We start from the raw sequence: 106,740 nt of genomic DNA on the forward strand, positions 1-106,740 counted from the left end.
CCGGGCGACCAACTGGCCGTTCTGGATGTCGATGGCAGCCCGCTGGTTCTGAAGGTTGGTAAGGTCTCGGGCGGGTTCCGCGTGCGCAACCGGGGTGCTGACCTGAAAGTACAGGTGCGCCGTCCGCGTCAGGCGGAACTGGCCAAGCTGATGCCGGAAAAACTGCCGCCGGATACCTCGAAAATGCTGCTCTGCCCGATGCCCGGCCTGATCGTGAAGGTCGATGTCGAGGTGGGTCAGGAAGTGCAGGAAGGTCAGGCGCTGTGCACCGTCGAGGCGATGAAGATGGAAAACATCCTGCGCGCCGAGAAGAAAGGTGTGGTCGCCAAGATCAACGCAGGCCCCGGCGATAGCCTTGCCGTGGACGATGTGATCATCGAGTTCGAGTGATCATGACCGCGCTTTTGTCATATCGCACTGGGTTCCCGGCGTTCAGCGCCGGGGCCTTGGTGCGTGGCGAAAGCGCTCAGCCACCCTCGCGCCGTTCGCGGATTTCGCGTTCGCGCAGGGGGGTTTTGTCGATGGACCGGCCAATCTCGCGCACGCTCCACGGGCTGGGTTTGCGCAGTTTGACCACGCCGTCCTTGTCGACAAACACCATCTGGAACCCACGCGGGCGCAGTTGCGACCGGATCGGGGATCGGGCCGACGGATCGGTGTCGGTCAGGACCACCACATCGCGGTCCCGCATGGCCACTTCCCCCTCAAGCAGCATGTCAACCTGTTGCTGGAACCGGGGGTCGGCTGGTGTGTCTGCGAAGACGATTATGGGCCGGTGGGTCCACAGAAATTCAGACAATTCACTGTCGCCGACCGGGCGGACAAATTCATCATCAGCAGGTGCAGACCCGTCAGCGGCCATCGCGGCCAGCGGGATTAGTGCCGAGAAAACAAGGGCAAGCGTTCTGTTCATGGGGCCTCCTGTCCCGTTGAATATAGCCTCTGCGCGCGCGAATGCGACTGACGAAATGCACATGATGCTCAATTTGTCGCGCGTTGCCCCGGCCGATTGGATGCTGATCAACCATACGCACGGATTGCAGCCATCTGCGATCCGAATTGACAAGAGGACCCCTCAATGACCGACACAAAGGATTGGCGCGCGCTGGCCGAGAAAGAGCTGCGCGGACGGCCATTGGACGATCTGACCAAGGAAACGCTGGAAGGCATCGACGTCAAACCGCTCTATACGCAGGAAGACACCGCCGATCTGCCGCATATGGGCTCGCTGCCCGGTTTCGGCCCGTTCACGCGCGGCGTGAAGGCGACGATGTATGCGGGCCGTCCCTGGACGATCCGTCAGTATGCCGGTTTCTCGACCGCCGAGGAATCGAACGCGTTTTACCGCCGCAACCTGGCCGCCGGTCAGCAGGGCGTCTCGGTCGCGTTCGATCTGGCGACGCACCGCGGTTATGACAGCGACCACCCGCGCGTGGTTGGCGACGTGGGCAAGGCCGGTGTGGCCATCGATAGCGTTGAGGACATGAAAATCCTGTTCGACGGCATTCCGCTGGACAAGGTCTCGGTCTCGATGACCATGAACGGCGCGGTGATCCCGATTCTGGCGAACTTCATCGTCGCAGGCGAAGAGCAGGGCCATGACAAGTCGCTGCTGGCGGGAACCATTCAGAACGACATTCTGAAAGAGTTCATGGTGCGCAACACCTATATCTACCCGCCCGAGCCGTCGATGCGGATCATCTCGAACATCATCGAATACACGTCGAACGAGATGCCGAAATTCAACTCGATCTCGATCTCGGGCTACCACATGCAAGAGGCCGGGGCGAACCTGGTGCAGGAGCTTGCCTACACGCTGGCCGATGGCCGCGAATACGTACGCGCCGCGACCGAGGCCGGGATGGATGTGGACAAGTTCGCGGGCCGTTTGTCGTTCTTCTTTGCCATTGGCATGAACTTCTTCATGGAAATCGCCAAACTGCGCGCGGCCCGGACCCTGTGGCATCGCGTTATGACCGAGTTTGGAGCCAAATCCGAGCGTTCGAAAATGCTGCGCACCCACTGCCAGACCTCGGGCGTCAGCTTGCAGGAACAAGACCCCTATAACAACGTGATCCGCACCGCCTATGAGGCGATGAGTGCGGTTCTGGGCGGCACCCAGTCGCTGCACACCAACGCGCTGGACGAGGCGATTGCGCTGCCGACTGACTTTTCGGCCCGTATCGCGCGGAACACCCAGCTGGTGCTGCAGGAAGAAACCGGCGTGACCGATGTGGTCGATCCGCTGGCGGGCTCTTACTACGTCGAAAGCCTGACCAACGAGTTGATCGAAAAAGCCTGGGCTTTGATGGAAGAGGTTGAGGAGATGGGTGGCATGACCAAGGCCGTGGCCTCGGGTATGCCCAAGCTGCGGATCGAGGAAAGCGCTGCACGTCGTCAGGCGATGATCGACCGGGGCGAAGAGGTGATCGTCGGCGTCAACAAGTACCGCAAGGAACAGGAAGACCCGATCGACATTCTGGACGTCGACAACGTCGCCGTGCGCGAGGCTCAGGTCGCGCGTCTGGAACGTATCCGTGCAACGCGGGACGAAGCGGCCTGTCAGGCCGCGCTTGAGGCCCTGACCACCACCGCCCGCGAGGGCGGCAACCTTCTGGCCGCCGCCGTCGAGGCCGCCCGTGCCCGCGCATCCGTAGGAGAGATCAGCATGGCAATGGAAAAAGAGTTCGGCCGTCACCGCGCCGAAGTGAAAACGCTGGCTGGCGTCTATGGCGCGGCCTATGAAGGCGACGAAGGTTTTGCCGCGATCCAGAAATCCATCGAGGAATTCGCCGAGACCGAAGGCCGTCGCCCGCGTCTGCTGGTGGTCAAGATGGGCCAGGACGGTCACGACCGCGGTGCCAAGGTGATTGCCACCGCGTTCGCCGATATTGGCTTTGACGTGGATGTCGGCCCGCTGTTCCAGACGCCTGCCGAGGCCGCTCAGGACGCGGTGGACAACGACGTGCACGTGATCGGCATTTCGTCTCAGGCGGCGGGGCACAAGACGCTGGCACCGCAACTGGTCGAGGAACTCAAGAAAGCCGGCGCCGAGGATATTATCGTCATTTGCGGCGGTGTGATCCCGCAGCAGGATTACCAGTTCCTGTATGACCACGGCGTCAAGGCGATCTTTGGACCTGGAACAAACATTCCCGAAGCGGCGCAGGACATTCTGCGCCTGATCAGCGAAGCGCGCGGCTAACAGCGACCGCGGTTTTTCGACGAAAAATCTTGTGGTCCGCCGCCTTTGGCGAAAACATGCGACCAGACCTGCTTGGGTCTGGTCGTTTTGTTGGGAGGGCGCGCATGATACTCGATCATTTGGCCGTTGCGGGCGAGACGCTGGAAGAGGCGTCCGCGCATATCGAACAGGCGCTGGGTGTACCGCTTCAGCCCGGCGGAAAGCACGAGAAATTCGGCACCTATAATCGCCTGCTGGGCTTGCGGGATGGTCTGTATCTGGAAGCAATTGCCATCGATCCGGATGCTCCGGTGCCCGAGCGTACCCGCTGGTTCGATCTGGATCGGTTCGCAGGCAAGCCGCGCCTGACCAACTGGATATGCCGTGTGCCCGATATCGAAGCGTCGCTTGCTTTGTTTCCCGATGGCGTCGGCACGCCGATTGATCTGACCCGTGGGGCATTGCGCTGGCGCATGGCTGTGCCGCCCAATGGCCGCCTGCCTTTTGACAATCTGTTTCCCGCGCTGATCCAGTGGCAAGGCGATCTGCATCCGGCGCAGATGTTGCAGGACAGCGGGTGCAGCTTGCGGCGACTGGTGGTGTACCACCCGGACGCGATGCGTTTGGCGCAGCATCTGGGCGCACTCGATCTGGTTGTCTTTGACACCGGTCCGGTGTCCATGCGGGCCGAGTTTGATACGCCGCACGGGCTGCGCGTGCTGGAATGAGGGTGCGTCAGGCCCAACCTTCGGACGCCGCCGACATTGCCGCGATCAACAACGCGATCATTCGCGACACGCTGGTGACCTTCACAACCGACGAACGCAGTGCCGAGGCGATTGCAGCCGACATCCGCCAACGTGGCCCATCCTATCTGGTGGTCGAGGATCACGGTGCGGTACTAGGCTCTGCCACCTACGGTCCATTTCGGCACGGGCCCGGCTATGCCCGTAGCTGCGAGCATGCGATCTATTTGGCCCCAGATGCGCGGGGCAAAGGCGCGGGGCGGGCTTTGATGACGGAATTGGAAGCCGCCGCATGTGCTGACGGAATCCATGTTCTGGTCGCCGGGGTGTCCTCGGCCAATCCTGCGGCCATTGCGTTTCACAAGGCGTTAGGGTTTCAGCAGGTCGGCCTGATGCCGGAAGTGGGGTTTAAATGGAACCGGTGGTTGGATCTTGTGCTGATGCAGAAAATTCTTGCCACTGAGTGACCTGTTCCACCTGACAGTCCCGAAATGGGACGCTAGGGTACGCCCATGTCGATCTGGACCCGCATATCCGATGCGCTGAGCGCGCTGGCCCAAGGCGAAAGCCTGACCGCTGTTTTCGAGAAGCTGCGCTCGCCGCCCGAGCGATCCGTGGCATTTACCATCGCGGTGATTGCCCTGGGCGCCAAAATGGCCAAGGCCGATGGGCAGGTGACACGGGATGAGGTCACGGCCTTCCGCGATGTGTTCCAGATCGCGCGCGAGGATGAGGAAGGCGCTGCACGCGTCTTCAACATGGCGCGGACAGATGTGGCAGGCTATCAGGACTATGCCCGCAAGATCGCCCGGATGTTCGCCGAAGACAGCACCACGCTGTGCGATTTGATGGAGGGGCTGTTCCACATCGCAATGGCCGACGGGTTCTATCATCCCAACGAAAACGAGTTTCTTGAGGATGTCAGCCGCATTTTCGGCCAGACCGATGCGCAGTTTCTGGCTTTGCGCGCGCGTTTTGTGCCGGATGCGCCGAATGATCCTTACGTGGTGCTGGGTGTCTCGCGCGATCTGCCGGTGTCCGAGATACGCAAAGTCTGGCGTCAGTTGGTGCGCGAGACCCATCCCGACGCTATGATGGCAAGGGGCGTGCCGGAAGAGGCGATCCGGCTGGCCGAGAAAAAGATGATCGACATCAACCGCGCCTGGGACGACATCAACGGCGCGCGAGCCTGAGCGGATGCGGCTGGCGACCTACAATATCGAATGGTTCGCCAATCTGTTCGACAAGAACGACACCCTGATCGTGGATGACAGTTGGTCCGGGCGGCACGACGTGACCAAGGCGCAGCAGGTCGAGGCGATTGCCAAGGTTCTGACTGCGCTGGATGCGGATGCGATCCTGATTGTCGAGGCTCCGAACACCGGACGCAAACAGAACACCGTGCGGGCGTTGCAACAGTTTGCCGAAGCATTCGATCTGCGAACCAGTCATGCGATCATGGGGTTTGCCAACGATACGCATCAGGAACTGGCGTTGCTGTATGATCCCGGAGCCCTGACTGCGCGGCACGATCCTCGGGGCGATGCTCATACGCCCCGTTTTGATGGCGATTTCCGCATCGATCTGGATGTGGACGCCACCGAAGATGTAGTGCGCTTTTCAAAACCGCCGATGGAGCTGTCGATCCAGACACAGGCCGGGTTTGAATTTCGTCTGATCGGGGCGCATCTGAAATCCAAAGCCCCGCATGGGGCGGAATCGCGCGACGAAGCGATCCGGATCTCGATTGCCAACCGGCGCAAACAGTTGGCACAGGCGATCTGGTTGGCCCGACGGGTCGAGGCGCATGTCGAGGCGCAGGAACCGGTGATCCTGCTGGGGGACCTCAATGACGGGCCGGGACTGGATGAGTTCGAACATCTGTTCGGGCGATCTTCGGTCGAAATCTTGCTGCAGGCGGGCCTGTTTGATCCGCATGCGGTGACGGCACATGGCCCGCGACCGGGCTCGGTCCCCTCGACCGCGCGGTTTGCGCGGCCCAAAGAGGGGAAGTTCCTTGAGGCGCTGCTGGATTACATCATGATCAGCCAGGACCTGCGCGCGCGCCGCCCGGTCTGGCGCATCTGGCATCCGTTTCGTGACACGACCTGTTGGTCGAACCCGGAATTGCGCGAGGCGTTGCTGACAGCCTCGGACCATTTCCCGGTCACGCTGGATATCGATCTGTGATCTTCCCTCACGCCACCCCGGTGCCTATATTTCTGACATGAAACACATTCTGATCATCGCCGCCTTGTCGTCCGGCATTGGTACAACTGCGTTCGCGCAGGAAGAGGACAGCAAATCCCTGATGGAGCAAGGGGCCGAACTGTTCTTGGAAGGCTTGCGCAAGGAAATGGAGCCTGCATTGGACGAGCTGTTGGGTATGGCAGAAACCTTCGGCCCGGCGATGCAGTCCTTTCTGGAAGAAATGGGCCCCGCGCTGGCGGAACTGGCCGCAGAGGTCAAGGACTGGAGCGCCTATGAAGCGCCAGAAATACTGCCCAATGGCGATATTATCATCCGCAAGAAGCCAACTCAGGACGCGCCAGAGGATCCGAAAGCCGAGGAAGATGCCCCTGACGAAGGCACGGATATCTGAAGCTTTTCGTGCTTAACCTTTGATGATCACCCGCGCCTCGGATTTCAGCGCGCTTGAGAGCGAATTCAGACGCGCCTCGGCCACTTCGTTGAACAGAGGACCCGCGGCTTTGGGTAGGAACAGGTCAAGCTGCCGCTTTTTGGGATAGAACCGCAACCGTCCCATATTGGCATCGTTATGCATCCACAGCATCGCGCCGAACCGCATCGCCTTGCCCAGAATCTCAGCCTGTTTTTGCCCTTGCTCGTCCAGCAGCTCGTAAAACGGTGCGAACCGGTTGCCTTCGCGTTTGTTGCGATAGCGATGCTGCAAGGCGAGGCCGATAAAGACGCGTTCCGAGTGTTTCAGGCCCCCCAGATTGGCGCGGGTGACGTAGTCAAAACACACCTCGGCCCGGTAATCGGGATGCGCGCGCCAACTGACGTCGTGCAAAAGACACGCCGCCTTGATCAGCCGAACCCGCGCGGGCGGGGCGGATTTGAACAGGGGCATGACGAAATCATAAAGATGCCGCCCAAAGCCCGGCAGGCGCGCGTCTTTGGATTCGGAAAACCGGCTGGCCTCGATCAGCGGGTCGCGGTCGCGGATTTCCTGCGACATTTGTTCGTACAGCAACCCCTCGCGGATGCCATAGCTTGAGATCGCGATATCCTTGGGTTTGAAGGTGCGGATCAGGCGGGCCAGAACATCCATCGCATAGGGGATCAAAGCCATACGGGAACTGGACACGCCAGCCTGACTGCGCAGCTTGTCGTGGTCATTGGCTTCGATGAACTTGATCGTCTCGCGCACCTGTTTGGTCGTCATGCGGTATTCGTGCATGACATTCAGCGGGTAGCCGCGCCGCAACATGTCCAGCCGGGCAAAGGCACGCCAGCTGCCGCCGACCAGAAACAGGCGGTCGCGCTGTTGGCCAAGCTGCGCGCGCAGGTCTTCCATCGTGCCCTTGATGTGTGCTTTGCGCGCCCGACGCCCGCCCTTGATGTCGCGCAGTTTCAGCGGACCAAGGTCCGAGGTTACGCGGCGACCCACTTGCCCGTCGCCAATCTCGGCCAGTTCCATCGAGGATCCGCCGATATCGCAGATTAGCCCATAGGCCCCGGGCCAGCCCAATAGCACGCCCTGGGCGGACAGCCGGGCCTCTTCCCCGCCGTCGATCACGGCCACATGCAGGCCGGTTTCAGCTTTGACCTGGGTGCAGAAATCCGGGCCGTCCTTTGCCTCGCGCACGGCGGCGGTGGCAACGACATGCAGGCCGGGCAGGTCCAGATCGCGGGCCAGATGCTGGAACCGGCGCAACGCTGCCAGCGCCCGGTCGCGCCCGCGCGGGTTCAGCTTGCCGGTCTCGGACAGGCCGGCGCCAAGCTCGCACATGACCTTTTCGTTGTAGAAATAGGCGGGCGAGCGCGCCGCGCCGTCAAAGATCACCATGCGGACCGAGTTCGACCCCACATCCACGACCCCCACCCGCGACAGCGCGCGGCTGCCCGGGTCATCGAACAGAGGTTTACCGAAAGGGCCCCAATCCGGGATGTCGGTTTCGACGGTCTGATCCATGTGTCTTCCAGATATTCCAGTCGTAAGATGCGAAATCCCCGGTGCCCGGTCAATCGCCAGTATCCATTTCGTATTGGTCCGTGTTCAGAACCCGGATAGCCAGCGACCGCGTGATCTCGCGCTTTTCGGCCAGCGCCAGTTGGTCCAGTTGTTGCACAACGTCCGCTGCGGTTTCAAAGCGGCGGTCCATGTGTTTGACCAGATAGGCAATGACCTCGGGTCCGGGGTTCAGCTGGCGGTCGACGAACAGCTTGGCCAACACCGCGCCCAACAGCGCGTCATCGGGGGGATCCAGTGCTACGTGATGCGCACCCTCGACCCGGCTTTGCAGATCGGCCAGCGGCAATTGCCAGAACCGAGGCGCAAGGCGGCCGGTCATCAGCAGGGCGTGACCTTCGGCAAGGACCAGATTGTGCAGGTGAAACAGGACCTTTTGCTGTTCGATATCAGCCGCAATATCCGGCACGTCTTCCACCGCGATGGCCGAGCGTGCCAGTTCCGGCACCTCGTCATGATGCAGATCCGCCGCGCGCATGATACGTCCACCGGTTTCGGCGGCCCAGACATGTGCCAGATGGGTCTTGCCCGCGCCTGCAGGGCCGCTTAGTACCAGTTTGTTGCCGGGCCAGGATGAGGCCGAAATCATCGCCACGGCCAGCGCATTTGAGGGCGAGACAAAGAAATCCTCGCGCCCCAGCGCGGTTTTGGCTGGTAGATCAAAGCTCAGTTGTCGAGCCATTTATTTGTCTTCCTGATCCGGGCTTTCCAGGCCGGTGTAAAGGCGACTGTCAAGATAAAGCGATGTGCCGAACCGCGCCACAACCCCCAAGGCTGCGGCGACAGGCACAGCGATCAGCATCCCGACAAAACCGAACAGCGCGCCAAAAACCGACAAGGCCAGCAGCAGCCAGACCGGGTGCAACCCAACCGAACTGCCGACCAGTTTGGGCGTCAGGAAATTGCCCTCGGTCACCTGACCCAGCGCGAAAATCCCGGCAACCAGACCGATATGGGCCCAATCGCCCCAGAACTGGAACAGGGCCAGCCCGATGGCCAGAGTGCCCCCGATCAGCGCGCCCAGATAGGGGATGAAGGTGACGAGCCCGGCGATAAAGCCGACGATCAGCCCGAACTGCAGGCCGACAATCATCAGGGCAACTGCGTAGTAGGTGCCCAGGATTAAACAGACCGTGCCCATACCGCGTACGAATGAGGCCAGAACTGCATCGATCTCACTGGCCAGCCGCTTGATTGTGGGGGCGTGATCGCGGGGCAGAAGCTCTCCGATACGGGCGATCATACGGTCCCAGTCCAGCAGCAGGTAGACCGCGACAACCGGGACGATGACCAGCAGAACAACGATGTTGATGGCCGATCCCAGCGAGGCCAGCACCGTTTCCAGCACGTCGCCGGTTTTCGATTTCAGGGTTTCGCCGAATGAGACCAGCATCTGATGGGTGCTGGATTCGCGGTCGAGCAGCGATGGGAACTGCTGTTCGATGAACCCGCGCAATTGTTTGAACAGGCTGGGCAGGATATCGACCAGCTCGAGCAGTTGCGTGATCAGGGCCGGGACGACCATCAGGATCATCAGGACGAATCCCAGAACGCCGACAACGGTTATGATGCCGGTCGCCGCAACCCGAGACAGGCCCAGCTTTTCCAGCCGGTCGGCAACCGGATCAAGGAAATAGGCAATCGCACCGCCAATCACAAAAGGCAGAAGGACGTCGCCCAAGGCCCACAGGATCAGAATGAAAATCGCTGCGGCGAAGCCCCAGTATCTCAGTTGATCCTTTACCGGAAGCGCCATGGTCGTCCTCGTGTTTAGACCGTCGGGGATGTTCTTCGCTTATACCGACACATGATGCAAGCGGTTCATGACATGCAGATTTCGGCGCTTAATCCGCCAGCGTCCCCAATTCCGGAGTGTCGCTTGTCGCCGCCTCGTCCGGCCAGTTTGTGCGCCAGATTTCCGCCGACCAATGACCGCAATGCACGGCCGGGCGATCAAAGCCGGGCAGGGCGGGCAGCAGCGGCTGGACCACCACGTCATGGCGCGGGACGGCGAAATACGGGAACGAGTACCGTTCCTTGCCAGATCGATTGACGACGCGGTGCGGTGTCGATTTCAACCGCCCGCCTGACCACAGCTCTAACATGTCGCCGATATTGACGACAAAGCCACCTTCGGGACAGTCAGGTGTGATCCAACCGCCCTCGCGGGTTTGCACCTCCAGCCCGCCAACCGGGTCGGGGGCGATGATTGTCAGCGCGTCGGTGTCTTTGTGCGGATGGATACCATACCCGTCCTCTTCTGCGGCTTGCGGCGGATAGTGCAGCAGGGTCATGTTGGTCAACGGATCGCGAAATGCGTCTTGCAACTGCCCCGGTGTCAGGTTCAGGCCAGTTTCAAGCGCGCCAAGCAACAGGTCGGTCACGTGGTCCAACTGGGACCAATAGTTCAGAATGACCCCGCGCGCCTCGGGCGTATGGTCCGGCCAGATATTCGGGCCATACAGCGCACAGGCCTGCCGGATTTCCGCGTCTTCCTGGACTTCATGATGCAGCTTGTAGCCTTCGTATTTGTCAGCTTTGCCCGACCCGTCATTCGGGGTGAAAAACCCCATCGGAATGTAGCCGCGATAGTTTTCGCGCGTGATTGCCTGATCCCATTTGCGGCTCTCTTCCAGGTCGAAGATCTTGCGCACCGTCTGCCGGACCTGATCGACGCTGTCCTGCGACACGCCCGTCCCGGTAATCGACAAGAAGCCGATGCCAACACAGGCGTCGAGTATCTGTTGCGCCGTTGCCTTGTATTCCGGCTGTCCGGGTGGGCCAGTGCCGAGATATCTATGGTCGGGATTGTATCCATCAGTTGATCCTTACGCCCTGACGTTCCAATTCGGTATGCACGGGGGTCAGATTCAACCGATCCAGCTCCTGATTGCTTTTCAGCGACAGCACGGCCGCAATGCCCGCGCCCTGACCCATCACCGCACAGCAGGCCATGTTGCGCGTGGCCGCATGGGCCACCCGGTCCGCACCGTGCGAGCGCCCGGCGACCAGCAGGCCCTTGATCCCTTTGGGCAGCATCGAGCGATAGGGGATTTGCATATACCTCCCCGTGGTGGGCAGGATCAGGATGCCATAGCCGTCGATGAATTCGGGGTAGACGCCGATCGTGTCCTCAAACCGGCCCTGATAACGGGCGTCATCCTCGGTCATATTGTAAACCGCGTCGATCTTGCGGGTGTCGCGGATGCCGATGGTCATGCCAAAGTTCCGAAGCCGCGCGTTTTCGCATCCCGGCATAAACCGGCGCAAGGCTTCGATGGCCAGCATCGACTGGCGTCGGCCTTCGATCTCACCCTTTGTCAGGCTGTCGGGATCTGTGCCGTCGACCTCAGCCAGATGGATGAGGTTCATATAGGTCAACTCACCCGTGTCATGCATCGCGCCCCATGTGCCCGCGATGGTGTTCAGATGCGGCGGGATCAGGCCCTGATCGATGGCCTGCTGGAACGGCTTGTGCACGAAGGGCGAGAACATGTCGTCCTCTTTTCCGCTGGTTTCGATGTTCCACTCACCACCGCCGCCCCAGTCCTTGTAGGTCTGGGGGTCGGCCTTGACGCCTTCCATGAACGCGCGCTTGTCGACGCCTGCCAGATGGAACATGACCGAGGCGGCCATCATGTCTTCGCGCGGAGTCTTATGCGTGGGCGCTCCGGCGCGATGGGCCACATCCGCGTCGCCTGTGGCGTCGATCACCACCTTGGCCAGAATTGCCTCACGCCCGGCTTTGGATTCGGTGATGATGCCGGTGATCCGGTCGCCGTCCATGATCGGGGCGACGAACTGACGGTGCAGCATCGGATGCACGCCCGCCTCTTCGACCAGTTTGTCAGCCACCAGCTTGAAGCCTTCGCTGTCCAGCTCATAACTCAGCGATTGGCTTTCGGGCACTGCCGCGCCCATCTCTTTGGCGCGGGTTTCGAACTCCATGCCGATACCGCCGGCTTCGACGGTCTGTTCGTGGCGATACCAGGCGAACCCCTCGACCCCCACGGCGGTGATATTGCCGCCCATGCAGCCGAACCGGTCGACCAGAGACACCTCTGCCCCCGCCCGCGCCGCCGCCAAGGCAGCCGCCAGCCCGGCAGGGCCTGAGCCGACGACCAGAATATCGGTCTGGTGAACAACAGGGATTTGGCGGGCGGGTTCCTGAATCGTCTGCATCGGCGCCTCATGGGTTTTACATTCCTGTCACAATTGAAAAACCTGACTGGCGGGTCAATCAAAAACCGACAGGTCTGGGGTCGCAAATTCGCCAATGCGCGATTGCCCCCGGCGGGGCTTTGGAATAATGACCTTTGAAGTCCAAATTCACCTTTGAAGGTCCACCCATGCGCCTCAGCCGTTACTTTCTGCCCGTTCTCAAGGAAAACCCCTCCGAGGCTCAGATCGTCAGCCACCGGCTGATGCTGCGCGCCGGGATGATCAAGCAGGCCGCCGCCGGGATTTATTCCTGGCTGCCGCTGGGCTTCAAAGTGCTGCGCAAGCTGGAAAACATCGTGCATGAAGAACAGGCGCGCGCGGGTCATATCGCGATCCAGATGCCGATTCTGCAATCGGCGGACCTGTGGCGCGAGTCCGGGCGGTATGACGACTACGGTCAGGAGATGTTGCGGATGCAGGACCGCCATGGCCGCGACATGCTCTATACACCCACAGCCGAAGAACTGGTGACGGACATCTTCCGCGGCCATGTCAGCAGCTACAAGGACCTGCCGCTGACGCTGTACCAGATCCAGTGGAAGTTCCGCGACGAAATCCGCCCGCGCTTTGGTGTTATGCGCGGGCGCGAGTTCTACATGAAGGACGGCTACAATTTCGACCTGACGAAAGAGGACGCGCTGCACGCCTATAACCGCCATCTGGTCAGCTATCTGCGCACCTATGAACGCATGGGTCTGCAAGCAATCCCGATGCGCGCGGACTCTGGTCCCATTGGCGGCGACGACACGCATGAATTTCTGGTACTGGCCGACACTGGCGAGTCCGAGGTTTTCTATGACAGCGCAGTGACCGATCTGACCTTTGGGGATCGGGAGATCGACTATGACAACCGCGACCAATGTCAGGCGATCCTGGAAGAGTTCACCTCGAAATACGCGCGCACCGATGAAACCCATGACGAGGCGCTGTTCAACGAGGTCCCCGAAGATCGCCGCCGCGTTGCGCGCGGGATCGAGGTCGGCCAGATATTCTATTTCGGCACCAAATACTCCGAGGCCATGGGCGCGACCGTTCAGGGCCCCGATGGCAAGCCGGTTCCGGTACATATGGGCAGCCACGGTATCGGCGTCAGCCGCCTGATCGGTGCGATCATCGAGGCCAGCCATGACGACAAGGGCATCATCTGGCCCGAAGGCGTGACCCCGTTCCATTGCGGGATCGTCAACCTGAAGCAGGGCGATGAAGAGGCGGATGCGGCCTGTGAGAAACTCTACGTCGCGCTGACGGCACTAGGCCTTGAGCCGCTCTATGATGATCGCAACGAACGGGCCGGGGGCAAGTTTGCCACGATGGACCTGATCGGTCTGCCCTGGCGGATCACTGTCGGACCGCGTGGTTTGAAAAACGGTGTGGTTGAATTGACCAGCCGCCGGACCGGCGAAAGCGAAGAACTAAGCCCCGAGGCGGCTGTTACCAAGATCGCTGAAATTTATCAGGGTATCGCCTGACCACGGCGATAGGCCTCGATCAATGCTGGCGCGGTGTTACAACCGCGCCGACGCAGGGCGGGCGATCAGCAGCTCGCCATCCGCCTGATTGCCGCGTGCAACCACGATGGGGCGGCCCAGCCGGTTGACCAGTTCTTTCAGCTCAAAGCCCAGAAACCGTATCCCGCAGACGCGCTGACCGGTTGTCCGATCTGTGATGCAAAGGCGGCCTTTGAGAAAGGCAAGGCGATAGCCCTTTTCCCTTAGCCGATCCGCCAAGCTGCCCCAGCTTGCTGCTTTTGCGAAGATTGGCCGGATCGCGGCCCGCAGCAACGCGGCCGTTTCGCAATCCAATTCCGTTGATGATGCGCGGACCAAAATCGGGTCCAACCCTTCCGGTGTATTGTGAATATTCATTGAGCGACCCCCGCTCTGAAATGTGTTCCCCCGCAAGCAGGGTGACAAAGTTTCTGAAAATAAGCAAAAAGCGAAATAATATTGCTTACTATATGTGGCATTTTGAGTTCAGTCGATCACGCAATGCCGATATTGACTTCATAGCTGAAACAATGGCGCGCGGTCTGTGAAGGTCGTCACAACCAATAGTGTAGTCTTTGATTTCAATATCACTTTTTATCTGAGCGCACTGTCCGACAGCCGGTACTGATTCGGTTCGATATTGGGGTTTTTCACGCCGAATTCGCCTGCCGGGACCGACACGCCCATAAGCGGCTTGACCATCGCGCGAAATGCCGAAAGGGTCGCCGCCAAACAACAAGACCGGAGCAGGCATGGCCAAGACACCCCCGCCTTTTGCCCCATTCGAATGGAAAATCGCGTGGCGATACCTTCGGGCCCGCCGGGCCGAGGGGGGCGTCAGCGTGATGACGTGGATCTCGCTGATCGGGATCACTCTGGCGGTATTTGCCCTGATCGCGACCCTGGCGGTGCGGTCCGGGTTCCGGGCCGAGTTCGTGGGCACGATCCTTGGGGCCAACGCGCATGTCACCGTGTATTCCTCGGGCGAGATCGACGCGCAGGGCCGCCCGGTCCGAACCATGGCTGACTATGAGGAACGGGCCGCGCGGATCGCTGAGGTGCCGGGCGTCGAACAGGCTGCGCCTTTGGTCAAAGGTCAGGTGCTGATCACCAACCGCGACCGCAGCAGCGGGGTCGAGGTATTTGGCATCCGTCCCGATGACCTGATGGACCTGCCGGGCATTGCGCAAGCCGAACAGGCGGCGGGGGATCTGTCCCTGTTTCAGACCGGAGAGGACGTGATCGCCATCGGCTCGGGCGTGGCGCGCAGCATCGGGGCCACTGTGGGGGATACGGTCAAGCTGACCTCACCCAACGGGGTGAAAACCGCCTTTGGAACCTCACCGCGCGTCAATGCCTATCGCGTGGTCTATGTGTTTTCCGCGGGGCGCTATGACATCGACCGCACCCGCGTCTACATGCCGTTTTCCCAAGCTCAGGGGTTTTTCAACCGCGAGGGCGTGGCGGATGAGATCGAGGTGATGGTCGCCCAACCTGAAACGCTGGGCCCGATCCTGATCCCCATCCTCGAAGCGTCGGGCCAGCGCAGTCAGATCTGGACATGGCAGGACGCCTCGGGCGGGTTCCTGCGCGCGCTTGAGGTTGAGGACAACGTGATGTTCATCATCCTGTCGATCCTCGTACTGATTGCGGCAATGAACATCGTCTCGGGCCTGATCATGCTGGTCAAAAACAAGGGGCGCGACATCGGCATCTTGCGCACGATTGGCCTGAGCGAGGGCTCGGTCCTGCGGGTGTTCTTCATCTGCGGTGCCTTCACCGGCATCATCGGAACCGTGATGGGCGTGATCCTGGGTTGCCTGTTTGCGATCTATATCGACCCGATCTTCTCCTTCGTGAACTATGTGATGGGCGGTGGCGTCTGGGATCCGTCTATTCGGGGCATTTACGCCCTCCCAGCCGAACTGCACCTGAGCGACGTGCTCAAGGCCGTGGCCCTGTCGCTGGGCCTGTCCTTCATCGTCACCTATTTCCCCGCCCGCCGCGCGGCGCGGCTGAACCCGGTTGAGGCGCTGCGCTATGAATGATGTGACATTGCGACTGAAGGGCCTGACAAAGACGTATCTGCAAGGCACTCCGGGCGAGGTGCAGGTCTTGCGCGGCGTCGATCTGGACCTGCGCGCGGGTGAGGCGGTGGCGATGGTTGCGCCGTCGGGCGCTGGCAAATCCACCCTGCTGCATATCGCGGGCCTTCTGGACATGCCGGATGACGGCCAGGTCGAGATCGGCGGGCAGAATGTCAGCGGCAAGGGCGATCGGACGCGAACGGCCTTGCGGCGGCAGGATGTGGGTTTTGTCTATCAGTTCCACCATTTGCTGCCCGAGTTCACCGCTTTGGAAAATATTACTCTGCCGCAACTGGCCAACGGCGTCTCTGAAAAAGCGGCGCAGGAGCGGGCCATGGACTTGCTGGACCGCGTCGGCGTGGCCCCGCGCGCCGGACACCGCCCGGCGGCGTTGTCGGGCGGCGAACAACAGCGCGTGGCGTTCTGCCGCGCGCTGGCGAACAAGCCGAAGGTTCTGCTGGCCGATGAACCAACCGGGAATCTTGACCCCGAGACCTCGGATCAGGTGTTCGATGCGTTGATGGTGCTGGTGCGGGATGAGGGGCTGTCTGCCCTGATCGCCACGCACAATATGGAGCTTGCCGCGCGGATGGACCGGATGGTGCGGCTTGAAGGCGGTGTTCTCAAGCCAGCTGAGTGATCGCCACGCCAACGGCCATCACGGCAATCCCACCGGCGCGCATCAGCGTCAGCGGCGTGACCTGCGCGCCGAACAGCCCGAAATGGTCAATCGCGGCTGTGCTGATCAACTGACCCAGCAGAACGAAGAAGACGGCATTTCCGACCCCGAAATGCGGGGCAACGTGGGTGATCGACAGCACGTAAAACGCGATCAGAACGCCTGCCAGCAACAGATGTTTGGGGGCCTGCGCCACCTTGGACAGCGCCTCAAATCCCGGAAACAGCAGCATCACCAGGGCCGACGCGGCAAAGGCGATGGCAAACAGGACCACGGCAGCGGTGGTGGGCGACCCTATCAGCTTGCCAAGCGCCGCGTTCAATGCGGCCAAAATGGGAACACCGATCCCTGCGGCCAGCATGATGGCTGCGTATTGTGTCATGGCCCGAACCCTCCTGCCTCGTTGATCTGGATCATTGCGCCAAGCCGCCGCGCGGGCAAGCCTGTAAATGCCAATGCTGACAGGAGGATGCGATGAAGTGGCCAAAGCTCGGAACTGTATCTGTCTTGCTTATGTTCGCCGGGCACAGCGCCGCGGCGCAGGATGCGCAAACGGGCGCGGAACTGTATCAGCACTATTGCGCGACGTGCCATGGCATAGATGCCACCGGCCACGGTCCGATGGCCGGGGTTCTGGTCATTCAGCCGACCGACCTGACGGGTTTGGCGACAGGGGGCGGCTTTCCAACCGCGCGCGTTGTTGCCCGGATTGACGGGCGTGATCCGTTGGTCAGCCACGGAAGCCCGATGCCGATCTACGGGCCGTATTTCGACGGGCAGGACACGTCGATGAAAACCGAAGATGGCCAGCCGATCCTGACAAGCCAGCCAATCGTCGATCTGGTGGCGTATTTGAAAACCCTGCAGCGCAACTGACGCTTAGCTGCAGATCCCTTCGACCTTCGCATCGCTCCATGGGATGGCCACCGCACGCTCGCGCCCTTCCTGCGGCAGCGGAGAAAGGTCAAAATGCGCGCCCAGCATCTGGTGCAGCCGTTTGGTCCGCTGCGCCTGTGGGTCCAGCGCGCGGCAGCACACATACTCTTCGACAATCGCGCCCTGCTGTTCATAGCCGTAGGACACGAAATCGGGCGAGGTATCCAGATCGAACAGATACGGATCCTTGCGCCCGCCATGCTCGGCCGCTGCGCGCAGGGGGTGATAGCCAGTGGTCTTGCGGTTTTGCCATTGCCAGACATGGGTCAATTCATGCGCCAGCAACATGGCCGCGATCAGGTTCATCTGTTCGGGATAGTCGGACATATAGTCCTCAAGATACCAGTCGCGGGCGAAATAGACCTTGTTGAACAAGGCGATGGCCGCAGGCTTCCCGGTAACCGGTCCCGGCTCGACCGGGGGCAGAATGCGCTCGCGGCAGGCCAGACGCGGGCGGGCTTCGCGGTAATAGGTGATCGGTGCGACCGGGGCACCTTCGACTAGACGAACGCGATCCAGATTCAGAGTCTCGCCTTGCACGGCATCAGCAAAGTCGCGTTCCTGCTGAGTCAACGGGCGTCCGCAAGCCGCCAGAAACAGAAACGCCAGAACCAAAAAACGCAAACCCATGAAGAAAAATTTAGCTTGCCCCATCGGTTCCGCAAGCCGTTTTCATATGCTCATCGCCAGAACACGGCTGATTTCCGTCAGTGAGCGTCCGGACTGATCCATCCATGCATTGAAAGCCTCTTGCACGGCAGCCAGCGCCTTTTTGGAGGTCGGGGCCTTGTCGATCACGCCCTCGGCAATCAACCGGGCTGTCACGTCTTGTGACAGGATGAAACTGTCGCGCCCGGCAAACCGCATCGCATATTGGGCCGAGGCCCCGCCCAGCCGTGATCCCCGTTTTGCCAGCATCGCCAGAAGGCCGATGTAATCGGTCGAGGGCCAACCGCCCAGAACCTGACCGGCCCCGCCTTCGTCCCGCAACTCCAACAGAAACGCCGCGTTGTCGCGGACGGTTGCGATCTTGGTGCCGTTGCGCACGATACGGGTGTCCTGCAAAAGCGCGTCGAATTTCTCGTCATCCATAAAGGCGCAGCGGCCCACGTCGAAGCCGTCAAACGCCTCTTCAAACCCGTCCCACTTGGCCTCGATGACCTTCCAGTTGAACCCGGCCTGAAAGATGCATTTGGTCAGGGTCGCAAGCCAGCGATCCTCGGGCATCGCAGCCAGTTCTGCGGGCGTTTTGGGCTTGCTCAGGTTTGCATTCAGGGCGTCGACCCCACCGTGGCGACCTGCTGCGATGTCGAAAATCTCATCAAATGAACGCATTGTTGCGACCTCCGCCTGTGACGCTTGTCCTTTGATGCCAGATTGCAGGAGGTTTTGCCAATCCATGGCCCGGCGACTTGATTTCGGACAAAGACCCGCCGGTCCGGTAAACCTACCAATTTCAGAAAACAGGTTCGGAGATCGAAATGGCCGGATGGGGCATCTTCATAGCAGCGTTGACAGTATTTCTGCTCAGCCACGCCATACCCGTGCGCCCACCCGTTCGTGGATGGCTGATCGATGCGATGGGGCGGCGGGCCTATTTCGCCGCTTATTCGTTGTTGTCCGTCGCAGTGCTGATCTGGCTGATCATAGCCGCCGCAAACGCGCCTTATGTCGAGATCATCCCACCGGCGCAGGCCCTGCGATGGATTCCGCTGTTGGTCATGCCGCTTGTGTGCTGGCTGACAATCGCCGGCTTGAGCATCGAAAACCCGTTCTCGTTTGGTGGCATGGGTACGCGCAGGTTTGACCCCGAATGCCCGGGTATTCTGCGCACCACGCGCCATCCGATCCTTGCCGCCCTGATGCTGTGGGCCGTCGCGCATCTGGTCGCCAATGGTAGCCTGTCCCATGTGATCCTGTTTGGGCTGTTTGCCGGGTTCGCGCTGATGGGAATGGCCCTGATCGATCGCCGCAAGGCCCGAGAAATGGGGCCAGAGTGGGTGCGCCTGTCACGCAATACCGCGCGCCTGTCGCTGCGCGCGCCCCACCCCTGGCCGGGTCCTTGGGTGTGGGTGACCGCGATTGCGACCTATGCGGTGCTGCTTGTGCTACACCCTCTCGTGATCGGCCTGTCGCCGCTTCCCTGACGCCGGGTGTGGTCGAGCCACGGTCGGCGTGCTATTTGAAACTCTGAAACTCATCCCACGGGGGTCCAAAGATGAATCTGGCCTATGTCACAACCACCGACCGCGGCGCAACCGACCGCTTGCTGAGCGCAGTGGCAGAGCACCTGCTGGCATCGGGCGCGAAGCTGGCAGGCGTTGTCCAGACCAACACGGAATGCGCTGACAGCAGCAAATGCGACATGGATGTGCGCGTGCTGCCGGAAGGTGAGACAATCCGGATTTCCCAATCCTTGGGGACCGAATCCCGAGGGTGTCGGCTGGACCCGGCGGCGCTGGAACAGGCGGTTGGCTATGTCACCGCCTCGCTGTCGGATGCGCCACAACTATTGATCATCAACAAGTTCGGCAAGCACGAGGCTGATGGCCGTGGGTTCCGCCCTGTTATTGCCGAGGCATTGGCGCAGGACATCCCGGTTCTGGTCGGTGTGAATGGGATGAACAGCGAAAAGTTTCAAGAGTTCACGGATGGCGAGGCCGAGCAGCTGGCCCCGGACCTGACCGCCGTGTCCGAGTGGTTCAAGCGCGTCTCAGCCCAGCGGGCCAACGCGGCCTAGGTGCGGGTCACGTGGCGTAACGCGCTGATTCCCTGACTTGTTTTACAGTCTGCTGGCTGCAATCCTCTTGCAACGGAGGAGCAGGAGCATGTGGTCAAACTGGGCAGGGAACGAAAGCGCCAAGATCAACGTCGCGCGCCCCGAAACGCTTGCAGACTTGCAGCAGGCGGTATCCGCGCCCGAAAGCCTGCGTGTGGTCGGGGCCGGGCATTCGTTTACGCCCATTGTGGCCGGGGCCGACAGAATTCTGGACCTGTCAAACCTGAACCTGCCCACAGTCGGCGACGCAAAGGATGGTCAGGTCTGGGTGAACGCCAACGCCCGCCTGCGCGACCTGTCGCCCGCATTGGGTGAACAGGGTCTGGCCTTTCGCAATCTCGGTGACATCAACGCGCAGTCGCTGGCCGGTGCAACCGCAACTGCGACCCACGGCACCGGGCGCGGCTTGCCCTGTTTGTCGGCCGAGATCACCGATGCCCGTTTGATCAGCGCAGGCGGAGAGATCCTGACCACCGGTGACGTGCCGCTGGAGATGATACAGGTATCGCTTGGCCTGCTTGGGGTGCTGACCGAGGCGCGCATCAATGTCGTGCCCAAATACAACCTGCGCCGACGCGTGACCCTGACCGATTTGTCAGAGTGTCTGGCCAATATGCACCAGAACTGGGCCGAGAACCGGAATTTCGAATTCTTCTACATCCCCTTCACCGGCAAGGCGGTCGAACTGAGGCATGCCGTTGTTGATAGTCCGGAAAGCAAGGCGCCGCGCGATCTGGATATGATCGCGGTCAAGGTGCTGAAACTTGCCCGAAATGCGGGCCGCTTCAGCGCGGGCATACGATCTGTGCTGCTGAAACTGCTGACGCTGGCGCAGTCCGATGAGGACTATGTTGGTGAAAGCTGGAAGGTTCTGTGCAGCGACCGGCATATTCGTTTCAAGGAAATGGAATATCACCTGCCGCCTGACACCGCCGGTGACGTGCTGAACGAAGTATTTCGCAGGCTCGAACGGGATCACAAGGACATCTATTTCCCGATCGAGGTTCGGCAAACCGCCGGAGATACTGCGTGTCTCTCGCCATTTCAGGGCGGCCCCCGGATCTCGGTCGCGGTTCACACGGATGCGGATGAAGATCACAGCCGGTACTTCAATGCGCTTGAGCCGCTGTTCCTTGAGGCGGGGGGAAGGCCGCATTGGGGCAAGATGCATAGCCTGACCTACAAGGACCTGTCCGGGCTTTATCCGGATTTCGACCGCTTCTGCGCCTTGCGCGCGCAGCTGGACCCGCAGGATAAATTCCTGACACCCGCATTGGCGCGGCTGTTCCGGCCATGAGCGATCCGTATCTAAAACGATTGTCCGAAACGCTGCACAAACATGGCGTAGATCAGCCCGTTGTGGCTGTCGATCTGGACCGGTTAGAGGCGAATTGCGCGGCTGCCGATGCTGGCGCGGACGCAGCGCTGGATCGGCGACTGGTGGCCAAATCTCTGCCCTGCCTGCCGCTGCTGGATCATATCCGGAGCCTGATTGCGACCTCGGGGCTGATGACGTTCTCCGAGTCGATGCTGACGACTTTGTTGAAAGCGGAAAGCGGAACGGATCATCTGATCGGAAAGCCTCTGCCGGTTCGATCCGCCGCCCGTGTCCTGGCGTCCTGTCCTGACGCGGCGGATCGGGTGCAATGGCTGATCGATACGCCCGACCGGTTGCATGAGTATCTGGGCCTTGCCGATCAAACACAATCCCGGCTCCGCCTGTCGCTGGAACTGGACATCGGTCTGCATCGCGGCGGTCTGCCGCCCGAGCAGGTCGCCGAGGTCGCCAATGGCATCCAAGCGCACCCCTTGGCACGGCTGAGCGGTGTGATGGGCTATGAGGCCCATCTGGCGAAACTGCCGGGCTTTTTGAGAACCAGAGCGGCCCGCGCCTCGACCCAAACCTTTCGTAAGGCGGTCGCCGCACTGCCGGATCAAGGCGCAGGCCTGTGCCTGAATACCGGGGGCAGCCTGACGTTCCAGACCTATGCCTCGGACAATTCAGCGACCGAGGTCGCCTTTGGCTCGATTCTGGTCAAACCCTCGGATTTCGACCACAGCGCAACCAGTGCCTTTCAGCCAGCCGCGTTCATCGGCACACCAATTCTCAAGGCCATGCCCGGCAACGGGTTGCCCGGACTGGATTTTCTGCCCCGTCGCAAAACCGATATCGCCGTGTTTGGCGGTCACTACCTCGCACATCCGGTGCATCCAAAGGGGTTCGCCTATTCCTCAATATTCGGTCGCTCCAGCAATCAGGAGGTTTGGACAGGACCTGCCACAAGCGCAGCCCGACCCGGCGACATCGCCTTGCTACGCCCCAGCCAAAGCGAGGCTGTTCTGAACCAGTTCGGTACAGTCCTTGCGGTATGCAGCGACGCTGTAGTCGACGAGTGGCAAACCTTGCCGAATTGATTGGTGGTCTTGTTAGACTGCAAATCCAGGTAGATTTGGTGGAGCCTAGGGGAGTCGAACCCCTGACCTCTTGCATGCCATGCAAGCGCTCTCCCAACTGAGCTAAGGCCCCATCCGGGTACTGCCGAAGCAGTGGGCGGACGTTTATGAGACGACGGCGGGGAGTGCAAGTCCAAAAATGGAATTGTGCAAAAACTTTCCGTCGCCATCCGCACAAAGAACCAAGGCGGCCCAGGGCCGCCTTAAGATCAGTTTTCGTCTTCTGATGACATGTCCTTGATGTCGTCCAGCGAGACGTCATCGTTGTTGTCGTCATCATCGTCCAGCAGATCGTCGTCCAGATCCACGTCGACATTGTCGTCATCATCCAGAACCAGATCATCCTCGGATGCGTTTTCGCGTGCTTTCGCGGTCGCTGCGTCCTCGGCATCGGCGGCAATCATCCGGCTTTTGCCGGTTTCAAGCTCCACGATCTCGCCCGTGTAGGGGCTGACGATCGGGTCCTTGTTCAGGTCGTAAAATCGCTTACCGGTGGTCGGGCAAACGCGCTTTACGCCCCATTCTTCCTTGGGCATGTCAAATCCCCTTGATATCAGGTGAGTCGTCTAAAAGATTCAGTTCACCTGCCACAGGCGGCGGGCACTGTCAAAGCCTTTGCGCGGAAGAGGTCGGGATATGGGAGAACACGCTTTGCCGGGAACGCCGCCGGTGCCGCTGACGCTGCGCAGATCAACGCGGGCGCGGCGGATCAGCCTGCGGATTTCCCAATTGGACGGGCGGGTTACCCTGACCTATCCGCAAGGCGTGCCCGAGGCCGAGGCGTTGAGTTTCGCGCGCAGCAAAGAGGAATGGATCCGGCACCATCTGGCAGGGCAGCCCGATCTGGAACAGGTGCGTCTGGGCAGTGTGATCTGGATCGAAGGCACCGAGCGTCGAATCGTACCCGCGCCGGGGCGGCGGGTGGTGCTGAGCACAGATGCAGTGGCCGTGCCTGACGGGGCCGAGGGGCGGCGACTGGCCCGGTTTCTGAAAGAGCTTGCGCGGGATCGGCTGAGTGGGGCCTGCGACGATTACGCCGCCATTCTGGGGCGCTCGTACACCAGTCTGACGCTGCGGGACACGCGATCCCGCTGGGGGTCGTGCAGTTCGCATGGCGGGTTGATGTTTTCCTGGCGCCTGATCCTCGCGCCGTCAGAAGTTCTGCACTATGTCGCCGCGCATGAGGTGGCGCATTTGGCCGAGATGAACCATTCGCCCGCCTTCTGGGCGCAGGTCGAGCGTATTTTTGGCCCCTATGATGCCCCACGGCGGTGGCTGCGTGAAAACGGAGCGATGCTGCACAGATACCGCTTTGACTCGTAGCCGAGTTGACCCCGCAGGTTTTTGTGATCACATGAGACCATGTTAGCTACACGTCCGACCGACTCGCATATTGCAACCCATGACCGGGTGTATCGCACCCTGCGGTCCCGTATCCTGCACGGAGAGATCGCCCCTGGCGAGGCGCTGACCTTGCGTGGGATCGGCAAGGAGTTCGATGTCTCGATGACACCCGCACGCGAAGCGGTGCGCCGTCTGGCGGCGGAAGGGGCGTTGTTTCTGTCCTCATCGGGGCGGGTTTCGACGCCGGAACTGACGAATGACCGGATCGAGGAACTGGCTGCATTGCGCGCCTTGCTTGAGGTGGAACTGGCCAGCCGCGCCCTGCCGCGTGCCCATATCGCGCTGATCGACCGGTTGCAGACCATCAACATGACCGTCGCGGAAATGGTGACCAAGCGCGACGCCGTGGGCTATATCCGGTCGAACCTTGAGTTTCACAGGACGCTGTATCTGCGCGCGCAGGCCCCCGCAATGTTGGCCATGGCCGAGACGGTCTGGCTGCAACTTGGCCCCACCATGCGGTCCTTGTACGGGCGGCTTCGACGCACCGAGCCGCCGCATTATCACAAGCTGATCATCGCCGCGCTCAAGGCCGGGGATGAGCCGGGGTTGCGCCTTGCGGTGCGCTCGGACGTGACGCAGGGGTTGCGGTTGCTGGTTACTTAAGCGGCGAACCGCCGAAGCGTCGATTTGGGGCCAGCCACTCTCGGTCGTTCTGGTTTGCGCGCCCGGTCTGCGCTAGGCTGAGGCAAATCACAAACAAGAGCAGATTTCAGTCATGATCAATCGACGGAGCTTTTCCATTGGCCTTGGCGCGGCAATATTGGCCGGGTGCAGTGACGGGGGTGCGCCATCCCGTGCGCCTGCGTCGCGTATGCAGTCGGTGCCGAATGCGGGCTATGATGCCTGGGTGGCCAATTTCAAATCCCGAGCCGCGTCGCAGGGTATTTCCCAGACGACCATCAACCGGGCCTTTCAGGGAGCGGGCTATTTGCCCGGCGTGATCGAGCGCGACCGCAATCAGGTGGAATTCAAGCGCTCGCTTGAGGACTATCTGGCCATCGCCGCATCGGATGAACGGATCAGTAACGGGCGGCAGATGTTGCAGCGGTACAATGGGACGCTGTCGCAGATAGAGGCGCAATACGGTGTCGACAAAGAGGTTGTCGTGGCCGTCTGGGGTTTGGAAAGCCGATACGGCGCGCGGCGCGGCGACGTGCCGGTAATTTCGGCCACGTCCACCTTGGCGTATGAGGGGCGGCGCGGCGAATTTTTCGAAAAGCAACTGGTCGCAGCCCTGAAGATCATTCAGGAGGGCGACACCTCGCCCGCGAACATGACTGGCAGCTGGGCCGGGGCGATGGGGCATACTCAGTTCATCCCAACCTCGTATCTGGCCTATGCGGTGGATTTCACCGGCGACGGTCGCCGCGATATCTGGTCCGAGGATCCGACGGATTCTTTGGCCTCGACGGCGGCCTATCTGTCCAATGCCGGTTGGGTGCGCGGCCAGCCTTGGGGTGGCGAGGTCGGCACCGTGTCGGGCACGCCGGTTGCGGTGCTGCAACCGCAAGTGCCGGGGCCACGCATCGCCGTGTTCCGCAATTTCAATGTCATCAAGCGGTATAACAACTCGGACAGCTATGCGATTGGCGTGGGGCACCTGTCGGACCGGATTGCCGGAGGCGCTCCGTTTCAGGCCTCATTCGGGCCGGATGCCACAGGTCTGACGCTGGAGGACCGCAAAGACCTGCAGCGTCGCCTGACCTCGGCCGGGTATGACACGCAGGGCGCGGATGGGGTGATCGGGAACAACACCAAATCCGCCATCAGCGGCTATCAGCGCGCCAATGGCCTGCCTGTGACCGGCGAGCCATCGGTTGATCTGCTGCGTCGTTTGGGCGGTTGACGGTTTACGCCGCCAGCCCTTTCGACCCGATGTCCAGGAATTTCTGGCGGCGGTCCTTGATCAGGGCCGCTGCGTCCTTGCCGTCCAGCTCTTTCAGCATGGCGCCGATGGCGTCACGCACCGACTCAACCGCCTCGGGGCGACCGCGATGGGCCCCGCCTTTGGGCTCGGGGATGATCCGATCGCAGACGCCCAGCTTGTGCAGGTCCTGCGCTGTCAGGCGCAGCGCCTCGGCGGCTTCGCGCATCTTCTCGGCATCTTTCCACAGGATCGAGGCGCAGCCTTCGGGTGAGATCACCGAATAGACCGAATGTTCCAGCATCGCGACGCGGTTGGCGGTGGCAAAGGCGACGGCCCCGCCGGACCCACCTTCGCCGATGATGACCGACACCAGTGGCACACCGATTTTCAGGCACATCTCGGTCGAGCGCGCGATGGCCTCGGACTGGCCGCGTTCCTCGGCCCCTTTGCCGGGGTAGGCGCCCGCCGTGTCGATCAGAGTGATCACCGGCAGGCCAAACCGTCCGGCCATCTCCATCAGGCGCACGGCCTTGCGATAGCCTTCGGGCCGGGCCATGCCGAAATTCCGTTCGATCCGCGATTTGGTATCGCTGCCCTTTTCATGGCCGATCACCATCACCGGCTGATCGTTGAACCGGGCCAGCCCACCGATCACCGCCAGATCGTCGGCAAAGTTCCGGTCGCCCGCCAGCGGCGTGAATTCGGTGAACAGCTCTTTGACATAGTCCTGGCAATGGGGCCGTTCGGGGTGGCGTGCCACCTGACATTTCCGCCACGGGGTCAGGTCAGCATACAGTTCGTCCAGCAGCTTGGCGGCCTTGGCGTCCAGCGCGGCGGCTTCTTCGCTCACGTCCATTTCTTCATTGGCACGGGCCAATGCGCGCAGCTCTTCAGCTTTGCCTTCGATCTCGGCCAGTGGTTTTTCGAAATCCAGATACTGGGTCATGACGCCTCTCAACGCGGAAGTTCCCTGCTATATGACCTGACGTCGCCCCGGATGCAACTCAGCAAGATTTGTGGGCCGTGAATATGCAAGCTGAGGAAAGCAATGAGAAGGAAGGATGCCGATGGCAACCAGCTACGAAGACCGGGTTCTGCGCGTGCTGAGCTATATCCACGACAACCCTGCCGGGGATCTGTCACTGGACGCGCTGGCCGATGTCGCCGCCATGTCCCGGTTTCACTGGCACCGCGTGTTTCGCGCCCTGACCGGTGAGACCTGCGCTCAGGCTGTGCGACGCCTGCGCTTGCACCGTGCGGCGACGTTGTTGGTGCGAACCGACACACCGGTGGCCCAGGTCGCGGCAACCGTTGGCTATCCCAACCCCAGCTCATTTGCGCGGGCCTTTACCGAGGCCTATGGCAGCAGCCCCGGTGCCTTTCGCAAGGCGGGGCAGTTTCTGCCGGCTCATCCCAACTTTAGAACCGGAGGATACCCGATGCATCCCGTGACAACCCGTACCGAACCCGCCCGCCGTGTGATCGCGCTGCCCCACAAGGGGGCCTATTCCGAAATCGGCAAGAGCTTCGAGGCCTTTGGTGCCTTGTGCGAATCCCGCCAGCTCTGGCCCCAGATCGGCCCGGTTCTGGCGCTGTACCTCGACAGCCCCGATGACGTGCCCGAGGATCAGTTGCGCAGCTATGCCGGGGCTGAATTCCGGGGCGATGAGACGCCCCAAGGCATGGAGGACATGCAAATCCCCGGCGGGAAGACCGCGGTGCTGACCTACAAAGGCCCTTATTCCGGGATCGAGGCCGCCTATCACAGCCTGTTCGGCAACTGGTTGCCCGAGTCCGGCGAAGAGCCTGCGGATCAGCCATGCTATGAAATCTACCTCAACGATCCGCGCGAAACCCCGCCCGAAGAGTTGCTGACCGAGATCTGTCTTCCCCTGAAGTGATCAGCTTGGCCACAGGACCGGATACAGCGAGGCGACCAGCAGTGCTGCCATGGTCCAATTGAAAACCAGCAACCGGCGCGGATTCGTCAGGAACCGCGCCATTTGCTGGCCCAGCAGGGTCCAGGTGCTGACCGACGGTAAATTGACCGCGCCGAATACCAGCGCGACGACAACGATCACGTTCAGTGTCTGATCGGGCGCGTAAGCCGTGGTCGCGGTCAGTGCCATGGCCCAGGCTTTCGGGTTGACCCACTGAAACGCGGCGGCCTGCAGAAATGTCATCGGTGTGCCGACTTCGGCCTTTCCACCGGCGGGCGCAGCATGTGCGATTTTCCAGGCCAGATACAGCAGATAAGCCACCGAGGCGACCTTCAGCACCGTGTAGCTGGCCGGGTATTGGTTGAACACCTGCACCAGCCCCGCGCCGACAAGCAGGACCATGAAGGTGAAGCCAAGCCCGATTCCCAACATATGCGGGATCGAGCGGCGAAAGCCGAAATTGGCCCCTGACGCCATCAGCATCAGGTTATTCGGCCCCGGAGTGATCGAGGATACGAAGGCAAACACAATCAGGGCCAGAAGGATGTCGTAAGTCATGGGGCGAATTTTTGCGCCAAAAGCGGCAAATGAAATTGCGTTTTGGTGCGCATCTTGTTTATTTTCACAATTAATGACCAAGATGGATCAGATAAACCGCGATATATTGCGTGCGCTGACCGCAGATGGGCGGATCAGCAATCTGGAACTGGCTGACCGCGTGGGCCTGTCCCCCTCTGCCTGTCTGCGCCGGGTGCAGGAATTGGAAAGGGCCGGAGTGATCACCGGTTACCGCGCCGTTCTGGACCCCGTCGCACTGGGCAAGGGGTTCGTGGCCTATATCGGCGTTGGGCTGGGCGAACATACCAAGGCCGCGCAGGAAGGGTTCGAACGGGCCTTGCAGCGCGCGCCCGAAGTGGTCGAATGCCACAACATCACCGGAACGATCGAATACCTGCTGCGCGTCGAATGCGCCGACCTTCCATCCTATAAGACCTTCCATACCGATGTGCTGGGAACACTGCCCCATGTGACCTCGATCACGTCCTATGTGGTTATGGGGTCGCCCAAGGATTTGCGGGCCTGAGCGGCCACATTGTGAAGATTCACGCTCTTGCAGGGTAAATATTCACATCCTAGTGTGACGTTAATGATGCCGTAGACCAAAATACCAAACAAACGCGGCGCACACAGGGAGATGATGATGAAACTCTTTCGTACAGGTGCGATTGCGGCTGCCGCCGTTTTGATCGCCGGGGCTGCTCTGGCGGCGCCGCTGAAACTGCAGCCTGCAAGCCCTCAGCCCAGTCCAAAGGCAGGGCTGGACGTCAAATACGCGTGGGAGGGGAACCCGCCGCGCAAAATCCAGAACCTGTCCAAAGTGGACTTTTTGCTGAAGAAGGCAAAGCCCGGTCAACCTTTGCGGGGATTGGACTATCGCGATACCTCCGAAGGCGATCCGGTGTTGACGTTCAACGAAGCCTATAACGTGGCGGCTGAAGTTTCGGGCTATATTCGGTTCGATTCACCGGGTGTGTATGAACTGGAAACCTGGTCGAATGACGGCATCGACGCCTGGGTTGGCGGGCAACAGATCGGTTATGTCAACGGGCGTCAGGGCTGTGAGGCCAACCAAAGAACAGCGGTCGAAGTCCCACAAGCCGGGTGGTATCCGCTGAAGATCAAGTATTTCCAGAAATACGGCACATCCTGCCTGATGATGAAATGGGGCAAACAGGGTGATCGGTTCACCTGGACGCCAAACAACGTGTTTGGTCGGTAAAAAAAAGGCGCCAGATCTGGCGCCTTTTTCAATTTGGTCAGCCGTTGGCCGCGATCAGTTCGGCCTGCGCCACGATGACTTCGGCCTGTTTTATTGAGGCGATGTCGACAAGACGGCCTTTGTAAACCGTGGCCCCTTCGCCATTGGCCTTGGCTTGTTCCATCGCGGCCAGAATCTCGCGCGCTTCCGAGACAGCCTCATCCGACGGGGTGAAGACCTGGTTGGCCAAAGCGATCTGTTTGGGGTGGATCGCCCATTTGCCAACCATGCCCAGCGTGGCCGAGCGTTTGGCCTGCGCGATATAGCCTTCGTCATCCGAGAAATCGCCGAACGGCCCGTCTACCGGCAGAACACCGTGCGTGCGGCAGGCGGCGACGATGGCGGCCTGCGCCCAGTGCCACGGATCGGACCAGTGCTTTTCGCCCTCGCGCAGCATGTAGTAGTTTTCCTGCGTGCCGCCGATGCCAGTGGTCTGCATCCCCATCGAGGCTGCAAAATCCGCAGCACCAAGGCTCATGGCCTGCATACGGGGCGAGGATGCGGCGATTTCTTCGACATGGGCGATACCTGCAGCGGATTCGATGATCACTTCGAACGAGATCGGCTTGGTCCGGCCCTTGGCGCGCTCGATAGCGGTAACCAGCGCGTCCACGGCGTAGACATCTGCCGCGCAACCGACCTTGGGGATCATGATCTGGTCCAGACGGTCGCCCGCCTGTTCCAGAACTTCAACGACATCGCGGTACCAATAGGGTGTGTCCAGCCCGTTGATCCGCACCGACATATACTTACCACCCCAGTCGATGGTGTTCAGCGCTTCGATGACATTTGCGCGAGCGGCGTCCTTGTCAGATGGGGCAACCGAGTCCTCGAGGTCCAGATTGATCACGTCTGCCGCCGATGCTGCCATCTTGGGGAACAGCTTGGTGTTCGATCCGGGGCCGAACAATTGGCAGCGATTGGGGCGGGCCGGGGCGGCGGGTTGAATGCGGAAACTCATCGGGGCCTCTTGTGGGTAAGGAAATTGCGATTTTTCTCTCGATTGAGGTATTAAATTACGCAGATCAGCGCAAGCGGGATTGTGCGCCTGCGGCAATGCGCGTGCAGAAATCGCGGTTTCGACTGCGAGGTAAGGGTGATTAAAGTTTAATCAGTTTGAAAACTTCGAATATTTTTGCGCGGTCAGAGAACACTGCGCAAAAAACTCGCGTGCTGTGCGGGGTTGGTCGGTGAAAACGCGAAGCGCTCGTACTGGCGCTTGTCTACTTTGCGTCGGAATCAAAGGAGTGACCGCAATGATCGAGACACCGTACCTGCTGTTTTTGGGCGATGCGCCCGACCAACTGGCCGCCAAAGTTGCAATCGGAATCCGGGACTGGCGTCCCGAGAACGCCGTTGGCCAATTGCGGATGGACGGCTGCAAGGCCGACCTGGGCATGACCGACATGACGCTTGAAGAAGGCAAGGCCGCCGGTGCCAAGACCCTGGTGATCGGTGTTGCGAACCGTGGCGGCGTGATCAGCCAGGCCTGGAAAGAGGTTCTGATTGCTGCGCTGGAAATGGGTTACGATCTGGCGTCGGGCCTGCACAACCTGCTGCGGGACGAGGGCGATCTGGTCGCGGCGGCGCAGACCCACGGCGGCACATTGCACGACGTTCGCGTGCCAACCGTTGGATACCCGATCGCAAATGGCAAAAAGCGCAGCGGCAAGCGTTGCCTTGCCGTCGGAACCGACTGTTCCGCCGGTAAGATGTACACCGCCATGTCCATGGACGCCGAAATGCGCAACCGTGGTATGAAATCGACATTCCGCGCCACTGGTCAGACCGGCATTCTGATCACCGGTCAGGGCGTGCCTCTGGACGCCGTCGTTGCAGACTTCATGGCAGGCTCGGTGGAATACCTGACGCCCGAGAATGACGAGGATCACTGGGATCACATCGAAGGGCAGGGGTCCTTGTTCCATGTCTCGTATTCCGGTGTCACCATGGCCCTGATCCACGGCGGTCAGCCGGATGCCCTGATCCTGTGCCATGAACCCACCCGGACGCATATGCGTGGTCTGCCCGAGTATTCCTTGCCGACGCTGCCGCAGCTGCGCGATACCGCATTGCCGCTGGCACGGGTTGCAAACCCGGACTGTCAGGTGGTCGGCGTGTCGATCAACACCCAGCACCTGAGCGAGGATGAAGCGAAGGCCTATATCGCCAAGGTTGAGGCCGAGATGGGCCTGCCCGCGACCGACCCGTACCGTTTTGGTGCCGGTAAACTGGTAGACGCGCTGGCCGCGCTGTGATCTGAACGGCGCGCCGGAGGCGGGTGTTGATCCGCCTCCGGCGGCCGTATTTTGAACGAGAAGAAGGAGCGGGCGCGTGCAGATTGACGTCTCTCGTGATGTATTCCGGCTGGCGCAGGTGTTCACCATCTCGCGCGGGTCGCGGACCGAGGCAAAAGTGCTGACGGTACGGCTGTCGGATGGGGCGTATGAGGGCTGGGGCGAATGTGTGCCCTATGCGCGGTATGACGAGACGCTCGAGTCCGTTGAGGCCGAGATTGCCGGGTTGCCTGCGGAGTTCACACGTCAGGCGCTGATGGATCTGTTGCCTGCGGGTGCGGCGCGGAACGCGGTGGATTGCGCGCTGTGGGATCTTGAGGCCAAGCGAGCGGGCAAACGCGCCTGGGATCTGGCCGGGTTGCCGGTGCCGGGGCCTGAAGTCACCGCTTATACCCTGTCGCTGGACACGCCCGAGGCGATGCAGAAACAGGCGGCCGAGAATGCGCATCGTCCCTTGCTGAAGATCAAGCTGGGCACCCCGGACGACATGCCCCGACTGGAAGCCGTGCGTGCGGGTGCGCCGGATGCCAAGATCATCGTGGATGCGAACGAAGGCTGGTCGGCTGAGGTTTACGCCGATCTCGCGCCGCATCTGGTGCGGCTGAGTGTGGCGCTGGTCGAGCAGCCTTTGCCCGCCGGACAGGATGACGCGCTGATTGGGATGGAGCGTCCGGTGCCTGTCTGTGCTGATGAATCCTGTCATGACCGGACCAGCCTGCCCAAGCTGAAGGGCAAGTATGATGTGGTCAACATCAAGCTGGACAAGACCGGCGGTCTGACCGAGGCGCTGGCCCTGCGGGAAGCGGCGCTGGCCGAGGGTTATCGCGTGATGGTTGGTTGCATGGTCGGCAGTTCACTGGCGATGGCCCCTGCGACATTGCTGGCGCAAGGCGCGATGGTAACGGACCTTGACGGCCCGCTGTTGTTGGCCGAAGACCGCGCGACACCGCTGACATTTGATGATGCCGGAGTGCACCCGCCCATGGCGGCACTTTGGGGCTAAGGAGAGATACATGACTCGCACCGTTTATGTGAATGGCGAATACCTGCCCGAGACCGAAGCCAAGGTTTCGATCTTTGACCGTGGTTATCTGTTCGCGGACGCCGTTTACGAAGTGACCAGCATTCTGGACGGCAAGCTGATCGATTTCGAAGGCCACGCCGTGCGCCTCAAGCGGTCCTTGGATGAGCTGGAGATGGCCGAGCCGTGCTCCAAGGAAGAACTGCTGGAAATTCACCGAAAGCTGGTTGAATTGAACGGCATCGAGGAAGGTCTGGTGTATCTGCAGGTCAGCCGTGGATCGGATGGCGACCGTGATTTTGTGTTCCCGTCGGCGGATACCAAACCCAGCCTCGTTTTGTTCACGCAAAACAAGCCGGGTCTGGCGGATAGCCCGGCGGCCAAGAAAGGTGCCAAGATCATCTCGATTGATGACCTGCGCTGGGGTCGTCGTGACATCAAGACCGTGCAGCTGCTGTACCCGTCGATGGGCAAGATGATGGCCAAGAAAGCCGGTTGCGACGATGCCTGGCTGATCGAGGACGGCTATGTGACCGAGGGCACCAGCAACAACGCCTTTTTCGTCAAGAACGGCAAGATTGTTACCCGCCCGCTGTCGAATGACATCCTGCACGGCATCACCCGCAAGGCCGTGCTGCGCATGGCGGCTGAGGCGCAGATGGAAATCGAAGAGCGTCTGTTCACCATCGACGAGGCCAAAGAGGCGGACGAAGCCTTCACCACCTCGGCCAGCGCCTTTGTCATGCCGGTGATCGAGATTGACGGTGTGACGCTGGGCGACGGGACGCCCGGCTCGGTCGCCAAGCGTCTGCGCGAGATTTATCTGGACGAAAGCCGTAAAGCGGCGATCTAAAGAAAGGGCCCGCCAATCCGGCGGGCCTTATTCGTTTTGGGGGCGTCAGCCTTTCTTGGTGACGTTTTCCTCAAAGGCGACCTTGAAGGCGGCCTGTTTCTCGGGGCTGGCCTCGGTCTGGTAGTTGGCTTTCCACTCATCCATGGTCATGCCGTAGAAAATCTGACGGGCTTCGTCCTTGCCCATCTCGATGCCCTTTTCATTGGCCGCTTCCTGATACCAGCGCGATAGGCAGTTGCGGCAGAACCCGGCCAGGTTCATCATGTCGATGTTTTGCACGTCCGTGCGGTCTTCCATCAGGTGCTGCTGCAACCGGCGGAAGGCGGCGGCCTGAAGTTCGATTTCGGTTTGCTTGTCCATAAGTCTGGCTCCGGGTGGTTCTGGTGCGTGTCACACCTGACCTAGCGGTCCGGTGGCGATGTTTCAACAAACAGGATGTCAGACCAGTTTCAGGGCCAGCCACGGGATGATGCAGAAGATCAGGGTGAGGATCTTGTAGTTGGCGAGATACCGGAAATACGCCTGTTTCACATCCGCGCGGTCCATCTGGAACATCCGACCGTGAATACCGGCGATCCAGTCCTGCATCAGGACGATCATCATGGTGGTGAACAACAGAATGGCGATATTCAGTGCCGCCATCCAGCCAAAGAAGCTTGTCAGGAACTCTTGAGTCATACCTGCCTCCTTTCCTTCATTATATGGGGAGGCAGGATCAGGAGTGGAATACCCGTTGAGGATCTGAGGCTAAAGGTCGCTTTCCTCCAGCGCGTCCGTCAGGACAACTGCCAGCCGCTCGGCCCATTCCCGTTGCCCGGCGTGATCCGCGATCAGATCATTGCGCAGTTCGATCAGGGCGTTGGGGCGGCCATGGGTTGTGCAATGCTTGTCAATCGCGTCACCGGGCAGGACCCCGGTATAGGGCTCGTTCACGCCGACGCACAGGTCGTCCTCGGCCTTTAAACGGTCAATCAAAGGACCCGCGAATCGCTCGTCCGGGGTGTGCAGTACGCCAATATGCCAGGGTCGTGGGTCGCGGCCACGCAGTTGGCGGGTGAAGGAATGCATCGACACGACAACCGCATGGGGCAGGGCGGCCAACCGCCCAAGCGCTTCGTGATACGGGCGGTAGCACATGTTCAGGCGACGCTCGCGCTCGGCCGCATCGGCGTGGCGGTTGCCCGGGATGATCGAGCCGTCGTACAGCTTCATCAGCAGGGTCGGGTCATCCTCACCCCGGTTCGGATCGATCACCAGTCGCGAGAAATTGGCGGCGATCACCGGCGCATTCAGGATTTCGCCCAGATGTTTCGATACCTCATAGGCACCGACATCATAGGCGATGTGACGCTCCATATCTTCACGCGGCAGGCCGAGGTCGCCGTCACCCACATCGGGCGGAACGGTATTGGTTGCGTGGTCGCAGGTGATCAGCCAGCGGGACGGGCGATCCTCGCCGTGGATAAAGAACGGAGTGTACGTCATAAGCCTGTCATCAAGTTTGCCGCAGGTGTATGGCAGTTGCTTCGGAAAGGGAATTGCGCAATAAGCAGCCAAGGCAATGTTTGCGGTAACATTGCCCTAACACCGTGGGATCGAGGAGAGCAAGACCAATGCGACGCCTTAGAAATGTGAAAATTGTGGCGACGCTGGGACCGGCGTCCAACGACTATGACACCATTCGTGCCCTGCACGAGGCTGGGGCGGATGTGTTTCGCCTGAACATGAGCCACGGCAGCCACGACGAGATCCGCGAACGGCATCGCATTATCCGTCAGGTGGAAAAGGATCTGGACAGCCCGATTGCGATTCTGGCCGACTTGCAGGGCCCCAAACTGCGCGTCGGCGTATTTGCTAATGATGCCGAGGAACTGGAAGAGGGTGCCGCGTTCCGACTGGACCTTGACCCGCAGGCCGGGGATGCGGCCCGTGTCTGCCTGCCGCACCCCGAGATTTTTGCCGCCCTCGAACCCGGCGCGCGGCTGCTGGTCAATGACGGCAAGATTCGCCTGATCGTCAATGATTGTGGGCAGAACTATGCCAATTGCACGGTTGAGATTGGTGGCACAATCTCGAACCGCAAGGGTGTGAACGTTCCCGATGTCGTGCTGCCGCTGGCCGCGTTGTCGGCCAAGGATCGCGACGATCTGGAATTTGTCTGCCAGCTGGGCGTCGACTGGCTGGCGCTCAGCTTTGTTCAGCGCGCCAAGGACGTGTTCGAGGCACGCGCGCTGGCGGATGGCCGTGCCGCGATCCTGTCGAAGATCGAAAAGCCCGCCGCCGTGCAGGCCTTTGACGATATTCTGGATGCCTCGGACGGGATCATGGTCGCGCGTGGCGATCTGGGCGTGGAACTGCCGGTCTCGGCGGTGCCTCCGATCCAGAAACGTCTGGTGCGCAAGTGCCGTGGCGCTGCCAAGCCGGTGATCGTCGCTACCCAGATGCTGGAAAGCATGATCGAAAGCCCGATGCCCACCCGCGCCGAGGTTTCGGATGTGGCGACCGCAATCTATGAGGGGACGGACGCAATCATGCTGAGCGCGGAATCCGCCGCAGGCTCGTATCCGATCGAAGCGGTTCAGACCATGAACAAGGTCGCCATCGAGGTCGAGGCCGACCCGACCTATGTGCAGATCATTGCCGCCTCGCGCACGGCCAAGGGCACGACCGTTGCGGATGGCATTGTCGCAGCTGCCCGCGAAATCGCCGAGAAAACGGACATCAAGGCGATCTGCTGCTTTACCCAAAGTGGCACCACAGCCTCATTGACCGCGCGCGAGCGACCCGGTGTGCCGATCATTGCCATGACATCCCAGATGGGCACGGCGCGCAGGCTGTGCCTGAGCTGGGGCTGCAATTGTGTGATGACGCCCGAGTTGCAACGGTTCAAGGGGGCCGTGGTCAACGCCGCACGCGCCGCGCGGGCCGGCGGGTTTGCAACGGAGAGCGACCAGATCGTCGTAACCGCCGGTGTGCCCTTTAACGTCCCCGGCACGACAAACATCCTGCGGGTTGCACCATGTGACGAACGGCTGATCTACAGCACCGATCCCGAATAAGCCCGATACAAATCAGCCCCTCAACCCGCCCCGCATCATGCCGGGCGGGCTTGTTTCACCACGCGAATATCGCTGATTTTTAAGCGAAATTTGACCGCTTGGGGCGAATTTTGCAGAATAGATTTCATTTTCTGATGGAAATTTCGGATAAAGACCCTAGGGGCAGTCAAATTCACAAGTTCCAAGTTCCGGCTGCTCTGCCGGGGGCACGGGCCCCGGATAACAACGAAAACGGAGGAACGAGATGACAGCGAAAATTGTCATAGGACTGGACGGGACAGAAACCGGAGAGCGCGCATTGGCCTTCGCCAAAGACCTGGCGGAACGGCTGAATACGTGCGAGCTTTTGGTCGCTTATGTGATCGAATGGTCCCCGTACACATTCCAAACCCCTGAAGAAAACGCACAACGCCACAAACGGCGCGAGGAAGAGGTCGAGCTGGCAACAACCCGCATCGTGACCCCTGCTGTGGACGCGTTGAATGCGGCCGGATTCCAGGCGCATGGCGTCGTGCGGCACGGAGACGTGGCCGAGACGCTGAACAAGATCACTGTCGAAAACGGCGGATCGCAGATTGTGGTTGGCCGCGCTTCGGCTGACGGCATCAAGAAGCGGCTGTTTGGCAGCGCCACGCAGAATCTGGTGATGCATGCCGACGTGCCAGTCACTGTTGTGAACTAAGGGGGTAGAAAATGAAAACCTTCAAATATCTCAGTCTACTTGTCGTATCAATGCTGGTGGCAGGTGCGGCAACGGCCCAAGAGGCTCCGGGCCTGGACGACAAGATCAATCAGGCTTTTGCCGACGCGACCGGGCCGTTTGTCAGCTTTATCTTTGCGCCGTTCCCGGGAACCGGGTTCCCGTGGATCGTCGGCTGGCTGGTGGTCGCGGCGACCGTGTTCACGCTTTATTTTGCTTTTGTTCAGTTTCGGTTCTTCGGACACTCTATCAGCCTGGTCAAAGGCGACTATTCCGACCCGAACGATGCGGGTGAGGTCAGCCACTTTCAGGCTCTGGCCACAGCCCTGTCGGGCACGGTCGGTCTGGGCAACATCGCCGGTGTGGCCGTTGCCATTGGGATCGGCGGACCGGGCGCGACCTTCTGGATGATCGTCGCGGGCCTTTTGGGCATGGCGTCGAAATTCACCGAGTGTACGCTGGGTGTGAAATACCGCAACGAATACGAAGACGGCACCGTTTCGGGTGGCCCGATGTACTATATGTCCAAGGGCTTTGCCGAACTGGGCCTGCCGGGTGGTAAGATTCTGGCGGTTCTGTTCTCGATCTTCTGTATCCTTGGCGCGCTGGGCGGGGGCAACATGTTCCAGGCCAATCAGGCGCATCAGCAGATTGCAGGCATCGTCGGGGACTATCCGGGCTGGATCACCGGTCTGGTCTTTGCGGCCATCGTCTTTGCCGTCATCGTAGGTGGCCTGAAATCCATCGCGCGCGTGACCGAGAAGGTCGTGCCGTTCATGGGTGTCATGTATGTGCTGGCCGCATTGGTCATCATCATCATGCACGCGGATCAGATCGGCTGGGCCTTTGGCCAGATCTTTGCTGGCGCCTTCACGGGCCTCGGTGTTGCTGGCGGCATGGTTGGCGCGCTGATCCAGGGCTTCCGCCGTGCGGCGTTCTCGAACGAAGCAGGCGTTGGTTCGGCTGCGATTGCACACTCGGCTGTGCGGACCAAGGAACCGATCACCGAAGGCTTCGTGTCGCTGCTTGAGCCTTTCATCGATACCGTTGTGATCTGTACCATGACGGCGCTGGTGATCATCATCACCCAGCAGCTGATCGTTGATCCGGCAACCGGCAACTACATGCTGAACGAGGCAGGCAATGCCATCGCCACCGTCGACGGCAACTCGGGCGTCAGCCTGACTTCGGCGGCCTTCGGCAGCGCCTTCAGCTGGTTCCCGTTCATCCTGGCGATTGCCGTGGTGTTGTTTGCGTTCTCGACCATGATCAGCTGGTCCTATTACGGCCTCAAGGCCTGGACCTATCTGTTCGGCGAAGGCCACACCAAGGAACTGGTATTCAAGATCATCTTCTGCATCTTCGTGGTGATCGGTGCGGCGGCCAATCTTGGCCCGGTCATCGACTTCTCGGATGCGGCGATCTTTGCCATGGCGGTTGTGAACGTCTTTGCGCTGTACTTCCTGATGAAAGTGGTGCGTCAGGAACTGGCGTCCTACGCGGAACGTTTGAAAAGCGGCGAGATCCGCAAATTCGAACACTGATCCAACGACCGGGGCGGCCTTTGTCGCCCCGGTACGTCGCCAGCCTGCGAAAATCGCAGATTCTGGCCAGAACCCCCTTGCCAGTATGATCGAACTTGCGTAAACGGCGCTTCTGATCGCGTGACCGGCCGAGATGGCATGCCGAGTCGCGTCTGAAACCGAACCCGAAAAAGGAGACGGAAATGCCTAAGATGAAGACCAAGTCGAGCGCCAAAAAGCGCTTCAAGGTGACTGCGACCGGTAAGGTCCTTGCTGGCCAGGCCGGCAAGCGGCACGGCATGATCAAGCGGACCAAGAAATTCATCCGCGATGCCCGTGGCAACACCACCCTGTCCGCCCCCGACGCCAAGATCGTCAAGGGCTACATGCCCTACGACCGCTAAGAGGAGATTAAGAGATGTCCCGCGTTAAAGGTGGAACCGTAACTCACGCCCGTCACAAGAAGGTCATCAAGGCCGCCAAAGGTTACTATGGCCGCCGCAAGAGCACCTTCAAGGTTGCCCGTCAGGCCGTCGACAAGGCCAACCAGTACGCAACCCGCGACCGCAAGAACCGCAAGCGCAACTTCCGCGCGCTGTGGATCCAGCGTATCAACGCTGCTGTGCGTAGCCATGACGAGGCTCTGACATATTCCCGCTTCATCAATGGCCTGAACCTGGCCGGTATCGAAGTGGACCGCAAAGTTCTGGCCGACCTGGCCGTGCACGAACCGGAAGCGTTCGGCGCGATCGTTGCCAAAGCACAGGCCGCTCTGGCTGCCTGATCCTCTGAAAAGAGACAGTGAAAAAAGGGCCGTCCCATTTGGGGCGGCTTTTTTGTTTTAGGTAGGAGGGATGTCGGTTTCGAGCCCAACGTGACACATGCTTCGCCTTGCATGAATGGCCGCTTTTGAACCGTGCGTCATTGCCAGTTCAGACCAATCAACCACTCTTTGGCTGCTGTAAACGACGCTCTTATTGTCTGATCCGCATGCGACAACATCCAAACTTCCCTTCTCGGAAGCTTGGCGCAGTTTTTTGGCTCGATTACTCGAAATCTTGAATCGGACAATACGATTGCTCTTGGAAGTAGCGTTTTTCCAATTCCCGCCGCTACGGCCTGAATCGCCGTCTCAACGTCCATTACTCGCAAACCCGCACGCAGGTGTTCTGACCTCGCGGTCCTTTCAAGCCAACGCGCCTGCGGCAGGCGAGAATGTGCCTCGTCGTAGGTGATCCAACCCAATTTCGCACATTGCTCCGGTGAGACAAAACTTGCAGCACAGGCAACGAATGAAATCTCGCCCAGCTTTTGCGCTTTGGTGCGTAGACCCCCATCAGATGGACGTGCAAAGCGAACTGATAGATCGGCCTCACGCTTGGACAAGTTCAGATTGTCCGCACGCGGAACAAGCTCGACGCTGAGGTCTGGATGGAGGCGGGTCAAAAGAGGAAGATGAGGCACCAGAAAACGGTTCACGATAACAGGCACCGCGCTCAGACGTACGGAACCGGTAACCTTGTTTGTGCTTTCGCCTGAAATTGCGCTTATCGCAGCGTGACTCGTCTCGATTTTCTCGGCGTGTGACAGAATGCGCAACGCAGCGTCCGTCGGTTCGAACCGCCCATTTGCGCTACGCAAGAAAAGGGTCGTAGCCAAAGCCTCTTCAAGCGTTTTTATTCGGCGTGCTACCGTTGTATCGCTGACGCCAACCGTCCGCCCTGCTTCGGTCAGTTTTCCTTCGCGATGAAGCGCCAAAAGATACTTTAGATCATTCCAATCATGACTCTGCATTTTTGCAGAGTAAATCTCCAGTATTACTGACTCAATCTTCGATTTCGATGTGGCAACTATGATTTCACAAATCTGTAGGAGAAAACAATTGAAGTTCATCATCCTGTTTGAAGACGCACCAGACGCTGATCCTGATATCCGCAAAACGCACATGGTTAAGCACCTCGATTTCCTTGAGCAGAACGCAGACAAGATCGAGGCTGCTGGCCCTTTGTCCGACGCCGAAGGTCAAGGGCGCGACGGTTTATGGATTGTGGAAGCAGGCACAGAGGACGAAGTCGATCAACTGGTGCATGATGACCCGTTCTGGCCGACTGGTCTCAGGAAATCGTATTCGATCATAAAATGGAAACAGGTCTATGTTGACGGTGCGCGGTTGATCCATCCGAGCTGAGGCTTAAGCGCTTAAAAAGCGTATAGTAAACATTGGCGTAGCCACAGCGAAAGCTCACTTTGTCCGCATATCGGCCATCAAAACAAAAAAACCGGCGCAGTGGGCGCCGGTTTTCATCGTTGCTTTGCAGCGGTATCTTACCCGAACACACGTCCCAGCGCGCCGTCAACGGCGTCGGTGATCTGGTCGATGTCGTCCGGCGTCGCGATCAGTGCGGGCGAGAAGCACAGGGTGTTGTTCTTGCCCGGCAGCGAGCGGTTGGTTGCGCCAATGATCACGCCCTGGTTCATACAGTCGGCCACGACGGCCTGAACCAGTTTCTCGTCCACGGGGTCTTTGCTTGCCCGGTCGGAGACCAGTTCGGCACCCAGGAACAGGCCCTTGCCGCGCACGTCGCCGATGACTTTGTGCTTTTCCATCAGTGCCTGAAGGTTGCCCATCATCCGGTCGCCCATGGCAGAACAGTTGCCCAGCAGGTTCTCATCCTGAATGATCCGCATGTTCTCGATCGCGGCCGCCGGACCCGCAGTGCAGCCACCAAAGGTCGAGATATCGCGGAAGTAGTTCATCGAGTCCGAGGCATCATCTTTGAACATATCAAAGACTTCCTCGGTAGTGACCATGCAGGCAATCGCCGCATAGCCTGAGGCGACACCCTTTGCCATGGTCACGAAGTCCGGCTTGATGCCATATTGTTGATAGCCGAACCAGGTGCCGGTGCGGCCCACGCCGCAGACCACCTCATCGATATGCAGCAGCACGTTGTATTTCTTGCAGATTTCCTGTACGCGCGGCCAGTAGCCCTCGGGCGCCTCGATCACGCCGCCTCCAGCGGTTACCGGCTCAAGGCACAGGGCACCCACTGTGTCGGGACCTTCGCGCAGAATCACCTCTTCGATCTGATTGGCAGCCCATTCGCCGAAATTCTCTTCGGGCGCGCCATCCAACTCATGCTTGCGGTATTCCATGCAATGGGGCACACGCACGAAATCGGGTGCGAAAGGACCGTATTGCGCCGTACGTTCGTCCTGACCGCCCGCCGACATGGTTGCCAGGGTCGAGCCGTGATAGTCGCGATCGCGATACAAGATTTTGGTCTTCTTGCCGCCGTAACGCTTGTGGGCGATCTGACGAACTATCTTGAAGGCTTTCTCGTTCGCTTCCGAGCCCGAGTTGGTGTAATATACGCGGCTCATGCCGGGCATCTTGTCGATCAGGTTTTCGGCAAAGATCGACCCGGGAATCGAGCCCGCCGAGTTCGCGAAATAGCACAGCTTCATCAGCTGATCGTAAACCGCTTTCGCGATGGACTCGCGGCCATAGCCGACGTTGACTGTCCAGACCCCGCCTGAAACAGCGTCCAAGTGTTCTTTACCCTTCTGATCCCAGACACGCATGCCTTTGCCCTCGACAATGATGCGTGGATCACTTGTTTCCAGTGGCTTATGCTGGAACAGGTGATGCCAGATATGGGCGCGGTCGGCTTCGACGACGCGGGAGAGATCGTTTTCGTTGAACGTGCCGTCCATGACATGTCCTTTCAATGAAGTGCTTCGCGCGGGACACAGGCGTCCACGCCCGTTCGGTTGTTTGAGATGCTCTAGATCACCGCGAATGGCCAGTTTGAGATAGGGCCAGATCATATCATACCTTATTGCCAGACGGGATCGGTGTCGTAGTTTTACGGATTTGTCAGGATGGCGACTTTGTGATGAAGTCGCCCAAACGGTTTATGGGGAGATAGCCGATGTCAGCCAGCATCTATGACGATCATCTGGACAAGTGCCGTGCGAATTACACGCCCTTGTCACCGCTGAGCTTTATTGAGCGCACCGCGCAGGTTTACCCCGACTACCCCTCGGTCGTGTATGGCGACCGGCGCTATACATGGGTCGAAACCTATGCACGTTGCCGCCGTCTGGCGGGTGCGCTGTCCGCGCGGGGGATCGGGCGCGGGGATACCGTGTCGATCATCGCGGCCAATATCCCCGAGCTTTACGAGGCGCATTTTGCCATCCCCATGGCTGGTGCGGTTCTGAACGCGATCAATACGCGGCTGGATGCGGCCATCATCGCCTTCATCCTAAACCATGCCGAGGCCAAGGTGCTGCTGGTCGATCCTGAATTCTCGGCTGTGGTCAAAGAGGCGTTGCAACAGGTCGATCACGATCTACTGGTCGTGGACATTGAAGACCCGAGTTTCGAGGGCGGTGAGCGTCTGGGCGATCTGACCTATGACACTCTGCAATCCGAGGGTGACCCGGAGTTCGACTGGTCACTACCTGCCGATGAATGGGATGCGATCACGCTGAACTACACCTCGGGCACGACGGGCAACCCGAAAGGCGTCGTCTACCATCACCGGGGGGCGGCGCTGAACGCGCAGTCGGACCTGCTGGACTGGGATATGCCCAAGCATTCGGTCTATCTTTGGACTCTGCCGATGTTTCACTGCAACGGCTGGTGCTTCCCCTGGGCAATGGCGGCCAATGCAGGTGTTTCGGTCTGCCTGCGCGCGGTCCGGGCCGAGCCGATTTATGCCGCATTCCGGGACGAGAAAGTGACCCATTTCTGCGGTGCGCCGATTGTGCTGAACATGCTGGCCCACGCGCCGGATCATCTGAAGGACTTCGAGCACCAGATCAAGGTGATGACCGCAGGCGCCCCGCCGCCCGCCGCCGTGATCGAAGCGATGGAGGCGATGGGCGTCGAGGTGACTCATGTCTACGGCCTGACGGAAACCTACGGCCCCTCGGTCGTCTGTGCGTGGAAAGAGGAATGGAATGACAAAAGCCCCGAGGAACGCGCTGTTCTGAAAGTACGGCAGGGGGTGCGCTATACCGCGCTGTCCGGGCTGATGGTCGCCGACCCCGATACCTTGCAGCCGGTGCCTTCTGATGGCGAGACGATGGGTGAGATATTCATGCAGGGCAATGTGGTGATGAAGGGGTATCTGAAAAATCCCGACGCCACCGACGCGGCCTTCAACGGCGGATGGTTTGCCTCAGGCGATTTGGGGGTGATGCATCCGGATGGCTATATCGCCATCAAGGACCGGTCCAAGGATATCATCATTTCGGGGGGCGAAAATATCTCGTCCGTCGAAGTGGAGGGCATCCTATATAAGCATCCGGCGGTGATGGAGGCCGCCGTGGTGGCACGCCCCGATGACAAATGGGGCGAAACGCCGTGTGCCTTTGTGGAACTCAAACCCGACACATCCGCGACCGAGGCCGAGTTGATTGCGTTCTGCCGGGACAACATGGCCCATTTCAAAGCGCCCAAGACAGTGGTGTTCGGCGCATTGCCCAAGACATCCACCGGCAAGATCCAAAAATTCGTATTGCGGGATCAGGTGCGCACGTTGGGTTAGGCTTTGTCGAAAATCGACAGGTCCAGTTCCAACAGCTCTCCCATCCAAAACGCATGGTCGCGGTGATCGGCCAGGTGATCTCCGGTTTCGGGATGGGTGAATACGGTCAGGCCTTGCCGGTTGAGCATCAGCCACGGGATGACCTGATCGAATGCGTCGGCGGCAAAGCCCAACTGGCAACTCCAGCGGGGGTGCGGGCCAACATTGCGGGCGTGCATGCGGCCCTTCTGCACGGGGAACAGGCGCGCGGCCTCTTCGCAGATGCGCTGGGCGGTGTCTTGCGTCTGCGCGTCGAAATAGACATGCGCGTGATAGCCGGTGATCTCGGACATTGGGACCTCGTTCTTGGCGGATTGCGTCAAGGTATGAGCGCGCCGAGAGGATTGATACCCGTACGCGCACACAGAATATGTGCGCTATGTTTCGGGCTGGTGCTGGTCCGGGTGCGCGGCCTGAAAAGCCGGAAGGGTTGCGCACGCGGCCTCGACATCCAGCAGGCGTGGCATATCCGACAGATCCACCTGCCAGCGGCGCGCGTTGTATAGCTGTGGGATCAGGCACAGATCGGCCAGCCCGGGCCGGGATCCGGTGCAGTAGGGGGCTTGCTGGAACCCGCCCAGCAGAGCCTCAAACGCCAGCAGACCAGGCCGGATAAATCGTTTCATCCAATCGCCCGGCATACCGTCGATGCCGCCGCTGAGTTGCGTGGCATACTGTGCCACGGACAGGTTGCAGACCGGATGAATATCGATGGCAATGCTGTGCGCCAATGCTTGCGCCTTGGCACGCTCGGCCGGGTCGTCAGGCAAGAGGCGCAGCCCACGGGTCTGATCCAGATACTCGATAATGGCCAGTGACTGGGTCAGACGTGCGCCATCGATCTCGAGCACAGGTACAAGCCCTTGCGGGTTGCGGGCCAGATGGGTGTCCGAGCGCTGCTCGGCGCTGGTCAGATCAACCGAAACGGCGCGGTAGGCTATCCCAGCGAGGTTCAGGGCGATCCGCACCCGGTAACTGGCCGAGGACCGCCAGTAGTCATAAAGAACAGTGCCAGTCACGCGGATCCCCCAATAAGCGGCTTGTCAGGACCCTTTGAGCGTTGCCGCCCGGATTGCCTGCGACAACACTGTGCCATCACCGATATGATTGGCCAAGACCAACACCAGCCGTGCATTCAGCGCATCGCTGGCTGCCTTGTCCAGACCGTCATGGGCGGCCAGAAGATCGGCATAGAACGCATCCGGGTCGTCAAGGTTCGGGGCCAGGGTTACATCCGTCATCTTGCTTACTCCTTACCACAGGCGCGGCGAATGGCCTGCCGGAATGCGTTTTCTTCGAAACTGTCGCGGCGCGCAGCGATGTGCTGATCGGGGCGGATCAGATAAACCGCGCCGGTCGCATTGCCCAGAAAGGCGCGTTTCAGCGCCAGCGACGGATCGTCTTTGACCGACAGTGCCAGACGCGTGACCTCGATCCCGTCTACTTCGAGTGTCTCGGGCGCTTCGGCATCAATCGTCAGCAGGGTGAATCCGTCGGTTAGTTTTGGCAGCAAGAACCCATCGCCCAACGGCACATCCGGACAGGCCGAGCCCGGACGGGTAAGCGCTGGCCCATCCAACGCATCGGCCGAGTTCAGCGCGGACCCGTCATAAGTGCACGGCTGGCTCAATCGGCCTGAATTCACCAGCGGGCGTGCGAAGTCATAGACCTCGCTCAGGTCCAGCACGGCATCGCGCAACAGGCGGGACATGTCGGACTTGGGCGTGATGAATTCCGTGGACTGGCTGGATTTGCGCAGGTTTTCATCAGCGCCCTGCGCCCGTTCACCGACATAGCTGTCCAGCAGGGTTTCGGGGGCCTTGCCGTCCATCACAAGTTTCAGTTTCCAGCACAGGTTGTCGATATCCTGAATGCCGGAATTGGCGCCCATCGCGCCAAACGGGCTGACCTGATGTGCGCTGTCACCGGCAAACAGAACCCGATCTTTGCGGAAACTCTCCATCCGGCGGCACTGGAACGTGTAGATCGAGACCCATTCAAGCTGAAACTCAACCTCATCCCCCAACATCGCCTTCAGGCGTGGGATCACGTTTTCCGGGCGTTTTTCTGTTTCGGGATCGATATCGTTGCCCAATTGCAGATCAATCCGCCAGACATTGTCTGGCTGCTTGTGCAACAGTGCGGATTGGCCACGGTTGAACGGTGGGTCAAACCAGAACCAACGCTCGGACGGGAAATCAGCCTCCATGATCACATCGGCGATCAGGAAGTTGTCCTCGAACACGCGCCCGTCGAAATCGATGCCCAGCATCTGCCGGGTCGGAGATTTTGCCCCGTCGCAGGCAATCAACCAGTCGGCCTCGACGACATAGGGGCCTTCGGGCGTTGCGACTTCCAGCCGGACGTGATCGTCATGGGTGCCAATGGCTTCGACCTTGTTGCCGCCCCGCAGGTCGATCGGCGCGCCGCTGGCCTGCAGGTCGCGCACGCGCGCCACCAGGAATTCTTCCAGATAATATTGCTGCAGATTGACAAAGGCTGGGTTGGCCGCGCCTTTTTCGGGTTGGACGTCGAAGGTATAAACCTCGCGCGTGTCAAAGAAGACCTTGCCCTGATCCCATTGCACGCCCTTGTCCAAAATCGGGCGCGCACATCCCAGCCGGTTGGCGATATCCAGGGTGCGCTGCGAGAAACAGATGGCGCGGCTGCCGAAACTGACCTTGTCGTTTTCGTCCAGAACTACAACCTCGACGCCATGTTGCGCCAGATCGATGGCGGCGGCCAACCCGACCGGACCCGCCCCGACCACAATGACCTTGTGACGGGTCGGAACAGCGGAATCCTGATCCGGACTGCGCTCATAGGCGTAAAGCGGAAAGTCGAATATCTTGTTCATGGGCAACCCCCAATCCTGATCTGTCGATGACCCGCGCCGAGACTGTTGCTGGCGGGTATTGGGGGCATCGTCTCATCGATTCTGGTGGCGCAAAACGATCTGGATCAAATGCGGCGGAATGCCCCGGGTCGTGTCGCGAGGTCCCGCGCCGAGTTGCCGGTGGCGCATGTCGGACGCCTCCGGCGGGAGTATTTTTGAAAAGATGAAGCCTGCAGCGTTATGTTTTGTAAGGGTTTTCCAGAGCGGGCAGAACGGTGCCGGTGCAATCCCCGAAGCCGATTGTGAACCCGTCCCCCTTGGCGCTGCCTTTCAAAGTCAGCGTGTCGCCGTCTTCGATAAAGGATCGGGTTTCTCCGGTGTCCAGCGTCATGGGCTCTTTTCCGCCCCAGCTTAGCTCCAGCAGCGAGCCGCGATTTTCCTTTTCGGGGCCCGAGATCGTGCCGGATCCCAGCAGATCACCTGTGTTCATCGGGCAGCCCGAGGTCGTGTGATGCGCCAGTTGCTGCGCGGCGGAGTAGTACATTTCGTTATAGTTGGTCCGCGCGATGGTGGTTGCGGTCTGACCTTCGGGCGCAAGCGTGACCTCAAGATCCAGATCGTACAGCATCGGGCCGCAGTCCTTCAGGTGATCCAGCAGTTCGAACTCGCGCTCCGGCGTGTCGCATCGGAATGGTTCCAGCGCGGCTTTGGTGACAATCCATGGGCTGATCGAGGTGGCCGTGGCCTTGGCCTGAAAGGGACCGAGGGGCTGATACTCCCACGCCTGAATATCCCGCGCCGACCAGTCGTTCAGCAGGACGTAGCCGAAGATATGATCATCCGCCTGCTGGACCGAGATCGGGCCGTCGGATGGCGTGCCGATAATGGCGCCCATCTCCAGCTCGATATCAAAGCGGCGGCTGGGCAGGAAAGCGGGCAACTCCTGATCGGGGGATTTCAACTGGCCCCACGGGCGACGTATGTCTGTGCCCGAGACCACCACGGATGAAGCACGGCCGTTATACCCGATGGGCAGGTGCAGCCAGTTCGGCGGCAGCGCGTTTTCCGGCCCCCGGAACATGGTGCCGACGTTGAAGGCGTGGTGGCGGCCCGCGTAGAAATCGGTGTATTCGCTGACTGCGAAGGGCATATGCAGTTCGGCATCGGCCTGCGCAACCAGCAGCGGTTCGACCGCGGCCCGATCCTCTGACCCTTCGGAAAACAAATCCACCAGACGGTTGCGCAACGCGGCCCAGACAGCGGGGCCTTGCTCCATAAGCGGGTTCCAGAAGGGCAGGTCGAACAAGGGCTCATCGCTCAACGCGATCAACCCTTCGTGCTCAGCCGTCGTGATGTCGAAGATCATATCGCCGATAGCAACACCGCAGCGGGGCTCCTCATCGCTGGCGGAAAACACCCCATAGGGCAGGTTGTTCAGCGGAAACGGGTGGGCGGGATCGTTGGCCGAAGTCACCCAAGATTTCATCAGTGGCATGTTGTCTCCAAATGTCTGACCCGAAACCGGGTTACTTCTTGCCCGGCGTTCCGTCGAATTTCTTTTCCAGCGAGGTCCAGCAATCGATGTAGTCATCCTGCAATGGGGCCTGTTTGGCTGCAAATTCGGTCAGATGTTGCGGGAAGCGTGTTTCGAACATGAAGGACATGGTGTGATCCAGCTTGTCCGGCCCCAGATTGGCGTTCGAGGCTTTGTCGAATGCCTCGCGATCCGGTCCGTGCGGGATCATCATGTTGTGCAGGCTCATCCCGCCGGGGACGAAGCCCTGCGGTTTGGCGTCGTACTGGCCGTAGATGTTGCCCATAAGCTCTGACATGATGTTCTTGTGGTACCAGGGCGGGCGAAACGTATCTTCGGCCACCATCCAGCGTTCGCGGAACAGGACAAAGTCGATATTGGCCGTACCGGGCTGGCCCGAAGGCGCGGTCAGGACGGTAAAGATCGAAGGGTCCGGGTGGTCAAACAGGATGGCTCCAACCGGGCAGTAGGTACGCAGATCGTATTTGTAGGGCGCGTAATTGCCATGCCACGCCACTACGTCCAGCGGGCTGTGACCGATCCGGGTCACATGGAACTGTCCGCACCATTTGATGGTCACGGTCGAGGGCGTTTCGCGATCCTCAAACGCAGCGACCGGGGCTTTGAAGTCACGCGGATTGGCCATGCAGTTGGCTCCGATTGGCCCGCGCCCCGGCAGTTCGAACTTTTGACCATAGTTTTCGCACACAAAGCCACGTGCCGGACCTTCCAGCACCTCGACCCGATACAGCAGGCCGCGCGGCAGGATGGCGATTTCCTTGGGTTCCAGATCGATGATCCCCAATTCGGTCGCAAAGCGCAGGCGGCCTTCCTGCGGTACCACCAAAAGCTCGGAATCGGCCGAGAAGAAATATTCATCCACCATCGACTCGGTCACCAGATAGATATGGCTGGCCATGCCGACCTGCGTGTTCACATCGCCTGCGGTGGTCATCGTGTGCATCCCGGTCAGCCAGGTCAGGCCCTGTTCAGAATGCGGAACCGGGTCCCAGCGGTACTGGCCCAGGCTGATTACATCAGGATCGATGCAGGGGGCCGATTTCCAGTAATGCAGGTCAATCTTCTCGTACCGGTGCGAGTGTTTGACCGATGGCCGAATGCGGTAGCACCACGTCCGCTCGGGCGGGTTGGCGGTAAAGGCGGTGCCGCTGAGCTGCTCGCCGTAAAGGCCATAGTTGCAGCGCTGCGGGCTGTTCATGCCCTGAGGCAGCGCGTCGGGTAGTGCCTCGGTCTCAAAGTCGTTTCCAAAGCCGGGCATATAGCCCGAATGGGTGCCAACCGGCGTGCTGGCCTGGGTCAGGCGGTGTGGATCAGTCGGACGATTCATCGCGTGTTCCTCCGTTTGCTGCTTGTCGGATAATAGTTGATTTTGTAACTAACAAGAATGACAAACGATGATTTCAACAAAAAAGATGCCTTTGATCTGCAGAATTTCCTGCCCTTCCTGTTGAATCAGGCGGCTGAAGAGGCCTCGTTGGATTTTCAGAAGATCTACAAGGGTCGGTATGGGATGCTGCGCACTGAATGGCGGGTTCTGTTTCACTTGGGAATGTTTGGCACTTTGACCGCCAAGGACATCGGGGATCGCGCCAAGCTGCATAAAACCAAGATCAGCCGTGCCGTCGGTAAACTGGAAACCCGGCGCTATCTGAAACGGACGCGGGATGAGCAGGACAGGCGCGTGGAATGGCTGACGCTGACGCCGATGGGCGAAACGGTATATCGCGAACTCAGCGGGATTGCCCGGGAATACGATGCCAGGCTGACAGGCCCCTTCGATGCGGCCGAGACGGCCCTGTTGCGCAAAATGCTCAGGCGGCTGGCCGGAATGGATTGACCTCTGGTACTATCGCGCCACTGACCCCATCTGTGGCACAGAGCTAACACGGATTTTCATATGACCATTTCTGAACGCCTGTCGCCAGCGACATACGAATTGATCGACTGGCTTGTCTCCAAGGGCCTTGAAGGGGCCGGACAGGAAGAACTGCTTGAAGGGTTTTGCAATGGGTTGATCGATCAGGGCCTGCCCCTGATGCGCTTTCATGCGGCCCAGTCGACACTGCACCCCGTCTATGGCGGGATGGGGTATAGCTGGTATCGCGCCAAGGGCGGCACATCCGAGAAGTTTGAGAACTCGGACACCCCCAGCGAAGAATGGCTGCGCAGCCCCTTATACGCCCTGCTGGAAGAGGATATCGAGGACATCCGCGTTCGGCTGGTCGATCAGAACGAACCTAGCCGTTTCCCGTTGCTGAATGATCTGCGGGAAGAGGGGGCGACGGACTACTACGCAACCGGCATTCCCTTTGAAAAGACCGAGATGCGGAACACCGGGGCGCAGAAGGTCAGTGATGGCGTGTTGATGTCCTGGACCAGTGACGCACCAACCGGGTTCGAAGACAGGGATATCGAACATCTTCACGCGATATTGCCGCATCTGGGTCTGGCGCTGAAATCCGCCAGAAATCAAATGATGTCGCGAGACCTGCTGCGTGTCTATCTGGGACGCGACGCGGGTCAGCGGGTCTTGTCGGGCGAAATCCGGCGCGGGTCTTTGCAGCAGATCGATGCGGTGATCTGGAACTTTGACCTTGAAGGCTTCACCACCCTGTCCGAGGACCTGCCGGGGACCGAGATTATCGACATGCTGAACGACTATCTGGCCGTGGCCGTCAGTGTTGTGCATGACTGTGGCGGCAATATTCTGAAGTTCATGGGCGACGGGCTGATGGCGATGTTCGATGTTGGCGAGATTGACGAGGACGCCCGTGCGGCGTTGTCAGCCGTGCCTTTGTTGCAAAAGCGGATGGATGAGTTGAAAGCGCGCCGTGCCGCAGATGGGCTGCCCGTGGCGAATTACACTCTGGCGTTGCATTCAGGAGAAATCCTCTACGGCAATATCGGCTCGGAAACCCGTCTGGATTTCACGGTGATCGGCCCGGCCGTCAATCAGGCGGCCCGGATCGCCGGGATGCACAGGTCGCTGGGGCAGCGGATCCTGATCTCGGACGATGTCGCCCGCGCGGCGGGGTCCTGCCAACAGGAACTGATCTCGGTCGGGCGCTACATGCTGCGGGGCGTGAACGAACCGAAAGAGCTGTTCACGGTGTACGGTCCGGTCGATTGAGGCTTAAGCGCCGATTTTAGAAATCGATCTCAACGCCGGGCAGGTTCAATTCGCGCATCATGTCGCGCAATTCCTGCCGGGCCGCGATGTTCGAGATGTTCAGCTGTTTCACTCCGATATCCTTGAGGTCCAGCAGCGTCAGGCCGCGAGGAAACAACTCGCGAAAGATAACCCGTTCGGAAAAGCCCGACGCGACGCGGAAGCCGATGCGCTGCGATAGCATCTCGATCGCGCGCTGCATCTTTTCCTTGTTGACCATGCGCTGGGTGCCGACCCGGTTGCGCACAACCACCCAGTCGATGGGCTTTAACCCGGCCTGCGCCCGCAATTGTCGCGCGTTCCAGACCATCTCGGAATAGACCGACGGGCCAAGGATTTTCTCACCCTTGGAATCGATCCGCGCCAGCAGGTCGAAGTCGATGAAACTGTCGTTCAGCGGTGTGATCAGCGTATCGGCCAGCGAATGCGCCACCTGGCTGAGGCGGGTGTGAGAGCCGGGGCAGTCGATCAAGATGAAATCGCTGTCGCTTTCCAGTTCAGCAACGGCGGCAGACAGGCGGTGGTCATAGATATTCTCACCGGGCTTCAGCGTGCTGGCGTCGATCTCGGGCAGGTCGTGATGGCGCGGGCTGGGCAGCGCGAATTCGGCACCGTTCAAAAAGTTTCCGCGGTTCTCGAAATAGCGGCCAAGGCTGCGCTGGCGAAGGTCCAGGTCCAATGTGCTGACCTTGTGCCCCAGCCGTGCCAGCGCCGTTGCAACATGCATCGACACGGTCGATTTGCCTGCGCCGCCCTTTTCGTTTCCGACAACGATTATATGTGCCATGCTTGTCGTCCCAAGTCTTGCCGTGTTTGTCCACACGTTGTTGAGAGCCACTATATGTTGTGTCTGCGGGGAAGAAAAGAACCTCAGGCCGTGGTTTGGGCCTTTATCAGGCTCTAATTTGGAAAACACTGATCTGTTCGCGGGTTAGGTCGGATTGCTTGCCAAACACGCCGGCCCGATTCACTGTCTGTTTAGAGGCCGGGCAAGAGGAGCGCGGGTTGGAGCACCTGTTTCTGAACGTTTTCAACGTGGTTTTGCCTGTGCTGATTTGCGCCGGGATCGGCTATGGGCTGGCGCTGACCAACGCCCCGTTCGACAACAAGGTGATCGGCGGGATCGTCTCGAAGGTCGGGTACCCGACGCTGATCATCTCGCACCTGACGGCCATCAAGCTGGATGTGGGGACGTTTCTGGACATGATGAGCGCCGCCGCGCTGGCCGTGGCCGGGTTTGGCGTTCTGGGGTTTCTCGCGCTCAGGGCGTTGCGCCTGCCAGTGCGGGCATTCCTGACGCCGTTGATGCACGGGAACGTGGGCAATATCGGTCTGCCGATCACTCTGCTGGCGCTGGGGGATGCAGGCATGGCCTACACGATGGCCTTCGTCGTCGTGGTGTTGATCAGCATCTTCACCGTTGGCATGTGGATCCCCGCCGGAGAATTCTCGCCCAGGAAACTCGCGACCTCGCCGATTATCTACGCCGTTGCGGCATCGCTGATTCTGATGGCAACAGGGACCAGCCTGCCGCAGCCGGTTGCAAAGTCCTTTGATATTCTGGGCGGCCTGTCGATCCCGCTGATGCTGCTGACATTGGGTCACACGCTGGCAACCCTGCGGATCACCAGCCTTGGACGCGCGGTTCTGCTGACCGGTCTGCATCTGGTGATGGCCGTGGGCATCGCAAGCGCGTTGGTCTGGCTGTTCGGCTTCACCGGGGCCGAACGCGGAGCGTTGATCCTGTGCTGCCTGATGCCGTCATCCGTGGCGACCTATCTGTTCATTGACCAGCATGTGCCTGAATACGGGCCGGACGTGGCCGGGTTCATTCTGGTGTCGACCTTGGCAACGATTTTTGTTCTGCCGCTCGCCTTGTCCTATTGGCTGTAAGGTCCGGCTGTTGTCGGTTTCGTGACTTGTATACCCCGGTCACCTGACAGACGATGGCCCGGAGATTCCCCATCAAACACAAAAGGGTTCCGCTTATGATCGGATACGTCACCATCGGTGTTGCCAACCTGGACAACGCCAAGCAGTTCTACACGTCGCTGTTTGCAGACAAAGACGCGCAAGTCCTGATCGATGCGGGCCGCATCGCTTTTATCGGCAACGATCCCACTGCACCGATGCTTGCCGTGTGCGAGCCTTATGATGGTAATGAGTGCGCCTCGGGCAATGGCAACATGGTGTCCTTTCCGGCGGACAACAAAGAGGCAGTCTCAACTATGTATGAAAAGGCAATCAGCCTGGGTGCAACGGATGAGGGTGAACCGGGCCAGCGTGTGCCGGATCGCTTTTATGGGGCCTATGTGCGCGATCCCGATGGCAATAAACTATGTTTCTATGTCTTTGGGTAAAGACTTGAAGCACCGCAAACAAAAAAAGGCCGCCCCAAACGGGCGGCCTTTCGCATTCGGTAAAGGTAAGGCTTAGAAGCCCAGACCTTCGTATTTCTTCTTGAACTTCGACACGCGGCCACCGGTGTCCATCAGGCGCGACGAGCCGCCGGTCCATGCGGGGTGCGAAGAAGGATCGATTTCCAGAGCCAGCTGGTCGCCCTCGGCGCCCCAGGTGGATTTCATCTGAACCACGGTGCCATCGGTCATTTTGACGTTGATGACGTGATAATCGGGATGGATGTCTTTTTTCATCTTTCCGCTCCTTACGCCTCGGCGCCAGCCTTGGGCTTGTAGTTGGTAACCTCTGCGATACGCGCGGATTTACCACGGCGCGAGCGCAGGTAGTACAGTTTGGCGCGACGGACGCGGCCACGGCGGACAACGGTGATGCTGTCGATGTTGGTCGAGTGCAGCGGGAACACACGCTCCACGCCTTCGCCAAACGAGATTTTGCGGACAGTGAACGAACCGGCGATGCCGCTGCCACCTTTGCGCGCGATGCAGACGCCTTCGTAGTTCTGCACACGGGTACGCGACCCTTCGGTCACCTTAAAGCCGACACGGATGGTGTCTCCGGCTTTGAAATCGGGGATGTCTTTCCCCAGGGCGGCAATCTGTTCCGCCTCAAGCTGTGCGATCAGGTCCATCGCAGTTACTCCTATCTGCTCGTGGTTGGTCCACGAAGTTTGGGCACGGCCTGAGAGCTCTTGGTCTTCACCGGGTCCTGCTGTGCAGCCCGCCAGAGGTCAGATCGAATGTTCCTTTGGTCCGGTCCGCCCTGTCGCGCCGGGGCTGAAGAAAGCCGGGCGTCACGTCAGGATGCAAACCAAAACACCGGAGTCGCTGTTCGCGGCACCGGATTGCGCTGCTTTAGGGGGTTTGGGGGCAGGGATCAAGCCTAAATTGCAGGCGTCACCGGTGAGAATTCGCCACTTTGTAACTGCGCCGTTGCCTTGGCCCACGGTTCGGGCATTCTGAGGTCAATTGAAAGAGCAGATTTAACAAAATCAGGACAGGGTAATGCGGGTTTCCGTCTTATTGGCACTATTGGGCGTTGCGTTGATGTCATGCGGGCGGCAAGGGCCGCCCCCGCAGGTGGTCGAGCCAACGCCGGGCGTGGATCGAACGGCCCCATCGGTGATCTACCCGGATTTCGGAGACGCCGATCCCCATGACTGGGAAGGTCGGCATCCCGGGCTGTACCCGGTGCACGGGCTTGACGTCTCGCGCTGGCAAGGTCCTATCGACTGGAGGCAGGCCAAGGCGTCGGGTGTCAGTTTTGTTTTCATGAAGGCAACTGAGGGTGGCGATGTTTTCGACCCAATGTTCGATGACCACCGGCGTGGCGCGCAGGCGGCGGGTGTGCCTTGGGGGGCGTATCATTATTACTACTTCTGCCGTTCTGCGCGGGAACAGGCGCGGTGGTTCATCAAGAACGTACCCAAAGGCGCGGACCTGCCACATGTGTTGGACATGGAATGGACGCCACATTCCAGAACCTGCACCCTGCGCCCCGATGGCGCGACCGTTCGGGCCGAGGCACAGCGCTTTCTGGATATCCTCGAACGTCACTATGGGCGCAGACCCATCGTCTATACGACGGTGGATTTCTACGACGACACCAATATCGGCCGCCTGCCAAAGACCGAGTTCTGGTTAAGATCCGTCGCCGGGCATCCCAGCAAGGTCTATCCGCGCTCGGTCTGGCGTTTCTGGCAGTATACGGGCACGGGTCTGGTGCCCGGCGTTCAGGGCCGGGTCGACATCAACGTCTTTCACGGAACGCCCGAGACCTGGGCGCTGTGGAAAGCGGCGACGCCTTAAAAAAATTATCCGCGATCTTTGTCCTGCGAGTCCAGATATTCCTGCCAGATATCCGGGCGTCTTTCGCGGGTGATCTGTTCCGCCATCTGATGCCGCCAGTCCGCGATGCGACCATGGTGTCCGGACATCAGAACATCAGGGATCGGACGGCCATTCCAGTCCGACGGACGGGTGTATTGCGGATGCTCCAACAGGCCGGAGGAAAAGCTTTCTTCTTCCGTCGAGGCATGATTGCCCAGAACGCCTGGGATAAGACGCACGGTGGCGTCGATCAGGGCCTGCGCGGCAATCTCACCACCGGTCATCACGAAATCGCCCAGAGACACTTCCTGAACGCCGTAATGCTCTAGCACACGCTCATCCACGCCTTCGAACCGACCACACAGCAGGGTCATTCCGTCGCAGCGCGCGAAGGTCTGCATCATGCGCTGATCCATTCGACGCCCGCGTGGGCTGAGATAGACCAGCGGCCAGTTGCCGCGAATGCCTGACATCGTGTGCTCGATTGCCGGGCCCAGCACGTCGGCGCGCAGGACCATGCCCGCGCCACCGCCCGCAGGTGTGTCATCGACATTGCGATGCTTGCCAATGCCAAACTGGCGCAAATCCACGGTTTCCAGCTGCCACAACCCCTCTTGCAGGGCTTTCCCGGTCAGGCTTTCGCCAAGTACGCCGGGAAAGGCTGAGGGGAACAGCGTGATGATCTTGGCTTTCCATACGCCGTGCAGATCCGGCGTGGGCGTCATCAGCTCTCGCGGTTTCAATGTCGGGCGGATGGCCTTGCGGCCGTGGGATTTCTTGGGTGTGTCGGTCATGTCTGGCCAGCCAATGCGGTCCGTGCGCTGCGAATAAGGGCCTTCTTCTGCGCGATCAGCGCGGTGTCGTCCAGCGAAGATCGGTTTAGCGTCAGCAATTCGGACAGCACGTCATGGGGCAGGCCCGCGTTGGATTTTGTGGGCGGCACCAACTTTGACGTCTTGTCATGAGGCAGGTTCAGAAAGTCTGCAAAGGGCGTGCCGGGGCCGAACCGGGTGTCCGGCAGGTCTTCCAGCCACCGCGTCTGAACGGTCACCTCTGGCAGTCTCTCCTGAATTCTGTCTGCGACGGTTAGCAAGCCGGGAAGGTGATCAAGCGCTTCGCAGAACCCATCGAAATCCTGAACAAGCCGCCTGCGTTGCAGATCATGCGCCCAAAGGCTGCGCAGCCATCCGGTTTTTTCACGAAGCGACAGGTAAACGGTGACGTCCACCTTGTCCCCCACCAACCGGCGGCGAATTGCGCTGACCAGCGTGGCCGCAAGTTCGGGCGTGGCCGCGTATCCTTCGGCGCTGTTTCTGCTGGGGCGCAGACCGGCGAAGTTCTCGTCGCTCAGCACAAGGCCGCGCCGCGTTCCGAAATCGATGTCGCCCAGAAATGCGTTCAACTGGTTGCCGAACGCGGCCAGCGTATCGTCCAGCCGATAGACCGAATGCCGCGTGGCCGCCGCCGCCAAACCCGATTTGCGCGTCTTGTAGGGCAGCAGCAGCGAATAGTGCGGCCAGATCAGCGAGCGGTTTTCGTAAAGAAAGGATTGCGCGGCGGTTGTGCCGGTCTTGTGCAAGCCAAGATGCAGCAGGACGCGCCGCATCAGATCAGACCTTCGGGCGGGTCCGCGACGATGCGGCCTTTGTCCAGATCAACCGTTGGCACGGCTTCAAGCGTGAACGGCAGCAGAACGGTGGATTTCAGGCCCGGACCGTGCAGTTCCAGCAGATCCGCAGCACCGTGGTTCTGAACGGATTTCACCCGCCCCAACAATGTGCCGCCAGTGTCATATACCTCAAGCCCGATCAGGTCGGCATGGTAAAACTCGTCATCCGGAAGCGAGGGCAACTGGTCGCGCCGCGCGAATAGGCGCAGGCCCTTCAAATCGTCAGCCTGTTCCTTGGTCTCGACGCCACCCAAACGGGCGGCAAAGCCGTTCTTGATGGTGCGGGTCAGGACCAGTGGGTAGCGGTCCTTGCCAGATTCGTCGGTCAGGGGCGCGTAAGCCTCGATATCCGCAGGCTCGGCGCAATAGCTTTTCAGCCGCACTTCGCCGCGCACGCCGTATGATCCTGCAATGCTGCCGACGCAGATCAGGTCACTCATTGGTCACACCCGTCGTTACACATAGCCCGTTCTTCCACTGCCCAAGCCCGTCGCAGGCCTCGCGTTGATTGCTGCGTTCAAAGAACACGCCGACAATAAAGGCGATCAGTAGCAGGATGGGAAGGCGTAACAGACCGAACATTGCTTATCGTACCTCGATGGGAAGCGCGTCGTTGCGACTTTCCCAACCCACACGTTCCAGCTCTGGCGTGTCGGACAATTCTTCCGGCCAGCCGACACAGAAATAGCCGATCAGACGCCAATCTTCGGGCACGTCCAGATCGCGCGCCATCCGGTCGGGATCAAGGATCGAGACCCAGCCCAGCCCCAGCCCCTCGGCCCGCAAGGCCAGCCAGAACAGAGTGACGGCAGACACGACGGAATAACGCCGCATCTCGGGCATCGAACCGGCACCCAGCCCAAGCCCCTTATCCGTTGAATCGTCGCAGAAAACGGCCAGCTGAACCGGGGCCTCTTGCATGCCCGACAGTTTCAACTGGCTATAAAGTTGTGCTTTTTCGCCCGAATATCCATCCAGCGCCTGCGCGTTGGCAGTTTGGAAATTCTCAAGCGCCGCATTGCGCGCGGCCTCACTTTCGACGCGGATCACGCGCCAGGGTTCGCTCAGCCCCACCGAGGGGGCCAGACGAAACGCGTCGAGGCAGCGCGTCAGCACTGCCTCGTCAACCGCGTCGGTGCGGAACCGGCGCACATCGCGCCGGAGCCGCATCAACAGATCGAACTGCGTGCGAAAATCATCGGTGAAAGTCTGATCCCGCACGAGCCCGCCTGCTTATTCTTCTGCAGCCGCTTCTTCAGCAGGTGCAGCAGCCGCTTCGGCAGCTTCAGCAGCCTTGGCCGCTTTTTCTTCGGCGCGTTCCTGAGCTTTCTTGCCCGGGGTACCCTTGTTGGGGTTGTTGCGCTCGGCCTTGTCGCGGGTGCCGGCTGCTTCCAGCATACGTGCGATACGGTCGGTGGGCTGTGCGCCCTGATCCAGCCAGTACTGGATGCGCTCCATGTTCATTTTCACGCGCTCTTCGCTGTCTTTCGGCAGCAACGGGTTGTAGGTGCCCAGTTTCTCGATGAAACGGCCGTCGCGGGGCATACGGCTGTCAGCAGCCACGATGCGGTAGAAGGGACGCTTTTTCGAGCCGCCGCGGGCGAGACGAATTTTCATTGCCATGGTGGTATCTCCTTTGAATGGCATCACGCCGAAGGCGTGTCTTTTGTTGAGCCGGCGCAGATGCCGGTTAGTTTTGATGTTTCTTATGGTGTCGGATGACTTCCTGAATGATGAAATTCAGAAAAGCCTTGGCGAAGTCGGGGTCCAGATCGGCCGCTTTCGCCAGGTCTTCGAGCCGTGCGATCTGCGCTGCCTCGCGCGAGGGATCGGACGGGGGAAGGTCGTGTGCGGCCTTGAGCTTGCCAACGGCCTGCGTGTGCTTGAACCGCTCGCCCAGCGTGTAGACAAGGATCGCGTCCAGCCGGTCGATGCTTTCGCGATGCTCTTTCAACAGCGTGGCAGCCTGTGTCACGGGGTTGGTCATTGGCCGGTCCTTTCGGTGGTCAAGTCAATCTGCGGGTGGCGCCAGATCTGGGCGCGTTTGCCCAATAGCTCGGCGTTTTCAATCTCCAGCGTCGCACCAAGCCGTTCGGCCAGCGCGCGCGAGCGGTCATTGGCATGGGCGATATAGCTGATCACGCCGTTCAGCCCCTGATGCCGCGCCGCATAATCGCGCGCAGCCGATGCGGCCTCGAACCCCAGCCCTTTGCCCTCTGCTTCGGCCATCAGGGTCCAGCCCAGCTCGGGCTCGGCCCAGCCGGGTACGTCGATCATACCGGCCCAGCCCACAAATGCGCCGCTGGTCTTCTCGGTCAGGTGCCATAGGCCAAAGCCCTTCAGCGCCCAGTGCCCCAAGCGGTTGGCCAGAGAATTCCAGCTTTCAAGCGCATCCTTGGGGCCGCCAACCATATGACTGCGCTCGGTTGCGAAGAACGTGGTCATCGCGGGCAAATCGTCCAAATGCGGCGCGCGCAGGATCAGGCACTGGGTTTCAACGGTGGGGATGGTGAATGAGGTCATGCGTAGGCCTCCATCCCGCCGTCGCCATCGGTGGCGAGGTGGCGATACACCAAGGTCACACCGTCCTCTTCAACGATCTCGCGTTCCACAAAAGCGCCAAGCCGGTCTGCCAGACGTTGAGAGCGTTCATTCCCTTTGACGATAAAGCTCGCCAAAGTGTCCCAGCCGAGTTGCTCAAACGCAAAGCCACGCGCGGCGCTTGCAGCCTCAAACGCATAGCCGTGGCCCTCGCCTTCCTCGGTGAAGATGAAACCAAGCTCTGGCTCTGGGTCTTCCGGCTCGAAGCCGAGAACGACAAAGCCCAGCAGTTGACCGCCTGCCTTCGCTTCAACCGACCAAAGGCCATGGCCACGCAGCGACCAGATGGCGACCATCTGAGCGAAATCATACCACGCATCCTCGCGCGACATGACTGTCAGGTACCGCGCGCGCGGGCTGGCCACGATCCGGACATAGGTGTCGAAATCCGACAATTGCGGCGCGCGCAGAACCAGACGCTCGGTTTCGAGCGTCGGAATTGCGCCCGCCACGCGAGACGCCAGCTCAGCCCCTTGCGCATTGGGCGCGGCTTCAAATCGGAAGGTCATGCGTAGGCCTCCGATCCGTATTGCCGCTCATCCGGGTGCGGGTGGCGATAGACGACATCTTCGGGGTCCGGGCGCGCTGCGCTTGGGTCTTCACTTGCCCCAAGCCGCTTGGCCAGCGCGATTGAACGGGTGTTAGGCGCATCGACATAGCTGACCAAAGACGTCAGCCCGGCATTCTCAAACGCCCAGTCACGCGCGGCGCAGGCCGCTTCGAATGCATAGCCCTTGCCTTCAAATCCGGGGAAAATACACCAGCCGATTTCGGTTTCCGGGAAATTCGGAGGTTTGTTGATTCCGACCTGCCCAATGAATTCACCGGTTTCCGTCAGATCGACCGCCCACGCGCCAAACCCGAGAAACTGCCAACTGGCCACGTCCGAGCCCAGCATCGACCACAGGTCCTGGGCCGAGTACGGGCCGTCCATGTACTTGGCCCAATCCGTCGCAAACAGCGCGGCCATCGGCTCGAAATCCTCAAGCCGGTGGTGGCGCAATGTCAGGCGCGCAGTGGATATGGTGGGCGCAAGGGTCACTTACTTTTTCTTCCCGAACCCACTCAGACCCGAGGGCAGACCCATGCCGCCGCCCAGTCCGGGCAGGCCGCCAGGCATCTTGCCGCCCATCGCCTTGGCCGCCTGTTCCAGTGCCTTGGGGTCCATACCTGCGGCCATATCCTCGGGCGAGGGGCCGCCTTTGCCGAACATGCCTTTCATGGCCTGTTTCAGCATCTTGCCTTTGCCCATCTTGCCCATCTTCTTCATCATGTCCGACATCTGCCGGTGCATCTTGAGCAGCTTGTTGAGGTCGCTGACCTCCATCCCCGAACCCGCTGCAATCCGTTTCTTACGGCTGGCTTGCAGCAGCTGAGGGTTGGCGCGTTCGCGTTTGGTCATCGACTGGATCATCGCGATCTGCTGGCGCAGGATCTTGTCGTCCAGACCGGCCTGATCCATCTGTTTCGCCATTTTGCCCATGCCCGGCATCATGCCCATCATGCCCTGCATGCCGCCCATCTGGATCATCTGTTCCAGCTGCATCTTCAGGTCGTTCATGTTGAACTGACCCTTGACCATGCGCTTCATCATGCGCTCGGTCTGTTCCATCTCCATCGTTTCCTGGGCCTTTTCGACCAGGGCCACGATGTCGCCCATGCCCAGAATACGTCCTGCGATCCGGTCCGGCTCGAAAGTTTCGAGCGCGTCCATCTTCTCGCCCAGACCGACGAAACGGATCGGCTTGCCGGTGACCGCGCGCATCGACAGCGCCGCACCACCGCGACCGTCACCGTCCATCCGGGTCAGGACCACGCCCGAGATACCGACCTTGGCGTCGAACTCCTCGGCCACTTCAACGGCGACCTGACCGGTCAGGCCGTCGACCACCAGCAGAGTCTCGCGCGGGTCGACCACGTTGCGAACCTGCTCGACCTCGTCCATCAGGACTTCGTCAATGTGCAGACGACCTGCGGTGTCGAGCATGTAGACGTCATACCCACCAAGCGTCGCCTGCTGCTTTGCTCGTTTGGCGATATCTACCGGAGATTGGCCCGGCACGATCGGCAGCGTATCCACACCGACCTGCGTGCCCAGCACCGCCAGCTGATCCATCGCCGCCGGGCGATAGACGTCGAGCGAGGCCATCAGGACCTTCTTGCCCTCTTTTTCTTTCAGGCGCTTTGCCAGCTTACCGGTTGTGGTGGTCTTGCCCGAGCCCTGCAGACCGACCATCAGGATCGGGGCGGGCGGGTTGTCGATCTTGAGCTTGCCGGGGTCTTCTTCGCCGCGCAGGGTATCGACCAGCGCGTCATGCACGATCTTGACGACCTGCTGGCCGGGGGTGATCGACTTGGTCACCGCCTGACCGGTTGCCTGTTCCTGCACCTTCTTGACGAAGGCGCGGGCCACCGGCAGCGAGACGTCAGCCTCAAGCAACGCAACGCGAACCTCGCGCAGGGCGGTCTTGACGTCTTCTTCGGACAGGGCGCCCTGTTTGGTCAGCCGGTCAAAGACGCCAGAGAGGCGTTCGGATAGATTTTCAAACATGCCTTCGGCCTCCTTCGCCGGTTATCTGGTGGCACCTCCTAACTAGGCGGCACCGGTTCAATGCACAATTGCCCCCTCCCACAGAATTAGACGTGGGGGTAATGCCAAATGGCATTGCCCCCACGGGCGAAACTCGCTGGTGGGGGGCGATCCCTGAACGACTCAAGGGACCGGAAGGATGGTTTCTTCCGGATGTTTGCGCGTCGTCTACGCGCCCGAAGGCACCGAGTCAAGACAGGCGCTTTGTATGGAACCCCCTGTGGTGTAGCGTCGGCAAGCAGGATGCAAAGGTCGGAGGGTGAAGGTGAGCGGTACATTTCCACAGCGGACCACCGACTACGTGGGTCCGGTGACAAATACGGATATCTGGCCCGAATTCCGGATACGCCCTGACGATCTGTTTGTCTGCACGCCGCCCAAATGCGGAACCACCTGGACGCAGACACTGGTGCGAATGCTGATTACCGAACAGGCCGATCCGTCGATCTATGACAACAAGGTCTCGCCCTGGCTGGATTGCGCTTTTCGCGACCGGGTCGCGCAGGCCAATTCACTGGAGGTTCAGGATCACAGGCGCTGCATCAAGACGCATACACCGTTGGATGGCATCACCTATTCGCCGGATGCCCAGTATCTGGTGGTTCATCGTCATCCGGTCGATGTGCATTTTTCGCTGCGTAGCCATGTCGAGAACATGACCGAAGACTGGCTGGACTATCTGTTTCCCGACGACCTGTCCGAAGCGTTTGCGATGTTTCTGGACCGCCCGGCCTCGACCAAAGGGACCGATGATCTGACGCTGGCCTCGTTCGTGCATCACTTCCGGTCTTTCTGGGATTATCGCGACCTGCCCAATATTCATTTCCTGCACTATGCCGAGCTAAGCCGCGACTTGCCGGGACAGGTCAGGCGATTGGCCGGGATCATGGGAATGAACATCGACGACCGCATGGTGGCCGGGATTTCGCAAGCGGGAAGCTTCGGGTCGATGAAAGACAATGCCAGACGCCTGTCGCAGACGCCGGGGTTTACCAGCGTTTTTCGCGATTTCGCGCAGTTTTTCTCGTCAGGCACCAGCAACAAGTGGGAAGGTAAGCTGACCGAGGCCGAGATGGCGCGATATGACGCCCGGATGGCCGGCATGGTCACCCCGGCTGAGCGGATGTGGCTGGAACATGGTCGGGCCGTGTAACCCTCAGGCCTGTTCCCGATCTGGTTTCTGATCGCCAGCGGGCAGCCAATCGTTGATCGCATCCACCAATCCGTGCGCTCCGCGTCCGCTTGAGAATGCCTCGACGATGGGATGCCGCCCTGCGCTCATACCCTTGTCGAGTATCAGGACCGGGCGATAGAGGGTCGACGATCCTTTGGTGCTGCGCGACACCGAGCTTTCGATCTCGGCATGGGACAGGTCTGACAGCGCATGCTCGACCGCGTCATAGCCAAAGACCGACTGCCTGCGGATCACGATGCTGCCCTTTTTGCGGTCCAGTATGACCTGAACGCGCCGGACAAAGGTGCAGAACGCGCCGAACCCCAATCCTCCTCCAAAGAGTGCAAAGAAAAGACCGAACAGAATGCCTTCGCCACCTTCGCTGACCATGAACAGACCTGCGCCGACAAAGGCGAGTATGAAGAAGACCAGCGTGATGCCGATGAACCATGGCGTGTATGTCAGGATCAATTGGTCCTGGGTATTGCGCGACACTTTCATGGCGGCACGCTAACACTGAATTCTGGCACTGTCGTGGCTTGAATTTCCATCTTTGTTGCGCGATGAGCGCATCAGACAGGAGGTCACGATGGACGCATCATCCGCTTTTCAGGACACGCTGCCGCTCAGTTCCGACGCCTTGTTGGCGCAACTGGACGATTGGGGGCTGGTTTACCGGCTGCACACTCATCCTCCGCTGCGCACGGTCGAAGAGTCGAAGGCCGTCGAGGACCAGTTCATGGTGCCCGGAGAGAACGCGCTGCGCCTTAAGAACCTGTATTTGCGCGACAAGAAAAAGCGGAACTATCTGGTGACGCTGGAACAAAGCCGCGAGATCGATCTGAAGGCATTGGTGGCAGAGCTGGGTGTGGGCAACCTGTCGTTCGGCTCGGCAGACCGGCTGTTGCAGAACCTTGGTATCCGGCCCGGCGCGGTTAGCCCGCTGGCGATGATCAACGGGGTGCAGAATGATGTGCGCTTTTTCATGGATGCCGCTGCACGGCAGGCCGATGTGATCTACATGCATCCGCTGGTCAATGACCGGACGGTTGCGATGTCGCGGGATGATCTGATGGCGTTTTTCGACAAGATCGGCTGTCAGGTGACGTGGCTGCCCTGACTGAACGCGCGCCTTTCAGGCACGCGTGCCTCCGGCGGAAGTATTTTTGAACAGAAGAAGGGGCGGGCGCTTTAGTCCGCGGGCAGCGCCTGTTTCAGGGCGGCGGCCACATGGGCGGCTGAGGGGTTGATGAACAGATGCCCGTCTGCCTCGAATACCGGGTCGTCCAGGTGGTTGGGGAAGGCCAGCGGCAGTTCGGTGCAGGCCAGCAGAATAGCGGTGCCGGGCGTTGCGTGGCGGTTGCAGAAGGCCAGCAAACGGGCGTGCGCGGTCCCGGACGCGCCACCATAAAAATCGCTGTCGATCATGGCCTGCATCTCGGCGATGTCCGGATCCGGCAGCCGGTCATTTGCGATGACGCCTTCGACTGCCAGACGTTCGGCATAGTTGGTCGCTTGCATGGTCACGGTTGTTCCCAGCACCAGCGCATGTGATGCGCCGGTTTTTGCGGTGGCTTCGGCAGTGGCATCGAAGATGCTGAGGATGGGCATCGAAACACCCTGACGGATCGCGTGCAGGCGGGCATGTGGTGTGTTCGACGCAATGATCCCGAAATCACACCCTGCGTTTTCAAGGGTCAGCAGCGCGTCACGGAAGACCGCGTCGAACTCCGCCCAGCTTTCTTCGTTTCCGGCCACGCCGCGCAGTGCCCGTGTTCTGGCTTGCGTCACCGACTCGATCGTCATCGGCGGAATGGGCAGGGGCGAGCCGTGGCCGCGCGCGGCAAAATAGCGACCCGCCCCTTCGGCGATAGCTCTGTAGAAGTCGACGGTCGAGGCCCAGCCGACTCCGCCCAGAATTCCGATCTTTTTCATGATTGAATGTCCAACCCGCAAAATACCTGTTTTGCAGATTGGACATTTCTGGTCGCGAAGGCCAGTGCCGGTTTAGGCGGCCAGTTCGGATACGGCCTTATGTGCGTTCTGCACCGATGCATCGGGGTCGATGGCCAATTGGTCTGCGGCGACGACATCCACATCGTGAATTCCGATAAAGCCCAGAACATGCTTAGCGTAGCCGGACGCGTAGTCGATCTCGGACCCCACGGCGGTGCCGCCCGAGGCGATGGCCAGAACGGCGCGTTTGCCTTCCAGCAGGCCTTTGGGGCCGTTTTCGGTATAGGAAAAGGTCAGACCCACGCGGGCAACCAGGTCGATCCACGCCTTGAAAGCGGCGGGTACCGAAAAGTTGTAGATCGGCAGGCCAATGACGATTGTGTCGGCCTGCTGAAGCTCATTCACAAGCTCGTCCGAAAGGGCCAGTTGATCCCGTTGAACCGCGTCGCGCTGATCTGCCGGGGTAAAGTTCGCGGCAATCCAGTCTTCGGTCAGCAGCGGCAGGGGCGAGGCCAGATCACGGCGAATGATGCGCCCGGCACCCAGATGTTTGACGACACGGTCTGACAGATCGCGGGTTGCCGATCCGGTGCGGCGGGCCGAGGCGTCGATGTGGAGAATGGTTTTGGTCATTTCTGCAGTCCTTCGATCAAGGGTGATGTGGTCTGGGCTCAATATGATTGTTGCGCTGGCGAACAAAAGTCGGATACATCAACAGTGTCTGTTAGAAATTGCACAAAGATAGCTTTGCCATGGATAATTGGGATGAAGTGAGGACCGCATATCAGGTCGCACGGATGGGGACAGTCAGCGGCGCGGCTGAGGTTTTAGGCGTGCACCATGCGACAGTGATCCGCCATATCGACGCGATCGAGGCGCGGTTGGGTGTGAAACTGTTCCAGCGCCATGCGCGGGGATATACGCCAACCGAAGCGGGTGAAGATCTTTTGCGCGTGGCGCAGGCGACCGAGGATCAGTTCAACCAGCTTGTGGGTCGGATGAAGGGCCGGGGCGACGATGTCTCGGGCGAGTTGGTGGTGACCTCGCTGGCGTCGCTGGTACCGTTGGTTGTGCCCACGCTCAGCGAGTTCCAAAAGGCCCACCCAGGGTTGATCGTGCGCTATCTGACCGGGGACCGCCTGTTTCGCCTTGAATATGGCGAGGCGCATGTTGCCATCCGTGCCGGGTCAGCGCCGGATCAGCCGGACAATGTTGTGCAGCCCTTCGTGACACAGGACGTGGGCTTGTTTGCCAGCAAGGATTACGTCGCCCGTCGGGGCAAGCCGCAAAGTGTCGAGGATTTCCCCAAGCACGCCTTTGTTGGAAATGATGACGAAAACAGCCGCGCGCCGTTTTCGCAATGGCTGCGGGCCAACGCCCCGGCCGAGGCGCTGACATTCCGGTGCTCGAACAACTTCACCGTGGCCGAGGCCGTTCGGGCCGGGGCCGGGATCGGGTTCATGGCCCGATGGGAGGCTGCCAGATACCCGGACCTTGAGGAAGTGATGGACAGCCTGCCCGAATGGTCCGGCAAACTGTGGCTGGTCACCCATGTCGATCTGCATCGCACGACCAAGGTGCAGGCGTTCCTGTCCTTCCTGAAGGAACAGTCGCGGACCTGGCTGCCATGACGCCGCACGCCCGTGGCCATCTGGCCATGTTGTGCTTTTCGGCGCTGGTGGCAGGCAGCTTCTCGCTGGGGTCGATGATCGCGAATGAGATCGCCCCAGCCGCTTTGAACGCGGTGCGCTTTGCGATTGCGGCGGTGGTAATTGGGATTGCTGCCTATGCCACGACCGGTGTGCCACGTTCCGCCGCGCAGGCCCCGTGGCGCTATTTGGTTCTGGGCGGTCTGTTCGCCACCTATTTTGTCCTGATGTTCTACGGCCTGCAGACCGCTCCGCCGGTCAGTGCTGCCGCCGTGTTCACGCTGACGCCGGTTGTCTCGGCCATTGCGGGGTGGGTGTTGCTGAGGCAGGTCACAACCCCGCGGATGGCTTTGGCCCTGTCCGTCGGGGCGGTCGGCGCATTGTGGGTGATTTTTCGCGCCGACTGGCAGTTGTTCCGGGCCTTCCAGATCGGGGTGGGTGAGGTCATCTATTTCGTGGGCTGCGTCGCCCACGCAATCTATACGCCCATGGTCCGCAAGCTGAACCGGGGCGAACCGGCGGTGGTGTTCACCTTTGGCACCCTGCTGGCCGGGTGCGTCCTGCTGACGGCCTTCGGCTGGTCAGATATTATCAGCACCAATTGGTTCAGCCTGCCGGGCATCGTCTGGATCGGGCTGCTGTACCTGTCCTTCTTTGCAACGGCAGCCAGCTTCGTTCTGGTCCAGTTTGCGGCGCTGAAGCTGCCCTCGGCCAAAGTCATGGCGTATACCTATTTGGTGCCCAGTTGGGTCATCCTGTGGGAGATTGCGTTGGGCAACGGTGTGCCGACCGGGCTGATCGTGTTGGGCATTGCCCTGACAATTCTGGCCCTTCTCTTGCTGCTGAAAGAGGAAATCCCCGAGCCGGCATCCCTTCGGCGCAGTGCAGATTGACGCTTGTGTTCCCATCAGCTTCTGGCAGCATCCCACCGGCCAAAACGAAAACGAGGGCAGGGGAATGAAGCCAATTCTAACGGGCGCGGTTTTGATCGCACTGGGCGCGTGTGCGCAAAACAACTTGCAGGGCTCCGGCAACGAGACATCGCTGCAAGCCAGTTGCGAGGCGCTGGTCTCTGCCGAAAGCGGCACGCGTATTGAAGACGTCAAGGCGCTGGAAACGCAGCCCGACCCACGGGGCTCCGTCACAGCGGTTACTGTTGCCGGGCAAAGCCGCCCATGGACGTGTTCGGCGGACACAACAGGCGTCATTTACAGCGTCATACCCGGCTGATTGCGGTTCGGCTGTGTTGTTCGCCAAGGGGGCGAACAGCCCCTCCGTTGAGGCAGATCAAGGCTGAAACGGGGCATGTCTTCTATACTTTCCACAAGGAAGAGGAGGACGAAATGTTCAATCACATCATGATCCCCGTCGATCTTCACTTGCCGCCCGAAGTGCAAAAAGCCGTTGCTGTGGCGGGTGAGATGGCCAAATGGCAAAACGCACGTGTGACCCTGGTCAGCGTGACCGGAACCCAACCCGGTGATGTCACCGCATCGGACGCCTCTATCGCCAAGGACCTTGCGGCTTTGGCTGATGACCTGTCGGCCAAGAGCGGCGCAGAGGTCGGCACTAAGAACATCCATTCAGTCGATGTTGCGGTCGAAGTTGATGGGGATCTGACGCGTGCAGCCGAAGAAATTGGCGCCGATCTGATCGTTGTGGGTACACACGCGCCTCGGATCACGGACTATATCTTCTCAAGCCATGCCGGGTATCTGGCGAAACACGCCAAAGTGGCCGTGTTTGTCGTCAGGTAGGCGAGTCATCCGCGCCATCCGTCGCGGGCAGTTCGACCTCAAGAAACCGCTCGAACGCGTCCAGGTTCACCGGCTCGAACTGTCCGAAGCCCTGCATCCAGACCGAGGCCGTCCGCAAGGCGTCGGGCTCCAGCTTGCACCACTTCACCCGCCCGCGCTTTTCCTGAGAGATCAGCCCGGCCTTGGTCAGAATGACCAGGTGTTTCGAGATCGCGGCCAGCGACATCTCGAACGGTTCGGCCACGTCTGTGACGGCCATATCATCCTCAAGCAACATCGCAAGGATGGTGCGCCGGGTCGGGTCGGCCAGGGCGGCGAATACGGTGTCAAGGTCGTCGGACATGATCCCGCTGAACCACAGCGCCGGAGTTTGGTCAACCATTTGGTTGAATATGTGGATTCAGGGTGATTTCGGATTGCCCACCCTTTGACCTGCGATTTACCTGCACCTCCCCAGCAAAAATACCGAATGAAAACAGGCGTTTATCCTGCGGCAATTCGGGCGCTCAACACCGTTGACTCTGTGCCCTGCGCCCCTTAGCACCTAGCCCCAAGACTGTGCGAGGAAAACGTCCGTGACCGATGACGACCAAAAGCAGCGTATGGCGCAGCTGGAGGCCAAGATCGACGCGGCGAAAAAGGCGAAAGCGCCAAAGCCTCGTGCGGGTGCTGACGTGTCCGGGGGCGAGCTTGCCTGGAGGATGGTCATCGAAATGGTATCCGGTCTGGGGATCGGATTTGGCATCGGATACGGGCTGGACAGCCTGTTCGGGACGATCCCGATCTTTCTGGTGCTGTTCACATTGCTGGGCCTTGTCTCGGGCGTGAAGGTTATGCTCCGCAGCGCGAAAGAGGTTCAAGAGAAACAAGCGGCGGCTGAGGCGGCCGAGAAGGACGAGAGGGACTGAACGTGGCAACTGAGACCACCGCAGCAGAAGGCAGCAGCCTGGTTTTCCACCCGATGGATCAGTTCATCGTTAAGCCGTTGTTCGGTGACGGTGCGGTGGGCATGTTCACGATCACCAACGTGACGCTGTGGCTGTTCCTTGCGATCGTGGCCATCATTCTGCTGCTGATCGTGCCGACCTCGAAGCGCGCGATTGTTCCGACCCGGATGCAGTCGGTCGCAGAACTGGCCTATGGCTTCATCTACAAGATGCTGGAAGACATCTGCGGCAAGGAAGGCGTCAAGTACTTCCCCTATGTCATGACCCTGTTCATGTTCATCGTCTGCGCGAACTTCCTGGGCATGATCCCCATGTCCTTCACCACAACGTCGCATTTCGCCGTGACCATCCCGCTGGCGCTGTCGGTCTTCCTGACCGTGACCGTGCTGGGCTTTGTCAAGAACGGCGCAGGCTTCCTGAGCCTGTTCTGGGTGTCCAGCGCGCCGCTGGCGCTGCGTCCCATTCTGGCGATCATCGAGCTGATCTCGTACTTCGTGCGCCCGGTCAGCCACTCCATTCGTCTTGCCGGTAACGTCATGGCAGGCCACGCTGTTATCAAGGTGTTCGCAGGCTTTGCCGCGATCGCCGCGATCTCGCCCGTGTCCGTTCTGGCGATCACCGCAATGTACGGCCTCGAGGTCCTCGTGTCCTTCATTCAGGCCTACGTTTTCACCATTCTGACCTGTGTTTACCTGAAGGACGCTCTGCATCCGCATCACTAAAGATGGGTGAAATCACCCATCCTACGCAGGAACGATAACCCAACATCGAAACTTCCAATTCGTAAGGAGATACATCATGGAAGGCGATCTCGCACACATCGGCGCAGGCCTGGCAGCAATCGGTTCCGGCGCAGCCGCAATCGGGGTGGGCAACGTTGCAGGCAACTTCCTGGCCGGCGCCCTGCGCAACCCTTCGGCGGCTGCTTCGCAGACCGCAACCCTGTTCATCGGTATCGCGTTCGCAGAAGCCCTGGGGATCTTCGCATTCCTGGTCTCGCTGCTGCTGATGTTCGCCGTATAATCTGCGGAACCTGATCCTTACGCGCAGGTGGGCCCAAGCCATAGCGGCCCACCTGTTGTAAAGACAAGTTTCCGACGGAGGATATCATGGCGACTGAACCCATTACTAAAGAGGTAGCCGGCTCGTGCGTCGACTCCTATGGCTCTGCCATCGGGATGCCGCAGCTCTGCTTCGATTGGTTCCCCAACCAGATTTTCTGGCTGGTCATTACGCTGGTCGTCATCTTTCTGGTCCTGTCCCGCGTGGCCTTGCCCCGCATCGCGGCAATCCTGGCTGAACGTCAGGGGACCATTACAAATGACCTGGCTGCGGCCGAAGATCTGAAGGCCAAAGCGGTCGAGGCTGAAGAGGCCTATAACAAGGCGCTGGCCGATGCCCGTTCTGAGGCACAGCGTATCGCAGCGGAAGCCCGCGCGGAAATCCAGGCTGGTCTGGATGACGCGATTGCCAAGGCGGACGCGGAAATCGCTGCAAAGGCGGCTGAATCGGAAAAGGCAATTGCCGACATCCGTGCCGGTGCGCTGGAAAGCATTCAAGTGGTTGCCAAGGATACGGCGGCTGAACTGGTCACAGCACTGGGCGGCGAGGCGGATGCCAAAGCCATCGACGGTGCCGTTGATGCGCAGATGAAAGGATAAGTGACATGCGGAACACTCTTGCCCTTATCCTGACCATCGGTGCCGCAAGCCCGGCGCTGGCCGCTAGCGGCCCGTTTTTCTCGCTTGGCAATACGGACTTTGTCGTCACTCTGGGCTTCATCGTCTTCATCGCGGTCCTGTTCTACTTCAAGGTCCCCGGCATGATCGGTGGCGCGTTGGACAACCGGGCCGAGGGCATCAAGTCCGAACTGGACGAAGCCCGCGCCCTGCATGAAGAAGCGCGCAGCCTGCTGGCCTCGTACGAGCGTAAGCAGCGCGAAGTGCAGACACAGGCGGATGCCATCGTGGCTGCGGCCAAGGATGACGCGGCGCTGGCAGCAGAGCAAGCCAAGGTTGATCTGGAGAAATCCATCGCGCGCCGTCTGGCGGCCGCACAGGACCAGATCGCGTCGGCAGAAGCTTCGGCTGTGAAGGAAGTGCGCGATCAGGCCATCACCGTTGCTGTTTCGGCGGCAAACGCGGTGCTGGCCCAGCAGATGACCGCCGCTCAGGCCAACAAGCTGATCGATGCGGCCATTGCTGACGTGGGCGAAAAGCTGCACTGACAATTGCCTATCCCGAATTAAGAAAACCCGGCGCAGTCGCCGGGTTTTTTGTTTCAGGTGCCCAAAGCGGTTTCTGCGCCTAGGCTTGACCCGTCTCATGCGCCAGGCGTTGCTGTGCAATCGCCTCGTTGCGTTCGGCCTTTTGCTGATCCTTCATGCAGCGCTCGACGAAATCCAGATGCTGTTCGACCGCCAAACGGGTGGCCTCGGGATCCCGAGCTTGCAGGGCTGTGTTGATCGCGCGGTGCTGGTCCAGAATGGCCTCACGCGTGGCGCGTTGCTGAAACATCATCTGGCGGTTGTAAAACACACCCTGCCGGAGCAGATCGTACATCGACCGCATCATGTGCAGCATGACAACGTTATGGCTGGCCTCAATAATGGCCATGTGAAACTCGGCGTCCAACCCGGCTTCTTCTTCGGCGGCGTTGCGCTCATGTGCCGTCTCCATCCGGTCGAAAATGGCCTGAACCACCTTAAGATCGCTGGTGGACCCAAGCCGCGCAGCGCGTTCGGCGGCCAGCCCCTCCATATCCCGGCGGAAGGACAGATAGTCGAACACTGCCTCGTCATGGCTGCTGAACAACCGGATCAGGGCAGGGGAAAAGGCCGAGCCCAGAACTTCGGCCACATAGATACCGGATCCGGCCTTTGCGGTCAGCAACCCTTGGTCCTGCAGATCGGAAATGGCATCCCGCAAAGATGGGCGTGACACGCCCATGCGCTCGGCCAATTCCCGCTCCGACGGCAGACGCTCGCCGGGGCGCAGGATGCCGCGTAGGATGAGCAATTCGATCTGCCGGACAACTGCACTCGACAGCTTTTCGGTCTGAACTTTTTGAAAGGGCATATACACGTCCAAAATTGGTCAAAACATATGACCACAGTGGGGGTTCGGGTTCAAGAAGGGCGGTTTCACTTTGATTGAAACATTAGGTCAGTATTGTTGACTTTAATACTGTTCTGCATAGGCTGCCCGAATTGAGATCGGAGGAGCCTCATGACCGCGCAGACCCTGTTCGCCACCCGCACGTCCAGAATGAAAGCGTCCGAGATACGGGAATTGCTGAAGCTGTTGGACCAGCCCGGCATTATCTCATTCGCTGGTGGAATCCCGGATCCGGCCCTGTTCCCGGCAGATGCGTTTTCACAGGCGTTCCAGACAGCGCTTGGGCCGGACACTCAGGCGCAGGCGCTGCAATACTCGGTCAGCGAAGGCTATGCGCCGCTGCGCGAGTGGCTGGTCCGCCATATGCGGGAGATCGGGGTCGAGTGTGAGGTCGACAACATCCTGATCACCTCGGGCTCGCAACAGGCGCTGGACTATCTTGGTAAGCTGTTCTTGTCGCCGGGCGATACGGCCCTGGTCGGATGGCCAACCTATCTTGGGGCTTTGGCAGCTTTCAACGCCTATGAGCCGCGCTTTGACCGGCTCAGCATCAACGGCAATCGCGGTGCAGCGGAATATCGTGAGGCGGCCGGGGACGGGGCGGTCAAGTTCGCCTATCTGTCACCGGATTTCTCGAACCCGACCGGAGAGACGGTGGATTTGCGTGGGCGCGAGGCGTTGCTGGACCTGGCCGAAGAACTGGAATGCGCGGTGATCGAGGATGGGGCGTATCAGGCCCTGCGTTATGATGGCGAGGCTATTCCACCGGTTCTGGCGCTGGAACTCGCGCAGAAAGGAACGATTGAAAACTGCCGCACGATCTATTGCGGCAGCTTTTCGAAAACACTGTCGCCGGGATTGCGGATGGGCTGGGTGGTCGCTGCCAAGCCGGTCATCTCGCAGATGGTGCTGATGAAACAGGCCGCTGATCTGCACTCGGCCACCATCAACCAGATGGCCGTGCATCAGGTGGCCGAGGCGTGTTTCGACACCCATATCCCCAAGGTCCGCGCAACCTATCAGGCGCGGCGCGATGCGATGCTGGCCGCCTTGCAGCAGCACATGCCGGATGGCGTGGTCTGGACCCGCCCCGAGGGCGGCATGTTCATCTGGGTCACGCTTGCGGTGGACACAGACGGGTCCGAACTGCTCGCGCGTGCGTTGGCGACCGAGAAGGTAGCGTTTGTGCCCGGTCAGGCGTTCTTTCCGGACGGCAGCGGGGCCAATACCATCCGGCTGAGCTTTTCCAATTCGGATGAGGCAACGATCCGCGAGGGTATCCGCAGGTTGGGCAACGCGCTGCGGGCCTAACGCGGAAAGGGTCTGTTAACCAATTTGCTGCAACCCTGCGGCATGATCCGGTATCTCGCCCTCTTACTGCTTGCGGCCTGTTCGGCTGGCACGCCCCATTTTCGCAACGTCCCTGCCACGCGCGTTGCCGTAAACGGCAGTGTGTTTGACGTGCGCGTGCGCGGCGAACTGGCCGAGGCGGTCCGCGTCAACGCGCAATACGCCCCACGCCTTGGCCCAATCCGGGATCGTGCAGCGCTGGCCATGGCGCAGGTGTCGGGTTGCCCGATCCTGGATGTGCTGGGCGATGCGGCGGTGACGGTCGGCGTTTTGGGTTGCGACCGCGAGGCGGGGGAGCGGTTGCTGCTGACCGCCATCTCGCGACCCAATTACGAATGTATCAACTATGGCGCGTCCAGCGGCTATGCCTACGAAGTGTTCGAGTGTACGCCATATTGAGAACTGCGCTTATTTGCGTATTTCGGCAAGATATTGTGGATAAGTCGGGCCAATATCCCATATCCTGCGCAATCACGTTGACACCTCGCCCCTCCGTTGCGCAGACTTCCTGACAACAGGAATCAAGGGACTCGTCGCTTTTGCGCTTTAGCAAACTCAAACTGACCGGCTTCAAAAGCTTTGTGGATCCGACCGATCTGATCATCGCGGACGGGTTGACCGGTGTGGTGGGGCCCAACGGCTGCGGTAAGTCCAACCTGCTTGAGGCTCTGCGCTGGGTCATGGGCGAAAACCGCCCCAAATCCATGCGCGGCGGCGCGATGGAGGATGTGATCTTTGCCGGTGCCGCCACGCGTCCGGCGCGCAATTTCGCCGAAGTGGTCCTGACCATGGACAACTCAGAACGCCTCGCGCCCTCGGGGTTCAACGACAGCGATCAGCTTGAGATCGTGCGCCGCATCACCCGCGATGTGGGCAGTGCCTACAAGACAAACGGCAAGGACGTGCGGGCGCGTGACGTGCAGATGCTGTTCGCCGACGCCTCGACCGGGGCGCATTCCCCGGCGCTGGTGGGGCAGAACCGCATTGCCGAACTGATCAACGCCAAGCCCCGCGCCCGCCGCCGCATTCTTGAGGAGGCTGCGGGAATCTCCGGCCTTTATCAGCGCCGGCACGAGGCCGAGTTGAAGCTGAAAGGGACCGAGACCAACCTGACCCGTGTCGATGACGTGCTGGAACAGTTGGGCGCGCAACTGGCGCAGCTGGCGCGTCAGGCCCGTCAGGCCGCGCGGTATCGTGAAATTGGCGAGCAATTGCGGCAGGCCGAGGGGATGTTGCTGTATCGCCGCTGGAAAGAGGCCGACATGGCCCGCCAGCAGGCCGAGGAAAAGCTACGCGAGCGCCTGACCGAAGCGTCCCGGGCCGAGGCCGAAGCCCGCGCCGCAGCCGCCAAACGCGCCGAGATCGAAGAGACCTTGCCACCCCTGCGCGAGGAAGAAGCCATCGCCGCCGCCGTCCTGCAACGCCAGCAGGTGCAGCGCGATCAGCTTTCGGATCAGGAGACCCGCGCGCGCCAGACCATCGAGACGCTGACCAACCGGATCAGGCAACTGGGCAACGATATCGAGCGCGAGGCCGGTCTGAACCGCGACGCGGGTGAGATGATCGAGCGTTTGGAATGGGAAGCCCGCGAACTGGCCAAGGCCGCCGAGGGGCATGACGACAAGGTCTCTGAGGCCGCTGAGATTGCGCGCGAGGCCGCATCGGTGCTGCAGGACCGCGAGGATCACCTGTCACAGCAGACCGAGGATATGGCCCGCCTTGTCGCGCGTCACCAGTCCGCGCAGCGTCTGGTCGAGGACAGCCGCAAGACATTGGCCCGGTCGGAAGCCGAAGAGGACAAGGCCCGCTCGGCAGTTGCTGACGCCAAATCGGCCCTGACTCGGGCCAGCGAGGCGTTCGAGTCTGCGCAAGAGGGCGAAGAAGAGGCCCGCGAAGCGGCTGAAGCCGCCGAAGAGGCCTTGGCCGCCGCAGATGAGTTGCGCAACGACACCCAGGCGCGTGAGGCCGAGGCCCGTGCGCAACGGTCCGAGGCTGAGGGCGAGCTGGGCGCAATTCGCGCCGAGACGTCGGCGCTGGCCAAACTGGTCGAACGAGATACAGCCGAGGGCGGGCAAGTGCTGGACCTGCTGCGTGTTGAGCCGGGCTATGAAAAAGCTCTGGGCGCGGCATTGGCCGATGATTTGCGTGCTCCGTTGGTGGATGGAGATGGCCCGTCGGGCTGGGTGCAGGTTGCGGGATATGACGCAGACCAACCACTGCCGGAAGGTGCTGAGCCGCTGGCGCTGCATGTATCCGGCCCCGATCGTCTCAGCCGCCGGATTGCTCAGATCGGGCTGGTTGATGCGGATCAGGGTGCGCGGTTGCAGGCATCATTGCAGCCGGGTCAACGGCTGGTATCGCGCTCGGGCGATCTGTGGCGCTGGGACGGGTTCCGTGCCTGGGCCGAGGATGCGCCAAGTGCGGCGGCCCTGCGTCTGGAGCAGCTCAACAAGCTGGAGGCGCTGAAACAGGAACTGGCCCGGACCGAGGCGCAGGCTGACGGCGCCCGCGCCGCGCATGAGGCGCTGTCACAGCAACTGGCCGATGTCACCGAAGCCGACCGCCGCGCGCGCGAAGCCCGCCGCGCCGCCGATCAGCGCATGGCTGAAACCGCCCGCTTGCTCAGCCGGGCCGAGGCCGACCGCAATCTGGCACAGGGCAAGCTGGAAACGCTGACCCTCGCCGTGGACCGCCACAAAGAGGATGCCATGTCCGCCCGCGCGCAGCTGCGCGAGGCCGAGGGCGCGTTGACTGGGCTGGGTGATCTCGACAGCGCCCGCGCGCAGGTCGAAGATATCAAACAGACGGTCGAGGCGGCGCGGATCACCATGCTGACCCACCGCTCGACCCATGACGAACTGCGCCGCGAGGGCGAGGCGCGGACGCGCCGCAGCCAAGAGGTGACGAAAGACCTCAGCGGGTGGAAACACCGTCTGGAAACTGCCGAAAAGCGCATCTCGGAACTGGCCGAACGCAAGGAAAGCTCGGAAGAGGAACTGACCGAGGCCATGGCCGCCCCCGGCGAGATTGCCGAGGCGCGCGAGGAACTGAACGAGCTGATCGAAACTGCCGAGGCCCGCCGTGCCGAGGCCGCCGACAAGCTGGCCGAGGCCGAGACCCAGCAGCGCGAAGTTGTGCTGGCCGAGCGCGAGGCGGAACGGCTGGCCTCCGAAGCGCGCGAAACCCGCGCGGCCGCCGAGGCGCGGTGCGATGCGGCCAGGGAAAGCGTCGTCGCCGCGGCTGAGCGGATTGCTGAGGATCAGCAACTGACGCCAAACCAGTTGCTGAACCAGTTGGACGTGAACCCGGACCAGATGCCCGCCGCCGACGCGCTGGAGGCCGAGGTGAACCGCCACAAGCGCCAGCGCGACGCAATGGGTGCGGTGAACCTGCGCGCCGAGGAGGATGCCAAGGAAGTTCAGGAAGAGTTCGACACCCTGAACGGCGAAAAGGCCGATCTGGAAGAGGCCATCAAGGCCCTGCGCAGCGGCATCGCCAGCCTCAACCGCGAAGGCCGCGAGCGGCTGCTGACCGCGTTCGAACAGGTGAATTCGAACTTCGCGATGTTGTTCAAGCACTTGTTTGGCGGCGGTGAGGCCAATCTGGTCATGGTCGAAAGCGACGATCCGCTGGATGCCGGGCTTGAGATCATGTGCCAGCCGCCGGGCAAGAAGCTCTCGACCCTCAGTCTGCTGTCGGGTGGTGAGCAGACCCTGACCGCGACGGCGCTGATCTTTGGCGTGTTCCTCGCCAACCCCGCCCCGATCTGTGTTCTGGACGAGGTCGACGCGCCGCTTGACGACGCCAACGTCACCCGTTTCTGCGATCTGCTGGACGAGATGTGCCGCCAGACCGACACGCGGTTCCTGATCATCACCCACCACGCGGTGACGATGGCGCGGATGGACCGGCTGTTTGGTGTGACCATGCAGGAACAGGGCGTCAGCCAACTGGTCTCGGTCGATCTGAAAAAGGCCGAGCAGATGGTGGCCTGACCGCTCACCGCAACGTTATGAACGTTGCGAAGATATCGGGCTAACTTGGGCGCATGAGACGTATTCTGATCCTTGCCTTGCTATTCGCCAGCCCGCTTGCGGCGGCTGAATGGCCAACCAAACCCGGCGACGTCCCCCTCAGCCCCGAGGAACTGGATGCATTGGCGGGCCGCACGCTGACTTTTTACGATGACGGTCAATCCAAGTTTTCGGCGGGCGGGGCTTATTCCTACACCTATGCCAGCGGAGAATCGGCCTTCGGCACCTACAGCATCGCCGAAGATGGCAGCGTCTGCATCGCCTATCGCAACGGCTTCAGCCGGTGTGACCTGTATGTGCGCAGTGGAGAGCGGCTGATCCTGATCGATGAGAAGGGGGATCGGTATCCGGTGCGGCCGGAGTGATAGTCGGCAATGTGGTCAGCCTTTAACCACCATGCAAATAGGTCGTCTCTTTAGTTTGAACGCTAAACTTGTCAGACTGACGAGATACTTGCCTGACATCTGCCCATCGAAGGACTTGATCTGTGACTGAAGACACCGACACACGGCTCGCACTTGGAAAAAAACGAGGATCGCATGGTCGCCAGCAGGATGACGGCGTTCTTGTCATTCGCACCATTGCGATGCCCGCTGACACCAATCCGGCGGGTGACATTTTCGGTGGGTGGTTGATGTCGCAAATGGATCTGGCTGCGGGCAATATGGCGGCGCGCGTGGCACAGGGGCGAACAGCGACGGTATCGGTCGAAGCAATGCAGTTCCTGCAACCGGTCAAGGTTGGGGATGAAGTGACGCTTTACGCAACGTTGGTTAAAATTGGTCGCACATCCATGCGTGTGCATGTGGATGTCTGGGCACGCCCGAGACAATCCCACAATGGTCAAAAGGTAACCGACGCGGATTTCGTATTTGTTGCTTTGGACGATACAGGTGCACCGCGGCCTGTCTTTGAAAGCGATCAAGGCGATTAATGGGCTACAACTTCCCCAGCAATTCCGCCGTTGGCCAAGCATCCGCCGGCAATCCCAGCCGCACCTGTTCCGCCTGAACAGCCGCCCGGGTTCCTGCGCCCAGAATGCCGTCGATCTTGCCGACGTCATGCCCGCGCGCCTGTAGCTTGGTTTGTAGCTGTTTCATCTGGGCATCCGACAAGCCCGGTGTCGGGTTGCCCGCGTTGTATATCTGGCCGCCTTCCAGACGGGTGCCGAAATAGGCGGCGGTCAGGACGTAGACGAAGCTTTGGTTCCATTCGAAATAGACGTCGAAATTCGGATAGGCCAGAAAGGCAGGACCCTTGTGGCCCTGCGGCAGGATCAGTGAGGCGGGCAGGTCGGCCAAAGACCCGCTGCGTGCCTCGATGCCCATCGCCTGCCACTCGGCCACCGAACGCGGTTTGCCGGGGCCTGACAGGGACCAGTCCATCTGCGCGGGCACGGTGACTTCCTGCAACCAGGGCTGGCCGGGTTGCCAGCCCAGATGGGACAGCATCTTGCCCCCGGACATCAGCGCATCGGGGGCCGAGGTCTTGAGCGAGACCTGACCGTCCCCATCCCCGTCTACACCATTGTCCAGAATGTCCTGCGGAAGCATCTGAACCATACCGATCTCACCGGCCCAGGCTCCGGTCGTGCGCTGCGGGTTGAAATTGCCTTGGCTGAATAGCTCGATCGCGGCGAAGATCTGCGGGCGAAACAGCTCGGGGCGGCGGCAGTCATGGGCCAGCGTCACCAGCGCATTGCGGGTGTTGAAATCGCCCTGAACCGCGCCGTAATCGGTTTCGAACGCCCAGAAGGCCAGCAACACGCCGCGCGAGACACCGTATTCCCGCTCGATCCGGTCAAACACGGCCTCGTATTTGCGCGACATGGACTGGCCGCGGTCAATCCGGTTTTGCGAGATCAGGCGGCGCGAGAAATCAATGAAAGGCATCTGGAACACGCCCTGCGCCCGGTCAGCCCGCAGCACAGCGCCGTCCTGCTGAACGCCCTGAAAGAACGCATCGACGGTGCCCTGATCAAAACCCTTCTGCACCGCTTCGGTTTTCAGGCCGCCCACGAACTGGCTGAACCCGCCACCGCATTGGGCAAAAGCGGGTGCCGAAAACAAGGCGGCGACGAACAGGGAAGGCAACAAGCGCATAAGGTGTCCTTTAGAAAATCAGCGTGACCCCAACCCACACTGACACGAGGCCGAGTGCAAGCCCCCAGACGGACCACAGCATACGGCATGCGCGGAAAACCTCTGCCGCGCCGATCTCGCGCCTTGCATTCCCGTTCACCCAGGCCAGATCGCGCAATTGCCCGTGATAGCTGCGGGGTCCGGCCAAGGCGATGTCCAGCGCGCGTGCCATTGCCGCTTCGGGCCATCCGGCATTGGGTGAGATATGGCGGCGCGCGTCCGCGATGATCTCGGTCCAGCGGGACCATTGGCCCGAAAGTGCGACGATCATCAGGCAGGTCAGTCGCGCCGGGATCAGATTCAGCAGATCGTCAAACCGGGCCGAGGCCCAGCCGAAGTCGCGATAGGTTTCGTTTCGGTACCCGATCATGCTGTCTGCGGTGTTGACGGCCTTGTAGATCAGCAGCCCCGGCAGCCCCCCGATCAGGAACCAGAAAGCAGGCGCAATGACGCCGTCGCTCAGGTTCTCGGCGGCGCTTTCGATGGCTGACCGCGCGACCTGAGCCTCGGTCATGTCGGAGATATCGCGCGAGACGATCATGGCGACTGTGGCGCGCCCTTCGGTGATCGAGTCAAGCAACCCGTCGCCCACGGCGCGGACATGGGCAACCAGCGAGTTCTGGGCCAGAAGGATCGCACAAATCACGACCTCGACCACCGGTCCCAGCAAGGCCAGAAGCCAGCCCAACGCCCCGGCGATACCGACCAGCAGAACCAGCGCGATCACGCCCTTGAGGCGTTTGTTTCCGCCCTGGTTCAGGCGTTTGTCGAGTTGGCCGACCCCATTGCCCATAAGCACCGCAGGATGACGCAGGCGCGACCACAGCCAATCAGGCTCACCCAACGCTGCGTCCAGACACAGGGCGCAGGCCAGCAGCAGCGCTGCGCTCATAACGCGGCGTCCAGCCGGGACCAGCCGTCCGAGGGGGGCAGGCCGAGGCGCAGATAGGTTTTGGAATAGGGGAAGATGCGGCTCCAGATATGAGCCTGAGCCAGACGGTCCTGCCAGACGTGCGCATCATCAACATTATAGAGACGGAACAGGGACGTTCCGCTCACCAGCTTGGCCCCTTTGCTTGTCAGCATTGTGTCCAGACGGGCTGCCTCCTGCGCCAGTCTGGTTCGGGTTTGCGCGGCCCAAGCCTCGTCCTGCAAGGCGCGTGTGCCGATGCGCAGGGCGGGGCCGGATACCGCCCATGGCCCGGTCAGATCGTTCAACCTGGCAATTGTGTCAGGTTGACCAATGGCAAAACCCAGGCGCAGCCCGGCCAGCCCCCAGAATTTGCCAAAGCTCTTCAGAACAATGATACCGGGACGAGATGCCAAATGGATCAAGGAAGCTTCGGGGATTACGTCGCAAAAGCTTTCGTCGATCACTGTCAGGGGGGCGTTGGCGTCGGCCTCCTGCCAAAGCCGCCCGTCCGGGTTGTTGGGGTGCACGATGACGCGGGCCTCAGCCGGGGCATCCGCATGCACCTGCCAGCCTTGTGCGGAAAAGGCGGCGGCGTGTTCGTTATAGGTTGGCGTCGTGATCTGAACCCGACCGGGCGCGGCAAGTGCGGGCAGGCGCGCGATTACGGCTGACGCTCCGGGCGCGGGCAGAATCGCGGCGGCGTCCGGGACGGACCAAAAGCGGCGCGCGGCCTCGCTGAGCCGTTCGAACGCGCCATGATCGGGTAGTTGCGTCCAGTCTGACGCGATCAGGTCTGAGACCTGATAGGGGTGCGGGTTGATTCCGGTGGACAGATCAATCCATCCGTCCCGCGTGCCGCCATACCGCTTGATCGCATCGTCCAGCCCGCCGCCGTGGTCGCGTTTGGTGCGCGGGTTCAAATTGGTGTCAGTCATCGCGCCATAAGTCCCAAACGCCGGATTCGACCTGCTTCAAGCGGATTTTTGCCGTTTTGACAAGCAAATCCGCGTGAACAGCGCGTGTCGGCACCATCGTTAACACTTTGTTAAGGAAATCACGGGATCACAGACCACGGGGGTCGGCACCACTCACCATACCAAGTGCCGAGGTTGTTGCAAATGAAAGTTCTGATTGTTGAGAGTAACCCCGACCTTGGTCGGGTCTGGAAAAGGCATCTGGAACGACAAGGTGCCGAGGTTGAACTGGTCGCCGGGCAAGAGGCTGCGATCCTCGCGCTGTATGGCACGGCCTTTGACATCATCGTGCTGGATCTGGTGCTGGAAAGCGGCAGTGCGCTGGCCGTGGCCGATTTCGCCAGTTATCGCCGCCCCGAGGCGCGGGTGATCTTTGTCACCAACACCACGTTTTTTTCGGACGGGTCCATCTTTGCCCACAGCCCCAATGCCTGTGCCTATGTGCAAAGTGCAACGCCGCCAGAGGATCTGGCGGCGATGGTTGAACATTACGCGGCGGGTCGCTGACCACGACCATGCGGTTCCATGTAGTCCAGCGCCGGGTTCACCGGGATGATCCGGTGCGGATTGATGCTGTCATGGCTGTAGTGATAGTGCCGCACGATATGGTTCATGTTCACCGTCTGCGCAACGCCCGGCCATTGGTATAGCTCGCGGGTATAAGCCCAGAGGTTCGGATAATCGACCAGCCGCCTTTTGTTGCATTTGAAATGCAGGTGATAGACCGGATCAAAGCGGATCAGGGTGGTGAACAGGCGCCAGTCCGCCTCGGTCACGCGATCCCCCATCAGATAGCGGTTGTGGCCCAGCCGGTCCTCCAGCCAGTCCAGCGTGTCGAACAGCGGATGAACGGCGGTATCATAAGCTTCTTGCGTGGTGGCAAAGCCGGATTTGTAGACGCCGTTATTGACGTCGGAATAGATGCGGGCGTTGACCTCTTCGATGTCGTCGCGCATCGCCTCGGGCCAGTAATCATCGGTGTTTCCGGTGATCCCGTCGAAGGCGGAATTGAACATGCGGATGATTTCCGAGCTTTCGTTCGACACGATGGTTTGTTGCTGCTTGTCCCACAGGATCGGAACCGTAACGCGCCCGGAATAGCCGGGATCGGCCTTGGTATAGATCTGATGGGCGAAATCCAGACCGTAGAGGGCGTCGCCTGTTGCGCCGTGATCGTCCGTCTCAAACGTCCAGCCCTTGTCCATCATGTCAGGATGCACGACCGAGACCGGGATCAGATCGCTTAAGCCTTTTAGCTCGCGGAAGATCAGCGTGCGATGCGCCCAGGGGCAGGCGTGCGAGACATAGAGGTGATAGCGTCCCGGCTCCGCCTTGAAGCCCGCCTTGCCCGACGGGCCCGCGCTGCCATCGGCGGTCAGCCAGTTGCGAAACTGCGCGGCGCTGCGTTTGAATGCTCCGCCAGTGGATTTGGTGTCATACCATGTGTCGTGCCATTTTCCGTCGACCAGCAGGCCCATCGCGCGTCCTCCGCATCCCAAGTGTCAGGGCAAAGATAGGGCGCAGAGGCTGCCCTTCCTATCCCAGCTTTTGCGCAACCAACCTGCGTTTGCGCACAGACAGGCCTGAGATGTCCGCGCAACATTTTGCCGCTCGGTTCAGCCTATGTGACGCAGTTCACTGGATTTTTACGTATCGGTGTTCACAATATTATGCATTCAAGGGGGATATTTTTGATGAGTACCTATGTTTCCAAGGAGATTCGCGCCGAATTGGACGCTGCGCGAATCGCATCCCTGAAGAAATCCAGCCGTTTGCGGGTAGAGATTGGCGACAATCGCTACAAAATCCTCAAACTGTGGAAAGACGGTTTTACGGTCGAGGCCGAGACCACGCCGCGCCTGCGCGGGCTGGTCGATATCTACGACGGGGCCAACCACCTGTATCAGTGCCTGATCATCGCGGATGAGGAAGAGGGTGGCGAAATGCGATACGAGTTCAAGCGCAGCACTGCCGCCCATGACAAAGCACCGCTGGATTTCTACCGCGCCCCGGATGCCCCAATCGCGTTGCTGGGGCACGAGGAGTAGGGCGAAACCTCTCGGGCCGGGTTTTGTCGGTCGGTCCCGCTACGGCAATCCGGCCCGGCGAGAGCAGGCTTATTGCAGGTCCCCAAACGCCTGTTTCAACCGGGCGCAGGCCTCTTCGACCCGCGCGCGTTGGGTGGCCAGATTGAACCGTTCGAAGGTTTCTCCGCCCGATCCGAATCCGGGGCCGGATGAGGTGGCGATACGGGCATCCTCGCGCAGGCGTCGGACAAACTCGGCATGATCCATACCGGTGCCCGAGAAATCTACCCACGCCAGATAGGTCGCCTGCAGGGGCATCGACCATAGGCCGGGGATATCCGCGATGGCGGCGTCAAACAGGCGGCGGTTGCCGTCCAGATGCGCGACCTGGGCATCGACCCATTCGGCCCCTTCCGGCGAATAGGCGGCGGTAATCATGGCGACGCCCAGTGCGCCAGGGTCATAGTCCAGCGTAACCAACCGGTGATTCATCGCCGCGCGCAGCTTTGGGTCGGGCATGATCATATTGCCGGTGCGCTGTCCGGCGATGTTGAAGGTCTTTGACGCTGCCGTCAGGGTCACGGTCCAGGGGCGCGCCTCGGGTGCTGCAACATCCATCGGGACAAACTTTGCTCCGGGATAGACAAGATCGTGATGAATCTCATCCGAGACCAGAATCAGCCCGTTGCGATCCGCGAACGCCGCGACGGCCTGCAATTCCTCGGGCGTCCAGACACGTCCCGACGGGTTCTGGGGTGAGCACCACAGCAACAGTTTTTCCGACCCGTCCAGCCGCGACTGCGCGTCCTCAAAATCGATCCCATAGCTGTTGCCATCTCGGACCAGCGGACATTCGACCACGCGGCGGCCGGACTTGTTCACCTTGTGCGCGAATTCATGGTAGACGGGGGTGAAGATCACCACGCCGTCGCCCGGATCGCTCCAGACGTCCAGACACAGGGCGATTGCATTGCCCAGCCCTTGCGTGGTCAGAATCCAATCGGTGTCGATCTGCCAGTCATGCCGGTTCTGCATCCACCATTGGACCGCGGCCAGATACTCGGGGTGCTTCCACGAATAGCCAAACACCCCATGATCCGCAGCGCGCCGGACCGCATCGATCACGCAGGGGGCTGTCTGGTAATCGGAATCGGCGGTCCACATGGCCAGCCCGTCCTCGGGCGAAACGCCATAGAGTTGCTCCATCTTGTCCCATTTTGAACTCTGGGTGCCGCGGCGGTCGATCAGGGTGTTGAAGGTCATGTCAGCTCCGTTTCTCTGGCCGAAAGCTAACGGCAAATCGGGCATGTGCAAGGGGGGCGTTGCGGCGGCGGGCGCGATGGCCTAAATCAGCCCCATGAAACGCAATATCCTGATCCATCCCGACCCCCGCCTGAAAAAGGTCTGCGCGCCCGTGGCTGACCTGACGGACGAGCTGCGCAAGCTGGCCGATGACATGCTGGAGACGATGTATGACGCGCCCGGTATCGGTCTGGCCGCGCCGCAGATCGGTGTGCTGGATAGGCTGATCGTGCTGGATTGCGTCAAGGAAGAGGGCGAGGCCCCGCGCCCGCTGGTCATGTTCAACCCCGAGATCATTGCGTCGTCGGATGAAACCAATGTGTATGAGGAGGGTTGCCTGTCGATCCCCGAACAATATGCCGAGGTGACGCGCCCCAAGGTCGTGGATGTGGCCTGGATGGATCAGAACGGTAACGCCCAGCACGAGACGTTCGACGGTCTTTGGGCCACCTGCGTACAGCATGAGATCGACCATCTGAACGGCAAGTTGTTCATCGATTACCTCAAGCCGCTGAAGCGGCAGATGATCACGCGCAAGATGCAGAAGCTGAAACGCGAAAAGGCGCGCACATGACGGTTCGCACCTGCCTGCCGTGGCCTGACAAACGCCTGCGCACCAAAGCTGAGGATGTTGCCGAAATCACCGACGACATCCGAGCGATCTGGGACGATATGATCGACACGATGGAGGCGATGCCGGGCGTTGGCCTTGCCGCCACCCAGATCGGGGTGATGCTACGGTTGGCCGTGGTAGATGGCTCGACCGAGCGGGGCCGGGCCGTGCGGCTTGCGAACCCGGAAATCCTGCACAGTTCGATTGAATTGCGCGAACATGAGGAGGCCAGCCCAAACCTGCCCGGCGTGTCGGCCAAGGTGAAGCGCCCGCGCGCTGTGACGGTCAAGTTTCTGAACGAAAATGGAATGATCGACCGCCGCGATTTTGTGGGCATCGAAGCCACCAGCGTTCAGCATCAGATCGACCATCTGAACGGGCGGATGTATTTCGACCGACTGAGCAAGGTCAAACGCGACATGCTGCTGCGCAAGGCGCGAAAATCAACCTAGGCCGGGCTTCAGCCCGGCACCCGCATAGTCTGGAGCCGATCATGCGCGTCATTTTCATGGGTACGCCCGATTTCTCGGTCCCGGTTCTGGATGCGCTGGTCGATGCCGGGCATGAGATCGCCGCTGTCTACTGCCAGCCGCCGCGCCCGGCGGGTCGCGGTAAGAAGGATCGCCCGACACCGGTTCACACCCGGGCCGAGGCGCTGGGCCTGACGGTCCGCCATCCGGTGTCGCTAAAATCATCCGAGGAACAGGCCGCCTTTGCCGCGTTGAACGCCGATGTGGCGGTTGTCGTGGCCTATGGGCTGATCCTGCCACAAGCCATTCTGGATGCACCGGATCAGGGCTGCCTGAACATCCATGCCAGCCTGTTGCCACGCTGGCGCGGCGCGGCCCCGATTCATCGCGCGATCATGGCGGGGGATGCGGAAACCGGTGTCTGCATCATGCAGATGGAGGCCGGGCTGGACACCGGCCCCGTCCTGCTGCGGCAAGCGACGCCGATCCAGCCTGAGGAAACGACGGCCCAACTGCACGACCGCCTGTCAGTTATGGGTGCGGATCTGATCGTTAAGGCGCTGAACCGCCTGTCCGAACTGACGCCCGAGCCGCAGCCAGAGGATGGTGTGACCTATGCCTCAAAGATCGACAAGGCCGAGGCGCGGATCGACTGGTCGCGCTCGGCGGAACAGATCGACCGCCAGATTCGTGGCCTGTCGCCATTTCCCGGCGCCTGGACCGAAATGGAGGGCGAGCGCATCAAATTGCTGGCCTCGCGCCGGGCAGACGGGCAGGGCCAGCCGGGGCAGGTGCTGAACGGTGATCTGCATGTGGCCTGCGGGCAGGGTGCGGTCGAGCTGCTGCGCTTGCAAAGGGCTGGTAAAGGTGCGCAGGATCGGGAAACCTTTCTGCGCGGCTGGCCGATCCCGATCGGCACACGGCTGACATCGGAGTAACACTGAATGTTCATGGTCCTAATGGGTACAGTCGTGATCGCCGGGATCGTCGGATACCTGTCCGAGAAAACCGGCTTTACCCATAACGGCTATCTTCAATCGATCATCATCTGCGTCGGTGGGGCTTTCCTGTTCTATTTCGTGCGCATCATGTTCGGTATCAGCTTTGGCCCACCGGGGCTGAATGCGGTTTTGTCCTCAATCGGCGCGCTGATCATCGTGCCGACCCATTGGAGGAGTTGACATGCCCGTCATCGCTCTGATCGTCATCGGTGCGGCTGCGGGTTTTCTGGCCACCCGCCTGATGCGGATCGAGGCTGATATTCCCACGACAATGCTGATCGGTATCGTGGGCGCTCTGGCCGGGGGTTTCCTACTGCGCGCTTTAGCGACGATGATGGGGTGGTTGTCAGGTTTTGTCGGCGCGGTGCTGGGGGCTTTACTGGTGATCTGGCTGTGGCAGGTCATCCGCCGCCGTTAGGCCTTGACCTTTCTCGACATCACCCGCCAGATCACAGAAAATCTGATGACAGGTGGCCCATGTCCTATGATCTGAACCCCGGTGACGTCGCCCTGATGGGCGTTCCTTTGGACCTGCACTCTTCCTTTCTGCAAGGTCCGGCCTTCGCACCCGGACGCATTCGCGAGGCGCTGCATTCGGGTGCCGCCAATCTGACGGCCGAGGGTGGCACCGACCTTGGCGCAACCGAACGTTTCAGGGATACCGGCGATCTGGACGTGTTCGAGATGCGCGGGCAGGAACCCATCGACCGGATCGAAGCGGGGGCCGCACAGCGCATTTCAACCGGCGCGCGGCTGTTGTCGCTGGGCGGGGATCATTCGGTCGCGTTCCCTCTGATCAAGGCGCATGCCGACCGGTACGAGCGGTTGAACATCCTGCATATCGACGCGCATCCCGACCTTTACGACACGCAGGATATCGGCCCGCTGGGTCACGGCTGCCCGTTTGCGCGGGTGATGGAAAGCTGTCAGATCAACCGTCTGGTACAGGTCGGCATTCGCACCATGAACGCGCATCAACGCGCGCAGGCCGATAAGTTCGGCGTTGAAGTGATCGACATGCGCAACTGGCGCGCGGACTTGCAACTGTCTTTCGATGGGCCGGTTTACCTGTCGCTGGATCTGGACGCGCTGGACCCGGCCTTTGCGCCCGGCGTGTCTCACCACGAACCCGGCGGGCTGAGCACACGCGAGGTGATCGACCTGATCCACCGGTTCGAGGGCCAATTGATCGGCGCGGATATTGTCGAGCTGAACCCGCATCGCGATCCCTATGGCATGACCGCGATGGTGGCCGCCAAATTCGTCAAGGAAATCGGCGCGCGATTGTTGACGCGCTGAACCTAACGCTCGTCGCAGACGGCGGATGAGCCCAGTTGGGGTGCTGCGCGTGTGGTCATGTCGAACCGGTCCGCCTCGGCGGCGGTCATCCAGTGCATCTTGTCCGCAGGGGCGGCTTCGAGCGTGAACCAGTAAAACTCGTCATCCACGCCAATGTCCTGAAAATAGTCCAGATAGCGGTCGTGTTCCGGATCATCCTCGGGCAACTCGGTTGCGACAATTCCCGACCCGCTCCAACTGTGAACGCCGACGCAGGCGCCGGGTTGCAAGGTGCGGTTATGGCCAGCCAGAAACAGATCGGTGCCGCCTGATGCGACCAGACCGCCCGAGGGGACAACCGTGTCGAATCCTTCGTCATGGACAACGCGGCTGAAGACGACATTGGCGTCATCGTCCACCGAACCTTCGATGTACTGCAGAACAAGGATCGAGGCCTGCGGGTTTTGTTCGATTGCATCTTCGAACGCATCCAATGTGGTGTGATCGATCGTGCCCGTGGCGATGATCTGATCGCCTTGGGCGATGAAGCTTACTGGCGTGTAGGACTCGCCGCAGGCTGCCAACAGGGACAATCCCGCCAGAACCGACAATACTTTCATCTGAACCCGCGCTCCGAATGGTTTTGCACTTGGTAGCAGCGCAGGGGCGAGCCGTCTATCTTGGCGCTATTGGCGGGGTGGGCGGGCCTTATAGACGGGCAATTGCCAGCCAAACAGCAGCGAACCGGCCCGTAGCGCCCAGCAGACCAATGCGCACAGGCCCAGCGTCAGAAGGCCATCCAATCCCAGCTTTGTCGCCAATACGGCAGTCAAAGCCCCCGCAAAGGCGCAGGACACATAGAGTTGCCCCTGTTTCAGGACCAACGGAACCTCATTGCAGACCACATCCCGCATCAATCCGCCCAGACATCCCGTTGTGACGCCCATCAATACAACAATGGTACCGGACTGGCCCAGCGACAGGGCCGCACCGGTGCCCGCCGCAACGGCAATGGACAGGGCGAAACTGTCCAGCCAGACCAGCCAGTTATATCTGCTTTCAACCAGATGCGCGGTGAAAAACACCAGCACCGCCGCTGCAACGGCGATCAGGATATAGTCGGGCTGGCCGACCCAAAAGACCGGATGCCGGTCCAGCAGCAAGTCGCGCACGGTGCCGCCGCCCACGGCAGTCAGACAGGCGATGAAGGCAAAACCCACCAGATCAAGCTGTGCGCGACTGGCCACCAACGCACCGGTCAGGGCAAAAATCAGAACCGAGGCATAGTCGAGCAGCGCAAGACCGCTCACGCCTGTGCCTTTTTGGGTTTGAACGGGGCCATGCCTGCACGGGCAAGCTCATCGGCTTTTTCGTTTTCAGGGTGGCCCGCATGACCTTTGACCCATTCCCAGGTCACGTCATGCCGGTCTTGGGCGGTATCCAGCCTCTGCCATAAGTCCACATTCTTGACGGGCTTTTTGTTCGAGGTTTTCCACCCGTTCCGCTTCCAGCCGAAAATCCACCCCGTCACGCCGTTTTTCACATAGGCGCTGTCGGTGACGATGGTGATGGTCGAGGGCCGCTCGAGCGTTTCAAGCGCGCTGATCGCTGCCAGCAATTCCATCCGGTTGTTGGTGGTCTCGGCCTCGCCACCTTTCAATTCGCGTTCTTTCAGAACGGTTTCCCCGTCCATTGCGCGCAGCAGCACGCCCCAGCCGCCCGGTCCGGGGTTGCCGGAACAGGCGCCATCCGTATAGGCAAACAGATCAGGCATGCGCGGCCAGCGAAATGAAGTCAGAGACCGAACCGTCCAGCCCGGTGCCGCTGCCAAGCCTTTGTTCGGTGATGGTGAACCCTGCGTCTTTCAGATAGGTCTTCAATTCGTCCTCGGAGTAGTAACTGTAATAGCGCCCCAACCGGTCGGGGCCTTCGCCTTCCCCCAGTTTCATGGCGATGAAGAACGCACCACCGGGTTTCAAAGCGCGGTGAATGGCGTTGAGATGCGTGGGGAAGGCGGCGCGCGTGGCGTGCAGCAGGCTGAAATTGGCCCAGATGCCATCGTAGACCCCGTCAGCCTCCAGAGCGTCAAAGCTGGCATGGCGCGCCGAAACACCGGGATGGGCCGAGGCCAGCCTGACCATTTCGGCAGATGCATCCGTCGCGTCGACCTGCAACCCGGCTTGCGCCATCAGCGCGGCGGACGTTCCGGGCCCGCAGCCCAGATCCAGAATTCTGCCGCCTTCGGGCACGGCCTGAATAAATCGCGTCAGTTGTGGGTCGCCCGTATTGTCGTCATCCGTCAGCTCGGCATAGCGCGCGGCCTGCGCGTCATAGACGGAAATGGTGTCGCGGTCGCTCATAGGTAAACTCCAACGGCAAGACACATAAGCACGATGACGGTCAGCAGAATACGCAGCCGCATCCACCAGTTCGGGGCCAGACCCCAGTACCAGAACAGCGCGTCCAGCACCAAAAGCCCGGCAAAGCCGGTCATCAGGTTGGTACCGGCGGTTACCGGGCCGCCTCCGGTCATGAAAAAAGCCCAAAGCGCTGGAAGGACGGACAGCGTGTAGCCCACAGTTGCCTTGCTGCCCGAGGTCTTAGTGGCAAAGCCCCACAGCACGCCCGACATGAAGCTGAGGATCACCGAACCATAGAACAACTGAACGTAGGGGCCAACAAAACGCGGCCCGATCTCACGCGTGCCCCAGGCTTGCAGGTCCGCGTTCAGATAGGTCAATGCGCCCCAGGCAAACGGGATCAGACCCGCCAGACCCAGATAGAGTGCCGACTTGGGTACGCCGTTCACGCGGGTTGCCTCAGAACACGGGGGACTTTGAACTCGACGTTTTCCTTGGCGGTTTCGGCCAGTTCAACTGTCACATCGTAGTGCTCGCGAAACGCATCGATAACCTCGTTCACTAGCACTTCGGGGGCCGAGGCCCCGGCCGTGATCGCGACGCTTTTGATCCCCTCTAGCGCGCGCCAATCAATGTCAGGCGCGCGTTGCACCAGCTGCGCATAGGTGCATCCGGCGCGCGATGCGACCTCGACCAATCGGCGTGAGTTTGACGAGTTCGGCGCGCCGACCACCAGCAAAGCGTCTGCTTTTGGGGCGACGGCCTTGACGGCCTCTTGCCGGTTGGTGGTGGCGTAACAGATGTCCTCCTTGTGGGGTCCCACAATGGCCGGGAAGCGCGCTTGCAAAGCGGCGATGATGTCCTTGGTGTCGTCAACTGACAGGGTGGTCTGGGTGACAAAGGCCAGCTTGTCGGGGGTGCGTACCTGAACTTCGGCCACGTCCTCGACCGTTTCGACAAGCAGCACCTCGCCTTCAGGCAGTTGCCCCATGGTCCCGACGGTTTCCGGATGCCCCTTGTGACCGATCATGATCATCTGCAACCCGGCCTCATAATGTCGCTGCGCCTCGATATGCACTTTCGAAACCAGCGGGCAGGTCGCGTCGACATAGATCATTTCGCGCTGAGACGCCTCGGCCGGTACCGATTTCGGCACGCCATGCGCGGAAAAGATCACCGGGCGGTCATCGGGGCATTCGTCCAGTTCGCTGACAAAAACAGCGCCTTTTTCGCGCAGCCCGTCGACAACGAATTTGTTGTGCACGATCTCATGGCGCACATAGACGGGTGCGCCCCATTTCTGCAGCGCCATCTCGACGATTTTGATGGCACGGTCTACGCCTGCGCAAAAGCCGCGCGGGGCGGCCAGATACAGTGTCAGTGGCGGCTTGGTCATGTCGCTGTCTCCTTACTGCACAGGTAAGTCTTTTCCCGGCCTTGGTCCAGACAGGACAGCGTCATTGATCTGACATGAATCGGTGCTAGCCAGACGATGTTTCAGAACCAATCCATAGTTAAGGAAGCGCGGCCAGGGTGGTGAATCCTGACCGCGCAAATTTTTTCATCGATGTCGGGCCGAAAGATCAGCCGCCCGAGGCAACCGCGACGCTGCGCGGTTCAGCGGGCATCTCGCGCGGAGGGCGGCCGATGACGTCCCGCAGATCTTCCAGTTCGATGAAGTTATCCGCCTGGCGGCGCAGCTCGTCCGAGATCATCGGCGGCTGGCTGCGGATGGTCGAGACGACCGAAACGCGCACGCCCTGACGCTGCAGGCTGGCGATCAGCGGGCGGAAATCCCCATCGCCCGAGAACAGCACGATATGATCGACCCGTGGTGCAAGCTCCATGGCATCGACGGTCAGTTCGATATCCATGTTCCCTTTGACTTTCCGACGCCCCATGCTGTCGGTGTATTCCTTGGCCGGTTTCGTGACCATGGTGAAGCCATTGTAATGCAGCCAGTCCACCAATGGGCGGATCGGCGAATATTCGTCATTTTCAAGCAGCGCTGTGTAGTAAAAGGCCCGAAGCAACTTGCCACGGCGCATGAATTCCTGCCGCAGAAGTTTGTAGTCGATGTCGAACCCGAGTGCTTTGGCGGCGGCATAAAGATTTGAGCCGTCGATGAACAGCGCTAGCCGTTCGTCTTTATAAAACATAAATATTTCCTTCCGGTACAATGCAGCGCGTTGAGTGATTGGTGTGTGAGTGTAAATATGTCGCGCTGTAGTGACCCTATAATTAGGGCTTTTGTTGGCCATCGCAAGTATGCAGTGCGCCGAACATAGGAAGATACATGAGCGATTCCGCGCGAAATGCTATAGTTGCCCTAGGGGCAAATCTCAATTTGAGAGGATTTGGACCCGAAGTGACACTTCGACGCGCCCTTGACGCGCTTTCACGTCATGGGGTGGTGATTCGCGCTGTCAGCCGGTTTTTTGCGACCCCCTGTTTCCCCGCAGGGGCGGGGCCGGATTACGTGAATGCGGCGGCGGCGATCGACACTGACCTTTCGCCGCCAGAGCTTTTGGACGTGCTGCATGCGATCGAGCATGAGTTTGGGCGCGAGCGTATACAGCGATGGGGAGTGCGGACGCTTGATCTGGATCTGGTGTGCTATGCGGATACGGTTCTTCCTGACAAGGCCACCTATGCGCACTGGCTGGATCTGGCCCCGGATGAACAACGGAAGGCGGTGCCGGATCAGTTGATTCTGCCCCATCCCCGCCTACAGGACAGGGCGTTTGTGCTGGTTCCAATGGCGGATATTGCGCCGGATTGGTGCCACCCGGTGTTGCAGCAGACAGTCACACAGATGGTTGCAGCTTTGCCTGCCGGGGATGTTCAGGCCGTCACGCCCCTGTGATCCCTGCTTTTGCGGCATTTCGTGCTTGTCAAGGCGGGCAATCGGTCTTAGATAAGCCTCTTCCTGACATGGATTCAGTAACGGAGAGCGCCCCATGGCCCGCGTGACGGTTGAAGATTGCGTTGACAAGGTTCCAAACCGGTTCGAACTGGTGATGCTGGCGGCCCACCGGGCGCGCGAGATTTCTGCCGGCGGTCCGATCACTGTGGACCGTGACAACGACAAAAACCCCGTCGTTTCGCTGCGCGAGATCGCCGATGAAACCCAAAGCGCGGACGAACTGCGCGAGCGTCTGATCGAGGCCAACCAGACCCAGATCGAGGTGGACGAGCCGGAAGAAGATCAGATGGCGCTGCTGATGGGTGCGGAATCCGACAAGCCTGCGGATGACGATATGTCCGAAGAGAAGCTTCTGCGCGCTCTGATGGAGGCTCAAGGCCAGGGGTAAGCCCCAAGCTACGCGAAGGTGCGGACCGGATGATCTCTGCTGACGACCTGATTGCGCTGGTCCGCAACTACAACCCCAAGACTAATGCTGATCGCATCGCCCGGGCCTATGAGTTCGGGATGCAGATGCACGAGGGGCAGTTCCGCCACTCGGGCGAGCCCTATTTCACCCATCCCGTTGCCGTTGCCGCTATTCTGACCGAACAGCGTTTGGATGATGCGACCATCATCACGGCCCTGCTGCACGACACGATCGAGGACACAAAGGCCAGCTATGGCAAAGTGGCCGATCTGTTCGGGAATGAGGTTGCCGAGCTTGTCGATGGTGTCACCAAGCTGACCAACCTGCAACTGTCCAGCCGGGAAACCAAACAGGCGGAGAACTTCCGCAAACTGTTCATGGCCATGTCCAAGGACCTGCGGGTCATTCTGGTCAAGCTGGCTGACCGTCTGCACAACATGCGCACGATCAAGGCGATGCGCCCGGAAAAGCAGGTGATCAAGGCGCGCGAGACAATGGATATCTACGCACCCCTTGCGGGCCGGATGGGGATGCAATGGATGCGTGAGGAGTTGGAAGACCTCGCCTTTCGTGTCCTGAACCCTGAAGGCCGTCAATCGATCATCCGCCGCTTCATCACGCTGCAACGGGAAACCGGAGATGTGATCCACCGCATCACCGGCGACATGCGGCACGAGCTGGACAAGGCCGGGATCGAGGCCGAGGTGTTTGGCCGCGCCAAGAAACCCTATTCGATCTGGCGCAAGATGCAGGAAAAGGATCAGGGCTTTTCCCGCCTGTCCGACATCTACGGGTTCCGCATCATCACGCCCAGCGAAGAGGATTGCTATCGCACCCTCGGCGCAATTCACCAGCGCTGGCGCGCGGTGCCGGGGCGGTTCAAGGATTACATCAGTCAGCCGAAATCAAACGGCTACCGCTCGATCCACACCACGGTGTCGGGCCGCGATGGCAAACGGGTCGAGGTGCAGATCCGCACCCGTCAGATGCATGATGTGGCCGAAACCGGCGTTGCGGCGCATTGGTCCTATCGCGATGGGGTGCGCACGGAAAACCCGTTTGCCGTTGACCCGGCCAAGTGGATTTCCAACCTGACCGAGCAGTTCGATAATGAGGAGGATCACGAGGACTTCCTCGAGGCTGTGAAGCTTGAGATGTACTCCGATCAGGTGTTCTGCTTTACGCCCAAGGGCGACGTGGTGAAGCTGCCGCGTGGGGCGACGCCGATCGATTTTGCCTATGCAATCCACACCCGCATTGGCCATGCCTGCGTGGGGGCCAAGGTCGATGGCATCCGCGTGCCGTTGTGGACCCGTCTCAAGAACGGTCAATCGGTGGACATCATCACCGCCGATGGTCAGACGCCGCAGGTCACATGGCTTGAGATCGCTGTCACCGGCAAGGCCCGCACGGCCATCCGGCGTGCCCTGCGCGAAGTCGACCGCGAGCGATTCATCAAGCTGGGCAAGGAACTGGCGCGTTCGGGCTTTGAACATGTGGGGCGCAAGGCAACCGACAAAGCGTTGGACACCGCCGCCAAACACCTGCGCCTGAAGGATCGCCACGAATTGCTGGCCCGTCTGGGCAGCGCCGAACTGACCGCCCATGACGTGGTCGAGGCGGTTTACCCCGAACTGACCAAGGACGAAGGTGACGCCATCCCGCTGCGCCGCGCGGTGATCGGCCTGGAACCGGGGCAGAAGTTCGACCGCGCGCCCTGCTGCCAGCCTCTGCCCGGTGAACGCATCGTCGGCATTACCTATCGCGGCAAGGGCGTGGTCGTGCACGCCATTGATTGTGACCGTCTGGGCGAGTTCGAAAATGAACCCGAACGCTGGGTCGATCTGCACTGGCATTCCGGCACGCACCCCGCCGTCTATGGCGCGACGCTGGATCTGACCATCGGCAATGACGCCGGTGTGTTGGGGCGTATTTGCACATTGATCGGCGAGAAAAAGGCCAATATCTCGAACCTCGAATTCGTTGACCGGAAACCGGATTTTTACCGCCTGCTGATCAATGTGGAACTGCGCGATCTGGAACAGTTGCATTCCCTGATGCTGACGCTTGAGGCTGAAAGCGACGTCGCCGCTGTCGAGCGATACCGGGACCGGGCCAAAACACCCGTTTCGGCCGGTTGAGAAGGGGTGATCAGGAGTGGTTTTCAAGCGCCGAGATCGACGCTCGCCTGTCCAGATCGCATCGGAATTTGTCTATCCGCGTGGCGGTTGGACACGCGCGTTTCACTATGTCAAACACCGCGTCCGTCGCCTGCCGGACTCGCCTGAACGTATTGCACGTGGCATCGCAGCAGGCGTTTTTGCAGCCTTCACACCGTTTTACGGCCTGCATTTCGTCGTAGCTGCCATTGGTGCCCGGCTGATCAACGGCAACATACTGGCCGCCCTAAGCGGCACGTTCTTCGGCAACCCGCTAACCTATGTTCCGATCGGTGTGATCTGCCTGCAGACGGGGCATTTCCTGCTGGGCACCGAATTCGAAAAAAGCGAAACCCGCGGCCTGATGGGCAAATTTGCCGACGCGATGGGGGACCTCAAGAACAATTTCCTCGCGATGTTCACCGACCGCATTGCCGACTGGCACGGTCTGAGCGTTTTCTACCGCGAGGTTTTCTATCCCTACATGATCGGTGGTGTCCTGCCCGGCATTCTGGCTGGGCTGATCTGTGGCTATCTGAGCCTGCCCCTGATCCGCAGCTATCAGAATCGCCGACGCGCCAAAATCAAGGCGAAGTTTGAAGAAATCAAACGTCTGGCCGAAGCAAAGCCTGACGTTTCCGTGCAAAAGGCTCTAGGTTCGGGTCAAACCGTGAAAAAGGAATCGCGTGATGTCTGACAACCACTTGCGTCTTGGTGTAAATATCGACCACGTGGCCACCGTGCGCAACGCGCGTGGCGGGGCCTATCCCGACCCGCTGCGCGCCGCCAAACTGGCCGAAGAGGCCGGGGCCGATGGCATCACCGCCCATTTGCGCGAAGACCGCCGTCATATCTCGGATGCTGATATCGACGGGCTGATGGAGGTTCTGTCGGTGCCTTTGAATTTCGAAATGGCCGCGACGGACGAAATGCAGAAAATCGCCCTGCGCCACAAACCTCATGCCGTTTGCATCGTTCCCGAAAAGCGCGAGGAACGCACCACCGAAGGCGGGCTTGAAGTCGCGCGCGAGGAAAACAAGCTGGCCCATTTCATCGCCCCTCTTCGCGATGTCGGCTGCCGTGTCTCGATCTTCATCGCTGCCGATCAGCGCCAGATCGAGGCTGCTCACCGCATCGGGGCCGAGGTGATCGAACTGCACACCGGCGCCTATTGCGATGCCCATGCCGAAGGTCGCATGGAAGACGCCGCCCGCGAGCTGGAGGCCCTGCGCCAGATGTCCACCTTCGCCCATTCGCTGGGCCTTGAGGTTCACGCGGGCCATGGCCTGACCTACGACACGGTACAACCGGTCGCGGCCTTCCCCGAGGTGCGCGAGTTGAATATCGGCCATTTCCTGATCGGCGAGTCGATCTTTCTGGGCCTGTCTCCTGCTATTACCGAAATGCGCCGCCTGATGGACGAGGCGCGGGCGTGATCACGCCTGGCTTCATAGCCATCTGGTTGGCCTGGCTGATGGCCGGAGGCTCTCCGGGCCCGGCGACCATGGGCATCGCCGGAACCGCCATGAACGAAGGCCGCCGCGCCGGTCTGGTCTTTGCGCTGGGCATCTGCGCGGGCTCTGCTGCCTGGGGCATTGCCGCCGCGCTGGGCCTGTCGGCGATCATGCTGGCCAATGTCTGGGCGTTTGAAGTGATCCGTTATATCGGTGTTGCCTATCTGGGCTGGCTGGCCCTCAAGGCCCTGCGCCGGGCGATGACTTCCGACGAGGTGGCGCTGGGCAATCCGGTCACAGGGTCTCTGCCGACGATCTTTGCAAAAGGAGCGGCGATCCACCTGACGAACCCGAAGGCAATCGTCAGCTGGGGATCGATCTACGCCATCGTCGCGCCGAACGACGCCAGCCTTGCGATGCTGTTGGGTTATTTCGCTATGCTCTACGCAGGCTCACTGCTGATCTTCATCGGCTACGCCTTCCTGTTCTCGTCCGAGCGTATGGTCCGCACCTACCGCCGCGCCCGCCGCTGGTTTGATTTCGCCTTTGCCGGGTTCTTCGGGGTGGCGAGTTACAAGATTTTGACGGTACGGTTGTCGTGATGAAACTACACGAGACAGCAAGCCCATTGAAAACGCTCTTCAAATCTCACGAAGATGTTGGCTTGAACCGTCTCGGCTTTTTGTGCTTCGTCTTCGTCGATCTGATTGGACTGTATCTAATAAAGTGGTGGTTCGAATTCGAATGGCCATTCGCAACCCTTCCACTGGGACTGGCGATGTTTTTGGCTGCCACGTCCTACGGAATGGACAAAGGTATTCGCGGCAAGCCTCTTGGCGATAGCTACAAAAGTTGGATCATCGCCCGTCAGATGGTTCTCACAACTTTGGCGGCGGTGGCGGTGCTGATAACTTTCGCACTCGTTTTCGATGGCCCTTCAGATATCAACGTTCTGAGCAACACGGCCCTGATAGCAGGTGCCGAGTTGGCGCTTTGTATTATCGTTTCATTTTTGCTGTGCCGCTATGCTTTCGTTTTCGGAGTTAAGCGAGGATATTCGACCTTTCTGAAAATGGAAAAGACAAGCCAATGATCCTCGGCATCGGCACAGACCTCGCGAATATCGACCGCATTCAGGGCACGCTCGACCGCTTCGGCGACCGGTTTCGCAACCGCGTCTTCACCGAGATCGAACAGCGCAAGGCCGAGCGCCGCCATGACACCGCCGGAACCTACGCCAAACGCTGGGCCGCGAAAGAGGCATGCTCCAAGGCGTTGGGCACCGGATTGCGCATGGGGATCGCGTGGAAGGATATGGCCGTCACCAATCTTAAAACCGGCCAGCCCGTGATGCACGTGACCGGCTGGGCGGCCGAGCGCCTCAAGGAAATGACCCCCGAAGGGCACGAGGCCATCATCCATGTCACCCTGACGGATGATCACCCTTGGGCCCAAGCATTTGTGGTGATCGAGGCACGTGTCGTCACAGACCCGGACGCAGCCTTGACTCACCCCCAACCGACCCGCATGTAGCACCCAACAATCCAAAAGACCGGAGAGCAGTATGGCCGAGGAAGCCAAATCAGGTAACGCCGTGTGGGAAACGATCAAAACCATCGTCTACGCCCTGCTGATCGCGGGCGTCTTCCGCACCCTGTTCTTTCAGCCCTTCTGGATTCCGTCCGGCTCGATGAAGCAGACCCTGCTGATCGGGGATTTCCTGTTCGTCAACAAGATGGCCTATGGCTATTCCTATGCGTCCTGCCCCAGCCTGATCATCCCAAGCGTTGGCCTGAACATCGATGCCGAGGATCTCTGTGGCTGGATGCAAGGCGACGACAACAGCCGCATCTGGGCGGGCGAACCAGACCGTGGCGATGTCATCGTCTTCCGCCACCCGGTCACGGGTCGTGACTATATCAAACGTCTGATCGGCCTGCCCGGCGACCGTATCCAGGTGCGTCAGGGGCAGATCATCCTGAACGGTACCCCGGTTCCGCAGCAGCCCGACGGCGTGTTCACCGAAATCGCCGAACCGCAGGGCCCGCAACGCCTGCGCCCGCGCTGCGAAAACGGCCCTGTCGGGATCGGTGGCACTTGTGAAAAAACCCGGTTGATTGAAACCTTGCCAAATGGCGTGTCCTACGACGTTCTGAATATCGGCAATCAGGGGTCTGACAATACCGGTATCTATACGGTGCCCGAGGGTCACTATTTCTTCATGGGTGACAACCGCGATAACTCCAGCGACAGTCGCTTGCCGCAATCCGCCGGTGGCGTCGGTTATGTGCCTTACGAAAACCTGATCGGTCGCGCCGACCGGATCATGTTCTCGTCCGCAGGGCGGTCCATGCTGTTCTTCTGGACATGGCGCGGCGATCGCTTCTTCAAGGCGGTCAATTGAAGCTATCGGCCGAGATAAAGGCGTTCCAGCAGCGTTTGGGGTATGAATTCACCAACCCCGAACTGCTGTTGCGCGCGCTGACCCATGGCTCGGTCTCCTCGGTCACGCGACCGGATAACCAACGGCTCGAATTCCTCGGTGACCGGGTTTTGGGTCTTGTGATGGCAACGGCGCTGCTTGAGGCCGACAAGAAGGCCACCGAAGGCCAACTGGCCCCCCGCTTCAACGCGCTGGTCCGCAAAGAGGCCTGCGCCGATGTCGCCCGTCAGATCGATCTGGGCGCGGTCCTGAAACTGGGTCGATCCGAAATGCTGTCAGGTGGTCGTCGCAAACAGGCCCTTCTGGGCGACGCGATGGAGGCGGTGATCGCTGCCATCTACCGCGACGCCGGTTTCGAAGCCGCACGCGATGTGATCCTCGCGCTTTGGGGGGATCGTATCCACACGGTCGAGGCCGACGCCCGCGACGCCAAAACCTCGCTTCAGGAATGGGCTCAGGCACGGGGTCAAAAGCCCCCATCCTATGTCGAAATCAAACGCAGCGGCCCCGATCACGCGCCGGTCTTCACCATCGCCGCCCGCCTGCAGGACGGGACCGAGGCACAAGCCACCGCCGGGTCAAAACGTCAGGCTGAACAAGCCGCCGCCAAAGCCCTGCTCAACAATCTGCCGAAATAACGGCCAAACCCGGATCCGCTCTTCATCTGGCCAAAAATATCTCGGGGGTGAGCCCGGATGAAATCCGGGCGAGGGGGCTGGCCCCCTTCCGGTCGGATTGGCGCAGCCAGTTCGACCCTCAAACAACCCGGATAAACCCGGTCAGCCCGGTTTTCTGATGCTCGATCACATGGCAATGAAACGCCCAGTCGCCGGGATTGTCCGCAACCAGCGCGATCTCGACCACCTCATCCTTCAGCAACAACATCGTGTCCGTCATCAGAGGCGGTAATTTGCGCTGGTTCGACGTGAGCGGCACAAAGGCCAGCCCGTGCAGGTGGATCGGGTGCAGATTGGGCGATTCATTGCGCAGCCGCAGTACATAGCTTTTGCCCAACTCCAAAGTGGCCAGAGGCCCCACATCCTGCGCGGCGTCACCTGGCCACGGCGTTCGATTGATCGACCAGAAATTGTAGCCCAGTGATCCGCAGAACCCGTTTTTCGGCGTCCCACCCTCGGGCGTCCAGCCAAAGACGAACTCATGCACTTCAGCCCGCGTCAGATCTGGTTTGGCAAGCGGATTGTCGGGCAGTGGACGCAAGTCCCGCAAATCGCGCGCAACCGATCTACCGATGGCGCGTAGTCTGGCCATGGGGCGTGGCGGGTTTCCCGGCAGTTTTGCCATCAGATCAACAATCTGCCCCTCACCATCCGGCATCGAAACGGCAAAATCGACCCTCTGACCCGGACCAACCAACAAGGGTTCCTCGGCACTGGGCATCGGCAGGTCGACCTCAACCGGATGTCCGTCCCAGGCAATGATCCGCGCTTCGGCCCCGGTCAGGTGCAGCTTGTAAATGCGGGTGGTATCGGAATTGAGAACCCGCAACCGCACCAGCCCGCCCGCCACGTGATCGTAGACAGGTTCCGTCAGCCAGTTCGCCGTCGGCACATTTCCGAACGTCCCGGCGCGGGCCGCCCCGCGCGCGGTATAAGCCGGCAGAAACTGATCGTCATCATCCAGCCGAAAGTCCCGCAGATTGATCACCTGTTCGCTGTCAAAACCCGGGCCTTCCGCCTCGGCAATTACCATGACGCCGGTCAGACCATGGGCCATCTGCTCCATCGTCATGCAATGCGGGTGGTACCAGTATGTGCCCGCATCCGGTGGGGTGAATTCATACTCAAACACTTCATCCGGCCCAATCGGCATCTGGGTCAGATAAGGCACCCCGTCCATCCCGTTCGGGATACGCAACCCGTGCCAGTGCATCGCGGTGTAATCGGGCAGCGTGTTGCGCACAGGCAGCCGCATCACCTCACCCTGTTTGCCATATAGCACCGGGGGCGGCGCATCGGGTGACACGCTGACCATGCCGGTTGTGGCCTGATCGCGCAGGGTAAAACTGGCCGGTTGAATAACCAGTTCCTCAGCACCTGACGCGCGCCCGAAACCACCCAGACCCACCGCGCCTGTAGCGGCTGCGCTGCCGATTAGAAACTCACGACGTTTCATGTCTTGCCTCTTTGAAAATGGGGATGCCTGGCTGGATCTGGCGCGGCGTGATCCGAAGGTGTCACCGCAAACGCATGGCCGCAATGCGACAAATCCCTCTGGCCCGCGTCGCCATTCTGCTATAGGGGTGCGCACTTGCAAACAGGATCGCCAGAGACATGACCACACGTGCCGGATTTATCGCCCTGATCGGAGAGCCCAACGCAGGCAAATCCACCCTCCTGAATCGCATGGTCGGGGCCAAGGTTTCGATCGTGACGCATAAGGTGCAGACCACCCGCGCGCGCATTCGCGGCGTGGCGATGGAGGGCGACGCGCAACTGGTCTTTGTCGACACGCCGGGCCTGTTCAAACCCCGCCGCCGTCTGGACCGCGCCATGGTCGCCGCTGCGTGGGGCGGGGCCGCGGATGCCGATGTCGTTGTGTTGATGGTCGAGGCCCATCGTGGGATCACCGAAGGGGTCGAGCGTATCCTTGAGGGGCTGGAAGAGATCGGGCAGGGACGCACTGTTGCGCTGGCGATCAACAAGATCGACAAGGTGCCATCCGAGAAGCTGCTTGCGCTGACCAGCGATCTGAACGGGCGTTATCCGTTTGCCGAAACCTTCATGATTTCCGCCGAAAAAGGCCACGGGGTCGACGACCTGCGCAAATGGCTGGCCTCGGAACTGCCGGAAGGCCCGTGGCTGTATCCCGAAGATCAGATCGCCGATCTGCCCCTGCGCATGATCGCCGCCGAGATGACGCGCGAGAAGCTGACCCTGCGCCTGCATCAGGAACTGCCCTATCAATTGACCGTCGAGACCGAGAACTGGGAAGAGCGTAAGGACGGCTCGGCCAAGATTGATCAGGTCATCTACGTCATGCGCGACGGTCACAAAGGGATTGTTCTGGGCAAGCGCGGTGAGACGATCAAGGCCGTCAGTCAGGCCGCACGGGCGGAACTGGAAGAGTTCCTCGACCGCAAAATCCACCTGTTCCTGCAGGTCAAAATCCGACCCAATTGGCTTGAGGAATCCGAGCGCTATTCGGAAATGGGTCTGGATTTCAAAGACGGCAACGCATGACCCGCCTGACAGCCGAGTTCTGGGTCCATGCCTATTTGGCACGGCTGCGCTTTCAGGAAATCCCGGCCTTTGTCGTCGCCCATGGAGACAACACCGCCGGGGCAGTACTGGTCAAACTGAACACGCTGGACGGTCAGGCCATCGCGTTCCAGCGCAGCTTTGACCTGATGAGCGGTGAGCGGATGTGGATTGAACTCTCCTCTGGCCCCGAAAGCGACGTTGACGAGGCCATCCAACGCCAACGCCGCTTTGATCCCGACCTTTGGGTGATCGAGGTCGAAGATCGGCAGGGACGGCATTTGCTCGGGGAAGAGGGGTTGGAATAAGCTTGGCAGTTGGGTCTTTTACGCGCCGCTCAAAGCGACTATTTTGATGCAGGATGTGGTTGGGAAAACTGGCCTGATTTTGGAATAGCGCAAGACAATGAGGTGTTTGCTTGGCTGAAACGCTTGCGGAGAAACTGGAAAAATCCGAGCTCGGTCACTGGATGCAGCGGTTCGAGGGGTTCATGGTTTTCATCGGGGTCGTTGGTCCTTTTGCCACGCTTCCGCAGTTAATCAAACTCTATTTCACCCACTCGCAGCACGCGACCGGCCAGTCCCTGTTGTCCTGGTCCCTTTATGCTGCGCTGTCGTTTCTGTGGTTTGCCTATGGGTTGGTCGTCGGCAAACTGCCCATCTATGTGGGCAACGGGATTTCGATGGTGCTGAACCTTCTGATGGTGATCGGCATTCTGATCCACGCGGGTATGACCTTCTGAGGCGGGCGTTCAGCCTGCATCGCCAAAATAGACAAAGCTCATTTTGTTCCCGTCCGGGTCGCGCGCGTAACCGGCATAGAAGTTAGGGCCATACTGAGGCCGGTCGCCCGGATCACCTTCGTTCGATCCCCCATTGGCAAGCGCCGCCGCATGCGCCTCGCCCACTTCCGCTTTGCTTTCGCACAGCAGACCAACCATGTTTCCGTTTCCGACTGTCGCCGCCTCTTTGTCAAATGGCGTCGCGACCCACATGGACCCACCGCCCCGCAGTTCATAGCAGACCGCGTGCGGCATATATTCAGCGATGACCTTGCCGCCGATTTTGGGCACAACCGCGTCGTAATAGCTACGGGCTTTTTCGACATCGTTTGAGCCGATCATGACGTAGTTAAGGGACATCTGCTGAATCCTTACGTTGAGAACATAAAGGGAATAATAAGGGAACATTACTGCGTTAACAGGTTTCACGCAACGTGTTTTTGGAGGCCTGTAAAACCACCCTGATCCGTTTCTATCTTGAACCTGTAACAGCGTTGAGATTTCCTGCGCACATATCTGATGACCTAACGAGGCCAAACGTGGACTGGCGCGATCACGGCATACTTCTGACCTCTCGCCGCCACGGTGAAACCGCCGCGATTATTGAGGTCTTCACCGAAGCCCACGGACGCCACGCCGGGGTGGTGCGCGGCGGTACCAGCCGCAAGATCTCTCCGATCCTGCAGCCGGGCGCGCAGTTGGACGTGCTGTGGCGGGCCCGGTTGGAAGAGCATATCGGCACATTT

At 60.4% G+C, this 106,740-nt stretch carries 132 protein-coding genes and 1 tRNA gene (2 of these 133 only partly in view); 74 read left to right on the forward strand and 59 right to left on the reverse strand.

The window, feature by feature from the left end; genetic code table 11:
* Positions 1–390: the 3' portion of an acetyl-CoA carboxylase biotin carboxylase subunit gene (locus ACR0E6_RS16110; protein WP_170520005.1), read on the forward strand. 1,656 nt of this gene lie to the left of the window's left edge; 390 of the gene's 2,046 nt are visible here — the last part of the coding sequence; the start codon falls outside the window, past its left edge; it ends in the stop codon at positions 388–390.
* A gap of 76 nt (positions 391–466) precedes the next feature.
* Here ACR0E6_RS16110 and ACR0E6_RS16115 read toward each other — a convergent pair whose 3' ends face one another.
* Positions 467–913, reverse strand: a complete 447-nt coding sequence (locus ACR0E6_RS16115; RefSeq protein ID WP_170520008.1) for a DUF4174 domain-containing protein — start codon at positions 911–913, stop codon at positions 467–469.
* A gap of 165 nt (positions 914–1,078) precedes the next feature.
* Here ACR0E6_RS16115 and scpA point away from each other — a divergent pair, with 165 nt between their 5' ends.
* From scpA to ACR0E6_RS16145, 6 genes are all read left to right on the forward strand, one after another.
* The gene (scpA, locus tag ACR0E6_RS16120) at positions 1,079–3,205 is read left to right on the forward strand and encodes a methylmalonyl-CoA mutase (protein ID WP_170624357.1); all 2,127 of its coding nucleotides are present in this window, start codon (positions 1,079–1,081) and stop codon (positions 3,203–3,205) included.
* Positions 3,206–3,309: 104 nt separating this feature from the next.
* A complete protein-coding gene (locus ACR0E6_RS16125) occupies positions 3,310–3,912 on the forward strand; it encodes a VOC family protein (protein WP_480585149.1) in 603 nt (200 codons plus the stop codon).
* Positions 3,909–4,397 carry an N-acetyltransferase family protein gene (locus ACR0E6_RS16130; protein ID WP_480585151.1) on the forward strand — a complete coding sequence of 163 codons (489 nt, stop codon included), beginning with the start codon at positions 3,909–3,911 and terminating at the stop codon, positions 4,395–4,397. The genes ACR0E6_RS16125 and ACR0E6_RS16130 overlap by 4 nt, the downstream gene beginning before the upstream one ends.
* 45 nt (positions 4,398–4,442) lie before the next feature.
* A complete protein-coding gene (locus ACR0E6_RS16135) occupies positions 4,443–5,123 on the forward strand; it encodes a TerB family tellurite resistance protein (protein WP_480585155.1) in 681 nt (226 codons plus the stop codon).
* A 4-nt stretch (positions 5,124–5,127) separates the two neighbouring features.
* The gene (locus ACR0E6_RS16140) at positions 5,128–6,120 is read left to right on the forward strand and encodes an endonuclease/exonuclease/phosphatase family protein (RefSeq protein ID WP_480585157.1); all 993 of its coding nucleotides are present in this window, start codon (positions 5,128–5,130) and stop codon (positions 6,118–6,120) included.
* A 37-nt stretch (positions 6,121–6,157) separates the two neighbouring features.
* A complete protein-coding gene (locus tag ACR0E6_RS16145) occupies positions 6,158–6,532 on the forward strand; it encodes a hypothetical protein (RefSeq protein WP_480585160.1) in 375 nt (124 codons plus the stop codon).
* A gap of 12 nt (positions 6,533–6,544) precedes the next feature.
* Here ACR0E6_RS16145 and ACR0E6_RS16150 read toward each other — a convergent pair whose 3' ends face one another.
* From ACR0E6_RS16150 to ACR0E6_RS16170, 5 genes are all read right to left on the reverse strand, one after another.
* On the reverse strand, positions 6,545–8,089 hold the full coding sequence (locus ACR0E6_RS16150; RefSeq protein WP_480585163.1) for a Ppx/GppA family phosphatase: 1,545 nt from the start codon (positions 8,087–8,089) through the stop codon (positions 6,545–6,547).
* Positions 8,090–8,138: 49 nt separating this feature from the next.
* Positions 8,139–8,828 carry an HdaA/DnaA family protein gene (locus ACR0E6_RS16155; RefSeq protein WP_170520023.1) on the reverse strand — a complete coding sequence of 230 codons (690 nt, stop codon included), beginning with the start codon at positions 8,826–8,828 and terminating at the stop codon, positions 8,139–8,141.
* Positions 8,829–9,902, reverse strand: a complete 1,074-nt coding sequence (locus ACR0E6_RS16160) for an AI-2E family transporter (protein ID WP_480585167.1) — start codon at positions 9,900–9,902, stop codon at positions 8,829–8,831. It abuts the gene before it with no gap.
* Between the two features lie 88 nt (positions 9,903–9,990).
* The gene (locus ACR0E6_RS16165) at positions 9,991–10,857 is read right to left on the reverse strand and encodes an isopenicillin N synthase family dioxygenase (RefSeq protein ID WP_480585170.1); all 867 of its coding nucleotides are present in this window, start codon (positions 10,855–10,857) and stop codon (positions 9,991–9,993) included.
* Positions 10,858–10,963: 106 nt separating this feature from the next.
* Positions 10,964–12,328 carry an FAD-dependent oxidoreductase gene (locus ACR0E6_RS16170; protein ID WP_480585172.1) on the reverse strand — a complete coding sequence of 455 codons (1,365 nt, stop codon included), beginning with the start codon at positions 12,326–12,328 and terminating at the stop codon, positions 10,964–10,966.
* Positions 12,329–12,495: 167 nt separating this feature from the next.
* Between ACR0E6_RS16170 and proS the strand changes: the two genes are divergently transcribed.
* Entirely contained in the window at positions 12,496–13,836 is a 1,341-nt protein-coding gene (proS, locus tag ACR0E6_RS16175; protein WP_170454859.1) for a proline--tRNA ligase, read from the forward strand.
* A 36-nt stretch (positions 13,837–13,872) separates the two neighbouring features.
* Here proS and ACR0E6_RS16180 read toward each other — a convergent pair whose 3' ends face one another.
* A complete protein-coding gene (locus ACR0E6_RS16180; protein ID WP_480585175.1) occupies positions 13,873–14,232 on the reverse strand; it encodes a hypothetical protein in 360 nt (119 codons plus the stop codon).
* Between the two features lie 374 nt (positions 14,233–14,606).
* Here ACR0E6_RS16180 and ACR0E6_RS16185 point away from each other — a divergent pair, with 374 nt between their 5' ends.
* Together ACR0E6_RS16185 and ACR0E6_RS16190 are read left to right on the forward strand one after the other, a co-directional pair.
* Positions 14,607–15,902 carry a lipoprotein-releasing ABC transporter permease subunit gene (locus ACR0E6_RS16185; protein ID WP_480585178.1) on the forward strand — a complete coding sequence of 432 codons (1,296 nt, stop codon included), beginning with the start codon at positions 14,607–14,609 and terminating at the stop codon, positions 15,900–15,902.
* A complete protein-coding gene (locus tag ACR0E6_RS16190) occupies positions 15,895–16,581 on the forward strand; it encodes an ABC transporter ATP-binding protein (RefSeq protein ID WP_170454852.1) in 687 nt (228 codons plus the stop codon). Before ACR0E6_RS16185 ends, ACR0E6_RS16190 begins: the two co-directional genes overlap by 8 nt.
* On the opposite strand, the gene ACR0E6_RS16195 is transcribed toward ACR0E6_RS16190, so the two are convergent.
* Positions 16,565–17,002 carry a DMT family transporter gene (locus tag ACR0E6_RS16195; RefSeq protein WP_170454850.1) on the reverse strand — a complete coding sequence of 146 codons (438 nt, stop codon included), beginning with the start codon at positions 17,000–17,002 and terminating at the stop codon, positions 16,565–16,567. The genes ACR0E6_RS16190 and ACR0E6_RS16195 overlap by 17 nt on opposite strands.
* Before the next feature lie 92 nt (positions 17,003–17,094).
* Between ACR0E6_RS16195 and ACR0E6_RS16200 the strand changes: the two genes are divergently transcribed.
* Positions 17,095–17,496, forward strand: a complete 402-nt coding sequence (locus ACR0E6_RS16200) for a c-type cytochrome (RefSeq protein ID WP_480585182.1) — start codon at positions 17,095–17,097, stop codon at positions 17,494–17,496.
* A gap of 3 nt (positions 17,497–17,499) precedes the next feature.
* Here the strand turns inward: ACR0E6_RS16200 and ACR0E6_RS16205 are convergent, their stop codons facing one another.
* Positions 17,500–18,186, reverse strand: coding sequence for a hypothetical protein (locus ACR0E6_RS16205; RefSeq protein WP_480585185.1), 687 nt, complete (start codon positions 18,184–18,186; stop codon positions 17,500–17,502).
* 42 nt (positions 18,187–18,228) lie between these two features.
* Positions 18,229–18,891, reverse strand: a complete 663-nt coding sequence (locus tag ACR0E6_RS16210) for a DNA-3-methyladenine glycosylase I (RefSeq protein WP_170520068.1) — start codon at positions 18,889–18,891, stop codon at positions 18,229–18,231.
* 146 nt (positions 18,892–19,037) lie between these two features.
* On the opposite strand from ACR0E6_RS16210, the gene ACR0E6_RS16215 reads away from it, so the two are divergent.
* The 4 genes from ACR0E6_RS16215 (at position 19,038) to ACR0E6_RS16230 (ending at position 22,750) form a co-directional block, all read left to right on the forward strand.
* A complete protein-coding gene (locus tag ACR0E6_RS16215; RefSeq protein WP_480585188.1) occupies positions 19,038–19,703 on the forward strand; it encodes an NnrU family protein in 666 nt (221 codons plus the stop codon).
* Between the two features lie 71 nt (positions 19,704–19,774).
* Entirely contained in the window at positions 19,775–20,296 is a 522-nt protein-coding gene (locus tag ACR0E6_RS16220) for a DUF2478 domain-containing protein (protein WP_170454843.1), read from the forward strand.
* Between the two features lie 88 nt (positions 20,297–20,384).
* Positions 20,385–21,632 (forward strand): D-arabinono-1,4-lactone oxidase, encoded by a 1,248-nt coding sequence (locus ACR0E6_RS16225; RefSeq protein ID WP_480585191.1) that lies wholly within the window; start codon positions 20,385–20,387, stop codon positions 21,630–21,632.
* Positions 21,629–22,750 (forward strand): alanine racemase, encoded by a 1,122-nt coding sequence (locus tag ACR0E6_RS16230; protein WP_480585194.1) that lies wholly within the window; start codon positions 21,629–21,631, stop codon positions 22,748–22,750. Before ACR0E6_RS16225 ends, ACR0E6_RS16230 begins: the two co-directional genes overlap by 4 nt.
* Before the next feature lie 36 nt (positions 22,751–22,786).
* Here the strand turns inward: ACR0E6_RS16230 and ACR0E6_RS16235 are convergent.
* A tRNA-Ala gene (locus ACR0E6_RS16235) sits at positions 22,787–22,862 on the reverse strand.
* 136 nt (positions 22,863–22,998) lie between these two features.
* Positions 22,999–23,325: a TIGR02300 family protein gene (locus tag ACR0E6_RS16240; RefSeq protein WP_170520078.1), complete on the reverse strand. Its 327-nt coding sequence runs from the start codon at positions 23,323–23,325 to the stop codon at positions 22,999–23,001.
* A 100-nt stretch (positions 23,326–23,425) separates the two neighbouring features.
* On the opposite strand from ACR0E6_RS16240, the gene ACR0E6_RS16245 reads away from it, so the two are divergent.
* The 3 genes from ACR0E6_RS16245 (at position 23,426) to ACR0E6_RS16255 (ending at position 26,042) form a co-directional block, all read left to right on the forward strand.
* Complete coding sequence (locus ACR0E6_RS16245; protein WP_480585196.1) at positions 23,426–24,112, forward strand: M48 family metallopeptidase; 687 nt, start codon at positions 23,426–23,428, stop codon at positions 24,110–24,112.
* Between the two features lie 39 nt (positions 24,113–24,151).
* Positions 24,152–24,799: a GntR family transcriptional regulator gene (locus ACR0E6_RS16250; RefSeq protein ID WP_480585200.1), complete on the forward strand. Its 648-nt coding sequence runs from the start codon at positions 24,152–24,154 to the stop codon at positions 24,797–24,799.
* Between the two features lie 112 nt (positions 24,800–24,911).
* Positions 24,912–26,042 (forward strand): lytic murein transglycosylase, encoded by a 1,131-nt coding sequence (locus ACR0E6_RS16255; RefSeq protein WP_480585203.1) that lies wholly within the window; start codon positions 24,912–24,914, stop codon positions 26,040–26,042.
* A gap of 4 nt (positions 26,043–26,046) precedes the next feature.
* Here ACR0E6_RS16255 and ACR0E6_RS16260 read toward each other — a convergent pair whose 3' ends face one another.
* Entirely contained in the window at positions 26,047–27,009 is a 963-nt protein-coding gene (locus ACR0E6_RS16260) for an acetyl-CoA carboxylase carboxyltransferase subunit alpha (RefSeq protein WP_480585206.1), read from the reverse strand.
* 121 nt (positions 27,010–27,130) lie between these two features.
* Between ACR0E6_RS16260 and ACR0E6_RS16265 the strand changes: the two genes are divergently transcribed.
* Positions 27,131–27,964 carry an AraC family transcriptional regulator gene (locus ACR0E6_RS16265; protein WP_480585209.1) on the forward strand — a complete coding sequence of 278 codons (834 nt, stop codon included), beginning with the start codon at positions 27,131–27,133 and terminating at the stop codon, positions 27,962–27,964.
* Here the strand turns inward: ACR0E6_RS16265 and ACR0E6_RS16270 are convergent, their stop codons facing one another.
* The gene (locus ACR0E6_RS16270; protein ID WP_170454818.1) at positions 27,965–28,561 is read right to left on the reverse strand and encodes a LysE family translocator; all 597 of its coding nucleotides are present in this window, start codon (positions 28,559–28,561) and stop codon (positions 27,965–27,967) included.
* A gap of 73 nt (positions 28,562–28,634) precedes the next feature.
* Here ACR0E6_RS16270 and ACR0E6_RS16275 point away from each other — a divergent pair, with 73 nt between their 5' ends.
* The gene (locus tag ACR0E6_RS16275; protein ID WP_480585212.1) at positions 28,635–29,087 is read left to right on the forward strand and encodes an Lrp/AsnC family transcriptional regulator; all 453 of its coding nucleotides are present in this window, start codon (positions 28,635–28,637) and stop codon (positions 29,085–29,087) included.
* Positions 29,088–29,204: 117 nt separating this feature from the next.
* Entirely contained in the window at positions 29,205–29,783 is a 579-nt protein-coding gene (locus ACR0E6_RS16280) for a PA14 domain-containing protein (RefSeq protein WP_170454814.1), read from the forward strand.
* A gap of 37 nt (positions 29,784–29,820) precedes the next feature.
* Here the strand turns inward: ACR0E6_RS16280 and ACR0E6_RS16285 are convergent, their stop codons facing one another.
* Positions 29,821–30,783 carry an L-malyl-CoA/beta-methylmalyl-CoA lyase gene (locus ACR0E6_RS16285; RefSeq protein ID WP_480585215.1) on the reverse strand — a complete coding sequence of 321 codons (963 nt, stop codon included), beginning with the start codon at positions 30,781–30,783 and terminating at the stop codon, positions 29,821–29,823.
* A 295-nt stretch (positions 30,784–31,078) separates the two neighbouring features.
* On the opposite strand from ACR0E6_RS16285, the gene dgcN reads away from it, so the two are divergent.
* The 3 genes from dgcN to ACR0E6_RS16300 all read left to right on the forward strand — a co-directional run bounded on the left by dgcN (position 31,079) and on the right by ACR0E6_RS16300 (position 33,993).
* Positions 31,079–32,080, forward strand: coding sequence for an N-acetyltransferase DgcN (dgcN, locus tag ACR0E6_RS16290; protein ID WP_170520096.1), 1,002 nt, complete (start codon positions 31,079–31,081; stop codon positions 32,078–32,080).
* A gap of 76 nt (positions 32,081–32,156) precedes the next feature.
* On the forward strand, positions 32,157–33,122 hold the full coding sequence (gene dgcA / locus ACR0E6_RS16295) for an N-acetyl-D-Glu racemase DgcA (protein WP_480585218.1): 966 nt from the start codon (positions 32,157–32,159) through the stop codon (positions 33,120–33,122).
* A gap of 10 nt (positions 33,123–33,132) precedes the next feature.
* Positions 33,133–33,993 (forward strand): D-amino-acid transaminase, encoded by an 861-nt coding sequence (locus ACR0E6_RS16300; protein WP_480585221.1) that lies wholly within the window; start codon positions 33,133–33,135, stop codon positions 33,991–33,993.
* 45 nt (positions 33,994–34,038) lie between these two features.
* Here ACR0E6_RS16300 and ACR0E6_RS16305 read toward each other — a convergent pair whose 3' ends face one another.
* The 3 genes from ACR0E6_RS16305 to ACR0E6_RS16315 all read right to left on the reverse strand — a co-directional run bounded on the left by ACR0E6_RS16305 (position 34,039) and on the right by ACR0E6_RS16315 (position 35,478).
* On the reverse strand, positions 34,039–34,353 hold the full coding sequence (locus ACR0E6_RS16305; RefSeq protein ID WP_480585224.1) for a DUF1244 domain-containing protein: 315 nt from the start codon (positions 34,351–34,353) through the stop codon (positions 34,039–34,041).
* Between the two features lie 78 nt (positions 34,354–34,431).
* The gene (locus ACR0E6_RS16310) at positions 34,432–34,671 is read right to left on the reverse strand and encodes a DUF6868 family protein (protein WP_480585227.1); all 240 of its coding nucleotides are present in this window, start codon (positions 34,669–34,671) and stop codon (positions 34,432–34,434) included.
* A gap of 69 nt (positions 34,672–34,740) precedes the next feature.
* Positions 34,741–35,478 (reverse strand): N-formylglutamate amidohydrolase, encoded by a 738-nt coding sequence (locus ACR0E6_RS16315; RefSeq protein WP_480585230.1) that lies wholly within the window; start codon positions 35,476–35,478, stop codon positions 34,741–34,743.
* 128 nt (positions 35,479–35,606) lie between these two features.
* Here ACR0E6_RS16315 and pyk point away from each other — a divergent pair, with 128 nt between their 5' ends.
* From pyk to rplT, 5 genes are all read left to right on the forward strand, one after another.
* A complete protein-coding gene (gene pyk / locus ACR0E6_RS16320) occupies positions 35,607–37,052 on the forward strand; it encodes a pyruvate kinase (RefSeq protein WP_480585233.1) in 1,446 nt (481 codons plus the stop codon).
* Between the two features lie 244 nt (positions 37,053–37,296).
* The gene (locus ACR0E6_RS16325) at positions 37,297–37,734 is read left to right on the forward strand and encodes a universal stress protein (RefSeq protein ID WP_170454796.1); all 438 of its coding nucleotides are present in this window, start codon (positions 37,297–37,299) and stop codon (positions 37,732–37,734) included.
* A gap of 11 nt (positions 37,735–37,745) precedes the next feature.
* Positions 37,746–39,296, forward strand: coding sequence for an alanine/glycine:cation symporter family protein (locus ACR0E6_RS16330; RefSeq protein WP_170520119.1), 1,551 nt, complete (start codon positions 37,746–37,748; stop codon positions 39,294–39,296).
* Positions 39,297–39,478: 182 nt separating this feature from the next.
* Positions 39,479–39,679: a 50S ribosomal protein L35 gene (rpmI, locus tag ACR0E6_RS16335; RefSeq protein ID WP_010443552.1), complete on the forward strand. Its 201-nt coding sequence runs from the start codon at positions 39,479–39,481 to the stop codon at positions 39,677–39,679.
* Positions 39,680–39,693: 14 nt separating this feature from the next.
* On the forward strand, positions 39,694–40,059 hold the full coding sequence (gene rplT, locus ACR0E6_RS16340; RefSeq protein ID WP_008756009.1) for a 50S ribosomal protein L20: 366 nt from the start codon (positions 39,694–39,696) through the stop codon (positions 40,057–40,059).
* A 137-nt stretch (positions 40,060–40,196) separates the two neighbouring features.
* Here the strand turns inward: rplT and ACR0E6_RS16345 are convergent, their stop codons facing one another.
* Positions 40,197–41,168: a LysR family transcriptional regulator gene (locus tag ACR0E6_RS16345; protein ID WP_480585236.1), complete on the reverse strand. Its 972-nt coding sequence runs from the start codon at positions 41,166–41,168 to the stop codon at positions 40,197–40,199.
* On the opposite strand from ACR0E6_RS16345, the gene ACR0E6_RS16350 reads away from it, so the two are divergent.
* Positions 41,158–41,463, forward strand: a complete 306-nt coding sequence (locus ACR0E6_RS16350) for a YciI family protein (protein WP_170454790.1) — start codon at positions 41,158–41,160, stop codon at positions 41,461–41,463. The genes ACR0E6_RS16345 and ACR0E6_RS16350 overlap by 11 nt on opposite strands.
* 137 nt (positions 41,464–41,600) lie before the next feature.
* Here ACR0E6_RS16350 and ACR0E6_RS16355 read toward each other — a convergent pair whose 3' ends face one another.
* Positions 41,601–42,992, reverse strand: a complete 1,392-nt coding sequence (locus ACR0E6_RS16355) for an aminotransferase family protein (RefSeq protein ID WP_480585239.1) — start codon at positions 42,990–42,992, stop codon at positions 41,601–41,603.
* Positions 42,993–43,210: 218 nt separating this feature from the next.
* Between ACR0E6_RS16355 and ACR0E6_RS16360 the strand changes: the two genes are divergently transcribed.
* Positions 43,211–44,836 (forward strand): acyl-CoA synthetase, encoded by a 1,626-nt coding sequence (locus ACR0E6_RS16360; protein ID WP_480585242.1) that lies wholly within the window; start codon positions 43,211–43,213, stop codon positions 44,834–44,836.
* On the opposite strand, the gene ACR0E6_RS16365 is transcribed toward ACR0E6_RS16360, so the two are convergent.
* The 6 genes from ACR0E6_RS16365 to hmgA all read right to left on the reverse strand — a co-directional run bounded on the left by ACR0E6_RS16365 (position 44,833) and on the right by hmgA (position 50,593).
* A complete protein-coding gene (locus tag ACR0E6_RS16365; RefSeq protein ID WP_170454785.1) occupies positions 44,833–45,168 on the reverse strand; it encodes a DOPA 4,5-dioxygenase family protein in 336 nt (111 codons plus the stop codon). The two genes, ACR0E6_RS16360 and ACR0E6_RS16365, sit on opposite strands and share 4 nt — an antisense overlap.
* A gap of 84 nt (positions 45,169–45,252) precedes the next feature.
* On the reverse strand, positions 45,253–45,894 hold the full coding sequence (gene maiA, locus ACR0E6_RS16370; protein ID WP_170454783.1) for a maleylacetoacetate isomerase: 642 nt from the start codon (positions 45,892–45,894) through the stop codon (positions 45,253–45,255).
* A gap of 24 nt (positions 45,895–45,918) precedes the next feature.
* Positions 45,919–46,116, reverse strand: a complete 198-nt coding sequence (locus ACR0E6_RS16375) for a DUF2783 domain-containing protein (protein ID WP_170454781.1) — start codon at positions 46,114–46,116, stop codon at positions 45,919–45,921.
* Between the two features lie 5 nt (positions 46,117–46,121).
* Positions 46,122–47,732, reverse strand: coding sequence for an FAD-dependent oxidoreductase (locus tag ACR0E6_RS16380; protein ID WP_480585246.1), 1,611 nt, complete (start codon positions 47,730–47,732; stop codon positions 46,122–46,124).
* A 217-nt stretch (positions 47,733–47,949) separates the two neighbouring features.
* Positions 47,950–49,206, reverse strand: a complete 1,257-nt coding sequence (fahA, locus tag ACR0E6_RS16385; RefSeq protein WP_480585249.1) for a fumarylacetoacetase — start codon at positions 49,204–49,206, stop codon at positions 47,950–47,952.
* A 31-nt stretch (positions 49,207–49,237) separates the two neighbouring features.
* Positions 49,238–50,593, reverse strand: coding sequence for a homogentisate 1,2-dioxygenase (gene hmgA, locus ACR0E6_RS16390; protein WP_480585252.1), 1,356 nt, complete (start codon positions 50,591–50,593; stop codon positions 49,238–49,240).
* Between the two features lie 57 nt (positions 50,594–50,650).
* Here hmgA and ACR0E6_RS16395 point away from each other — a divergent pair, with 57 nt between their 5' ends.
* Both ACR0E6_RS16395 and ACR0E6_RS16400 read left to right on the forward strand, forming a co-directional pair.
* Positions 50,651–51,103 carry a MarR family winged helix-turn-helix transcriptional regulator gene (locus ACR0E6_RS16395; RefSeq protein WP_480585255.1) on the forward strand — a complete coding sequence of 151 codons (453 nt, stop codon included), beginning with the start codon at positions 50,651–50,653 and terminating at the stop codon, positions 51,101–51,103.
* A gap of 60 nt (positions 51,104–51,163) precedes the next feature.
* The gene (locus tag ACR0E6_RS16400; RefSeq protein ID WP_480585258.1) at positions 51,164–52,396 is read left to right on the forward strand and encodes an adenylate/guanylate cyclase domain-containing protein; all 1,233 of its coding nucleotides are present in this window, start codon (positions 51,164–51,166) and stop codon (positions 52,394–52,396) included.
* Positions 52,397–52,412: 16 nt separating this feature from the next.
* On the opposite strand, the gene ACR0E6_RS16405 is transcribed toward ACR0E6_RS16400, so the two are convergent.
* Positions 52,413–53,222, reverse strand: coding sequence for a division plane positioning ATPase MipZ (locus ACR0E6_RS16405; RefSeq protein ID WP_170454769.1), 810 nt, complete (start codon positions 53,220–53,222; stop codon positions 52,413–52,415).
* Positions 53,223–53,440: 218 nt separating this feature from the next.
* On the opposite strand from ACR0E6_RS16405, the gene ACR0E6_RS16410 reads away from it, so the two are divergent.
* On the forward strand, positions 53,441–54,328 hold the full coding sequence (locus ACR0E6_RS16410; protein ID WP_480585262.1) for an AEC family transporter: 888 nt from the start codon (positions 53,441–53,443) through the stop codon (positions 54,326–54,328).
* A 95-nt stretch (positions 54,329–54,423) separates the two neighbouring features.
* The gene (locus ACR0E6_RS16415; protein WP_170454765.1) at positions 54,424–54,795 is read left to right on the forward strand and encodes a VOC family protein; all 372 of its coding nucleotides are present in this window, start codon (positions 54,424–54,426) and stop codon (positions 54,793–54,795) included.
* Positions 54,796–54,867: 72 nt separating this feature from the next.
* On the opposite strand, the gene rpmE is transcribed toward ACR0E6_RS16415, so the two are convergent.
* The gene (gene rpmE / locus ACR0E6_RS16420) at positions 54,868–55,089 is read right to left on the reverse strand and encodes a 50S ribosomal protein L31 (protein WP_170454763.1); all 222 of its coding nucleotides are present in this window, start codon (positions 55,087–55,089) and stop codon (positions 54,868–54,870) included.
* An 11-nt stretch (positions 55,090–55,100) separates the two neighbouring features.
* The gene (gene rplS / locus ACR0E6_RS16425; RefSeq protein ID WP_170328369.1) at positions 55,101–55,484 is read right to left on the reverse strand and encodes a 50S ribosomal protein L19; all 384 of its coding nucleotides are present in this window, start codon (positions 55,482–55,484) and stop codon (positions 55,101–55,103) included.
* A gap of 373 nt (positions 55,485–55,857) precedes the next feature.
* Here rplS and ACR0E6_RS16430 point away from each other — a divergent pair, with 373 nt between their 5' ends.
* Positions 55,858–56,661, forward strand: a complete 804-nt coding sequence (locus ACR0E6_RS16430; protein WP_480585267.1) for a glycoside hydrolase family 25 protein — start codon at positions 55,858–55,860, stop codon at positions 56,659–56,661.
* Between the two features lie 5 nt (positions 56,662–56,666).
* Here the strand turns inward: ACR0E6_RS16430 and trmD are convergent, their stop codons facing one another.
* The 11 genes from trmD to ffh form a co-directional block, all read right to left on the reverse strand.
* Complete coding sequence (trmD, locus tag ACR0E6_RS16435; RefSeq protein ID WP_480585271.1) at positions 56,667–57,476, reverse strand: tRNA (guanosine(37)-N1)-methyltransferase TrmD; 810 nt, start codon at positions 57,474–57,476, stop codon at positions 56,667–56,669.
* Positions 57,473–58,288, reverse strand: coding sequence for a hypothetical protein (locus ACR0E6_RS16440; protein WP_480585274.1), 816 nt, complete (start codon positions 58,286–58,288; stop codon positions 57,473–57,475). The genes trmD and ACR0E6_RS16440 overlap by 4 nt, the downstream gene beginning before the upstream one ends.
* On the reverse strand, positions 58,288–58,791 hold the full coding sequence (gene rimM / locus ACR0E6_RS16445) for a ribosome maturation factor RimM (protein ID WP_480585277.1): 504 nt from the start codon (positions 58,789–58,791) through the stop codon (positions 58,288–58,290). Before rimM ends, ACR0E6_RS16440 begins: the two co-directional genes overlap by 1 nt.
* Entirely contained in the window at positions 58,784–58,933 is a 150-nt protein-coding gene (locus ACR0E6_RS16450; RefSeq protein ID WP_170454753.1) for a hypothetical protein, read from the reverse strand. Before ACR0E6_RS16450 ends, rimM begins: the two co-directional genes overlap by 8 nt.
* A 3-nt stretch (positions 58,934–58,936) precedes the next feature.
* The gene (gene bluB, locus ACR0E6_RS16455) at positions 58,937–59,572 is read right to left on the reverse strand and encodes a 5,6-dimethylbenzimidazole synthase (RefSeq protein ID WP_480585281.1); all 636 of its coding nucleotides are present in this window, start codon (positions 59,570–59,572) and stop codon (positions 58,937–58,939) included.
* 12 nt (positions 59,573–59,584) lie between these two features.
* Positions 59,585–59,974 carry a 30S ribosomal protein S16 gene (gene rpsP / locus ACR0E6_RS16460; RefSeq protein ID WP_170350323.1) on the reverse strand — a complete coding sequence of 130 codons (390 nt, stop codon included), beginning with the start codon at positions 59,972–59,974 and terminating at the stop codon, positions 59,585–59,587.
* A gap of 67 nt (positions 59,975–60,041) precedes the next feature.
* Entirely contained in the window at positions 60,042–60,338 is a 297-nt protein-coding gene (locus ACR0E6_RS16465) for a chorismate mutase (RefSeq protein ID WP_480585285.1), read from the reverse strand.
* The gene (locus ACR0E6_RS16470; protein WP_480585287.1) at positions 60,335–60,874 is read right to left on the reverse strand and encodes a GNAT family N-acetyltransferase; all 540 of its coding nucleotides are present in this window, start codon (positions 60,872–60,874) and stop codon (positions 60,335–60,337) included. The genes ACR0E6_RS16465 and ACR0E6_RS16470 overlap by 4 nt, the downstream gene beginning before the upstream one ends.
* A complete protein-coding gene (locus ACR0E6_RS16475) occupies positions 60,871–61,461 on the reverse strand; it encodes a GNAT family N-acetyltransferase (protein ID WP_480585289.1) in 591 nt (196 codons plus the stop codon). The genes ACR0E6_RS16470 and ACR0E6_RS16475 overlap by 4 nt, the downstream gene beginning before the upstream one ends.
* On the reverse strand, positions 61,458–61,994 hold the full coding sequence (locus ACR0E6_RS16480; RefSeq protein WP_480585291.1) for a GNAT family N-acetyltransferase: 537 nt from the start codon (positions 61,992–61,994) through the stop codon (positions 61,458–61,460). Before ACR0E6_RS16480 ends, ACR0E6_RS16475 begins: the two co-directional genes overlap by 4 nt.
* Positions 61,995–63,503 carry a signal recognition particle protein gene (gene ffh, locus ACR0E6_RS16485; RefSeq protein ID WP_170624278.1) on the reverse strand — a complete coding sequence of 503 codons (1,509 nt, stop codon included), beginning with the start codon at positions 63,501–63,503 and terminating at the stop codon, positions 61,995–61,997.
* Between the two features lie 304 nt (positions 63,504–63,807).
* Between ffh and ACR0E6_RS16490 the strand changes: the two genes are divergently transcribed.
* Complete coding sequence (locus tag ACR0E6_RS16490) at positions 63,808–64,695, forward strand: sulfotransferase domain-containing protein (RefSeq protein WP_480585294.1); 888 nt, start codon at positions 63,808–63,810, stop codon at positions 64,693–64,695.
* Positions 64,696–64,698: 3 nt separating this feature from the next.
* Here the strand turns inward: ACR0E6_RS16490 and ACR0E6_RS16495 are convergent, their stop codons facing one another.
* On the reverse strand, positions 64,699–65,217 hold the full coding sequence (locus ACR0E6_RS16495) for a hypothetical protein (protein WP_170624274.1): 519 nt from the start codon (positions 65,215–65,217) through the stop codon (positions 64,699–64,701).
* 88 nt (positions 65,218–65,305) lie between these two features.
* Between ACR0E6_RS16495 and ACR0E6_RS16500 the strand changes: the two genes are divergently transcribed.
* On the forward strand, positions 65,306–65,836 hold the full coding sequence (locus ACR0E6_RS16500; protein ID WP_480585296.1) for a prolyl-tRNA synthetase associated domain-containing protein: 531 nt from the start codon (positions 65,306–65,308) through the stop codon (positions 65,834–65,836).
* 71 nt (positions 65,837–65,907) lie between these two features.
* On the opposite strand, the gene ACR0E6_RS16505 is transcribed toward ACR0E6_RS16500, so the two are convergent.
* Both ACR0E6_RS16505 and ACR0E6_RS16510 read right to left on the reverse strand, forming a co-directional pair.
* Positions 65,908–66,651 (reverse strand): aspartate/glutamate racemase family protein, encoded by a 744-nt coding sequence (locus tag ACR0E6_RS16505; RefSeq protein ID WP_480585298.1) that lies wholly within the window; start codon positions 66,649–66,651, stop codon positions 65,908–65,910.
* 72 nt (positions 66,652–66,723) lie between these two features.
* Entirely contained in the window at positions 66,724–67,305 is a 582-nt protein-coding gene (locus ACR0E6_RS16510; protein ID WP_170454733.1) for an NAD(P)H-dependent oxidoreductase, read from the reverse strand.
* 119 nt (positions 67,306–67,424) lie between these two features.
* On the opposite strand from ACR0E6_RS16510, the gene ACR0E6_RS16515 reads away from it, so the two are divergent.
* The 4 genes from ACR0E6_RS16515 (at position 67,425) to ACR0E6_RS16530 (ending at position 70,078) form a co-directional block, all read left to right on the forward strand.
* Entirely contained in the window at positions 67,425–68,303 is an 879-nt protein-coding gene (locus ACR0E6_RS16515; protein ID WP_170454731.1) for a LysR family transcriptional regulator, read from the forward strand.
* Positions 68,300–69,214 carry a DMT family transporter gene (locus ACR0E6_RS16520; RefSeq protein WP_480585301.1) on the forward strand — a complete coding sequence of 305 codons (915 nt, stop codon included), beginning with the start codon at positions 68,300–68,302 and terminating at the stop codon, positions 69,212–69,214. The genes ACR0E6_RS16515 and ACR0E6_RS16520 overlap by 4 nt, the downstream gene beginning before the upstream one ends.
* A gap of 64 nt (positions 69,215–69,278) precedes the next feature.
* Positions 69,279–69,551, forward strand: coding sequence for a hypothetical protein (locus tag ACR0E6_RS16525; protein WP_480585303.1), 273 nt, complete (start codon positions 69,279–69,281; stop codon positions 69,549–69,551).
* A gap of 113 nt (positions 69,552–69,664) precedes the next feature.
* Positions 69,665–70,078: a universal stress protein gene (locus ACR0E6_RS16530; RefSeq protein WP_480585305.1), complete on the forward strand. Its 414-nt coding sequence runs from the start codon at positions 69,665–69,667 to the stop codon at positions 70,076–70,078.
* Here the strand turns inward: ACR0E6_RS16530 and ACR0E6_RS16535 are convergent.
* Positions 70,071–70,421 (reverse strand): metalloregulator ArsR/SmtB family transcription factor, encoded by a 351-nt coding sequence (locus tag ACR0E6_RS16535; protein WP_170520223.1) that lies wholly within the window; start codon positions 70,419–70,421, stop codon positions 70,071–70,073. The two genes, ACR0E6_RS16530 and ACR0E6_RS16535, sit on opposite strands and share 8 nt — an antisense overlap.
* Before the next feature lie 232 nt (positions 70,422–70,653).
* On the opposite strand from ACR0E6_RS16535, the gene ACR0E6_RS16540 reads away from it, so the two are divergent.
* The 5 genes from ACR0E6_RS16540 to ACR0E6_RS16560 all read left to right on the forward strand — a co-directional run bounded on the left by ACR0E6_RS16540 (position 70,654) and on the right by ACR0E6_RS16560 (position 73,252).
* Positions 70,654–70,986: an AtpZ/AtpI family protein gene (locus ACR0E6_RS16540; protein WP_480585307.1), complete on the forward strand. Its 333-nt coding sequence runs from the start codon at positions 70,654–70,656 to the stop codon at positions 70,984–70,986.
* 2 nt (positions 70,987–70,988) lie between these two features.
* A complete protein-coding gene (locus ACR0E6_RS16545; RefSeq protein WP_170454719.1) occupies positions 70,989–71,747 on the forward strand; it encodes a F0F1 ATP synthase subunit A in 759 nt (252 codons plus the stop codon).
* Between the two features lie 76 nt (positions 71,748–71,823).
* Positions 71,824–72,048 carry a F0F1 ATP synthase subunit C gene (locus tag ACR0E6_RS16550; RefSeq protein ID WP_005981269.1) on the forward strand — a complete coding sequence of 75 codons (225 nt, stop codon included), beginning with the start codon at positions 71,824–71,826 and terminating at the stop codon, positions 72,046–72,048.
* An 86-nt stretch (positions 72,049–72,134) separates the two neighbouring features.
* Complete coding sequence (locus ACR0E6_RS16555; protein WP_170454717.1) at positions 72,135–72,686, forward strand: F0F1 ATP synthase subunit B'; 552 nt, start codon at positions 72,135–72,137, stop codon at positions 72,684–72,686.
* Positions 72,687–72,691: 5 nt separating this feature from the next.
* Positions 72,692–73,252: a F0F1 ATP synthase subunit B gene (locus tag ACR0E6_RS16560; protein WP_170737628.1), complete on the forward strand. Its 561-nt coding sequence runs from the start codon at positions 72,692–72,694 to the stop codon at positions 73,250–73,252.
* Positions 73,253–73,331: 79 nt separating this feature from the next.
* Here ACR0E6_RS16560 and ACR0E6_RS16565 read toward each other — a convergent pair whose 3' ends face one another.
* Entirely contained in the window at positions 73,332–74,102 is a 771-nt protein-coding gene (locus ACR0E6_RS16565; protein WP_170454713.1) for an FCD domain-containing protein, read from the reverse strand.
* A gap of 150 nt (positions 74,103–74,252) precedes the next feature.
* Between ACR0E6_RS16565 and ACR0E6_RS16570 the strand changes: the two genes are divergently transcribed.
* From ACR0E6_RS16570 to ACR0E6_RS16590, 5 genes are all read left to right on the forward strand, one after another.
* Positions 74,253–75,452, forward strand: a complete 1,200-nt coding sequence (locus ACR0E6_RS16570) for an aminotransferase-like domain-containing protein (RefSeq protein ID WP_480585310.1) — start codon at positions 74,253–74,255, stop codon at positions 75,450–75,452.
* A gap of 42 nt (positions 75,453–75,494) precedes the next feature.
* Positions 75,495–75,890 (forward strand): hypothetical protein, encoded by a 396-nt coding sequence (locus ACR0E6_RS16575; protein ID WP_480585312.1) that lies wholly within the window; start codon positions 75,495–75,497, stop codon positions 75,888–75,890.
* A gap of 140 nt (positions 75,891–76,030) precedes the next feature.
* Positions 76,031–79,486: a chromosome segregation SMC family protein gene (locus ACR0E6_RS16580; protein ID WP_480585315.1), complete on the forward strand. Its 3,456-nt coding sequence runs from the start codon at positions 76,031–76,033 to the stop codon at positions 79,484–79,486.
* Between the two features lie 53 nt (positions 79,487–79,539).
* Entirely contained in the window at positions 79,540–79,890 is a 351-nt protein-coding gene (locus ACR0E6_RS16585; protein WP_170737638.1) for a hypothetical protein, read from the forward strand.
* 221 nt (positions 79,891–80,111) lie between these two features.
* Positions 80,112–80,459, forward strand: coding sequence for an acyl-CoA thioesterase (locus ACR0E6_RS16590; RefSeq protein WP_170455039.1), 348 nt, complete (start codon positions 80,112–80,114; stop codon positions 80,457–80,459).
* Between the two features lie 4 nt (positions 80,460–80,463).
* On the opposite strand, the gene ACR0E6_RS16595 is transcribed toward ACR0E6_RS16590, so the two are convergent.
* From ACR0E6_RS16595 to cobD, 3 genes are read right to left on the reverse strand one after another with little or no spacing between them, the layout of a single operon-like run.
* Positions 80,464–81,627 (reverse strand): lytic murein transglycosylase, encoded by a 1,164-nt coding sequence (locus ACR0E6_RS16595; RefSeq protein WP_480585318.1) that lies wholly within the window; start codon positions 81,625–81,627, stop codon positions 80,464–80,466.
* 10 nt (positions 81,628–81,637) lie between these two features.
* Positions 81,638–82,558: an adenosylcobinamide-phosphate synthase CbiB gene (cbiB, locus tag ACR0E6_RS16600; protein WP_480585321.1), complete on the reverse strand. Its 921-nt coding sequence runs from the start codon at positions 82,556–82,558 to the stop codon at positions 81,638–81,640.
* On the reverse strand, positions 82,555–83,514 hold the full coding sequence (gene cobD, locus ACR0E6_RS16605) for a threonine-phosphate decarboxylase CobD (protein ID WP_170624257.1): 960 nt from the start codon (positions 83,512–83,514) through the stop codon (positions 82,555–82,557). Before cobD ends, cbiB begins: the two co-directional genes overlap by 4 nt.
* 183 nt (positions 83,515–83,697) lie before the next feature.
* Here cobD and ACR0E6_RS16610 point away from each other — a divergent pair, with 183 nt between their 5' ends.
* A complete protein-coding gene (locus tag ACR0E6_RS16610; protein ID WP_170454695.1) occupies positions 83,698–84,060 on the forward strand; it encodes a response regulator in 363 nt (120 codons plus the stop codon).
* On the opposite strand, the gene ACR0E6_RS16615 is transcribed toward ACR0E6_RS16610, so the two are convergent.
* Positions 84,042–85,031, reverse strand: coding sequence for a glutathione S-transferase family protein (locus ACR0E6_RS16615; RefSeq protein ID WP_170454693.1), 990 nt, complete (start codon positions 85,029–85,031; stop codon positions 84,042–84,044). The genes ACR0E6_RS16610 and ACR0E6_RS16615 overlap by 19 nt on opposite strands.
* Positions 85,032–85,247: 216 nt before the next feature.
* On the opposite strand from ACR0E6_RS16615, the gene ACR0E6_RS16620 reads away from it, so the two are divergent.
* Entirely contained in the window at positions 85,248–85,601 is a 354-nt protein-coding gene (locus ACR0E6_RS16620; protein WP_170454691.1) for a hypothetical protein, read from the forward strand.
* Positions 85,602–85,670: 69 nt separating this feature from the next.
* Here ACR0E6_RS16620 and ACR0E6_RS16625 read toward each other — a convergent pair whose 3' ends face one another.
* Complete coding sequence (locus tag ACR0E6_RS16625) at positions 85,671–86,843, reverse strand: MalY/PatB family protein (RefSeq protein ID WP_480585327.1); 1,173 nt, start codon at positions 86,841–86,843, stop codon at positions 85,671–85,673.
* Positions 86,844–86,937: 94 nt separating this feature from the next.
* On the opposite strand from ACR0E6_RS16625, the gene def (ACR0E6_RS16630) reads away from it, so the two are divergent.
* The 6 genes from def (ACR0E6_RS16630) to speB are packed head-to-tail and all read left to right on the forward strand — an operon-like array spanning position 86,938 to position 90,265.
* Positions 86,938–87,456: a peptide deformylase gene (gene def / locus ACR0E6_RS16630; RefSeq protein WP_170454687.1), complete on the forward strand. Its 519-nt coding sequence runs from the start codon at positions 86,938–86,940 to the stop codon at positions 87,454–87,456.
* Positions 87,453–87,947: a peptide deformylase gene (gene def / locus ACR0E6_RS16635; protein WP_170520257.1), complete on the forward strand. Its 495-nt coding sequence runs from the start codon at positions 87,453–87,455 to the stop codon at positions 87,945–87,947. The genes def (ACR0E6_RS16630) and def (ACR0E6_RS16635) overlap by 4 nt, the downstream gene beginning before the upstream one ends.
* A gap of 41 nt (positions 87,948–87,988) precedes the next feature.
* Complete coding sequence (gene fmt, locus ACR0E6_RS16640) at positions 87,989–88,903, forward strand: methionyl-tRNA formyltransferase (RefSeq protein WP_480585331.1); 915 nt, start codon at positions 87,989–87,991, stop codon at positions 88,901–88,903.
* 6 nt (positions 88,904–88,909) lie between these two features.
* Entirely contained in the window at positions 88,910–89,146 is a 237-nt protein-coding gene (locus tag ACR0E6_RS16645) for a hypothetical protein (RefSeq protein ID WP_480585334.1), read from the forward strand.
* A gap of 1 nt (position 89,147) precedes the next feature.
* Positions 89,148–89,384, forward strand: a complete 237-nt coding sequence (locus ACR0E6_RS16650) for a GlsB/YeaQ/YmgE family stress response membrane protein (protein ID WP_480585337.1) — start codon at positions 89,148–89,150, stop codon at positions 89,382–89,384.
* A gap of 59 nt (positions 89,385–89,443) precedes the next feature.
* A complete protein-coding gene (gene speB, locus ACR0E6_RS16655) occupies positions 89,444–90,265 on the forward strand; it encodes an agmatinase (protein WP_480585340.1) in 822 nt (273 codons plus the stop codon).
* Between the two features lie 2 nt (positions 90,266–90,267).
* Here the strand turns inward: speB and ACR0E6_RS16660 are convergent, their stop codons facing one another.
* The 7 genes from ACR0E6_RS16660 to ACR0E6_RS16690 form a co-directional block, all read right to left on the reverse strand.
* Positions 90,268–90,864 carry a COG3904 family protein gene (locus tag ACR0E6_RS16660; RefSeq protein WP_480585343.1) on the reverse strand — a complete coding sequence of 199 codons (597 nt, stop codon included), beginning with the start codon at positions 90,862–90,864 and terminating at the stop codon, positions 90,268–90,270.
* Between the two features lie 66 nt (positions 90,865–90,930).
* On the reverse strand, positions 90,931–91,554 hold the full coding sequence (locus tag ACR0E6_RS16665; RefSeq protein WP_170633864.1) for a trimeric intracellular cation channel family protein: 624 nt from the start codon (positions 91,552–91,554) through the stop codon (positions 90,931–90,933).
* Positions 91,551–92,018 carry a ribonuclease HI gene (gene rnhA, locus ACR0E6_RS16670; RefSeq protein ID WP_170454671.1) on the reverse strand — a complete coding sequence of 156 codons (468 nt, stop codon included), beginning with the start codon at positions 92,016–92,018 and terminating at the stop codon, positions 91,551–91,553. Before rnhA ends, ACR0E6_RS16665 begins: the two co-directional genes overlap by 4 nt.
* Positions 92,011–92,604, reverse strand: coding sequence for a class I SAM-dependent DNA methyltransferase (locus tag ACR0E6_RS16675; RefSeq protein WP_480585346.1), 594 nt, complete (start codon positions 92,602–92,604; stop codon positions 92,011–92,013). Before ACR0E6_RS16675 ends, rnhA begins: the two co-directional genes overlap by 8 nt.
* On the reverse strand, positions 92,601–93,053 hold the full coding sequence (locus tag ACR0E6_RS16680; protein WP_480585349.1) for a DUF3429 domain-containing protein: 453 nt from the start codon (positions 93,051–93,053) through the stop codon (positions 92,601–92,603). Before ACR0E6_RS16680 ends, ACR0E6_RS16675 begins: the two co-directional genes overlap by 4 nt.
* Complete coding sequence (ispH, locus tag ACR0E6_RS16685) at positions 93,050–94,000, reverse strand: 4-hydroxy-3-methylbut-2-enyl diphosphate reductase (RefSeq protein ID WP_480585352.1); 951 nt, start codon at positions 93,998–94,000, stop codon at positions 93,050–93,052. The genes ACR0E6_RS16680 and ispH overlap by 4 nt, the downstream gene beginning before the upstream one ends.
* A 187-nt stretch (positions 94,001–94,187) precedes the next feature.
* Positions 94,188–94,763 carry a LabA-like NYN domain-containing protein gene (locus ACR0E6_RS16690; RefSeq protein WP_170520280.1) on the reverse strand — a complete coding sequence of 192 codons (576 nt, stop codon included), beginning with the start codon at positions 94,761–94,763 and terminating at the stop codon, positions 94,188–94,190.
* A gap of 137 nt (positions 94,764–94,900) precedes the next feature.
* On the opposite strand from ACR0E6_RS16690, the gene folK reads away from it, so the two are divergent.
* The 10 genes from folK (at position 94,901) to rnc (ending at position 102,633) form a co-directional block, all read left to right on the forward strand.
* Positions 94,901–95,470: a 2-amino-4-hydroxy-6-hydroxymethyldihydropteridine diphosphokinase gene (folK, locus tag ACR0E6_RS16695; protein ID WP_480585355.1), complete on the forward strand. Its 570-nt coding sequence runs from the start codon at positions 94,901–94,903 to the stop codon at positions 95,468–95,470.
* A gap of 94 nt (positions 95,471–95,564) precedes the next feature.
* On the forward strand, positions 95,565–95,918 hold the full coding sequence (rpoZ, locus tag ACR0E6_RS16700) for a DNA-directed RNA polymerase subunit omega (RefSeq protein WP_010437681.1): 354 nt from the start codon (positions 95,565–95,567) through the stop codon (positions 95,916–95,918).
* A 29-nt stretch (positions 95,919–95,947) separates the two neighbouring features.
* Complete coding sequence (locus ACR0E6_RS16705; RefSeq protein WP_170454659.1) at positions 95,948–98,080, forward strand: RelA/SpoT family protein; 2,133 nt, start codon at positions 95,948–95,950, stop codon at positions 98,078–98,080.
* Between the two features lie 16 nt (positions 98,081–98,096).
* The gene (locus ACR0E6_RS16710) at positions 98,097–98,795 is read left to right on the forward strand and encodes a DUF2062 domain-containing protein (RefSeq protein WP_170454657.1); all 699 of its coding nucleotides are present in this window, start codon (positions 98,097–98,099) and stop codon (positions 98,793–98,795) included.
* Positions 98,788–99,534: a pyridoxine 5'-phosphate synthase gene (locus ACR0E6_RS16715; RefSeq protein WP_170454654.1), complete on the forward strand. Its 747-nt coding sequence runs from the start codon at positions 98,788–98,790 to the stop codon at positions 99,532–99,534. Before ACR0E6_RS16710 ends, ACR0E6_RS16715 begins: the two co-directional genes overlap by 8 nt.
* The gene (locus ACR0E6_RS16720; RefSeq protein WP_170454652.1) at positions 99,531–100,154 is read left to right on the forward strand and encodes a LysE family translocator; all 624 of its coding nucleotides are present in this window, start codon (positions 99,531–99,533) and stop codon (positions 100,152–100,154) included. The genes ACR0E6_RS16715 and ACR0E6_RS16720 overlap by 4 nt, the downstream gene beginning before the upstream one ends.
* Complete coding sequence (locus ACR0E6_RS16725) at positions 100,154–100,645, forward strand: hypothetical protein (RefSeq protein ID WP_170624239.1); 492 nt, start codon at positions 100,154–100,156, stop codon at positions 100,643–100,645. Before ACR0E6_RS16720 ends, ACR0E6_RS16725 begins: the two co-directional genes overlap by 1 nt.
* Entirely contained in the window at positions 100,642–101,085 is a 444-nt protein-coding gene (gene acpS / locus ACR0E6_RS16730; RefSeq protein ID WP_170454649.1) for a holo-ACP synthase, read from the forward strand. The genes ACR0E6_RS16725 and acpS overlap by 4 nt, the downstream gene beginning before the upstream one ends.
* Before the next feature lie 31 nt (positions 101,086–101,116).
* A complete protein-coding gene (lepB, locus tag ACR0E6_RS16735) occupies positions 101,117–101,956 on the forward strand; it encodes a signal peptidase I (protein WP_480585358.1) in 840 nt (279 codons plus the stop codon).
* Positions 101,953–102,633, forward strand: coding sequence for a ribonuclease III (rnc, locus tag ACR0E6_RS16740; protein WP_480585361.1), 681 nt, complete (start codon positions 101,953–101,955; stop codon positions 102,631–102,633). The genes lepB and rnc overlap by 4 nt, the downstream gene beginning before the upstream one ends.
* Positions 102,634–102,751: 118 nt before the next feature.
* On the opposite strand, the gene ACR0E6_RS16745 is transcribed toward rnc, so the two are convergent.
* Positions 102,752–104,128: a multicopper oxidase family protein gene (locus ACR0E6_RS16745; RefSeq protein WP_480585363.1), complete on the reverse strand. Its 1,377-nt coding sequence runs from the start codon at positions 104,126–104,128 to the stop codon at positions 102,752–102,754.
* Positions 104,129–104,286: 158 nt separating this feature from the next.
* Here ACR0E6_RS16745 and era point away from each other — a divergent pair, with 158 nt between their 5' ends.
* From era to ACR0E6_RS16760, 3 genes are all read left to right on the forward strand, one after another.
* Positions 104,287–105,195, forward strand: a complete 909-nt coding sequence (gene era, locus ACR0E6_RS16750) for a GTPase Era (protein WP_480585366.1) — start codon at positions 104,287–104,289, stop codon at positions 105,193–105,195.
* Positions 105,192–105,521: a DUF1491 family protein gene (locus ACR0E6_RS16755; protein WP_480585369.1), complete on the forward strand. Its 330-nt coding sequence runs from the start codon at positions 105,192–105,194 to the stop codon at positions 105,519–105,521. Before era ends, ACR0E6_RS16755 begins: the two co-directional genes overlap by 4 nt.
* A gap of 110 nt (positions 105,522–105,631) precedes the next feature.
* Positions 105,632–105,955, forward strand: coding sequence for a SemiSWEET transporter (locus tag ACR0E6_RS16760; protein ID WP_170454640.1), 324 nt, complete (start codon positions 105,632–105,634; stop codon positions 105,953–105,955).
* 9 nt (positions 105,956–105,964) lie between these two features.
* Here ACR0E6_RS16760 and ACR0E6_RS16765 read toward each other — a convergent pair whose 3' ends face one another.
* Positions 105,965–106,354 (reverse strand): VOC family protein, encoded by a 390-nt coding sequence (locus ACR0E6_RS16765; RefSeq protein ID WP_170454639.1) that lies wholly within the window; start codon positions 106,352–106,354, stop codon positions 105,965–105,967.
* A 179-nt stretch (positions 106,355–106,533) separates the two neighbouring features.
* On the opposite strand from ACR0E6_RS16765, the gene recO reads away from it, so the two are divergent.
* A protein-coding gene (gene recO / locus ACR0E6_RS16770) for a DNA repair protein RecO (RefSeq protein WP_480585372.1) crosses the window boundary here: on the forward strand, positions 106,534–106,740 show its start. Its footprint extends 519 nt past the window's final position; 207 of the gene's 726 nt are visible here — the first part of the coding sequence; the start codon lies at positions 106,534–106,536; its stop codon lies beyond the right edge, outside the window.

The sequence above is a fragment of the Ruegeria sp. AP12 genome (assembly GCF_056540025.1).

Excerpts from the sequence above, each read along its gene's own strand:
- ACR0E6_RS16245 (WP_480585196.1), top strand. The coding sequence starts at position 23,426 with ATGGGAGAACACGCTTTGCCGGGAACGCCGCCGGTGCCGCTGACGCTG.
- ACR0E6_RS16310 (WP_480585227.1), bottom strand. The coding sequence starts at position 34,671 with ATGACTCAAGAGTTCCTGACAAGCTTCTTTGGCTGGATGGCGGCACTG.
- ACR0E6_RS16525 (WP_480585303.1), top strand. The coding sequence starts at position 69,279 with ATGAAGCCAATTCTAACGGGCGCGGTTTTGATCGCACTGGGCGCGTGT.
- ACR0E6_RS16155 (WP_170520023.1), bottom strand. The coding sequence starts at position 8,828 with ATGGCTCGACAACTGAGCTTTGATCTACCAGCCAAAACCGCGCTGGGG.
- ACR0E6_RS16450 (WP_170454753.1), bottom strand. The coding sequence starts at position 58,933 with ATGTTCGGTCTGTTACGCCTTCCCATCCTGCTACTGATCGCCTTTATT.
- ACR0E6_RS16465 (WP_480585285.1), bottom strand. The coding sequence starts at position 60,338 with ATGACCAACCCCGTGACACAGGCTGCCACGCTGTTGAAAGAGCATCGC.
- ACR0E6_RS16190 (WP_170454852.1), top strand. The coding sequence starts at position 15,895 with ATGAATGATGTGACATTGCGACTGAAGGGCCTGACAAAGACGTATCTG.
- ACR0E6_RS16220 (WP_170454843.1), top strand. The coding sequence starts at position 19,775 with ATGAATCTGGCCTATGTCACAACCACCGACCGCGGCGCAACCGACCGC.
- ACR0E6_RS16610 (WP_170454695.1), top strand. The coding sequence starts at position 83,698 with ATGAAAGTTCTGATTGTTGAGAGTAACCCCGACCTTGGTCGGGTCTGG.
- ACR0E6_RS16475 (WP_480585289.1), bottom strand. The coding sequence starts at position 61,461 with ATGACCTTCCGATTTGAAGCCGCGCCCAATGCGCAAGGGGCTGAGCTG.
- ACR0E6_RS16300 (WP_480585221.1), top strand. The coding sequence starts at position 33,133 with ATGACTCGCACCGTTTATGTGAATGGCGAATACCTGCCCGAGACCGAA.
- rplT (WP_008756009.1), top strand. The coding sequence starts at position 39,694 with ATGTCCCGCGTTAAAGGTGGAACCGTAACTCACGCCCGTCACAAGAAG.
- ffh (WP_170624278.1), bottom strand. The coding sequence starts at position 63,503 with ATGTTTGAAAATCTATCCGAACGCCTCTCTGGCGTCTTTGACCGGCTG.
- ACR0E6_RS16195 (WP_170454850.1), bottom strand. The coding sequence starts at position 17,002 with ATGACACAATACGCAGCCATCATGCTGGCCGCAGGGATCGGTGTTCCC.
- ACR0E6_RS16660 (WP_480585343.1), bottom strand. The coding sequence starts at position 90,864 with ATGAAAGTATTGTCGGTTCTGGCGGGATTGTCCCTGTTGGCAGCCTGC.
- ACR0E6_RS16145 (WP_480585160.1), top strand. The coding sequence starts at position 6,158 with ATGAAACACATTCTGATCATCGCCGCCTTGTCGTCCGGCATTGGTACA.
- ACR0E6_RS16705 (WP_170454659.1), top strand. The coding sequence starts at position 95,948 with ATGATCTCTGCTGACGACCTGATTGCGCTGGTCCGCAACTACAACCCC.
- ACR0E6_RS16440 (WP_480585274.1), bottom strand. The coding sequence starts at position 58,288 with ATGCGGCGCGTCCTGCTGCATCTTGGCTTGCACAAGACCGGCACAACC.
- ACR0E6_RS16725 (WP_170624239.1), top strand. The coding sequence starts at position 100,154 with ATGAAACTACACGAGACAGCAAGCCCATTGAAAACGCTCTTCAAATCT.
- ACR0E6_RS16650 (WP_480585337.1), top strand. The coding sequence starts at position 89,148 with ATGCCCGTCATCGCTCTGATCGTCATCGGTGCGGCTGCGGGTTTTCTG.
- def (WP_170520257.1), top strand. The coding sequence starts at position 87,453 with ATGACGGTTCGCACCTGCCTGCCGTGGCCTGACAAACGCCTGCGCACC.
- ACR0E6_RS16715 (WP_170454654.1), top strand. The coding sequence starts at position 98,788 with ATGTCTGACAACCACTTGCGTCTTGGTGTAAATATCGACCACGTGGCC.
- ACR0E6_RS16125 (WP_480585149.1), top strand. The coding sequence starts at position 3,310 with ATGATACTCGATCATTTGGCCGTTGCGGGCGAGACGCTGGAAGAGGCG.
- ACR0E6_RS16755 (WP_480585369.1), top strand. The coding sequence starts at position 105,192 with ATGACCCGCCTGACAGCCGAGTTCTGGGTCCATGCCTATTTGGCACGG.
- ACR0E6_RS16495 (WP_170624274.1), bottom strand. The coding sequence starts at position 65,217 with ATGAAAGTGTCGCGCAATACCCAGGACCAATTGATCCTGACATACACG.
- ACR0E6_RS16615 (WP_170454693.1), bottom strand. The coding sequence starts at position 85,031 with ATGGGCCTGCTGGTCGACGGAAAATGGCACGACACATGGTATGACACC.
- pyk (WP_480585233.1), top strand. The coding sequence starts at position 35,607 with ATGCGACGCCTTAGAAATGTGAAAATTGTGGCGACGCTGGGACCGGCG.
- lepB (WP_480585358.1), top strand. The coding sequence starts at position 101,117 with ATGGCCGAGGAAGCCAAATCAGGTAACGCCGTGTGGGAAACGATCAAA.
- fmt (WP_480585331.1), top strand. The coding sequence starts at position 87,989 with ATGCGCGTCATTTTCATGGGTACGCCCGATTTCTCGGTCCCGGTTCTG.
- ACR0E6_RS16230 (WP_480585194.1), top strand. The coding sequence starts at position 21,629 with ATGAGCGATCCGTATCTAAAACGATTGTCCGAAACGCTGCACAAACAT.
- ACR0E6_RS16585 (WP_170737638.1), top strand. The coding sequence starts at position 79,540 with ATGAGACGTATTCTGATCCTTGCCTTGCTATTCGCCAGCCCGCTTGCG.
- ACR0E6_RS16515 (WP_170454731.1), top strand. The coding sequence starts at position 67,425 with ATGGATAATTGGGATGAAGTGAGGACCGCATATCAGGTCGCACGGATG.
- ACR0E6_RS16565 (WP_170454713.1), bottom strand. The coding sequence starts at position 74,102 with ATGCCCTTTCAAAAAGTTCAGACCGAAAAGCTGTCGAGTGCAGTTGTC.
- era (WP_480585366.1), top strand. The coding sequence starts at position 104,287 with ATGACCACACGTGCCGGATTTATCGCCCTGATCGGAGAGCCCAACGCA.
- ACR0E6_RS16305 (WP_480585224.1), bottom strand. The coding sequence starts at position 34,353 with ATGGACAAGCAAACCGAAATCGAACTTCAGGCCGCCGCCTTCCGCCGG.
- rplS (WP_170328369.1), bottom strand. The coding sequence starts at position 55,484 with ATGGACCTGATCGCACAGCTTGAGGCGGAACAGATTGCCGCCCTGGGG.
- def (WP_170454687.1), top strand. The coding sequence starts at position 86,938 with ATGAAACGCAATATCCTGATCCATCCCGACCCCCGCCTGAAAAAGGTC.
- hmgA (WP_480585252.1), bottom strand. The coding sequence starts at position 50,593 with ATGAATCGTCCGACTGATCCACACCGCCTGACCCAGGCCAGCACGCCG.
- scpA (WP_170624357.1), top strand. The coding sequence starts at position 1,079 with ATGACCGACACAAAGGATTGGCGCGCGCTGGCCGAGAAAGAGCTGCGC.
- ACR0E6_RS16160 (WP_480585167.1), bottom strand. The coding sequence starts at position 9,902 with ATGGCGCTTCCGGTAAAGGATCAACTGAGATACTGGGGCTTCGCCGCA.
- dgcN (WP_170520096.1), top strand. The coding sequence starts at position 31,079 with ATGATCGAGACACCGTACCTGCTGTTTTTGGGCGATGCGCCCGACCAA.
- ACR0E6_RS16510 (WP_170454733.1), bottom strand. The coding sequence starts at position 67,305 with ATGACCAAAACCATTCTCCACATCGACGCCTCGGCCCGCCGCACCGGA.
- ACR0E6_RS16570 (WP_480585310.1), top strand. The coding sequence starts at position 74,253 with ATGACCGCGCAGACCCTGTTCGCCACCCGCACGTCCAGAATGAAAGCG.
- fahA (WP_480585249.1), bottom strand. The coding sequence starts at position 49,206 with ATGCCACTGATGAAATCTTGGGTGACTTCGGCCAACGATCCCGCCCAC.
- ACR0E6_RS16130 (WP_480585151.1), top strand. The coding sequence starts at position 3,909 with ATGAGGGTGCGTCAGGCCCAACCTTCGGACGCCGCCGACATTGCCGCG.
- acpS (WP_170454649.1), top strand. The coding sequence starts at position 100,642 with ATGATCCTCGGCATCGGCACAGACCTCGCGAATATCGACCGCATTCAG.
- ACR0E6_RS16375 (WP_170454781.1), bottom strand. The coding sequence starts at position 46,116 with ATGACGGATGTAACCCTGGCCCCGAACCTTGACGACCCGGATGCGTTC.
- ACR0E6_RS16115 (WP_170520008.1), bottom strand. The coding sequence starts at position 913 with ATGAACAGAACGCTTGCCCTTGTTTTCTCGGCACTAATCCCGCTGGCC.
- ACR0E6_RS16575 (WP_480585312.1), top strand. The coding sequence starts at position 75,495 with ATGATCCGGTATCTCGCCCTCTTACTGCTTGCGGCCTGTTCGGCTGGC.
- ACR0E6_RS16265 (WP_480585209.1), top strand. The coding sequence starts at position 27,131 with ATGGCAACCAGCTACGAAGACCGGGTTCTGCGCGTGCTGAGCTATATC.
- ACR0E6_RS16325 (WP_170454796.1), top strand. The coding sequence starts at position 37,297 with ATGACAGCGAAAATTGTCATAGGACTGGACGGGACAGAAACCGGAGAG.
- ACR0E6_RS16210 (WP_170520068.1), bottom strand. The coding sequence starts at position 18,891 with ATGCGTTCATTTGATGAGATTTTCGACATCGCAGCAGGTCGCCACGGT.
- rimM (WP_480585277.1), bottom strand. The coding sequence starts at position 58,791 with ATGAGTGACCTGATCTGCGTCGGCAGCATTGCAGGATCATACGGCGTG.
- ACR0E6_RS16185 (WP_480585178.1), top strand. The coding sequence starts at position 14,607 with ATGGCCAAGACACCCCCGCCTTTTGCCCCATTCGAATGGAAAATCGCG.
- ACR0E6_RS16345 (WP_480585236.1), bottom strand. The coding sequence starts at position 41,168 with ATGAACTTCAATTGTTTTCTCCTACAGATTTGTGAAATCATAGTTGCC.
- ACR0E6_RS16250 (WP_480585200.1), top strand. The coding sequence starts at position 24,152 with ATGTTAGCTACACGTCCGACCGACTCGCATATTGCAACCCATGACCGG.
- ACR0E6_RS16200 (WP_480585182.1), top strand. The coding sequence starts at position 17,095 with ATGAAGTGGCCAAAGCTCGGAACTGTATCTGTCTTGCTTATGTTCGCC.
- ACR0E6_RS16430 (WP_480585267.1), top strand. The coding sequence starts at position 55,858 with ATGCGGGTTTCCGTCTTATTGGCACTATTGGGCGTTGCGTTGATGTCA.
- ACR0E6_RS16595 (WP_480585318.1), bottom strand. The coding sequence starts at position 81,627 with ATGCGCTTGTTGCCTTCCCTGTTCGTCGCCGCCTTGTTTTCGGCACCC.
- ACR0E6_RS16150 (WP_480585163.1), bottom strand. The coding sequence starts at position 8,089 with ATGGATCAGACCGTCGAAACCGACATCCCGGATTGGGGCCCTTTCGGT.
- ACR0E6_RS16355 (WP_480585239.1), bottom strand. The coding sequence starts at position 42,992 with ATGGACGGCACGTTCAACGAAAACGATCTCTCCCGCGTCGTCGAAGCC.
- ACR0E6_RS16505 (WP_480585298.1), bottom strand. The coding sequence starts at position 66,651 with ATGAAAAAGATCGGAATTCTGGGCGGAGTCGGCTGGGCCTCGACCGTC.
- ACR0E6_RS16280 (WP_170454814.1), top strand. The coding sequence starts at position 29,205 with ATGAAACTCTTTCGTACAGGTGCGATTGCGGCTGCCGCCGTTTTGATC.
- ACR0E6_RS16275 (WP_480585212.1), top strand. The coding sequence starts at position 28,635 with ATGACCAAGATGGATCAGATAAACCGCGATATATTGCGTGCGCTGACC.
- ACR0E6_RS16255 (WP_480585203.1), top strand. The coding sequence starts at position 24,912 with ATGATCAATCGACGGAGCTTTTCCATTGGCCTTGGCGCGGCAATATTG.
- proS (WP_170454859.1), top strand. The coding sequence starts at position 12,496 with ATGCGCCTCAGCCGTTACTTTCTGCCCGTTCTCAAGGAAAACCCCTCC.
- ACR0E6_RS16470 (WP_480585287.1), bottom strand. The coding sequence starts at position 60,874 with ATGACCTCATTCACCATCCCCACCGTTGAAACCCAGTGCCTGATCCTG.
- ACR0E6_RS16285 (WP_480585215.1), bottom strand. The coding sequence starts at position 30,783 with ATGAGTTTCCGCATTCAACCCGCCGCCCCGGCCCGCCCCAATCGCTGC.
- ACR0E6_RS16225 (WP_480585191.1), top strand. The coding sequence starts at position 20,385 with ATGTGGTCAAACTGGGCAGGGAACGAAAGCGCCAAGATCAACGTCGCG.
- ACR0E6_RS16520 (WP_480585301.1), top strand. The coding sequence starts at position 68,300 with ATGACGCCGCACGCCCGTGGCCATCTGGCCATGTTGTGCTTTTCGGCG.
- ACR0E6_RS16675 (WP_480585346.1), bottom strand. The coding sequence starts at position 92,604 with ATGAGCGACCGCGACACCATTTCCGTCTATGACGCGCAGGCCGCGCGC.
- folK (WP_480585355.1), top strand. The coding sequence starts at position 94,901 with ATGAGCGATTCCGCGCGAAATGCTATAGTTGCCCTAGGGGCAAATCTC.
- ACR0E6_RS16240 (WP_170520078.1), bottom strand. The coding sequence starts at position 23,325 with ATGCCCAAGGAAGAATGGGGCGTAAAGCGCGTTTGCCCGACCACCGGT.
- trmD (WP_480585271.1), bottom strand. The coding sequence starts at position 57,476 with ATGACCGACACACCCAAGAAATCCCACGGCCGCAAGGCCATCCGCCCG.
- rpmE (WP_170454763.1), bottom strand. The coding sequence starts at position 55,089 with ATGAAAAAAGACATCCATCCCGATTATCACGTCATCAACGTCAAAATG.
- ACR0E6_RS16140 (WP_480585157.1), top strand. The coding sequence starts at position 5,128 with ATGCGGCTGGCGACCTACAATATCGAATGGTTCGCCAATCTGTTCGAC.
- ACR0E6_RS16620 (WP_170454691.1), top strand. The coding sequence starts at position 85,248 with ATGAGTACCTATGTTTCCAAGGAGATTCGCGCCGAATTGGACGCTGCG.
- rnhA (WP_170454671.1), bottom strand. The coding sequence starts at position 92,018 with ATGCCTGATCTGTTTGCCTATACGGATGGCGCCTGTTCCGGCAACCCC.
- ACR0E6_RS16590 (WP_170455039.1), top strand. The coding sequence starts at position 80,112 with ATGCCCGCTGACACCAATCCGGCGGGTGACATTTTCGGTGGGTGGTTG.
- ACR0E6_RS16400 (WP_480585258.1), top strand. The coding sequence starts at position 51,164 with ATGACCATTTCTGAACGCCTGTCGCCAGCGACATACGAATTGATCGAC.
- ACR0E6_RS16170 (WP_480585172.1), bottom strand. The coding sequence starts at position 12,328 with ATGCAGACGATTCAGGAACCCGCCCGCCAAATCCCTGTTGTTCACCAG.
- ACR0E6_RS16315 (WP_480585230.1), bottom strand. The coding sequence starts at position 35,478 with ATGACGTACACTCCGTTCTTTATCCACGGCGAGGATCGCCCGTCCCGC.
- ACR0E6_RS16535 (WP_170520223.1), bottom strand. The coding sequence starts at position 70,421 with ATGTCCGACGACCTTGACACCGTATTCGCCGCCCTGGCCGACCCGACC.
- ACR0E6_RS16135 (WP_480585155.1), top strand. The coding sequence starts at position 4,443 with ATGTCGATCTGGACCCGCATATCCGATGCGCTGAGCGCGCTGGCCCAA.
- ACR0E6_RS16500 (WP_480585296.1), top strand. The coding sequence starts at position 65,306 with ATGGACGCATCATCCGCTTTTCAGGACACGCTGCCGCTCAGTTCCGAC.
- ACR0E6_RS16330 (WP_170520119.1), top strand. The coding sequence starts at position 37,746 with ATGAAAACCTTCAAATATCTCAGTCTACTTGTCGTATCAATGCTGGTG.
- rpsP (WP_170350323.1), bottom strand. The coding sequence starts at position 59,974 with ATGGCAATGAAAATTCGTCTCGCCCGCGGCGGCTCGAAAAAGCGTCCC.
- ACR0E6_RS16360 (WP_480585242.1), top strand. The coding sequence starts at position 43,211 with ATGTCAGCCAGCATCTATGACGATCATCTGGACAAGTGCCGTGCGAAT.
- ACR0E6_RS16745 (WP_480585363.1), bottom strand. The coding sequence starts at position 104,128 with ATGAAACGTCGTGAGTTTCTAATCGGCAGCGCAGCCGCTACAGGCGCG.
- rpmI (WP_010443552.1), top strand. The coding sequence starts at position 39,479 with ATGCCTAAGATGAAGACCAAGTCGAGCGCCAAAAAGCGCTTCAAGGTG.
- cobD (WP_170624257.1), bottom strand. The coding sequence starts at position 83,514 with ATGACTGACACCAATTTGAACCCGCGCACCAAACGCGACCACGGCGGC.
- ACR0E6_RS16415 (WP_170454765.1), top strand. The coding sequence starts at position 54,424 with ATGATCGGATACGTCACCATCGGTGTTGCCAACCTGGACAACGCCAAG.
- ACR0E6_RS16215 (WP_480585188.1), top strand. The coding sequence starts at position 19,038 with ATGGCCGGATGGGGCATCTTCATAGCAGCGTTGACAGTATTTCTGCTC.
- rpoZ (WP_010437681.1), top strand. The coding sequence starts at position 95,565 with ATGGCCCGCGTGACGGTTGAAGATTGCGTTGACAAGGTTCCAAACCGG.
- ispH (WP_480585352.1), bottom strand. The coding sequence starts at position 94,000 with ATGACCAAGCCGCCACTGACACTGTATCTGGCCGCCCCGCGCGGCTTT.
- ACR0E6_RS16395 (WP_480585255.1), top strand. The coding sequence starts at position 50,651 with ATGACAAACGATGATTTCAACAAAAAAGATGCCTTTGATCTGCAGAAT.
- ACR0E6_RS16180 (WP_480585175.1), bottom strand. The coding sequence starts at position 14,232 with ATGAATATTCACAATACACCGGAAGGGTTGGACCCGATTTTGGTCCGC.
- ACR0E6_RS16530 (WP_480585305.1), top strand. The coding sequence starts at position 69,665 with ATGTTCAATCACATCATGATCCCCGTCGATCTTCACTTGCCGCCCGAA.
- ACR0E6_RS16270 (WP_170454818.1), bottom strand. The coding sequence starts at position 28,561 with ATGACTTACGACATCCTTCTGGCCCTGATTGTGTTTGCCTTCGTATCC.
- ACR0E6_RS16380 (WP_480585246.1), bottom strand. The coding sequence starts at position 47,732 with ATGAACAAGATATTCGACTTTCCGCTTTACGCCTATGAGCGCAGTCCG.
- speB (WP_480585340.1), top strand. The coding sequence starts at position 89,444 with ATGTCCTATGATCTGAACCCCGGTGACGTCGCCCTGATGGGCGTTCCT.
- ACR0E6_RS16550 (WP_005981269.1), top strand. The coding sequence starts at position 71,824 with ATGGAAGGCGATCTCGCACACATCGGCGCAGGCCTGGCAGCAATCGGT.
- cbiB (WP_480585321.1), bottom strand. The coding sequence starts at position 82,558 with ATGAGCGCAGCGCTGCTGCTGGCCTGCGCCCTGTGTCTGGACGCAGCG.
- ACR0E6_RS16645 (WP_480585334.1), top strand. The coding sequence starts at position 88,910 with ATGTTCATGGTCCTAATGGGTACAGTCGTGATCGCCGGGATCGTCGGA.
- ACR0E6_RS16555 (WP_170454717.1), top strand. The coding sequence starts at position 72,135 with ATGGCGACTGAACCCATTACTAAAGAGGTAGCCGGCTCGTGCGTCGAC.
- ACR0E6_RS16560 (WP_170737628.1), top strand. The coding sequence starts at position 72,692 with ATGCGGAACACTCTTGCCCTTATCCTGACCATCGGTGCCGCAAGCCCG.
- ACR0E6_RS16205 (WP_480585185.1), bottom strand. The coding sequence starts at position 18,186 with ATGGGTTTGCGTTTTTTGGTTCTGGCGTTTCTGTTTCTGGCGGCTTGC.
- ACR0E6_RS16690 (WP_170520280.1), bottom strand. The coding sequence starts at position 94,763 with ATGTTTTATAAAGACGAACGGCTAGCGCTGTTCATCGACGGCTCAAAT.
- ACR0E6_RS16625 (WP_480585327.1), bottom strand. The coding sequence starts at position 86,843 with ATGACCTTCAACACCCTGATCGACCGCCGCGGCACCCAGAGTTCAAAA.
- ACR0E6_RS16260 (WP_480585206.1), bottom strand. The coding sequence starts at position 27,009 with ATGACCCAGTATCTGGATTTCGAAAAACCACTGGCCGAGATCGAAGGC.
- ACR0E6_RS16765 (WP_170454639.1), bottom strand. The coding sequence starts at position 106,354 with ATGTCCCTTAACTACGTCATGATCGGCTCAAACGATGTCGAAAAAGCC.
- ACR0E6_RS16365 (WP_170454785.1), bottom strand. The coding sequence starts at position 45,168 with ATGTCCGAGATCACCGGCTATCACGCGCATGTCTATTTCGACGCGCAG.
- ACR0E6_RS16405 (WP_170454769.1), bottom strand. The coding sequence starts at position 53,222 with ATGGCACATATAATCGTTGTCGGAAACGAAAAGGGCGGCGCAGGCAAA.